Here is a 114,049-nt window from a genome sequence, read left to right as displayed (position 1 = left end):
TACCATCCTGTCCCTGAACGACGAAGAACAGGCCGCGATGGCCGCACATATCCAGGAACAGATTTGGCCGATGATGGCCCAGAACGTTGGCCAGGATGTGATCGACCGTTTGCTGGCCAGCAAAAACTGATAGTCAGCACAATCAATCGGGCCGGCAAAATTGCCGGCCCTTTCGCTATTTACTAACAAAAAAGAAAAAAGCGGGGGGACAGGCATGTCGATTGAGAAAGATGACATGACGACGTATGTCGGCGACGACGACGCAGAAAAACCGCAGAAAGTCACGGACGAACTTCCACCGATCATTGGGTACCCCATGAAATTGATCGCATTTGTTATGCGACAGATCGTGATGGCCAGTGGCTTCCTGATGGCCTTCACCTTTGGTGCTGTTGTTGTGATCAGATACGGTTTTGGCGGCGATCTTTTTGCTTACGAAGAATGGCTTTTGGCCTTCTCTATCGTGGGCTTTTTTGCCGGAGCGGTTCTGGCATCTGCACGCAACCTGCACATCAACGCCGACATCCTGGGCATCGTGATCCATAATCCTCGGATGATCTGGTGGCGCGGATTCGTAGTGCTGTTGGTCGAACTGCTAATAATCCTCTTTATGGTTTATGCCTGCTACGTGTCGCTGCTGGACGACTTCTCGTTCCCACGGTTGAGGTCGACGCCGGTGTTGCGCATTCCTTTTGTTACCTGGCGTATCGCGATCATGTGCGCATTTGGCTTCATGGCGATGTTCACAGCTGCGTATCTTTACGTGCATATCCGAAAGGGGCTCGGTCTTCCTTTGCGGTCCGAAACCCTTAAAGGAGCCGCGAAATGATTATCGGCGGAAGTCTTATTATTGTCTGTCTGATGCTCTTGCTGGGCGTCAGCGTCTATGTGGCGTTTGGAGCTGTTCTGATCTTCATTGCACTGGTTGGGGATCAGTCCATTACGGGCTACTTGCCGACCGGTGCAACCGGGATCCGCTCTCTGGTGCTGTTGGCAATTCCGCTCTTCATGATTGCCGGCGGCATCATGGAGAAAGGCCGGATTGCAGCCCCCCTGGTGGCGCTGGCCGAGATGTTCATCGGTCACATCAAAGGTGGTTTGAACGCGGCATCCGTGCTGGCCTGCGGTGTCTTCGGCTCGATCTCGGGCAGTGCCAATGCGACGCTAACCTGTATCGGTGGCATCATGATGCCGCACCTGAAAAAGGCGAACTATCCGAAAGGGCAATCCGCAGCACTGATCGTGTCGGCAAGCCCTTTAGGCCTTTTGATCCCGCCCAGCTCGTCGCACATCCTTTATGGCTGGGTGGCACAGCAACACGTGCTGAAGTGCTTCCTGTCTACGGTCATCCCCGCGATCATCCTGATCACGCTTCTGATCATTACCAACCAGTTCATGCTGCGGAAGTATGACGATATCCAACTGACGGATCGTCCTGATCCGTTCATGCCTGCTCTCTTGGGTCAAGGCCGCTTGGCCGGGCCTGCGCTGATGATGCCGATTATCATTCTGGGTGGTATTTATGGCGGCATCATGACCCCGACAGAGGCCGCAGGCATCGCGGTTTGCTATTCGATCCCGGTTGCGATCTACTTCTATCGTGGCCTGACTTGGAAAACCCTGGCGCAAACGATCCAGAACTCAGGCGTGACCATTGGTGTGGTCATGGTCATGATTTTCATGGTTCTGATCGTGTCGGACAACCTGATCTCGCAGGGCGCTCCGCAACTGGCCAAGGACATGGTTTATTCTGTTTCGGATAACCCGGTCATTATCCTCTTGATGATCAACGTGGTGATGATCCTGATCGGGATGCTGATGGACGACATCTCGGGCCTTTTGTTGGCAACTCCGATCCTGCTGCCGATCGCCCAAAGTGTCGGAGTTGATCCGATCCATTTTGCCGCGATCATCGGTGTCAATCTTGGGATGGCCAATATCACGCCGCCGACGGCTCCGTTGCTGTACCTTGGGGCTCAAATCTGCGATACGCCGGTCTCAAAGATGTTGTGGCCGACATTGGTTTTCATCGTGTTTGCCTGGCTGCCGACGCTGATGCTGACGACATTCATTCCTGAATTGGCCCTGTGGTTGCCGGACTTACTGCTAAGCCGCTAGGACTATCGAAAATGTACAAAGGCGCCCAGGTTCGGGCGCCTTTCTTTTTGTTCGGAGCATCAAAGCCCCTAGCTTTTCGCTCGCAGATGGCCTGTCCGGCGCAGAATCTGCAGCGATGAGTATTCAGAGGACGTACATCCAAGAATGCAGACCAACAAATATTCCGGTTGCTGCCACCAAAGCCGCGATACCCAGTGTGTCTTTTACAACGTTGTTCATTGTCTGATCCTCTACAGGAGCTGCCATAACGACGCATAGATAGGTGAAACTTTGAGACGAAAACACCATCTAAAAACACATATGCGCCTTGCAATCATTGCATGGCGGCGGGACTCTTCGAAAGCTGCAGTCAAGTGTCTTGGCCGTACCCTAACCAAACTGCATTTGTACGTTGAAGCGAGTGTCTTTTAGGAAGCCAAACCGGAAATCGCCTGAAGATCATGCGTCTCAATACAGGCAAGTTCATCCGCCGCTTTTTGATCCATGTCCTCCCCAATGGCTTCCATCGTATCCGCCACTACGGTTTGTTGGTCAGTTCTGGTTGCAAAGCAAATATCGCGAAGATCCGGGCTTTGCTCAGTGTGCAAGCTGCATTAAATGATGCCCCCCATTGAAACCGCCAATGCGGGCTCCACAATGGCTCCAAAGATCGATCATGGAAATACGCATTAAAGAAATCCGGCAAGCCAAAGGGCTTACTCAGGACGAACTTTCAGTGAAGGTTGATTTATCTCGATCTTATTTGGCGCAATTAGAAAAGGGGACACGTCAACTCACCACCAAGAAGCAGGCTATTATTGCCGCAGCCCTTGATGTGGAGCCAACTGAGCTTGTAGATTTCAGCGCACCCGACAAAGACGACGAAGCGCTTCTTCTCGAGGCGTTCCGTGCCCTTTCCCCCGAACAGCGAAAAGCTTGGCTCGAATGGGCGAATGTAGCTAAGGGGTCCGCCCTGGATAAAGAGTGAATGTTCTATACACCACGCCAATTGGATCAACCGATCTTGTGCACCGAGAAAAACGGCAAATCAAAGATTCACCGGGGCACGGACTGCAAGAAGGTGAAGGTCGAAGATCTGGAAAACCTGATCGAAGGGAAAGCGGCCTAATCGGCAGGTATGCTCTGGTAAGTGTGGGGCAGAATGTGGGGTAGCTTAGGTTGCCCCTTTTTTATTTGGTTATTTTACAGTCGGTTAGTGGATTTATTTGGAGCGGGTAGCGGGAATCGAACCCGCGCGTTCAGCTTGGGAAGCTGACAGGCTACCATTACATCATACCCGCCGCGCCATTTGGGATAGCATCAGAGATGACAGGCGTTCAAGCCGGATCGTCGCCAAACCGCACCGAATTTATCACTCGGTTCTCGCACGCAGGCTTTCGATCAGGGATTGATCGACATCCAGCGCCTCACCCGCAGCTTCCAACGTACGACGGTCCAGATGTTGCGGGTTCAGATCGACCCCATCAGAAAACGCGTCAACTATGGCCCTCATTGCTGATATCCGGGCAAATTTTTTGTTGTTGGACGGTATGACATGCCAGGGTGCCACTTCGGTGGACGTGCGCGCCAGCATTTCATCCACGGCCACTTCTGCGACATCCCATTTCTCGCGGTTTCTGAAGTCCTCATAGGTCAGTTTCCACCGTTTCATGGGGTTTGTCAGACGCTCGGTAAAGCGGTTCATCTGCTCGTCTTGCGAGATATGAAAGAACAGTTTGACGATCCGGGTGTCGTCATCGACCAGCATCCGCTCAAGGTCATTGATTTCCTGATACGCGGCCCGCCAGCGCGTTTCGGGGGTCAGTTTTTCAATCCGTTCCACTAAAACCCGGCCATACCAGCTGCGATCAAAGGCAGAAATCGCCCCTGACGGCGGCAAACGTTCCCAGAACCGCAACAGATAGTGCCGGTTGAGGTAGTAATTTCGGGGAGCGCCAATAGGCCAGACCTTAAAGCTGCGCGGATCCAAGGCCTGACTGATCCGGCGAATGGTCCCCCCTTTTCCGGCAGCGTCCCAGCCTTCGAAAACCAGCACGCCCTTGATCCCGTGAAACAGATAGGCCTGCTGAATATTTGCCAATCTGGTCTGAAGTTCGATCAGCTGGTCGAAATAGTCTTTTTTGTTCAGCTTTTTGGTCAGATCCGCATCTGAGAGTTTTGGAGGGTGATGTTTACTCATGCTGCTACCTGATCGTTGCATCCTGGATCAGGATATTCTGAGGCCTTCAGCAAAGTCGACAATGATCAAGGTCAAATGAAAAAGGCCGAGCACTGGGCCCGGCCTTTGCAATCTATGTCGTTCAGATCAAGCGCGGCGGCGACGGCCACCACCGCGACGACCACCTGCGGTGCCCGCCTCATCCGGTGCTTTGTTGAACCTGATCCACTCACCGCCATGCGGGTCATTGTTGGTCAGCAGGTTGGCGGCGCGGATGGCTTCCATTTCCTTACCGGCGCGCGGCTTGGTCGAACCCAGACCGAACAGCTGGCAGAAGGTTTCATCATCCATGTCCGCAGGCAGAATGACGCCCTTGGCTTCGATCTCGGCCTTCTTCTCGGCAATTTTCTTGGGCCCGGTTGGCAGCGCAACGGGGTTCATGATCGCCGAAGTCATCCCGGCACCCATCGCCATTGGAAGGAATGCGTTGTTGATGCCGTGACGGTTCGGCAGACCGAACGAGACGTTGGATGCGCCACAGGTGGTGTTTACGCCCAGCTCTTCGCGCAAGCGACGGACCAGAGCGAACACCTGCTGGCCCGCAGTTGCCATCGCACCGATCGGCATCACCAGTGGGTCGACAACGATGTCATGCGCGGGGATGCCAAAATCGGCGGCGCGTTCAACGATCTTTTTCGCCACTTCAAACCGCACATCGGGATCTTCGGAGATACCGGTGTCATCGTTCGAGATGGCCACAACAGGCACGTTGTATTTCTTGACCAGCGGCAGAACCAGCTCCAGACGCTCTTCTTCGCCGGTGACCGAGTTCAGCAGCGGACGACCTTCGGCTGCTTCCAGACCCGCTTCAAGCGCTCCGGGAACAGACGAGTCGATGCACAACGGCACTTCGACCAGACCCTGAACCAATTCGACGATCTTGCGCATCAGTGGCGGTTCGGTCTCGTTCGGGTTGGGGTTCGAGTTGTAGACAACGCCCGCGTTGATATCCAGAACAGTCGCGCCTGCAGCGACTTGCGCCAGCGCGTCTTTTTCAACGGTCGAGAAATCGCCCGCTTCCAGCTCGGCAGCCAGTTTCTTGCGGCCGGTCGGATTAATCCGCTCACCGATCACGCAGAATGGCTCGTCAAAGCCCAGGACGGCTGTTTTTGTTTTTGATTCTACGACTGTACGGGTCATGTCCGTTCCTTAGGAGTTTACGGGCTTTGCCGAAGCGCCACCGTTATTGATCGCCCAGTTGGCGTTGGTCTTGATTCCGCCCAGCGGGAAGAAGTGTACGTTGGTGATATTGAAATCCGGGTTGGCCGCTTTGTGATTGGCCAGTTCAGTAACAACATCGGTCGGCTCATAAGGCAACAGCAACTTGGAGACGTCCATGGCGCGTTTTTGCAGAACCTTCAAAGACGGGCCAACACCGCAGGCGATTGCGAACTTGATCAGGGTCTGCAGCTTGGCCGGTCCAGCGATGCCGATGTGGATCGGCAGGTTGATGCCCGCTTCCTTCAGGCTGTCGGCCCAAGCGATGATCGGCTTGGCGTCAAAGGCAAACTGGGTGGCCAGCGCCATTTCGGTGTCTGTGGTTTCGCTGAATTTCTGTTTCCAGCGCAGAGCGTCATCAACATTCCGGGTCGATCCGTCCGGATCGATATCTTTATTGCCTTCGGGGTGGCCTGCAACGTGCAAACGTTTGAAGCCTGCCTTGTCAAACAAACCAGTTTCCAGCAGTTGCATTGAGCTGTCGAAATCACCATGCGGGTTGGCAACACCTCCGGCCAGCAACAACGCCTGATCAACGCCAGCTTCGCCCTGGTACATGGAAATCCAGTTCTCCAGCGTCGCGGCATCCTTGATGATCCGCGCCGGGAAATGTGGCATTACCGGATAGCCTTCCGCCGCAATACGCTTGGCGGTCTGGACCATATCCTCGATGGGCGTACCTTCGATGTGGGCGATGTAAACGCGCGTGCCTTCCGGCAGCAGCGCACGGAAATCGTCAACCTTTTCGGCGGTGCGCGGCATCACCTCGATCGAATAGCCCTGCAAAAAGGCTTCGACGGTGGGGTTTACCGGGGCCTTTTCGACCGCATCACGTTTCTTGAAGTTCAGCAAAGCCATTTCGGCCTCCCATAAAGTCTGGGGCTCATGCCCAACCGTCATTGGCGATCAGCGCTTTGACGCGGTCCTGATCGTATTCCGTTTCCAGACGCACGGCCTCGGCTTCAGCAATCTCGGCAGGGTCGCCTTCAACTGCAAAAGGTGCGGCTTTGCGCCATTCGGCCAGATAGGCATCACTGTCCTTAGCGTTTACCTTCATGGCGGCACGGTCGATCGCTTGTTCGAACCGTTCTTCCAATTGCCGCTTGGAGCCACGACGGCCTTTGCCGACGATGACCTGAGCGGGAATGTCGCGCCAGTACACGATAGTGACGTCAGGCATTGTTGTGATTCCTCCTAACCCGATAGGGCTGGTTCTAAACTTCAATGTAGGCTTGGGTCGGTCGAATTTCGACACACGGCGCTTTTCCAGCGACGTTTTTGCCCACGGTGATGTACAGGGCTTGTAACCAGTTTCCCGGCAAACGCGCATATCATAATTCTCATCGTCTCTATGAGGGCGCTGCATAAAAACAAAACACCCCGGACGGAAACAGCCGTCCGGGGCAAGATTTTAGGTGTCAGTTCGCTTTAACCAACCAGACCGCCATCTTCGCGGGTAACGGCGATGATCGCCGAACGCGGAACCGATTCGCCACCCTCGGGCCAGTGGCTGTTGCCATCTTCGCCCGGATGCTGAATGCCGACAAACATTGTGCGACGGTCTGGAGACCAGCTGAGGCCGGTGACTTCGCATTCGTTCGGACCAACCAGGAAGCGGCGGATTTCACCGGTGACCGGATCGCCTGCCAGCATCTGGTTGTTGCCCTGACCAGCGAAGTCACCTTCGTTGCCATAGTTGCCATCGGTTTGAATCCAAAGCAGACCGTTGCTATCGAACTTCAACCCGTCGGGCGAGTTGAACATATTGTCAGCGTTCACGTTCTCGGACCCGGCATAAGCGTCCCCGTGCACGGTGGGATTGCCCGCCAGCACATAGAGATCCCAGCCGAAACCAGCAGCCGTATGGTCGCCGCCATTCGGACGCCACCGAACAATCTGACCGTAATTGTTCTTGTCCCTCGGGTTCGGACCATTGACCGAGGTGTCGTCGCCCCCGGCATTGGGCTTAACGCCACGGTTTTTGTTGTTGGTCAGGCAGCAATAAACCTCGGGCGCATTCGGATTTGACGCAACCCACTCCGGACGGTCCATGGTGGTACCGCCAACCGCCGATGCGCCTTGACGCGTGTGGATGCAAACCTCGGCCTGCGATGCAAGACCGGTGGTTTCGGGCGTCAGCGCCAGCCACTCACCAGTGCCGTCATCGTTGAACTTGGCTACCGAAAGCGTGCCACTTTCAAACAGCGCATTCGTGTCCACCCCGGCTGCGTAAACGCCATCGGACACGAAGCGGTACAGAAATTCACCCCGCTCGTCATCGCCCATGTACACCACAACGCGACCGTCGTTGTTGACCACAGTATCCGCGTTCTCGTGCTTGAAGCGACCCAGCGCGGTCAGCTTGCGCGGGGTCGAATTCGGATCGGTCGGATCAATCTCGACGACATAACCAGCGCGGTTTGGCTCGTTGGGGTCCTTGGCAACGTTGAAACGGTCGTCAATTTTGGCCCAGCCATAACCCCAATCGCTGGCTGAAACGCCATAACGTTTCAGTTCCGGGCTCACTTCGTGGTTTTCGTCCTCCGCCGAGAAGTAGCCGTTGAAATTCTCTTCACAGGCCAGATAGGTGCCCCACGGCGTCTTGCCGTTGCCGCAATTGTTCCAGGTCCCCTTGCAAGCTGTACCCGACGGATCGGCGGTTGTTTTCATAAGGTCGTGACCTGCTGCCGGGCCAGTGATCGTCATATCGGTCTGAGGTGTGACGCGGCGGTTATAAGGGCTGTCCTTCACGATGCCCCACCCGCCCTCAGAGTTGGCAATCTCAACAACCGTAACACCATGCGCCATCATGCCTTTGGCAACGTCGTCGTCAGATGCCGCCTTGGCATCGGGATTGTTGCCCCAAAGGATGTCGCGGTTGGTGTATTCATTGTTCACAACCAGCAGAACGTGACCGTCGTGGAAAAAAACGTCCTGACCATCAGTATTATCACCAAAGGCGCGTTCCTGGCTGGCCGCTGTGCCACGGGTGGCGTGATCAAATTCGGGCGCGTCTGACCACAGCGGGTCACCCCAACGCACCATGACTTCAGCCTTGTACCCTGCAGGCACAATCACATCGTCCGCCGTCGACACCGGAATCGCTTCGAACGAGAACCGGTTCGCTGCGGCACGGGCACCTGTTGGCAGAATCGAACCACCGACAGCGGCAAAACTGCCCATAGCCAGAACCCCTCCCATAAATCCACGGCGTGACAAGGCGCGTTCGACCACACGGTCAAAATCACATTCTTCGGGACGAGGGTTTACGATTTCGTCGTATTCATCAAAAGAAAGGGTGTGATCGTCTTTCATGATAATCTCCGTATCTGGCTGTAAGCTTTTAAAGAATCCTACTGAGGGTTCTGTGGACGCCCATCGCACCTCAGTATGAACGGCTTGTGACACTCGCATTAAATTCAATTTTGAAATCACTTGCGCGTCGGCAATCCCCCGCCTAGGGTCAAACTAACTCGAAAATCGGAGGGCGTGAAGATGGCGCCCAAGCGTCCCAAAGGTGCGGGCGCGTTCCCGAAAGCGGTCGAAAGCCCCGCGCCGGCAAGACCCGATCCAGATGCGTTATATGCGGCGCTGGATCTGGGGACAAATAGCTGCCGCATGTTGATAGCCCAGCCCAAGGGCAGCGGGTTCCATGTGGTGGACAGTTTTTCCAAATCCGTGCAGTTGGGCTCGGGGCTGGAACGTACCGGACGTCTGTCGCGGGCGTCTATGGCCCGTACCGTACAGGCATTGCGAATCTGTCAGCAAAAACTGAAACGCAACAGGGTCAGACGGATGCGTCTGATCGCGACCGAGGCGTGCCGTCGCGCCAAGAATTCGCGTGAATTCATTCGTCAGGTAAAACGGGAAACCGGTCTGACGCTTGATATCATTCAGCCCGAGGAAGAAGCGCGTCTGGCGGTCATTTCCTGTGCACCGCTTGTATCAACCAAGACCGAGCAATTGCTGGTTGTCGATATAGGTGGCGGCTCGACCGAATTGGTCTGGATCGATATCTCATCCGTTCCTCGCCGCGACCGTCCGGCCGCGATCATGCGATTACATAACGGGTTCCACACCGCCGACAGCCCCTTCCCCGCCGCTAAAGTCGTGGATTGGATCAGTGTGCCGCTGGGCGTGGCCACATTGCGGGATCAGTTCCACGATGTTGAAGACGATTCTGCGCGCTTTGCCCTGATGAGCTGGTTTTTCGAGGAAAACCTTGCCGATTTCGCGCCTTATAAAGACGTACAGGCGCGAGAGGGATTTCAGATCGTCGGCACAAGCGGCACGGTGACGACGGTTGCAGCGTCGCATCTGGGCCTCAAACGGTATGACCGGACCAAGGTGGACGGGCTGCGCATGACCAGCGATCAGATTGACAAAGTCATACGTGGGTATTTAGAACTCGGCCCTCACGGGCGCCGCCGGGACCCTCGAATTGGTGATGACCGGCAAGCCCTGATCATGTCCGGCTCGGCCATTTTGCAGGCTTTGTTACGTTGCTGGCCCACCGACCGCCTTTCCGTGGCGGACCGGGGGCTGCGTGAAGGCTTGCTTTATGCGCAGATGAGTGCGGACGGTGTATTGGAAGACGGACCGTTCTGATGGCGAAGACACCGACTGGAAAAAACAACTCGGGCCGCGGGCAGCGCGACCTGAAGGTGAAGGTTAAAACCGCACGTGGGCGAAAGCTCAGTTCGACCCGCTGGCTTGAGCGGCAGTTGAACGACCCATATGTCAAGCGCGCTCAGTCCGATGGCTATCGTGGGCGTGCGGCTTATAAAATATTGGAACTGGACGACAAATTCCGTTTTCTTGTACCTGGCGCGCGCGTCGTTGATCTGGGCTGTGCACCTGGCGGCTGGTGTCAGGTGGCCGCCAAACGCGTGAACGCGTTGGGTGAAAAGTCTGGCAAACGAGTCGGAACCGTGCTGGGCATTGACCTGCAAGAGATCGAACCCGTTGCCGGGGCTGATACCTATGTGCTGGACTTTTTGGAAGACGATGCCGATCAAAAGGTGAAAGACTGGCTTGGCGGCAAGGCAGATGTGGTGATGTCGGACATGGCCGCTTCATCTTCCGGGCACAAACAGACCGACCACCTGCGAATCATGGCACTGTGTGAAACCGCAGCCTATTTCGCATTTGATGTGCTGGAGGAGGGCGGCACCTTCGTGGCCAAGGTTCTGGCCGGGGGGGCTGAAGGCGATCTGCAAAAACTTCTGAAGCAGAAGTTTCTGAAAGTGGCCAACGTCAAACCACCCGCATCACGTTCGGACAGTTCGGAAAAATTCGTTGTGGCAACAGGGTTTCGCGGCGAATCTTAATCGTCCAACCTGATGAGGTTTCCGCTTAGACGTTGTTCGCGCAACGACGTGGCCGCCATGCCCTGCAACATCAGTGTATCTCCGTGCGTCACGTATACTGGTTCCCGGTTGCGCAGCTCTTCTATGCGTTGCGCCAAAGAAATCGGGGTAAGACTCGTTGTTCTCTGCCTTGTCGTTTCAATGGACATCGATCACCTCTAAACAGCACAGCTTAAGTGGTGTTAGTAGGAAATCTTGCCGCGAAGATGGAACAATTCGGGCAGCCGTATGCCGGATCAGGGACCGAGTTGTTGCAACAATTGATTCAAAGCCGGATCATCGGGCAACCTGTCCAGTGCCTCGCGCAGTGCGGCACGTGCATCTTCCGGACCACGATTGATCTGGACCAATTGCACCAGCATAGGCCACGCTTCGGCCCGCTGTGGGTCCAACGTCACAACCTCTCGGAAGGCCTGCTCTGCGGCCGGTGCATTGCGCAGCGTTAACGCCATTCCTCCCAGAACCAGATGAGTTTCCGGGGCATCTAGCCTATTCGATATCGCCTCTTGCCACTCGGACATGCCTGCCCCCGCCAATGTCCGCTGCTGAGGTGTCAGGGCTTGCGGTGGAACATTCAGGAATTCTTTGGCAGCAGCAATGCGCACGTTTCGCAGAGGGTCGGATAGTAAGGGCTCCAACCTTAGCACCTGATCCGCCGGGCTGGCCTGACGCTGCAGTGCTGCGGCATTCGCCCGTATCAGCGGATCATCGTCTTGCAAAAGGGGCGCAGTGATCGCGGCAACCTCTGGTGAGCCGAAAGGTTGCATCAGATAAGCGGCGGTCGCTCTCACGATGCCCGGTTGCGACGCATCCATTGCGACGGAGAGCAAACCCTCTGGTGTTTCGAGTTGCCCTTCGGCAGCGGCCTGGAAAACGGTCCCGTAATGCTCCCCGCGATTGGATGAGCCGGGGAACCAGCCGTCAATCTGGTTGGCAGCCCAAGCCTGATCTTCACCCTGATGACAGTCTGTGCAGGCGTCAACGCCCAGCCCCAGGTCCGGTCGTGGAATGCGGAAACTGTGATCGCGACGACTGTCAACACCCATATAGGTCCGCTCGATCATGTGGCAGCTTTTGCATTGGGCCCCTTCACTGTCTTCAGGGTGATGATGATGCTCGGGGGTGTCATAATCCTTTGATGCGAGGGTCGGGAATTCCGGGTTTCCTGCAGGGGAATGACACTGCGTGCAAACCGCGTTCCCTTCGGCTTTCAAATCCGCGCTATGCGGTTCATGACAATTCATGCAACCAACGCCCCGCGCATACATCTTGGACTGCAGGAACGAGCCGTAGACGTAAACCTCATCCAGTATCTGCCCGTCAGGATGATACGAACCAGGTCGCAACACGGCCAGATTATAGGCATCGTGATACGGGGTTCCCGGAACCGGATTTCCGTTACCATGCGCTTCACGGCGGGAATGGCATCCGGCGCATTGTTGTATCTCTGCCTCGGTCTGGCCCTTGCCCCAGCTCATCAGAAAACCCGTATCGCTGAGACCGTCTGCTATGCCCTGCCCTTCGATCCATTCGATATGTGCAGACCCCGGCCCGTGGCAGGCTTCGCACCCGACACCGATCTCAACCTGTTGCGAGCTGTAGGTTCTGGTTTGAGGGATGTAATTCTTCTCAAATCCCGTGGCATGACATTCGGCGCAACGCGCATTCCAGTTCTTGTACGGCCCCCACCAATGCAAACCGTCATCGGGTGGCAAGTCCTGTTCCGGATACAGGTGATACCACCGCTTCTGCTGCGTGTCCCAAACCACATCAAAGCTTTGCAAGCGACCCGGCTCAGTCTCAAAAAGGTATTGCTGCAAGGGTTCGATCCCAACGACGGAATGCACGTCATATTCCGTCGACAGCCCGTCTTTTTCTGTCACGCGAGCGGTGAACCTGTCTGCCTTTTCTCCAAACTCGACAGTCATCCCGTCATGATCGAACTGGGTTCCGCTAAAATCAGCGACAAGAGCGCCGTCACTGGGGCCTGTCCAAGCCAGCGCATGGTGTGACGAAGCCCAGGCATCGGCTTCCTGTTGATGGCATTCAGTACACCGATCTGAGCCGACATAGTCTGCCGCTTGCGCATGAACTTTACCAGCAATTGCAAGGCACGCCAGCATTATGACAACTCTCATGCGGTGTCTCCGTCAGCGGCGTTCTGCAGATCAATCAATGCACCATTGTATTCGGCCCCAAGGATCAGCATCGCGGAGCATAGGTACAAAAAAATCAGCGCAGCCATGGCTCCGGCCAAACCTGCATAAGTGGCGCTGTATGTGGCGAACTGGCTGATATAGACTGAAAAGGCCCACCCTCCGGCTGCCCACAAAACCAAAGTCAGCATGACGCCGGGTAGAATTTGCATCAGGCTGTGCCTGCGGGTTGGCAGAACAAGATGCGCCAGAAGGACGGTGCCTGCGGGAACCGCCACGGTAAACGTCCAGCGCAGGCGATCCACGGAAAACCAATTGGCAACAGCTACTTCAGTGTGCTCTGCCACCAGTCTCGTATAGACCGGCAAAACAACCTCGACCGCCGCGATTATCAGGATGGCCGAACCGCCCAGAATGACCAAGACTAGACATAGCAGCCGGGTTTTCCAGAAAGGCCAACTGTCCTGATCGTGATAAGCTTGATTCATGGCCGCACGCACCGCCGCCACGCCGTTTGAGGCAAAATAAATCGCTAGCAGGCCGCCCAACGTAATGACGCCCGAACCGGACCCAGCCAGAACAGCACGCAACTCGGCCACGATGGGATCCGCGACGTCCTTTGGCCACGCCCCGAAAATCAGGTCGATCAGCTCATCCGTGACATAGCCCTGTGACAGTGCCCCCGCCAATGCCACCGTGAACAGCACAAAGGGAAACAGCGCCATCATCAGCGACATGGCAACATGGCTGCTCATAACAAAACCATTCTTTCTGCCGAACCGGCGTATTGCCAGCCAGAGAGCCTGAACAGGTCGGCCAAACAGGGGATTCGCAGGAGAGGTCATCCTGCAAACCTAACCTGCCGAAAAAGAACACAAAACCCGTGATCGGTATCATTATGGAGAATGAAGGCCAACAAATGCCTGAACGCATTGCATAAACCGGGTCTCGCGTGCAGGATTGGGCCACACAGGGCGGGTTTTGGGCTCTGCTTTTGTCAGACACAGGATACTGAATGACCCCGGATCAGAAAGACATCACGGTTCGACCCAGGCTTCGACTGTCAGTTGTTCGGGACACATGTATCATCGCGACACTGATCGTGCTTGGTCTCTATGCCGGTGCGAACTTTCTGATCCCGCTTGCCATGGCGTTGTTGGTAAACGTTCTCATCATTGCGCTGAGCGATCGCGTCGTTGCGCTGACCCGGGCTCCGGTTTGGTTGGCCAATATTGCCGGCGTCACCGTCGTTTTGGCTGGTTTGTTCATGATCATGTATGTGCTGGGCAGCCAAGCGACGCAATTCGCACGATCCATCACTACCTATGAGAATCAGTTTGACGGCGCGGTTGAGCGTATTACGGGTCTCGTCGGCAACGATGTCACCACGTTCATTCGCGACAATCTGGTCAGTATCGACATGTCCTATGTCGCACGTTTGCTTCTGGGCAGCGCAACCTCGCTATTGAACCAGTTCTTTCTGATCAGCCTATATGTCGCCTTCCTGATGGCTGAACGACTGGCCTTTCGCAAAAAGATCCAGCTTGCCGCAGGAGATCCGAAAACCGGGGCCGAGTTTTCGACCATGCTGGATGCGATCTCGGTCAGCCTGCAGCGCTATGTCGGCGTCAAGACCCTGATAAGCCTGATTACGGCAAGTATCAGCTATTCGGTTTTCCGGGCGCTTGGACTGGAATACGCAGAAACATGGGCTGTTCTGACCTTTGCTCTGAACTTCATCCCCTCAATCGGTTCGATCATTGCCGTGTTCTTTCCGGCCATGATTGCGCTTGTTCAGTTTGAAACTATCGTTCCGTTTCTGGTTATCGTTCTGGGCTGCGGCACGATCCAGTTTCTGATCGGTAATTTTGTGGACCCTGCCATGCTCGGCCGGTCTCTGAACATGTCGACCTTCCTTGTTATTCTGGCCCTGACCTTTTGGACAACGGTCTGGGGTCTGATCGGCGCCTTTCTGAGCGTACCGCTGACCGTTTGCATCCTGATTGTGTTCAGCCACATCCCTGCGCTGCGCCCGGTTGCGATATTGATGTCCTTGGATGGCAGGTTGGGCGAGGATAACAGTCAGGCCACAGCAAGCTAGGTCATGACGCGTCCACTGTTCATCGGATCGGAAATCTATCGAAACTCGACCTACGGGTCGAAACACCCGCTGGCGATACCACGGGTTTCAACCGTCATCGATCTGTGCCGGGCAATGGGGTGGTTGACGTCAGAAAACTACCGGGTCAGCCCCTGCGCAAAACCCAGCGCCCTGAAGACGTTTCATACGCCAGATTACATCGCCGCCTTGCAACAGGCAGAGAGGGATCAGCACGTATCGGACGACACACGCGAACGTTATGGTCTCGGGACACTGTCGAACCCCGTGTTTGCCGAAATGTATCGACGGCCTGCTACTGCGGCTGGCGGCTCGATGCTGGCAGCGGAACTGATCCGCGACGGCGGGATTGTTTTCAACCCGGCAGGTGGTACGCATCACGGGCTGGCAGATCGGGCAAACGGGTTTTGTTATCTCAACGATCCTGTGTTGGCGATCCAAACCTTGTTGAACACCGGGCTGGACCGCATCGTTTATGTCGACATTGACGCCCATCACTGTGATGGCGTTGAAGCGGCCTTTCATGGATCCACGAAACTCCGCATGATTTCGGTGCACGAGGCACGTCGTTGGCCATTTACCGGTTCTCTGGAAGACGATGCAGGCGGCGCAGCCTTCAATTTGCCGGTGGCCCGGAACCTGAATGATGACGAGTTCGATCTGATACTTGACCAGTTGATCCTTCCTGCAACCGACGCCTTCAAACCGCAGGCCATCGTCCTGCAATGCGGCGCCGATGCCGTGGCCGAAGACCCTTTGTCCCGCCTGACCTTGTCGAACAATGCTCATTGGCGGGCTGTTGCCCGTCTCCAAACTCTGACACCCCGGTTTCTGGTTCTGGGCGGCGGCGGTTACAATCCGTGGTCCGTCGGTCGCCTTTGGAGCGGGGTCTGGGCCACCCTGAATGGATATGAAATTCCGCCCCACCTGAATGAGAACCAGCATAGTATCTTGAACAATCTGAGCTGGAACCGGAATGTTGGGTGTGACAGACCAAGGCACTGGTCGACAACCCTTCGCGATCCAGGCAATCCCGGCCCCATAAGCTCCGGGCTCAAATCAGACATTCAAAAACTCAAACCTCGGAATTCATAGTGGATTGAGTGCGAGTGTCCTGTTAACATTCTATCATTATTTGAAAATCCCGAAATTTGGCCTTTGCAAATGCCCCGCTGCAAGGCCAGCGTATCGGTCCATTACGGGATACATTAATGAGCGCACTCAACCAGATCATGGAACTTCGATCCCGTATGGGCCAATCCATCATCGGCCAGACAGAGGTAGTTGATCGCCTGCTGATCGGGCTTTTGGCAAACGGAAACCTCCTGATCGAAGGCCTGCCGGGTCTGGCAAAGACACGCGCGGTCAAGGCGATGGCAAAGAACATGGATGCAAGCTTTAGCCGCATTCAATTCACCCCGGATCTGTTGCCGTCGGATGTGACCGGAACCGAAATATTTCAGCAAACCGACACCGGGGGCGATTTCAAGTTCGAACCCGGACCAATCTTTGCCAACATCGTTCTTGCCGACGAAATCAACCGTGCTCCTGCCAAGGTACAGGCCGCTTTGCTTGAGGCGATGGAAGAACGGCAGGTGACCGTTTCTGGCACCACGCATAAGATGGATCCTCTGTTTATCGTGATGGCGACCCAAAACCCCATCGAACAAGAAGGCACCTATCCGCTGCCCGAGGCGCAGATGGACCGGTTTCTCATGCACGTACAAATCACATATCCCCCGGTCGAAGACGAGGTTGAGGTGATCCGTTTGGTCAGGGGCGAAGAAATCGCAGCTGGCAAGGGCACGTCGGGAAAAACTTTGGCAGCCATTCCTCAAGACGCGGTTTTTGAGGCCCGGTCCGAAATCGGGCAAATTCACGTCTCTGATGCGATGGACCGTTACATGGCCGACCTTGTACAGGCGACCCGTACGCCTGAAGCCCTGAGTCCTGAACTCGCAGGTTGGATTGAAATCGGTGCAAGCCCGCGCGCCTCATTGGCATTGGATAAATGCGGGCGAACCCATGCTTGGATGAATGAACGCGACTATGTCGATCCTGCCGACATACGTGCCATAGCCCATGAAGTGTTTCGCCATCGCGTAACGCTCAGTTTCGAAGCCCAGGGATTAGACAAATCTGCGGATGATGTGATCGCGGAACTCTTACGTCTGGTTGCATTCCCCTAGCCACCAAGGAAATCGGTCGCATGACCCAGACTGCGCCATATCCGAACGACCCGCGCATACATGTCGATGCGAACCATCTTTTGCGCTTGGGTGCCCGAGCCAGGGCGCTCAGCCTGTTGCCGCGCCAGCCCGCGCGCTCAATCCTCAATGGCCGTCATGCCTCGCGCTTGCGCGGACGCGGTCTGAATTTTGAAGAACTGCGCGATTATCTGCCGGGCGACGACATCCGAACCATCGACTGGAAGGTCACTGCGCGCACGGGAAAACCCCATGTCAGAGTATATACCGAAGAACGTGATCGCCCTGCTCTTCTGTTGGTCGATCAGCGTGTTTCGATGTTCTTTGGAACGGAAGTCTACATGAAGTCGGTCATCGCTGCCGAAGCCGCAGCAATCACCGCACATCGGATCCTTGGCCAGAGCGATCGTGTCGGTGGCCTCGTATTCAGCGACACAAACGTTGCGGAACATAGACCACAGCGCCGCGCGGCTGCCCTCACGCGGTTTCTGTCTTCTATCGGAGCGGCGAATTCAGCCTTACACGCAGCCTTGGCCCCACAGCCGACCCTGTCTCTGAACGACATGCTAACAGAAGCGGTGCATATCACCCAAACCAGCGGACTGATCTGCCTGTTTTCAGACTGCGACGGGCTTGACGCAAGATCGGAGTCCTTGCTGCGCCGCATGGCGCTCTCAAACGATCTGATCGTGTTCAATATTGCTGATCCCACCGCACGCATTCTGGCACCCGATCTGAAACTGACAGTCTCGGACGGAAACGCGCAGATAGAAATCGACAGTTCCGACCCTGAGTTGTCAGTGAAAATTCGCAAGTCCATGGAGGACAGGTTGGCGCAACTGCATACGTGGTCACGTCGATATGGATTTCCGGTCGTTCCTTTGACAACTTCGGAACCCGCTCTGGATCAGTTGTTGCGGCTGTTTGGCCATCGCAGGGGGCAGAAATGAGCGTCGACACCAGCGGGAAATCTCTGGTTGATCTGTTAGACATGCTCAAGCCGGCACCAGAGCCCGCGCCTGTATCGATGATACCGCAGACTTGGGGATGGATCGTGTTGGTTGCAATTCTGCTGGTCTTTGTTGTTTTCGCTGGAGTCATGATCGTCAGACGCAGACGAGCGAACGCATACAGACAATATGCGTTGGTAGAGCTTGCAACACCTGACATCCCTTCGGCAAAGGTTGCAGAAATCCTTCGCCGCACTGCACTGGCCGCGTATCCGCGCGACCAGGTCGCCGGAATGCATGGAGATGAGTGGCTGAACTTTCTCGCGCTAACCTCTAATAATATTGAATTTAAATCAAAAAGGGGTCAAACGCTGATTGAAGCGCCATACAAGGACCTTCCACCAAACCTCGCATTGATACAGCTTGCGCGGCATTGGATCAAATCCCACAAACCGTATCGGGGTACGTGATGATTTCATTTGCTGCTCCGTGGGTGTTTCTGTTGCTTCCACTGCCAGTGCTGGTTCATATGATTGCTCCACCCCAGCGCGAAAAAACCGCGTCCATTCGTATTCCGTTTTTTCGTCGCGTTGCGCGAGCCGCGGGCGTTGAGCCGAAGTCCGGATCAATGATCCGAAGCCGGGCCTGGCTTCAAACGGCAAGTGTCATCGTGGTCTGGCTGCTTTTGGTTCTGGCACTGGCCCGTCCGGAACATTTGGGCAATTCTTTCGTGGTGGAAAAGTCCGCCCGAGATGTCGTTCTGGCATTGGATATCTCGGGCTCGATGGATCAGCGCGACTTCCAAACCGGGTCCGGTGCTCCGATGCAAAGGCTGGAGGCCGTCAAGGATGTTCTGAAACAGTTCATTTCCGAGAGAGATGGTGACAGAATGGCCTTGATCATCTTTGGAACACGCGCGTTTATTCAAGCTCCGTTCACGGAAGATCTGAACAGTTTGAATGGGTTCCTGGATCAAACTCAAGTTGGCATGGCCGGTCCGAACACAGCCCTGGGCGATGCAATCGGGCTTGGAATTCGAACCTTTGAGTCCAGCGAGGTCGAGCAGCGCCTCATGATCGTCCTCAGTGACGGCGCCGATACCTCCAGCCGCATGACGCCTGTCAATGCGTCGGCAATCGCCGCTGAAAAGAATGTAGTCATCTACACGATTGGTGTTGGAGATCCGAATGCCTCGGGCGAAGACCGTGTGGATTTGCAGGCACTACAGGACATCGCCGATCGCACGGGCGGAGCGTACTTCTTTGCCGACGATACCGCTGCTCTGGAACAGACATACGAACGCATTGATAAACTGAACCCCAGAATCGTCGAAACACAAAGCTATCGCCCTACGCAAAGCCTTGCCCATGTTCCATTGGTGCTTGCGTTCATCGTCATTCTGATCAGCGTCGCCGGGTTCCATTTCTCCCAGCGGCGCAAAAGGGTCGTTTGACAATGGACCTGACAGATTTCCATTTTATCCGAGGCTACTACCTGCTGCTTCTCATCCCGATCATCGCGTTATGGTGGGTGATCAGACCCAACCATTCGGCTGAGGCCAAACCGCCTATGGGGATCGCCCCACACCTTGCGGCGGCCTTACAGTTGGGTCAGGATGAGACCCGGTACATTCACCCCATTGATGTTGCCATGATCATAGCAACACTTGTCACGCTCGCTGCCGCAGGTCCGACTTGGTCGCGTGCGCCCAACCCGTTGATTGCAGATACCGCGCCGTTGGTGATCGCTCTTAAGGTCACCGACAGCATGGAAAACACTGACCTTGCGCCCTCACGGCTGGACCGAGCACGGTTCAAGATCACTGACCTGATCAACGAACGCGCAGGCGCACGCACCGCCCTGATCGCCTATGCGGGCTCGTCGCACCGTGTCGCCCCCTTGACCGAAGACGCCAACATTCTTCGCCCTTTGCTTGAGGGTTTGACGCCGGCGGTAATGCCTGCTGCGGGGGACGCCGCTGCCGGCGCGTTTGTGTTGGCTCAGTCCATTCTTGGTGACAGCGATACCCCAGGGGCTGTGCTGTTCGTTCTGGATGACCTGGATCCATCTCAAGTAACGGGGTTAACCTCCTCAACTACTGACATTTTCATTCTCACCATGTTGCCTGATGGTGATCGCATCGCCCAGTTGGACAACGTCCGGGGCGCATCCATTGTTCCATTTTCAGACGATGACCGGGACATCATTCGACTGATGCGCCAGATTGAATCAGCCTATACAATGGCTCTGGATGACGATGAACGCCTGGATTGGCAGGACAATGGCTGGATCTTGGCCTGGCCTGCTGCTTTGTTGACCCTGCTATGGTTCCGCAAGGGATGGGTGATCCGTTGGGCAGTGCTGTCTATGTTCGTGCTGCCGCCATCCGGATCGAGCGCAGAGGGGTGGAGAGATTGGTTTTTAACCCCCGACCAGCAGGGTCAGAACGCAATGAACCAAAAGCGCTTCGGTGATGCAGCAGAGTTGTTTGAGGATCCATATTACAAGGGATATGCTTATCTCAGGGATGGTCAATATTCGGAAGCATCGTCCATTTTTTTCGCGCTGGATACCCCAGAGGCCGCGTTTGCCGAAGGGATGGCACGCATAAGAAACCGAGAATACCGTCCTGCCATATCTGCCTTCGAAGCAGCTCTGGAACGTCGTCCGGACTGGCCGGAAGCCCAGCACAATCTCGAAGTGTCCAAGGCCATCCTGGACTATGTTGAAACGACGCGCGAACAGTCTGATACAGGTGAAGAGGCTGGCATCGGAGCTGATGACACGGTGTTTGACAATGACGCGGCGCGCGGCAGCGAAACCACGGTTCAAACCACCAGGGACGGGCCGCAGACTTTGTCATCTGATCAGTGGATCAGTACGATTGACACCGATATGCAGGATTTCCTGAAGAACAGGTTCCTACTGGATAATCAGGTGCAAAGAGAATGAGATACCTTGTTTTCTTCATTCTCTTTCTACCGCTTCCAGTGCTCGCTCAGAGTAATCAGGCCAGCCAGCCGCAGGTTACCATTGACGTCCCGAACGAGGCCGTCATCGTAGGACAGCCAGCAATCGTTCGCATCAAGGTCTTGGTTCCAACGTTCATGCCGCAACCACCGGTATTTCCATCCCTGGAACACCAAAACCTACTGGTTCGTCTGCCAGAACGGGCCTCCGGACCGGTTAGCGAAACCGTGAACGGTCAGACATGGTCGGGTGTGCAGCGCAGCTATCGGGTGTATCCTTTGGCAGCAGGCCCGGTCGCGTTCGATGCGCAAGAGGTTGTCGTGACCTATGCCGATCCTCAGACCAACGACTCCATCCAGATCTCTCTGCCGCTTCCGCCCATACAGCTCAGCGCCGAGATCCCCGAAGGCGCCAGAGGACTTGATCCGTTGATTATCGCGACCGGTTTCTCTCTTAACCAGAAAACGGACGGCCCGACAGACATGCAGGCAGGCGATGCCATCACTCGCGAGTTAAGCGCGATAGTCACGGGCACCACGCCTTTGATGATCCCCCAGTTGTCGTCGCAAGTCCAAAGCCCTTTGCTGCGCGCCTATCCCAAAGAGCCCCGATTTTTAGAAACCGAAGATCGTGGCGTGCTGTCCGGACAACGCGTCGAAGAAACTGTGTACATCGCGCAGGAAGGCGGTAAAGCACAATTGCCAGCAGTTTCGATCGACTGGTTCAATCTGGACACCAATCTGGTCGAAACGGCCTCGGTTCCATCAATCGAACTTACCCTTACACCGCCCAAGCGGCAGCCGCCTGATATGGAAACCATCATCCAGGCGGTGCTTTGTCTTACAGTTCTTGCACTCGCGCTTTGGGCATTGGTGCGTTTTCTTCGCCCCCGCTATAAAGTTTGGAAGGCTGAGCGGCGGCGCTCATACTTCGCCTCTGAAAAATATGCTTTCGATTCCTTGAGAAACGCCCTGCAATCACAGGACTTGCCCGCTGCTTACGAGGCGTTAGAGCTTTGGAAATCGCGTAGCACTCAACCCGCGCGCTCTTCGGGTCTCGAGCGCAGTCTGACGCAGATCGGCGCGGCGCGGTATTCCAAGATACCTCAAAAGAGACCAGAGGATTGGGGGTCTGCATTACAGAGCCTAGGTGCGCTGAGGGGTTCGGCAACACGGCAGAGCAGATCCCTGCCCCCGCTCAATCCTTAGATTTCAACTTTGACAGCTTGCGATCAACTCGCGCCTATCGATCAACCTCAGCCTACCATAAGCTAACTCTACAAGACCTAAATCCGCCAGGCGGTGAAGATTTCGGTGCAAAGTCGGCTGAGATACCGCCACCAGTTCAGCAAGCTCTTCCTGAGACACAACGATCCAGCCATCCGATTTCGAAGCGCCTTCGTCCAGATGCAGCAACCGCAGCACCAGACGCTTTTCCGATCCAGTTACCGCCAAGTTCGCCATAATACGTAAAGCAGTCTTCATATTTTCACGAGTCAGCGCATAGAAATCACGAACGTATTCGGGGGTTTCCTGAACCATTCGTTCCACGCGGGAGTTGGGAAAGAACAATGTGCGTGTCTTTTGCGTGGCCACTACGCTGACCAGTCTCTGCGCTTCGGCAAAAAGTGCGAGATCCCCGATCCAGAAGCCTGTACCGTCCTGATGCAAGACAAGTTCCTGCCCGTCGTCGGCAGGCGCAGTGATCTGAACAGATCCATCAAGTACAGCGTAAATGCCATTTGCCTGGTCACCATAATGGTAAAGGGTTTCGCCAGGGTCAAAGGTTTTGGGAACCCCACAAGTCATAAGATTCTTCTGAAAACTTGAAGCGCGCGTGCCAAACCAGTCGGTTTGAGTCAGGATCCGCAGATCTCCATCAGTATCAAACATTTGTATCTTTCAAAATGATCATATGATAAGTTTTAGATACGTTTCATCGCTTAAGCTAGTTCCGTTCGATTCCCGGACAAACAGCTAATTTTTGTTCAGGCATTCAACAACTTGCCTGCGGCTTCGACCTTAAAGCTAGCCGCTTCTTCTAAATTTCAATTTTCCGGGTTGTTAAAGCTCGTTAAATCAGGAGCACTCAATGTCACCTCCACGAATGATTGCAAACAATTGGCGCAGCGCAATGCGCAGGTTCGCAGTGGCAACAGTTGCTGTTACCCTTGCCCTGCCAGCTTGGGCACAGGATCAAAAGCCCAATATTCTTGTGATATGGGGCGACGACATCGGTCAATCTAACATCTCGGCCTATACCATGGGCCTGATGGGATATCAGACACCCAATATCGACAGAGTCGCCAAGGAAGGCATGATCTTCACTGACTACTATGGCGAACAATCCTGCACGGCTGGCCGGTCCTCGTTTATCATGGGCCAGTCTGTGTTCCGCACCGGTCTGTCCAAAGTGGGCTTACCGGGTGCAAAAGAGGGCATGCAGGTTGAAGACCCTACAATTGCCGGCCTTCTAAAAGCTCAAGGCTATGCAACGGGTCAGTTTGGCAAGAACCATTTGGGCGATCGGGACGAGATGTTACCGACCAATCATGGGTTTGATGAATTTTTCGGAAATCTCTACCACCTGAACGCCGAAGAAGAGCCTGAGAACGAAGACTATCCCCAAAACCCCGAATTCCGCGAACGGTTCGGTCCGCGGGGGGTCATAAAATCCAAGGCTGACGGAACGATCGAAGACACCGGCCCGTTGACCAAAAAGCGTATGGAAACGGTGGATGACGAAACGGTTGCGGCCGCGCTCGACTTCATTACGCGCAAGACCGAAGAAGGTGTTCCGTGGTTTGTTTGGTGGTCTGGCACCAGAATGCACTTCCGTACTCATGTCAAAGACGAAATGCGCACAAAAGCCGACGAAATCGCCGGCAAGCACATGGATGAGTACCAAGCAGGGATGATCGAGCATGACATGCATATCGGCCAATTCCTTGCCCTGCTGGATGAACTGGGGATCGCGGACAACACGATCGTCCATTATTCCACCGACAACGGCCCGCACATGAACACCTGGCCGGATGCGGCGATGACGCCGTTCCGAGGTGAAAAGAACACCAACTACGAAGGTGGTTGGCGCGTACCGTCTATGGTTCGCTGGCCGGGTCAAATCGAGGCCGGTTCAATCAGCAATGAAATCATGCATCACATGGACTGGTTGCCGACATATCTGGCGGTTGCTGGAAATCCGGACATCAAGGAACAACTGCTTGAAGGGATTTCCGTGGCCGAAGTCGGCGGCGGGCGAGACTACAAAGTGCATCTGGATGGATACAACTTCCTGCCATACCTAACCGGTGAAGCAGATGAAGGCCCACGTCACGAGATTTTCTACTTCTCGGACGACGGTGATCTGACCGCACTGCGTTATGACGACTGGAAAGCAGTGTTTCTTGAGCACCGTTATCCGCAGACTTTGCGCGCCTGGGCCGAGCCTTGGACCGAACTGCGTATTCCGTTGCTCTTTAACCTGCGCCGCGATCCGTATGAGCGGTCCAATGTCACGTCCAACACCTATTGGGACTGGTATATAGACCGCGTTTATCTGCTGTTGCCTGCGGCAGAATATGTGGGCCAGTTCCTGGAAACCTTCGAAGAGTTCCCGCCGCGTCAGAAGCCGGGTAGCTTTACGATTGGCGACGCCAAGGACAAGATCTTCAGTCAGGTCGGCTCCAAGTAAATTCACGACACCTGAACCCGCAGCACCTGAACGGCGCTGCGGGTTTCTTGTTTTAACAACGGTATTTTTGCCAAAACATGCGTCGAAGGAAAAAGGCCATGACAAGAGCGCCCCTAGCCTTGGCTGTTGCAGTCGTACTGAATGGATTTGCAAGCGTCACGGCATCCGCAGATCCGCTGCCCTCATGGGCGGCCTCGGAAACGCGGGACCGTATCGTTGAATTTGTCGAGGCGGTGACGGATCCTGAAAACGCAAGCTACGTAACCCCAGCAGCCCGGATCGCAGTGTTTGACAATGACGGAACGCTTTGGGCCGAACAGCCGGTTTACTTCCAGTTTTTATTTGCCATGGACAGGCTCTCAGAACTGGCTGAACAGGATCCATCGATACTGTCCACACCTGCTTTGAAAGCTGCCTCCGAAGATGATCTTGCGACCGTTCTTCAAGGGGGCCACGATGCATTGATCGAAGTCGTGAACGCATCGCATTCCGGAACCAGCGTCGAGGAGTTTCAGACTGAAGTCGCCGAATGGCTGGCCTCGGCCCGGCACCCAGACACCGGTTTGCCCTATGACCAAATGACCTATCAGCCCATGGTCGAGCTATTGCGCTATCTGCGGGACGAAGGGTTCAAAACCTATATTGTCTCGGGCGGCGGTATTCACTTCATGCGGGTCTTCGCGGAACAGGCCTATGGCATCCCGCCTGAACAGATTTTGGGCACCTATGCTAATTCCACCTTCGAAGACATCGATGGAGTTCCCACAGTCATAAAGGCCCCCGGGATTGCCTTTGTCGATGACAAGGAAGGCAAACCCATCAACATCGAACGCACAATCGGCAAGCGCCCAATTCTGGCCGGGGGCAATTCGGACGGCGATTTCGCCATGCTGGACTGGACCACCTCGGGTGACGGGCCTCGTCTGGGGGTTCTGATCCATCATACGGATGCCGAGCGGGAATGGGCTTATGACCGCGAAAGCCCTGTTGGAGGGTTGGTTGATGGTCTGGATCAGGGACCGAACAAGGGCTGGATCATAGTCGATATGGCGAAAGATTGGTCACGGGTCTACACTGGAAGAAACTGAACGGCCCGAAAGACTTAAGACGCCATGTGGACAGTGCTTGTTTCCATCTTTGTTTTCACGTTGTACGCGACGGCCATCGTGTTTTCAGTCCGCGCCGCGCAAACTGCGCGGACGCCGCAAGGGGCCGTTGGCTGGGTGGTCTTTCTGGTGTCAGCCCCATTCTTTGCTGTGCCGTTATACCTGTTTCTGGGGCATCATCGGTTTCGCGGCTATCGTATTGCACGCCAGCAAAGTGAACGGGTCGTCGAGGGGATCAAGACCTTTGCTGATTATTCCAGACCTGACCCGTCCAAGATGTCGATCAATCCACGACCGTTTGAGTTTTTGGCCCATCTTCCGATTTCAAGTGGCAATGGCGCTCAGCTTCTGGTCGATGGTCAGGCGACATTCGATGCCATTTTTGAAGCCTTGGACAAGGCCAAGAACTATATCCTGATCCAGTTCTACATCATCAGAGACGATGCGTTGGGACGTAAGCTGCAAACCAAACTGATAGAGGCTGCGAAACGTGGTGTGCATGTCCGTTTCATGACCGATGCCGTCGGAAGCTATGGCTTGCCAAACACCTATCTCGACACAATGCGCGATGCTGGAATCGACGTGGCCGACCCGCGCCAGCAACGCGGCCCCAATTTCAGGTTTCAACTGAATTATCGGAACCACCGCAAGACCGTCATTATCGACGGCGAAACAGGCTTTATCGGTGGTCACAACGTAGGTGTTGAATATCTGGGCGAAGACCCGCATTTCGGCCATTGGCGAGACACGCATATCAGGATGACGGGTCATATCGTCAGGCAATTGCAACTCATCTTCACGGAAGACTGGCACTGGGCTCGTGACGAAGACCTGATTGATGATCTTGATTGGGCGGGCAGCGTATCCGAGCAGGACATGAATGCCCTATTGGTGGCAACAGGCCCCGGCGATGAAACGGAAACCGGTGCCATGATGTTCTTTTCGGCAATTGCCGAGGCGAAAGAGCGGTTGTGGATTGCATCGCCCTATTTTGTTCCCGACATCGATGTCATGACCGCACTGCAACACGCGGCGATGCGTGGCGTGGATGTGCGTATCCTCGTTCCGGACGTGATTGATCACCGCTTGCCGTGGCTGGCCGCTTTTGCCTATTTCGACGAGATCCGTGACTGCGGCGCGCGCGTGTTCCGTTATACGGACGGTTTCATGCATCAAAAAGTACTTGTGGTTGATGACACTCTGGCCGCCGTCGGCACGACCAATCTGGACAACCGATCCTTCCGGCTGAACTTTGAGGCGATGGCACTGTTTTTTGACTCTCGTGCTGCGCTGGCGGTAGATCAAATGCTGCGAACGGATTTCGAGGCGAGCTATGAGTTGACACGCACGTTATCTCAACAGCCTGCGCATATCCGATTTGGTGCGCCGTTGGCACGGCTGTTTGCCCCGATCCTCTAGGAAAAGAAATTTTCCTGAAAAACACGGGTCATCAGCGCCACCAGATAGGCCGTCGACAATCCAAATGCCAAGAGGCCCGTGACCGAGGCAAAAGATCCAAAAATGCGCAGCCCTTCGCCAAGAACAATGTCGCCGTAGCCGAGAGTCGTGAACGTCACCAGCGAAAAGTAGATGGCCGAGTTCCAGTCCGGCAGAACCTCAAGCAACACCCAGACAATGGCCCAGATCCAAACCTGAATGGTATGTATCGCGATGATGAACACCAATGCTATGGCGATCGGCCCGGCCGTTGCAACGAAAACCCCCTTTTGAGACCATTTTCCTTCCAGTTTGATGATGACCATCGTGCACCAGGTCAGAAAGAGGATCTCGATCACAAAGCAAAGACCTAAAAAGGTACTTCCCCAAATGATCTGATGCAGCAACGTCATGTTTTTCATCCTGAATTACAGCAAGGGATCTTCGGTGCAGAATGACCTTTCGGGATACAAGGCACAAGCCCGACACCACGGGTTCTTGCCTGCGGCGAATGGAACCGGATGCAGGTCTGCACTGGACAGTTTGGAAATCCATTGCACATCCTGATCTTAAAAAAGGGCAGATCATGCTGGTGACCATCGACCGTGTTCAGAAAACCTATCCCGGAGGGCGGCCCGTTCTGCGCGACGTGTCGCTGACCCTTGATCACGGGCAGACGCTGGCCCTGACCGGAGAAAGCGGCAGTGGCAAAAGTACGTTGCTGAACCTTGCCGCTGCATTGGACAGTTTCGACGGCGGCGAAATCACATTGAATGGCACACCGTTGTCACCTTTGGACGATGCTGGGCGCGCCAGTTTGCGGCGCAGGCAAGTCTCGCTCGTGTTTCAGCAATTCAACCTGATCCCATCACTGACCGTTGCACAAAACCTTTCTTTTCACGCCCGGCTTGCCGGTGCTGAGGATGCCCGGTGGAGCGCGCATCTGACGGAACGGTTGGGCCTTTCCGAATTGTTGGACCGCTATCCCGAAAGTCTGTCAGGCGGACAACAGCAGAGGGTCGCAATCGGCCGGGCCATGGCCGCGCGCCCGAAGCTGCTGCTGGCAGATGAACCCACGGGAAATCTGGACGAAACCGCCAGCGCCAATGTACTGGATCTGATGTTGTCGCTGGTCGCAGAAACCGGTGCTGCACTGCTTTTGGTTACACATTCACAACAGATCGCTGCGCGGCTTGACCGACAGGTGAAGCTGAGTGGCGGGCGTATTCAATGACGTTGGCTATCGTTCAGGCTCTGCTGTCGCATTGGCGCGCGCATTGGCTGCAACTTGCAACGCTGCTGATTGGCATCGCACTGGCCACCGGCCTCTGGTCCGCTGTTCAGGCCATCAACGCCGAAGCGCGTGCCAGCTACGCGCGCGCCAATGCTCAACTTGCGCTTGGTCAATTTGACGAACTGCGCGATCCCTCTGGCCCCATACCGCTTGGCCGTTATATCGAATTGCGCCGGGCAGGCTGGCAGGTTGCGGCGGTGCTGGAAGGCCCTTACCGGATTTCAGGTCGAACGCTGCGAGTTATGGGTGTCGATATGGTGGCCTACCCGACCCTGCCCGCCATGACCGAGACCGAGCAAAGTGCAACCCCTCCCGATCCTGCCGATGTGCTGACCGCACCGGGGCGTCTGCTGGCTTCCGCAGAGTTGGCGCCGCTGCTGCGCAATCAAGATAATCTGCCGCCTGTCCTGGTCACATCAGCTCTTCCACCCGATCTCATCCTGACGGATATCGGTGTTGCCGAAGACCTTCTGAACCAACAAGGTATGGTTTCCAGGCTTATTGTGCTGCCAAATCAACCGCGAAACCTACCGCCCCTGCCCCAAATCGCGCCCGAACTGGTACGCGTCAGCACGTCTTCACAGATCGATACGGCGCAACTCACTGACAGCTTCCATCTTAACCTGTCCGCCTTTGGGCTTCTGTCATTTGCCGTCGGCCTGTTCATCGTGAACGGCACGGTAGGGCTGGCATTTGCCCAACGCAGGGGCATGATCCGAACGTTGCGCGCGCTTGGCGTGCCCATGCAGCGACTTGTCTGGTTAATCCTGACTGAGTTGACCCTGCTGGCCCTGATCGGAGGTATCATGGGGCTCATTCTGGGTTTCTTCCTGGCTGGTGCCTTACTGCCCGACGTCGCTGCCACATTGCGTGGCTTATACGGTGCACCGGTGACCGGACAACTGACGTTACAGCTGCAGTGGATTCTGGCAGGTGTTGCCATGGCTGTTCTTGGTACTTTGGCCGCCAGTGGTCACGCGCTGTGGCGATTGGCACGTATGCCATTGTTGGCAGGTCCCGGTGTTCAGACATGGCAAGGCAACATCAAAGCCCGGGGGCTGGCGGCTGTTGTTGGGATAAGCATGATCCTTGGTGGTGCGCTGGCTTATCTCAGTGTCGGAGGCCTGATCGCCGGGTTCCTTCTGCTGGCAGGTTTGCTGACCGGAGCTGCGCTAGTGCTGCCAACACTTCTGTCTGGTGCGCTCACTGCCCTTTCCCGCACGGCGACTGGACCTGTTGCTCAATGGGTCTGGGCGGATATGCGGGCCCAGTTGCCCGGGCTGTCGCTTGCATTGATGGCACTGTTGCTGGCGCTGGCTGCCAATGTCGGCGTCAGCACGATGGTCTCCAGCTTTCGGCTGACCTTTGTTGGTTGGCTGGATCAGCGTCTGACCTCAGAGCTGTATCTGACTGCACAAGACGAAGACCAAGGGCGCGAGATCACCAACTGGCTGCACCCGCAGGTCGTCGCCATTCTGCCGATCCGCAACGTTGAATTGTCGCACAAGACGGGACCGTTGTTTCTGTACGGCGTCGTGGACGACCCGGTCTATCGGCAGCACTGGCCATTGATATCCTCGACTCCGAATGTCTGGGACAACGTCGTGGCCGGAGAAGCCGTCCTGATCAACGAACAACTGGCACGACGCGCAAACCTTTGGCCCGGTGACGACTTAACGCTGACCCCCGTCCACATTTTGCCCATCGCAGGGGTCTATTCCGACTATGGAAACCCAACCGGGCAGGCCATCGTGTCAATGGAGCAACTGGACCTCATCGCGCCGGGGACCGAGGCGCGGCGGTTTGGCATCCGTTTGGCCCCTGAGAACGCGTCCGGGATGGCACAGGCCTTACGGGATCGGTTTGACCTGCCGCCACGCGCAGTCGTGCAACAAGCAGCGATGAAAGCGCAATCTCTGGCGGTTTTCGAAAAGACTTTTGTTGTGACCTCCGCATTGAATGTCCTGACCTTGGGGGTCGCAGGTTTTGCCATTCTCACCAGCCTGCTGACCTTATGGACACAGCGTTTGCCGCAAATTGCCCCGGTCTGGGCACTGGGTTTGAACCGGGCGCAACTGGCGCGGCTTGAGCTGTTGCGCAGCGTTTTACTTGCCGTATTAACCGCCTGTCTGGCGCTGCCACTCGGGCTTGTTTTGGCCTGGGTACTGCTCGCAGTGATCAACGTGCAGGCCTTTGGTTGGCGGCTGCCGATGTTCCTGTTCCCATGGGACTGGCTTTGGCTGGCCCTGCTGACCCTTCTGGCCGCTCTGATCGCCGCCGCATTGCCCGCTTTGCGCATGCTTCGTCTTCCACCTGCCGACTTGTTGAGAGTGTTTGCCAATGAACGTTAGAACTTTGTTGGTATCGCTTTTGATGCTGTGCCCAATACAGGGATGGGCACAGGGATTCGCGGGTCTGGGTGGCTCGGCCGAAGGGTTCGACATTCCGCAGGCAGGGTATGCGTTCGACTTTCCAAAGGACCACGGGCCGCATCCCGGATTCCGGATTGAGTGGTGGTACCTCACAGCGAACCTCACAGATGATAAAGGGCGCGACTATGGCATTCAGTGGACGTTGTTCCGATCAGCGCTGAAACCGTTTGAAGCGGAAGGCTGGCAAAGTCCGCAAATCTGGATGGGTCACGCTGCTGCGACCACGCCGACAGGTCATTTCTTTGCAGAACGGTTATCGCGCGGAGGCATCGGACAGGCGGGTGTGACAGCCCAGCCCTTTGAGGCCTGGATTGACGAATGGCGTATGGCTGGGGCGGATATGGACACCCTGACCCTGACAGCGAATGGCAACGATTTCGGCTATGAGCTTTCACTGGCGGCGCAGGGGCCTTTGGTGTTTCACGGCGACGCTGGTTATTCTGTCAAATCTGCCGATGGGCAGGCCAGTTTCTATTACTCTCAGCCGTTTTATTCAGTCCAAGGCGTGTTGCAGCTGCGAGACGGCGATGTGCAAGTAACTGGCCAGGGTTGGCTGGACCGGGAATGGTCCTCGCAACCGCTTGCAGCAGACCAAAGTGGATGGGATTGGTTCTCGCTCAGCTTTGATGATGGTGACAAGCTGATGGCCTTCCGCTTGCGTGGGGGTCGTGGCGATTTCACGTCTGCCACCTGGATCAATTCAGACGGCAGCACTGAGGCCATCCCAAATGGCTCAATCAGGCTGACACCGCTCAGTAGTGATGAAGTAGCCGGGCGCGAAGTTCCGACGCAGTGGCGCGTCTTGCTTGCAGACCGAGACATAGATGTCGAAGTATCGGCCCAAACGCCCGATGCGTGGATGGGGACCCGTTTCGAATACTGGGAAGGCCCGGTCACAGTAACCGGCAGCCACGACGGAGTTGGTTATCTGGAAATGACAGGCTACTGACGCCCTTGTCGTCCAGTTTAAGTTGGTGCCCGGACTGCAACAGACCGCCAACCGGGCTCCAAGATTATTGCATGCGTGGGCTGCTTTTTTGGTCAGCGCACCACGTAAACCGAAACGTTGGAATGCCGCACCACGCGCGCGGCATTCGGGCCAAGCAGGTAATCCTTTAGGTCCGGCTTGTGGGCTCCGATCACAATCAGATCGCTACCGGCACCTTCCGCCGTTTTCAGTATCTCCTGATAGGCTGTTCCCGTCGCAACGACATGGCGGATGGTTTCATTTCGCTCAGCACCCAGGGCCGAGACGCACAGCGCCGTCAGCTTGGCCTGCGCTTCTTCCAACGCCTTTTCGTGGAAATCCGATTCAAAAAAGCCGGACACCCAGCTTTCCCCAAAATCGGGCAGCACAGTCACAACGTCAAATTGCGCGCCCTCCAAGTCCGCCAAAGCAGCGGCTTTTTGCAGGACTGGTACGTCAATCTCACCATTGCTGATATCAATGGCACACAGAACTGAACGTGTCATGCAGGCACCCCTTGTCTGGCGGCACGGCCGCGTTGCAGGAAGGCGATAAGACCAAGAAGGATCATCGCCGGGATATAAACCAACTGCTTGGGCGGCTGGCTGGACGGCAGGCTGACTGAGGTCAGGCGCACGGCCTCGTCCCCGTAATAGTCGAAGATGCCCAGATCGTCAGCCACAGGCGCGCCAAACAGCGGCTCTTCAAGCTTGATCAAACCGTCTTCGGGGATCAATAAAAGGCCCATCGCCTCGACCCGCGCGGCACCGCCGTCTTCCTCGCCCACGGTGACCACCACTGTGGTGTCTACCATCTCAAGCGTATCGAAATCGGGGCCGGCAACCACCAGTCGCACCTCTGTACCTGACGGGGTCTGACCTATCGTCTCTTCAAACGCGGCCGGATCGACTGTTTGGAATGGAGGCGAAATGCGGTCCATGAAAAAGTCCGGCCTGAACAACGCAAACGCAACGAATATCAGAGCAATGCTCTCATAGATGCGGCTGCGGGTCAGGAAATACCCCATGGTACCCGCCGTGAAGACAAGGATCGCTATCGTCGCGAAAATGGCGACTAAGATCCCCTCGACCCACGTCACATCGATCAGCAGAAGATCGGTGTTGAAAATGAACACGAAAGGCAGCGCCACGGTCCGCAGGCTGTAGAAAAATGCCGTAAACCCGGTTTTGATCGCATCCCCGCCAGAGACGGCTGCAGCGGCGAAACTGGCCAGGCCAACAGGCGGCGTCACATCCGCCATGATCCCGAAATAGAACACGAACAAGTGGACCGCGATCAGCGGAACGATCAGCCCGCTTTGCGCACCCAGTTCAACAACCACTCCGGCCATCAGCGAGCTGACAACGATATAGTTCGCCGTGGTTGGCAGGCCCATGCCTAGGATCAGGCTGAGAATCCCAACCATGACCAGCATCAGGATCAGATTACCGCCTGACAGAAACTCGACCAGATCGGCCATAACCTGCCCGACACCCGTCAAGGTCACCGTGCCCACAATCACGCCCGCCGTCGCCGTGGCAAGCGCGATACCGATCATGTTCCGAGCACCGTCAATCATGCCTTGCAACAAATCCGCGACGCCATCGATAAAGCTGTTGTAAAGGTTGCTCTGCCCCCGGAACATCGCCTTCAGAGGCTTCTGCGTCAGCAGGATCACAAACAGCAACGACGTGGCCCAAAAGGCCGACAGACCCGGAGATTTCTGCTCGATCATCAGGAAATAGACCAGAACGATGATCGGCAGCAGGTAATGCAGACCCGCTTTGTAGATATCCGCGATGACCGGCAGCGTGACTTCTTTTGCGTTGGGATCATCCGGTTCCAGATCAGGCACCTGAGCGGCCAGATACAGCAGTGCGACATAAACCGCGCAGATAATCAGGCTCAACACCAGACCCGCCGCAGACGGCACCAAGCTTGTCACCGCATCCACGGGGAATTGCGAGCCATAGCAAAGCCCTGCAAACACCAGGAAAAAGCCCAGCATACCCACAACAGTCCTGGCCAGATGCACATCGCGGTCGCCCAGCGTGGGCATATTCCGCTTCACCGCCTCAAGGTGCACAATATAGACCAGCGCGATGTAGGAAATCGCAGCAGGAAGGAAGGCGTGCGTAATCACCTCGACGTAAGAAATGCCCACGTATTCGACCATCAGGAACGCAGCAGCGCCCATAACGGGTGGCATGATCTGCCCGTTGACCGAAGAGGCCACTTCGACCGAACCCGCTTGTTCACTGCTGAAACCTACCCGTTTCATCAGCGGAATGGTGAATGTTCCGGTGGTGACAACGTTGGCGATCGACGAACCCGAGATCAGGCCAGTTGCAGCAGAACCCACAACGGCCGCCTTGGCCGGACCACCGCGCAGGTGACCCAGAGCGCCAAAAGCCATCTTGATAAAGTAGTTCCCGGCCCCGGCCTTATCCAGCAACGCGCCAAAAAGCACGAACAGGAACACGAATTTCGTGGAAACACCCAACGCGATACCGAACACGCCCTCAGATGTGATCCACATGTGGCTCATGGCTTTTTTCAGGCTTGCGCCTTTCCAGCGGATGACCTCAGGCACCCATTCAGAGGACCCAAAGAAGACATAAACCAGAAAGATTGTTGCGATGATCGCCATGGCCGGGCCAAGCGCACGACGCGCGGCTTCGAACAACAGCAGCAAACCGAGCAACGCGACCCACTTGTCCGTATCATCCGCCAAACCGCCCGCGTTGACGATCTTTTCATAGAAAAAATAACCATAAAGCGCGACGAACGCACCGACTAAGCCCATGATCCAATCTTGCACCGGGATATAATCACGCGGGCTGGATTTCAGGGCCGGATAGGCCGCAAAGGCCAGAAACAGAGCAAAGGCCAGATGAAATTGGCGCGCGTTGTTCACTACACTGCCCGGCAGCACGTAATTTGCCAGCGGTGATGCCAGAACAACCTGAAAAATCGACCATATCGCTGCGACGATCGCCAGGAAAACGCCTACGTTCCCGACCGGGTTGCGCCCTCCTGCGTCGGAAGATGCGACCAGATCCTGAAGTTCTTCTTCGGATAGCGGACGATTGGATTGAGTGTCGGAATTCATCAAATGTCTCCCCGTCGCGGCCGTTTTCGGCCTTCTAATTCACCTGCTTGGTACAGGCGTTGTGCAGGGCGCCCAAGGGCACCCTGCGTCAGGTCTGGCTTACTGAATCCAGCCTTTTTCTTTATAGTACTTCTCGGCACCTGGATGCAGCGGAGCCGACAGGCCATCCGCAATCATCTCTTCGGGCTTGAGGTTGGCAAATGCCGGGTGCAGCTTTTTGAAGTCATCGAAATTTTCAAAGACCGAGCTGACAACGGCATAAACCGCGTCATCCGACACATCGGCGGATGTCACGAAAGTCGCGCCTACACCAAAGGTCGAGGTGTCGCCGTCCGAACCGCGATACATACCACCGGGGATGGTCGCAGTACGGTAGAACGAGTTGTCGTCAACCAGCTTGCTGACTGCATCGCCGCTGACATTCACCAGAACCGAATCACACGCTGTGGTGGCTTCCTGGATCGAACCCGACGGGTGACCAACAGTATAAACCATTGCGTCGATCTGATTGTCACACAGAGCGGCGGACTGTTCGGCCGCTTTCAGCTCGGTCGCCAGTTCGAAATCGTCAGTAGTCCAGCCCATTTCGCCCAGCAGGACTTCCATTGTACCGCGCTGACCAGAACCGGGGTTGCCGATATTGACTCGCTTGCCCTTCAGGTCTTCGAAGTTGGTGATGCCGGAATCGGCACGCGCAACAACTGTGAAGGGTTCCGGGTGTACCGAGAACACCGCGCGCAAGCTCTCGAAAGGTCCGGTCTCTTCGAATTTCGAGGTGCCGTTATAGGCGTGGTACTGCCAGTCGGACTGCGCCACGCCAAACTCCAGCTCGCCTTCGCGGATGGTGTTGATGTTGTAGACCGAACCACCGGTCGATTCGACCGAGCAACGCACGCCATGCTCTTTGCGGCCTTTGTTCACCAGACGGCAGATCGCACCACCTGTCGGATAATAAACGCCGGTTACACCGCCAGTACCGATTGTGATGAACTCTTCGGCATATGCCGCCGGAGCCATAAGGGCTGCCGTGACAAACGCACCGACGCTCAATTTGCTGCTGTTTTTCATTTGTTAACTCCCACTTTTTTGTATGGCAGTTGGAAATCAGATTGATTGCCCTGCTCAGGGAAGCGTGCCGAGATTACACATCGGCCCGCATCGCAACGGCTACAGATCTTTGATTTTTCCAATTTCTCCCAACCTTTGTGAGGTTTCATTCAGATACCCTCAATGTCAAGGCCAGCGCCGGTCTGACTTGCGTCAATTCGCATATATGAGCGTAAATTCCATACTTTCCCCGTCAGTTCGCCGGGAACCGCCTGGATTTCGATCTGCCATTCCAAGTGCAAAACTTGGCCTCAATCCCGGGGCAATGCACTGGCAGGTGTCATCGTGGGTCAGTGGATACTGCGGCCCAGATCCATCATCCTGATGGATTGTCTTCACGACCTCCGAAACACAAACTTTGGACTACAGCATTATCAAGAAACAAATCTCCTCCCTTGCTCTTTATTCGGCTATGGCCCTACCCACTTTCGCGCAGACTGCGCTGGAACTGGACGAGTTTTTTGTAAACTGCGTTTCGGATGTGGTCGGAGGACATGTCACGCTTGTGCGCTCGGGAGGCCCTGACAAAGGATACATCATGACAAGTTCGGTCGAAGGTGAAGCCACGATCCATCCTGCCGGGGAATCGATGACCTTTCTGTTGATGCAGGACCAGAACGTCGTGACGTTTGTGGTGAAATATGAAAGCCTGAAATACGACATGATAGTCAAGGGCACGGGGCAGCACTTTGATCGCGGTACATGCGCGGCATCCTGATAGGCGCGCATAAGCTGCAACAGAGTTTGTCGGAATGTGGTGCCCAAGGAGAGACTCGAACTCTCACGCCCGTGAAGGCGGGGGATTTTGAATCCCCTGCGTCTACCATTCCGCCACTTGGGCCACGAACATCGAATTAGCGTTCATCCGCGCGAAGGTCCAGAGGCAAAAAGCATCCGATATTCCATTTGTTTCCACCTCGGCGGTTGACGGTTCGTCAGGTGCATGGTTTGGCTTGGCTCCAGACCGAGAACGGGATTTGAGTGCTTTATGTTACGATCACTTTATGACTGGACCATTCGTCTGGCGGAACATCCTCATGCGCTGTGGGCGCTGGCCGTTGTGGCCTTTGTCGAAAGCTCGTTTTTCCCGATACCCCCGGATGTGCTGATGATCCCGATGATTCTGGCCCGCCCGTCGCGCGCCTGGTTGATCGCTACCGTTGCGCTGGTGGCTTCGGTTCTGGGCGGCATGCTAGGCTATGCGATTGGCGCCTTTTTCTATGAAAGCATCGGCCAGCCTATTCTGGAATCCATGGGCAAGGCCCATGCGATGGAAGAGTTTAACACCCGTTTCAACGATTTCGGGTTCTGGGCCGTACTGGCCGCCGGTGTGACGCCCTTCCCTTACAAGGTCATCACCATCATGTCCGGCTGGACCGGCATGCCAATTGGCACCTTTATCGCAACTTCGATTCTGGCGCGTGCATTGCGGTTCTTCCTTGTGGCAAGCCTGCTCTGGGGTTTTGGCGAACCGATCCGTGACTTTATTGAAAAACGCCTGGGCCTGATGTTCACACTGTTCATCATCCTTCTGTTCGGCGGATTTCTGGTGGTGAAATACTTATGACGAGACGTTCGCACCTTATCATTCTGGCGAGTATCGGTTCCCTTGCTTTGCTGTTGGGCGCATTTGGGTTTCAACATCTGGGCGGGCTCGCACCGTGTAAGATGTGCATCTGGCAGCGCTATCCGCATGCGGTGGCCATCGCGATTGGTGCCTTGGCGCTGTCATTGCCCAGACTAAGCTTCCTGCCGTTGCTGGGCGCGTTGGCCGCTGCAGCAACTTCGGTTATCGGTGCTTTTCACGCCGGTGTTGAACAAGGTTGGTGGGAAGGTCCCAGCAGCTGCACATCGGGCAGCATCAGCGGGTTGTCCAGTGACGATTTATTCGAACAGATCATGTCCGCGCCCTTGGTGCGATGCGATGATATCCCATGGGAGCTGTTTGGCATCTCGATGGCCGGATGGAACGCGATCGCCTCGGCGATCCTGGTACTGATCTGGCTGGCTGCGTGGAGAACCCGCGCGGCTTAAAGCTCGTCCAGTTCCGCATCCCAATACAGGAAGTCGATCCAGCTTTCGTGCAAGTGGTTCGGCGGGAACTTACGACCGACATTTCTCAATGCCTCGGCGTCGGGCTGACGCGGAGGTTTACGCAAGGACATGCCCGCCTGACGCAGCGATTTGGATCCTTTGCGCAGGTTACAGGGACTGCACGCCGCCACGACATTCTGCCAGCTTGTGACCCCGCCTGCCGCACGTGGAACCACGTGGTCAAAGGTCAGATCCCCGCGGCCTCCGCAGTACTGGCAGCGAAATTCATCCCTCAGAAATAAATTAAAGCGCGTGAAGGCCACGCGCTTTCTGGGTTTTACATAGTCTTTCAGGACAACGACCGAGGGTATTCGGATCTCGGTACTCGGGCTTCTGACAACTTCGTCATATTCAGCCACGATATCGACCCTGTCCAACCAGGCGGCCTTGATCGCCTCTTGCCAGGGCCACAGGGACAAAGGGTAATAGGACAAGGGGCGATAATCGGCATTCAAAACCAACGCCGGGTGATGCTTGAGCGCACCAGGCTCCCTGACAAATTCGGTTCTGAAGTCTCCATCCATCACAGAATCGCTCCTCGCTCTCAGCTGCCCGTTTGTGACACCAGAGCGGGGAGCACCCGCCCCAGTCTTTTGATAACTATATATCGTGTTAAAACTCTGACAAGCCCTGAGTTTCCACAATATGTCGAAGATTGGGTAAAGCGAATCCGTAACAGGCACATGACAGTTATCCACAGCTTGCACAGGGGGTGTTCTTCGGGCTATGCGCGGGTCATGACCTGGTTCATTCGCTTCAACAAACCTTATGATGTACTGCCGCAGTTCACGGACCGCGCCAATGCGGATACCCCGCGCAGTACACTGTCTGATTTTATTGATTTGCCCGGCGTCTATCCCGCTGGTCGGCTGGACCGCGACAGTGAAGGCCTGATGCTATTGACCGACAACGGCCAACTGCAGGCCCAGATTTCCGACCCAAAGCACAAGACGGCCAAAACCTATTGGGTTCAGGTCGAAGGTATTCCGGATGACGCAGCCCTCAAGGCGTTGCGAAACGGGGTCGAAATGAAAGACGGGCTGACCCGGCCTGCAAAGGCGCGCCTGATCGAAGAACCGCAGGGGCTTTGGCCCCGCACACCGCCGATACGCGAACGCCAGACCGTCCCGGACAGCTGGATTGAACTGACAATACGGGAAGGCAAGAATCGACAGGTGCGCCGGATGACGGCAGCCGTCGGACTGCCGACACTACGTCTTATCAGGTACAAGATCGGCGATTGGACATTGGATGACCTGGAACCGGGTCAGTGGGGCAGCCTGCCGATGCCTGCCGTAAACGCCGCGCCACTGCGCAAACGCGATCGGCGCCCGCGACGGTGACACACCCTGCCCTGATCTGCTAAACTGGGCTCATGAAGATAACGCCTGACATTCCGGCCCCCTCGGCCATTCTGGAAGCAGCGCTTTATTCAGATGATCTGGACGCGGCGGAACAGTTTTATGGTGAGGTTCTTGGACTTGAGCGCATTCAGCGTGTCGCTGACCGCCATGTGTTCTATCGTATTGGCGGATCAGTTCTGCTGATCTTCAATCCTGAACAGACCGAACACCCCCCCACCAACCCCGATCTGCCGGTCCCGCCCCATGGCACGCGTGGCGCCGGACATGTGTGTCTTGTTCTGACCCGGGATGAAATTGCGGTGATGCGCAAACACCTGTTGGACTGGAACATACCGGTAGATGCCGAATTCGACTGGCCCGGCGGCGCGCGGTCCCTGTATATTCGCGATCCGGCCGGAAACTCTGTAGAGTTCGCCGAAGGTCACTTGTGGGACTGACTTAATTCAAACCGTTTCGTGATCCTGTTCACTGGCGTACCATCGTGCAACGGCTCTCCGTACGAGACGGAATAGTCCCAAAATCCCATCTTGTCGTAATAGCTCAGCCCAAGGGCGTTATCCGCCCGGATCGTTGCATTGATTGTTCGAAACCTCATAGCGCTCGCGACTTTGGTGGTCTCTTGGAACAAGGCGCGCCCTGCCCCGCGCAGTGTGGGGTTGCGTTGTGTAAACGTCGCAATGTCTGCGCAGTCTTCCGGCAACGCATCATACGTACCCAACCACTGGAAGCCAGCCACTTCGCCCTGATTATCCAAAGCGACGTGGCAGCAAATCTTGTCCGCGCCATCCAGATAACTTTGCGCGAACAAAGGCTCCGAGAAGGGAACCTCGAACGCGGTTGTGCCTCCGTTCTCAATGATCTGGTTCAGGAGGCGGCACGCATCGGCCACATCCTCTTGCATCATTGGTCGGATTGCGATCATGTCTACAGGCTCAGCTTGTCGCGCATGAAGGCCAGCGCAACGCTCAGCCCATCCGGGGCGATACCATGGCCGGTACCCTTCATGATATGGGCATAGACCTCTTTGAATTCAGCGGCTTGCAAGGCTTCGGCAGCTTCGGGCAAAGACTGCGGCGGAACAACGTCATCGGCGTCGCCATGGACCAGAAGAACAGGCATTCGACTGACCGTTTCATCCGCCAGCAGATCAGGTTCCAGCAAACGCCCCGAAAAGGCGACAATCCCGGCCACAGGGTCTTCCCGACGGGGCGCGACGTGCAGGCTCATCATCGTGCCCTGGCTGAACCCAAACAGTACAACCTGTTCAGGCAACACGTCTTCATCCACCATGAGGGCGTCAAGAAAAGCGTTGAAATCGTCGACCGCCATTTCCATGCCCCGGCGGGCCTCTTCTTCGGAAGACCCATCGATCCACGGGATCGGGAACCATTGAAACCCATTGGGCATTCCGGCTATCTGCTCGGGCGCGTCCGGGGCCACGAACAACGTGTCGGGCAGATGCTCGCCCAAGGGATCCGCCAACCCCAGCAAATCAGCACCATTTGCGCCATAGCCATGAACGAACACCACAACCGAGCGCGTGTCGCCCGAAAAAGGCTCTTTCCGGAGCGCATTCAAAACCCGTGTCATCTGATCCCTTCTCTTTTCTTTGCAACCCGGTAATAGGCCCACAGAACCCGCGCCGCAACCGAGCGCCAGGGCGACCAGGCCTCGGCCAATTTGCGCAGTTCTTTGTCTGTTGGGCGATCAGGCAGATCGTAAAGGACGCGCGCTGCTTCCTGCAGGGCCAGATCACCGGGAGCGATCACGTCCGCACGACCCAGCGAGAACATGGCATAGATTTCTGCCGTCCAGACACCGATGCCAGAAACCTGCGTCAGTATATCAACAACATCTGCATCAGGTACATCGCGCAAGGCTTTGTAATCAATTCGAGCTTCGGCCAGAGCCCGTGCGTATCGGATCTTCTGTCGGCTCAACCCGACCGTCCGCAAATCATCATCCGTGGCCCACATGATTTTGCGCGGACCCGTCAGCTTAGCATCCTGAAGCCGTTTCCAGATCGCATTGGCCGAGGCCACGCTGACCTGCTGACTGACAATAGCGCTCAGCAATTGCGCAAATCCGTCCGGACGACGGCGCAGCGGCAAGGGGCCAGTCTGCTCCATTGCATACGCCATGCGTGGACAGGCACGGGCCAGCCACTCGGCCCCTTCCGCCACACAATCCGGCGTTTCGATGATGCGGCCTACGGACATGCAGACTCCCTGCTCGATAACATCCGGCACGTTAGGCGCATGTGACGCAGATGCAAGCCGCTTGTGCCGCAAAGGCTTAGCCGATAACCATTCGCTCATGACCATGAGCTCAACCCTTCCCGATGACCGTCAGGCCAAACGCAACGTCGCTGTCCTGGTGGCGGCACAGGCTATTCTGGGCGCCCAGATGCCCATGATGTTCATCGTCGGTGGGCTTGCGGGTCAGTCTTTGGCCTCAAATCCCTGTCTGGCAACGCTGCCCATTTCCCTGATTGTTCTGGGATCGATGCTGGCGGCCACGCCAATCTCAGCCATCATGCAGAAATGGGGACGTCGCGTTGGATTCCTGGTAGGGGCAACGGCCGGCGCATTGGGGGGGCTGATCGGTGCGTATGGCCTTTTCCTGGGCTCTTTCCCGATCTTCCTTGTCGGAAGCCTGCTGACCGGCATCTATATGAGCGCACATGGGTTCTACCGATTTGCAGCAGCAGATACGGCATCAGACAATTTCCGCCCCAAGGCGATTTCCTACGTTATGGCTGGCGGGTTGGCAGCCGCCATCATCGGTCCTCAGATCGTTAAGCTAACCTCCGAAGCTTATGTCATTCCATTTCTGGGAACTTATCTGGCCGTAATCGGCATCAACGTTCTGGGTTCGGCCCTGTTCTTCTTTCTCGACATTCCGACGCCTGCAAAACCCACAGCAGATGAACCCAAAGGGCGGTCGCGGCTGGAGTTGCTGAAAACACCGCGTATCGCCGTAGCGATCATTTGCGCCATGGTATCGTACGCGCTCATGAACCTTGTGATGACATCGACACCGTTGGCCGTTGTCGGATGTGGGTTCTCTGCCAACGATGCGGCCGACATTGTCACCAGCCACGTTCTGGCAATGTATGTCCCCAGCTTTTTCACAGGTCACCTGATCGCTCGGTTCGGAGTTGAAAAGATCGTGGCGTTGGGTCTGGCTATCCTTGCCACAGCGGGTCTGGTCGCCTTGCAAGGTGTCGAGCTCGGGAATTTTTTCCTCGCTCTCGTTCTTCTGGGCGTGGGTTGGAACTTTGGCTTCATCGGCGCAACAACCATGCTTGCCGCCTCGCATGAACCGCAGGAACGTGGCCGGATGCAGGGGCTGAACGACCTGCTTGTGTTTGGCGGCGTGACCTTGGCTTCGTTGGCTTCCGGAGGATTGATGAACTGCTCGGGCGGCTCCGCAATCGAAGGATGGACTGCCGTTAACCTTGCGATGATCCCCTTGCTGACACTGGCAGGTGGCGCCTTGCTGTGGCTGGTGTTGCGGCCTGCGGATCCGGCACGGGTCTGATCACCAGCGCCTGCTGGCAACAGTCCACATCAGCGACAAACGCTGCCGCATTTCACCCGGTTCAAGCGCACCCGCGGCGACCCGCTCGGGTTGGGAAATTGCCTGTTTCAAAACCCGCTCCGTCTGCCATCCTGCGTAAAGCGCCGGACGCGCCTCAGATGATACGTCTACCCGGTTCAGTCTGGCGTGATACAGCCGGTCCAGTGCAGATTGCGCCAAACGGCGCACCCCGTCCGGAGTCCCGTCCAACAGCGGTATACGCCCCCGTTTTTCCAGCTCTGGAATGGCGCGGAGCCAATTCGCAACCCCTGCAGCATACCCGAAATCACGCAACACATCCTCGTCCGCTGCTCCCAACGCCTGAGCTGATGCAACGAACAGTGACCCGGCGCTGTGGTTGATATACGCATCGAAATGCGCCTGATCTTCAAACGGATCCCGATAAATATCCCAACGCCTTACAGCGACATATTCGTCTAAAATACCAGCCAAGTGCGACGACAGAACTCTTGAAAGAGGCGTCACCACTTCATGCCTGCGGACGTTCGTCCCGTCGGCAATCTCCTGCAACGCATCGCGCCACCATTGCAGCCGCATCTCGGCAATCATGGTCTCCTGAGTCACCCACGGTGCGCGCGCAACTTCAACATTCAGCGCGTAGATCGGGAACAAGGCAGCGCGGGCCGCAACTGGTGCAGCCATCACAGCGCGGAATCGGTCGGGATCAGCCCTCTGCACCAGTGCGGCACAGGCTTTGACGTCATCGTCAAAGACCACACTCACTCGGCTGCTGCCTGTTGCGGATCGCAATCACGGACCAGTTTCCACTGGATCGCATCCAACAGCGCCTCAAAGGATGCATCAACTATGTTCGCGCTTACGCCTACGGTCGACCAGCGTCGCCCCTGACCGTCTTCGCTGTCGATGATCACGCGTGTCACCGCTTCGGTCCCGCCCTGTGTGATACGCACCTTGAAATCGACAAGGCGCATATCCGACAATATCTGCGAGTATTGCCCCAAGTCCTTGGCCAACGCCTTGGCCAGCGCGTTCACAGGCCCCCTGTCGCTGCCGGACTCGTCCATGGATTCACTGACGGACAGCTTCTTCTCGCCATCCACTTTCACAACAACGACAGCCTCGGACAGGCTGACCATCTTGTTGTATTTGTTCTTCCGCCGCTCAACGGTGACTTTATACCGCTTGACCTCGAAAAACTCGGGTAATTGCCCCAGTTCGTCCCGCGCCAGAAGTTCGAAACTGGCCTGCGCGGTGTCATAGGAATATCCATCCGCTTCGCGGGCCTTGATCCGTTCAAGGATTCGGCCCAACGCAGGATCACCGGCTTCGACGCTCAACCCGGCTTCGGTCAGGCGTTTGCGCAGGTTCGACTGACCAGCCTGGTTCGACATCGGAATGATACGTTCATTGCCGATATTTGCAGGGTCCACATGCTCATAAGTCGACGGGTCCTTGAGGATCGCGCTGGCGTGCAACCCCGCTTTATGCGCAAAGGCCGAGGCCCCAACATAAGCCGCCTGTTTGCTGGGAACACGGTTCAGGACGTCATCCAGCATCCGGCTGATGCGGGTCAATCCGGCCAACGCATCGAGGCTGACACCGGTTTCAAACTGCGACGCATAAGGTTCTTTCAGCAGCAGTGTCGGGATCAGGGCCGTCAGGTTCGCATTGCCACAACGCTCGCCCAATCCATTCAGCGTTCCCTGAATTTGCCGCGCACCAGATTCAACCGCCGCCAGCGAACACGCGACCGCATTCTCGGTATCGTTGTGAGTGTGAATGCCCAACCGATCGCCGGGCAGGCCTGCCGCGATCACCTCGGACACAATCCGGCCAACCTCGGACGGCAACGCACCGCCATTGGTATCGCACAGCACAACCCAACGCGCGCCCGCGTCAAGCGCGGCCCGGCAAACTTCTGTCGCGTATTCCGGGTTGTCCTTGTATCCGTCAAAGAAGTGTTCCGCATCAAACAGGGCTTCACGCCCCTGCGCCACGATATGCGCCACCGAGGCGCGGACGTTTTCGGTGTTCTCTTCAAGCGAGATACCCAGCGCATGGGTGACGTGATAATCATGCGACTTGCCAACCAGACATACGGCTTGCGTACCTGCATTCATCACGGCCGCAAGCACATCGTCATTCTCAGCCGAACGCCCTGCCCGTTTGGTCATTCCAAAGGCCGTCAGGCGGGCCGAGGTCTTTGGGGCCGCCTCAAAAAACGCGCTGTCGGTGGGGTTGGCACCGGGCCAACCGCCTTCGATATAGTCCACCCCCAATGCGTCCAGCGCCTGTGCGATCTGCACCTTCTCAGCGGTTGAAAATTGCACACCCTGCGTCTGCTGCCCATCACGCAGCGTTGTGTCGTAAAGATAGAGGCGTTCTCTGGTCATCAGACCTCCTCCAGCTTGGCCGCATCAAAGCCCGCGCCCGGCACCAGTTCAACACCTTCCTTGCTCATTCGAACCTCAAGCCCTGCCGCAAGATACGCCGCCTTCAGGCGATCGACCTCCGAGAAATCCTTGTTTTGCATTGCAGATGCGCGCGCCTTCGCCAAACGGTCCGCATGGGCGCTCAGGTCTATGGACGCCGTGTCCGCCCAACCTCCCATCTGAGGCAGCAGCAGGCCCAGCAATTGTGCGCTTGCCAGCAATCCCGCGGCGTCACCATCTGACGCCAGACGGTAAAGCTCGGCCATGGCACCTGCTGTGTTCAGATCGTCACTCAGCGCTGCGATCACTTCAGGTGCCGCGCTGGCAGCGGGTTCGATGCCCGATGTCAGCGCCCGCCACTTGCGCAGCGTCGCCTCTGCCTCACGGGCCTTCTTCTCGGTCCAGTCCATCGGCTTGCGATAATGCGTCTGCAGGAAAACGAACCGGATAACTTCGCCCGGAACGCCCTGCTCCAACAGATCATGCACGGTAAAGAAATTGCCCAAGGATTTGGACATCTTCTTGCCTTCGACCTGCAACATCTCATTGTGCAGCCAGACCCGCGCGAATTCACCATGCGGGTGCGCGCACTTGCTCTGCGCGATCTCGTTCTCGTGGTGCGGGAACATCAGGTCGTTGCCACCACCATGAATATCAAAGCTCTCGCCCAACAACTCATAGCTCATGGCCGAGCATTCGATGTGCCACCCCGGACGCCCCCGACCCCACGGGCTGTCCCAGCCCGGCAGTTCGTCGGTCGAAGGTTTCCACAGAACGAAATCCATCGGGTTCTTCTTGTAGGGTGCCACCTCGACCCGAGCACCGGCGATCATGTCATCGACCGAGCGGCCCGACAGCTTGCCATAGCTGTTCTTCCAACTGTCCACCGCAAACAATACGTGGCCCTCGGCGGCATAGGCATGGCCCTTGGCAATCAGGTCTTCGATCATTGCGATCATCTGGTCTATGTACTGTGTCGCGCGCGGCATCTCGTTGGGCTCTAACGTGCCCAACGCGCCCATGTCGTGCAGATACCAGCCGATGGTCTCATCGGACCGTTCCTGAACCAGTTGCTCCAGCGTGCCCTCTGCCCCAGCCTTTTTGCGCGCCAGCGCCGTGGCGTTGATCTTGTCGTCCACATCGGTGAAGTTGCGCACATAGGTCACGTGCTCTGCGCCATAGACATGGCGCAACAGACGATACAGCACGTCAAAAACAACCACCGGACGGGCGTTGCCCAGATGCGCGCGGTCATAGACTGTCGGGCCACAGACATACATCCGCACGTTATCAGGGTCGATCGGTAGGAAGTCTTCCTTCGTCCGCGTCCGCGTGTTGTGCAGCTTGATCGTCGTCATCGGTCGGGCTCCTCAGAAACAGCAAAGGCTTGCGCGTTGGCGCGGGCTTAGCAACTTGTCTCGGGGATGAAAACGAAAGAAACCGGCCCGCTTGATATATCAGCAGGTAATGCAGCAGATAATGATGCAGGTCACCGGGTTCATGACCCATCGGTTAGCATGGGTACCGCATTATGCCAAGCATTGAGTTTGCTCGAACGTTTCGGCACAGTGCCGGTCATGGACCGAGATTACATCAATTCAATCTGCAAGGAATTCCCCGGCGCCGAGTGTTCAGACCCCTGGGGTGGTGGGCATGACGCCTGGAAAATCGGTGGTAAGATGTTCGCCTGTATCGGTACAACAAATGATGGCGTCTCCGTCAAAACGCCCGACGTGGAAACGGCGCAGATGGTGATTGACGCTGGTGTTGGTGTGAACGCCCCTTATTTCCACCGCAGTTGGGTCCGCCTTCCGTTTGACGCGGAAACAGACGAAATGCGACATCGTTTGACAGTTTCTTATGACCTCGTCCGTGCATCATTGACAAAAAAGGTTCAGGCGACATTGCCACCGCGAAGCTGATTGACAAACGGCCAACGCTCTGCCCCATTCAGCGCAAAGCAATCCAGGGGCGATGTTATGAAATTGTCTGAACGCATCACGCAAATCACGGGCGGTGGCAGCGACGGTTGGGACGTGTTTTACCGGGCACGCCGGATGCTGAGCGAAGGACATGCCGTAACCGAACTGACAATTGGTGAGCATGACATCCGGACCGATCCTTCGATTCTACAGGCGATGGACCTTTCAGCCCGTAGCGGTCACACCGGTTATGCGATGGTGCCCGGCACGGATTTGTTGCGTGATACGGTCGCCGCGCGGGTTCAGACACGCACCGGCGTTCCGACCACGCGCAACAATGTCCTCATCACGCCGGGCGGACAGGCAGCCCTGTTCGCGGCACATATGGCCGTGTGCGACCCCGGTGATATTGGTCTGTTCCTTGACCCCTTTTACGCCACCTACCCCGGTACGATTCGAGGTGTTGGTGCCATTGCCCGCGCGGTTCAGACCACCGCCGAGGACGCCTTTCAGCCCAAGGCCGAGTGGATCGATGCGGTTGCAGATGGCGCGGTTTCGTTATTGATCAATACACCGAACAATCCGACCGGAGTGGTCTATTCCCATCACTCTCTAGAGGCAGTCGCCAAGGTTTGTCGACGCCATGACCTGTGGCTGATCTCGGATGAGGTCTATGACACGCAGGTCTGGGAGGGCGAACACCTGTCTCCACGTGCACTGCCAAACATGGCAGAACGGACGTTGGTGGTTGGCTCAATGTCCAAATCCCACGCCATGACGGGCTCACGATGTGGATGGATTGTCGGACCGGAAGAGGTCATCAGCCACCTGATCAATCTGGCCACGCACACCACCTACGGCGTACCTGGGTTTGTTCAGGATGCTTCCAGTTTCGCTCTGACCGCAGGGGCTGAACTGGAAGAGAAGATTGCCGCCCCATTCCGCCGACGCCGTGCCTTGGCAATGGATATACTGGCGGCACAAAACACCGTGGGATTGGTCCCCGCCCAAGGTGCCATGTATCTGATGCTGGATATCCGCGCGACCGGGCTGTCAGGTGAAGGCTTTGCCAACGCCCTGCTCGACACGCACGCGATTGCCGTTATGCCAGGTGAAAGTTTTGGTATGGCCACCGCCGGACACATTCGGGTCGCCATGACTGTGGATGATGAAAGATTCTCCAGCGCATTGAAAACATTGTGTGATTTCGCGACTCAACGTGCAAGACAACACGCGGCTGAGTAGATTTTCTTAAAAGCGGAACGTTGTGCGCAGATTAAAGACGTTCGAATCCAAACCGCCGGTGGATCGGGTGACATCGTCGAAGTCTTGCCGCAGAGCCTCGCCGCTAATGACAAAGTTCTCTCCAATCGGATAGGCGACGCCGATTCCGTAAACGGCAGCCGTATCGCTATCAACAGATGTTTCGGCCCGTGCTGCTCCGATGACGACATACCCCAGTGCGCTGCCAAAATCATACCCACCGCGCAGCTTCAATCGGGTCATGCTATCAAGACTGCCCTGAGATTGGCCGAGGTTCAGGGACAGGCGATTGTATTCGAGTTCACCGCCCAGAACGAAATTCCCGAAATCCTGATCATAGCCGAGATGCGCCCCAATAGCGGTGTCATCGCCGCTTGATCCGCCTGGCCCATCTGCATCTGCATAGCCAAAGCTGAACCCCGCGTAACCGCCTGTCCAATCCTCTGCCAAAGCCGGGTTAGCGCTTGCGATCAGGGCCGCAGCAATCAGAACGGAAAGAGGTTTCACAGTCGGGTTCAATGCATGCTCGCTCGGGCTTCAGATCAAGAGTCTGGACAGTACTTTATCTGGGATCGGCTTAGCCAGAATTCAATTCCAAGGTTGTAGAGCTCAAAAGTAAGTGAATGCAGTATAACAGATTTCTGCTAATGCGGGAGAAAAACTCGCCCAACTTTCCACCCGAGGCGTATTGGGCAAATATTCGCGGAAGTAATATCCACAGAGGTCGCAAACAGAACAGATTGCGTCGTTGCGTTTTGGAATTCTGGCTGAAGACGTTGAGAGGCAGAATGACAGACCACGATTGGAAAATCAGCCTGATCAGTCGCACCATTGGTGCGGACCGTGGGCGTGCCGCACGAGGGCGGCCTCATGGGTGCACGTTCTGACACCCTAAGACATCTCTCAACGACCGGATTATCAAAATGAACGACCAAACCCGCAGCACTACGCGCAGTGGTGGACGCGCCGCGCGTCGCGCCGCCCGCGCATCCGCACTGCCAGAACATCTGCGCCCCGTCCGCCCTGGAATGGAAGGCGGCGTTCTGAACGTTCTGACCCAGACACAGATCGAACGCATCCACCACGCGGCACTGACCGCACTTGAGACCATTGGTCTTGCCGACGCCCCGCAAAGCGGAATTGATTACCTGATCAATGCGGGCTGCACCTTGGGTGACGACGGCCGTATCCGTTTTCCACGCGCCCTTGTTGAAGATACGATTGCAAAAGCGAACCGGTCGGTCACTTTGTACAGCCGCGACGGTAAAAACGACCTGGAACTGGCGGGTACCAAAGTACATTACGGCACGGCTGGCGCTGCCGTTTCCATGGTCGACGTTCATGGACGCGAATATCGAGACTCAACCGTGCAAGACCTGCACGATGCCGCGCGCATCTGCCAACAGCTTGATAATATTCACTTTGTTCAACGCCCAATGGTGTGTCGCGATATCGCGGACAACCTAGAAATGGACCTGAACACGATTTACGCTGGCTGTTCCGGTACGTTCAAACATCTCGGCACGTCCTTTACCGAACCCAGCCACGTCGCCCCCTCGATGGAGATGATCTACATGATCGCAGGCGGCGAAGACAAATATCGCGCGCGCCCTTTTGTGTCGAACTCGAATTGCTTCGTCGTTCCACCGATGAAATTCGCGACCGAAAGCTGCGAAGTGATGGAGGAGTGCATAAAGGCCGGGATGCCGGTGCTGCTGCTGTCAGCGGGGATGGCCGGGGCCACCGCGCCATCGACCATTGCCGGAGCAATCGCCCAAGCCACCGCAGAATGCCTTGCGGGTTTGGTTTATGTAAATGCTGTAAGCCCCGGGGCTCCTGCAGTTTTTGGCACCTGGCCTTTTGGTCTGGATCTGCGAACAGGCGCAATGTCCATCGGTTCAGGCGAACAAGCCTTGCTGACGGCTGGTTGCGCACAGATGCACCGATTCTATGATTTGCCGGGAGGCGCAGCAGCCGGTGCGTCAGATTCGAAGCTGCCCGACATGCAGGCCGGATGGGAGCAGATGTGTTCGAACGTGATGGCGGGCCTGTCTGGGCTGAACATGGTTTACGAGGCTGCTGGCATGCACGCATCCCTGCTGGGTTTCTGCTTTGAAAGCCTCATCCTGAGTGACGATTTGATCGGACAGGCGCAGCGTTGCGTTCGCGGGATCGAGGTCACCGATGAAACCTTGGCGCTGGATCAGATTGCTTCGGTATGCATGGGTGGCCCCGGCCATTATCTGGGAACAGATGCGACGCTGAGCCGAATGCAGGCGGATTACGTCTACCCGACATTTGGCGACCGATCTTCGCCCAAGGAATGGGTTGAGCTTGGCAAACCAGATCTGGTGGAGAAGGCAACAGCACGCAAGGAAGAAATCCTGTCCGCGCCTTCTGTTGCAAAGTTCGACCCGCTTCTGGATGCGAAACTTCGCGAAAGGTTCAACATTCACTTGCCCGCGTAAAGTAATGAAAGGGCGGCCCGAAATACATCGGGCCGCCCGTTTTCTAAGCGCTACCCATTGCTGGGTGGCAGCAATCCCGCTTCCTGCGCGATCGCAATTTCATCCGCGTCCAACGCGCCGTCGCCGTTGGCATCCATGACCGAAAATGTATCGGCGTCGACCTCTGGCACGACGGACTGAACTTCCTCGATTGTCAAAACGCCATCACCGTTGGCGTCGGCGGCGGATTGGGCCAGAACCACGCCCGGCACGGCCAAAGCTGCGATGGATAGCCCTATCAAATAGTGCGGTTTCATTTCGATGCCTCCTGAACAAGTTGATTATGTTTGCGTCTAGACAGGACCCAGAAACACCAAGGCAGGTATAAACGTCACCCGCATTACGCGATTTTTGAAAATTCACGCCAATCTTTGCGTGTTTGGCCGAGTCGGGTTTGCGATAGACCGCCGGAAAAAACGGGTACGCCGAGTGTCGGCGGGTCTCGCCCGACGAAACATCTCCGATCCGGCAGAGTGGCGCTTATTTTGGGCGACTCGGAAACGCAAAAAAGAAAGGGGGCCGAAGCCCCCTGTCAGTTTCGCCTTCCAGGCTCATTTCGTTGACCGCCCGGTATTTTTTTGCCTGCGGCCTGGACTGCGCATGGGGCGAGCGCACCCGCCCCGTGAAAGAGTGGGAAAGAGCAAATATTCCGCCCCACCCTGTTCCCGGCCAACACGGGCATGTCGGCCGAGTGGAGAAAGGTCATTTGGTAAGTCTCAAACCTTTACTCCGTATTCGTCGGGGTCGGTAACCAAGGGCAGCGTCCGACCCCTACGCCCCGGGGTGCCGGGGCGTTATTCTTTAACTACACCCGCTTGTCGCGCCGCAGGTGTTGCACTTCATGCAAGTGCCGTTGCGCACCAGCGTGTAGTTGCCGCATTCGCCGCAAGGGTCACCTTCGTAGCCCTGCATCTTGGCTTTGGTACGGGCGTCCATTCCTGTAGACACTTCCCCCACAACGGTCATCTCAGTCTTGGCCTCAAACTGAGGCGCGGCCTCAGCCAAGCCGTTCAGTTCAGCTTGCCCTGCGTTGAACACGGCCAGGTCTTGCGGCAGGCGCTTGCGCAGATAGCCGGTTGAGCTGATTTGTTTCAGCACTTCCAAGGACTTGGACGCCGCAGTTTCACTGATCTCCGAGACGTTCGAGACACCTTCTTCCTCGCCACGACCCAAATCATCAAAGCTTGCGCCTTCGGGTTTCACATGGGCCAGATCGGTGCGGTCCAGATAAGACACGGCCAGTTCGCGGAAGATATAATCAAGGATCGACGTCGCGTTCTTGATCGAGTCGTTGCCCTGCACCATCCCTGCCGGTTCGAACTTGGTGAAGGTGAAGGCGTCGACAAACTCTTCCAACGGCACACCGTATTGCAGGCCGACCGAGACCGCGATGGCAAAGTTATTCATCATTGCCCGGAAGCCTGCGCCTTCCTTGTGCATGTCAATGAAAATCTCGCCCAGTTGACCGTCTTCGAATTCACCGGTCCGCAGGTATACTTTGTGGCCACCAACGATTGCCTTCTGGGTATAGCCCTTGCGACGATGCGGCAGTTTCTCACGATGGCTGCGAATGATCTCTTTGACCACAACCTTTTCGATCACCTTCTCGGCTAGAACGACGGCTTTTTCCTGAGACGAACCGCTTTCCAGAATTTCCGCCGCTTCGTCATCATCCTCGACCAGCGCTGCCGCCAGTGGTTGCGACAGTTTCGAGCCGTCACGATAGAGCGCGTTAGCTTTCACACCCAGCGACCAGCTGAGCTCATAGGCCTTCTGGCAATCCTCGATGGTCGCGTCATTCGGCATGTTGATCGTTTTACTGATCGCACCCGAGATGAAGCTTTGCGCCGCTGCCATCATGGTGATGTGGCTATCAACCCCAAGGAAACGCTTACCTTTCTTGCCGCACGGGTTGGCGCAGTCGAAGATCGAATAATGCTCTTCCTTCAGGTGCGGCGCCCCTTCCAGCGTCATGGTTCCGCAAACGTGGTCGTTGGCTGCGTCGATATCCGCTTTGGTGAACCCCAGATGGCGCAGCAGATCGAAAGTTGGATCGTTCAGCTTGGTGGCCGGGATGCCCAATACCCCGGTGCAGAAGTCCTCGCCCAGGGTCCATTGGTTGAAGACGAAGCGGATGTCGAATGCGCTTTCCAGCGCGGCGTCCACTTTGGCCAACTCATTCGGACCAAAACCATGACCGGTCAGTGAGGTGTGGTTGATCCCCGGCGCGTTGCCGATGGTGCCGTGGCCGACCGCGTAGCCCACGATCTCTTCGATCTGCGCCGAGGAATATCCCAGCTTTTCCAGCGCCGAAGGCACCGAGCGGTTTATGATCTTGAAGTAGCCGCCACCGGCCAGCTTCTTGAATTTGACCAGCGCAAAGTCCGGTTCGATTCCAGTGGTGTCGCAATCCATCACCAGACCGATGGTGCCTGTTGGGGCGATCACGGTGGCCTGCGCGTTGCGATAACCGTTCTTCTCACCAAGGCTCAGCGCTTCATCCCAGGCCGACATGGCCAGATCAACCAGACGTTTATCCGGGCAGTTGCCGTGGTCCAAAGGCACCGGCTTCACCGCCAGCTTCTCATAACCCTCGGTCACACCTTGCGACGCACGGCGATGGTTACGGATGACACGCAGCATGTGGTCGGCGTTGCGCTCATAACCTTTGAACGGGCCAAGCTCACCGGCGATCTCGGCCGAGGTTGCATAAGCCACACCGGTCATGATCGCGGTCAGTGCACCACAGATCGCCCGGCCCTCATCCGAGTCATAGCTGTAGCTCATATTCATCAGCAGGCCGCCGATATTGGCATATCCCAGACCCAGCGTGCGGAAGTCGTAAGACAGCTGCGCGATTTCCTTCGACGGGAACTGCGCCATGGTCACCGAGATTTCCAGCGTCAGGGTCCATAGACGCGAGGCGTGCATGTAATCGGCCGCCTGGAACTCACCGTCCTTGAGGAAGGTCAGCAGATTCATTGACGCCAGGTTACAGGCCGTGTCGTCCAGGAACATATATTCCGAGCACGGGTTCGAGCCGCGAATCTCACCGTCTTTGGGGCATGTGTGCCACTCGTTGACGGTGTCGTGGAACTGAATACCCGGATCGGCACAGGCCCAGGCCGCGTGGCCGACCTTCTCCCACAGATCGCGCGCTTTGACGGTGCGGGCGACCTTGCCATCGGTGCGGTTGATCAACTCCCAGTCGGCGTCTTTCTCGACAGCGTTCAGGAACGCATTGGTCACGCGGATCGAGTTGTTCGAGTTCTGACCCGAGACCGAGCTGTAGGCTTCCGAATCCCAGTCCGTGTCATAGGTCGGGAATTCGATACTGTCGTGACCCTGCTTGGCGTAATCCAGAACACGCTTGATGTAAGTCTCAGGGATCGCGACCTTTTTGGCCTCACGAACCGCCTTCTTCAGCGCGTCGTTTGCGTTGGGATCATAAGCGTCATCAGCAGAACCGTCCCATGTGCGAATGGCCTCGAAAATGCCGTTCAGCATCTTCTCGTGCATCTTCGAACCGGCAACGATCGAGGCCACTTTCTGCTCTTCAATCACCTTCCATTCGATGAATCTTTCGATGTCTGGGTGATCTGCATCGACGATTACCATCTTTGCTGCCCGACGGGTCGTTCCGCCTGATTTGATCGCGCCAGCGGCGCGGTCGCCGATCTTGAGAAAGCCCATCAGGCCCGAGGACTTGCCGCCACCCGACAGCGCCTCGCCTTCTGCACGCAGATGGCTGAAGTTGGTCCCGGTACCCGAGCCGTATTTGAACAGGCGCGCCTCGCGCACCCACAAATCCATGATGCCGCCTTCGTTCACCAGATCGTCATCAACGGACTGAATGAAACACGCGTGCGGCTGCGGATGTTCGTAAGCGGATTTCGATTTTGTCAGCTTGCCGGTCTTGTAGTCGACGTAATGGTGCCCCTGTGCAGGACCGTCGATCCCGTAAGCCCAGTGCAGGCCGGTGTTGAACCACTGCGGGCTGTTCGGCGCGGCGCGCTGCGTCGCCAACATATAGCGCATCTCGTCAAAGTAAGCGCGCGCGTCATCCTCGGTCGAGAAATAGCCACCCTTCCAGCCCCAATACGCCCACGCACCCGCCAGACGGTCGAAAACTTGCTTCGAGGATGTCTCCCCATCGAACTCAGCACCTTCTGCCGGGACCGAGCGCCACAGGAATTCGGGAACGTCTTTCTCTTTGACTTTTTTCAGCTTGGAAGGAACGCCAGCCTTGCGGAAGTATTTCTGCGCGATCACGTCGCTGGCCACCTGAGACCAGCTTGAGGGCACTTCGATATTGTCGAGACGAAAAACAATTGTACCATCCGGATTTCGAATCTCAGACGTTGCGGACACAAAATCCAGTTCTGCGTAAGCATCCTGATCTGGTTTGGTAAAATTTCTCTCAATCTTCATGTCCGCAGCCCTGACTAAAACAGCTCAATTTTCGATTCCCGACACCAAATCTTGTGTTGCAGGGTGTCGCCCGCAACGCCCAGAGAAGAGCTCGCAAAGGTATTGGTCACTGTCTGAGACAGTTTAAAAACCGCTATTGCGGTTGCACGTTAATCTTCTGTGCTTATCCGACCCTCGCCCGCTGCCTGTTCCGGTTTAGACACCAGATATTGTGGCATTCTCGTTGGCTCATACAATTTGGCGTATGTTACCATAGAAGGTCAACGCCCTTTTTAAGCCATTTTTGAAATCTTTTTTGTTGACCGGAGTGCAGCGGAAGCCTGCCCATCTGCAGGTCCCGATTCCTCCACAGCTTCGTCCACGGCAAATTTCCGCCGACATCTCGAAGTCTCAAAACGAATTCCCGTTTTTACCAGCATAGTTATCTGCATTTGATCAACCAACGCCATGCTGATTAAGGTGAAAAAGAATCATCTTCACTTGGTCTAGCTGACCCGCGATTTGCGCCGGATGGTTCACTCTGGTGTCAGAAGGTTCAAACGAATGAAGTTGTTCCACTTTTTCCCGGCTATCGCCTTCATCGTGGCTTGCACACCACAAGATGTGCCCATCGCGTCACGCAGCGCACAGTTCGAAACCTACCCTCAGCGGTTGTTCGATACGTTTGAAATCAATTGTTCCGGCCCCGGTGAATCTTTTGAGAAAACCGGGAATCGAACTTTTGAATGCAGCGAGTTCTTGCCCCCCAATGCGGCAGCCTACCTGATTCTGAATTATGATGGCCATCCTCAGGACCTCCCTCAAAGTGTCATACGTCTTACATCGACGAAGACAAACGTCGGATATCGCGTGGACGCACAGGTCTTCTTCAATGTGCCGCAAAAAACCGGCACTGCGGTCGAAGTTCCGGTTGAAAGTAAGGTCTTGGACCAAGCCATCAGCGAGCTCTACCAAACAATGGGAGGCTCGCTGAATTAGCTTGATGGAAGTGGTCGGGGCGGCAGGATTCGAACCTACGACCCCCTGTACCCAAAACAGGTGCGCTACCAGACTGCGCCACGCCCCGGACCGTGCGCCTTCCTAACGATGCCAATCTGATTTGAAAAGCCCTAACAGGGCCAAATTGCAGGACCCTGCGAAAAAATTTCGTGCTGCATCTGAGTGCCAGGCATAATTGAGTAACGAGCAGACAGCCCGGCATTGATTTCCAGCACTGCAAAAACGGAATCACCGCCTTCAATCGGCGTAAGATTCCCGGGAATCGCGCCTTCGTGCACACGCGTCACTTTGCCTGTGCGATCCAGAAAAATCATATCGAGCGGAATCAGCGTGTTCTTCATCCAGAACGCAACAGGCTGCGGCGGATCAAATACGAACAACATACCGGATCGATTCGGCAACGACTCGCGAAACATCAACCCACGGGAGCGTTCCTGTGGTGTGATCGCGACTTCGACGTCAAAGCGCACTGTCGCACTGTCGTTTCTAAGAGTGACTCGGTCTGTCGTGCACGCAGCGAATGCCACTTCTGTCCATAGCGCAAAAACAAAAGTCGAAAGTAGCAGAAGCCGTTTCATACGTATTTAGCCGTCCAGTGCAGCTTCCCAGGCCAGAACCTGTGCAGCCATTCGGCCTCGTTTTCCGTCGATTACCCGCATTGCCAGCGCTTCGCCGGGCTGAAGGTCGGCAAGCCCCGATCGGCGCAACACCTCGATGTGAAGGAAAACATCTTCGTTACGCCCAAAGACGTTTGCGAATCCAAAGCCCTTACCTTTGTCGAACCATTTCACCCGTGCAGCTTCCAATGGCGCTTCTGCGATAACCACCGGATCCAGCTCGGCGAAATCGGCGAGCATCATCGAGTCGGTCCGCGCCGGTGGATCAATGGCGACCACCTCAACCGCCTGAACACCGCGGTCCGTGCGATGAGTCATGATTTCGATACCGGCGCCATCCGCAACCGAGCTTTGGCCGAAATTGCGCAGAACATTCACGTGCAACAGAATATCCGGGCCACCATCGTCAGACACGACAAAGCCATAACCCTTGGCAGGGTCGAACCATTTTACGTGTCCGCGGACGCGATACATATTGTTCAGGTCTTCTGGCACGGTTTTCCCATCGCGAAATTTTGCAGTTCGTTAAGGGTTTGTTGTTTATGGGAATGGCAGGCAAATTCAAGCTGAAAAAACTGTTTGATTTCTGCTTGTTGCATTTCACGACACGTGAACGTCATGGATTCAACCTCTCAACATGCCATGCCGATCCCGGCTCAATTCGTTGCCATCTGAACCGGTCATGCAGGCGAAACGCCCCATCGGCCCAGAATTCAATTTCTGTCGGCGTCAATCTGTACCCGCCCCAGAATGAAGGACGTGGCGGATTCGGTCCCAGTTTCGCCGTCACCTTCGCGACCTCTGCCATCAGAGCGGCGCGACTGGAAAGCGGTTGCGACTGTTTCGACGCCCAGGCCCCCAGACGGCTTTTTAGTGACCTCGACGCATAATATTCATCGGCCTGGGGCCCGTTTTCGCGGGATATTGTACCACGAACACGAAGCTGACGCCGCAAAGATTTCCAATGCATGACAAATGCAGCTTTTCCTGCTGAATCCAGCTCGTTCGCCTTGGCGCTTTCATAGTTTGTATAAAACACGAACGAATCCGCTTCGATATCCTTCAGCAGCACCATACGGGCATTTGGCAATCCATCTGGATCAACGGTTGCCAGCGCAATCGCATTCGGATCGTTCAATTCTTTGTCTTCCGCCTCAGCAAGCCACCGAGCCGCTATTTCAAACGGATCGGAGCCAGCAAAGATGCCATCACGCTCGGTCATTTCCATCCCCTGGAAAGTATTAACACCGAACCTAAGGCGAGAACCCGCTGCGGGCAAGAGCGCACGGCCTTGAAGCAACGCTACCAATGGCATAAACCAACTCAACATAACGCGAAGACAGGCGGAGAACCAAACATGTCAAATCAGTTGATGGCCGGCAAACGCGGCCTCATCATGGGACTGGCCAATGACAAATCAATCGCATGGGGAATCGCCCGCGCCTTGTCGAATGCCGGGGCCGAGCTGGCCTTTTCCTATCAGGGCGATGCATTGAAAAAGCGTGTCGACCCGCTGGCGGCGCAATTGGGCAGCGAAGTTGTTTTGCCCTGTGATGTCAGTGACGAAGCATCAATTGATGCGCTTTTCACAGCACTGGAGGAGAAATGGGGCAAACTGGACTTCGTCGTTCACGCCATTGGCTTCTCTGACAAGAACGAGCTTCGCGGACGTTACGTCGATACCAGCCGGGCAAATTTCAAGCTGACGATGGATGTGTCGGTTTATTCCTTCACAGCCGTGATGCAGCGTGCTGAAAAGATGATGGCGGATGGCGGCAGCGCTGTGACACTTACCTATTATGGCGCCGAGCAGGTCATGCCACATTATAACGTGATGGGCGTTGCCAAGGCCGCGTTGGAGGCATCTGTCAAATATCTGGCTGAAGATCTGGGTAAAGACGGTATCCGTGTGAACTCGATTTCAGCGGGTCCGATCAAAACACTGGCCGCCAGCGGCATCGGTGATTTCCGCTATATCATGAAGTGGAACGAATATAACTCACCCCTGCGCCGCAACGTGACAATCGACGATGTTGGCAACTCGGCGCTGTATCTGTTGTCAGATCTGTCCAGCGGTGTAACGGGTGAAAACCTGCATGTGGATTCGGGTTATCACATCGTCGGCATGAAGGCCGTTGACGCCCCCGACGTGGAAAAAGGGTAAGAATATGAGCGCCAAGGACCGCCTGCCCCACGAAAAAGGCTTTCACATCAGCTGGGACCAGATCCATCGCGACTCGCGTGCACTGGCCTGGCGCCTGGACGGGCAAGGCCCCGATGAAGGCAACTGGCGCGCCGTTGTGGCGATCACCCGCGGGGGAATGGCCCCTGCAATGATTGTCAGCCGCGAGTTGGATATTCGTACCGTCGATACGATCAGCGTGCGATCCTACCATCACCAGGAACAAGGCGAAGCCGAAGTACTCAAGGCCCCTGACGCCGATCTGATGGGGGACGGAACCGGTATTCTTGTTGTTGATGATCTGGTGGACAGCGGTAAAACGCTGGAGCTGGTTCGGGACATGTATCCGAACGCACATTTCGCGACGGTCTACGCAAAACCCAAGGGACGTCCGATGGTGAACACGTTCATCACCGAAGTCAGTCAGGACACATGGATCTTCTTCCCGTGGGATATGGCTCTTCAGTATGTCGAGCCCTATCGCGGCACCGATTGATTCCGGAATAGTAGACAGCACATGACGCTCAGCCGTACCGCCGCAACATTCGCTCCTCCGGTGATGGAGGCGCGCCGATGGGTCGAGGGCGTGACATTCCCACCAGAACGTCCGTTGATCAACGTGAGCCAGGCGGCCCCGGTTGATCCCCCACCGCTGGCCTTGCGAGAGGCTATGGCCGAGTTTGCCGTGCGCGAAGACAGTGCACACCTTTATGGCCCCGTGTTGGGGAATGACTATCTACGCGCCGAATTGGCAGCGCAGATCAACACGCACTACGCCGCACAGGTTGAAGCACCTCAGATCGCCATAACCTCGGGCTGCAATCAGGCATTTTCGGCTGTGATATCGGCGATCACCGGCGAAGCAGATGAGGTCATCCTGCCAACCCCCTGGTATTTCAACCACAAAATGTGGTTGGATATGGCGGGTGTAGACGCTGTGGACCTGCCGACAGGAGACGACCTGCTGCCCGATCCGGAGCGTGCACGTGGTTTGATAACAGACAAGACGCGTGCCATTGCTCTGGTCACACCCAATAATCCGGGCGGTGTCGAGTACCCTGCTGAACTTGTCCGTGCTTTCTATGACTTGGCACGTGAAACCGGGATTCGCCTGATCGTCGATGAAACATACCGCGATTTCGACAGTCGCAGTGGCCCCCCGCATGATCTGTTTCAGCAACCGCAGTGGGACGAAACACTTGTCCACCTTTACTCCTTTTCCAAGGCGTATCGTCTGACGGGTCACAGGGTTGGCGCCATGGCAACAAGCCAGACACTGTTGGCCGAGGTGGAAAAATTCCTCGACACGGTCGCCATTTGCCCGGGCCAGATCGGCCAGTTCGCAGCATTGTGGGGTATGCAGAACCTGTCGCAATGGCTGGCCGGTGAGCGCGACGAGATTCTGGACCGCCGCGCTGCCATTGCAGATGGAATGCCTTTGCTTGAAGCCAAAGGATGGCGTCTATTGGGGCTTGGGGCGTATTTTGCCTATCTCGAACATCCATTTGACATGCCCTCGGATGAGCTTGCCCGTCTTCTGGTAAGCGAAGCTGGTGTTTTGCTGTTACCCGGCACCATGTTCATGCCCGATCATGATCCGGCTGGAAAACGCCAGGTGCGCGTTGCTTTTGCCAATCTTGACCGGGCCGGGTTGGGCCAATTGTTCGACCGGTTGCGGGGCCTATCCTTCTAAGCTTGCCCCCCGGCGGTGTGCGTCGTATTCAGGGCCGCAACCGACAGGGCAGAACGCTGCCGTAAAAACAAGAGGGCACCATGGCCGCAGGCGCTAAAAGTCTTTCGAAAACCTTTGTCTGGATTCTGATGGGCCTGCTGATGCTGGGTCTTGCGGGCTTCGGCGCGGTCAACCTTAGCGGGACAATCCGCACGGTTGCGCAAGTGGGAAATGAAAGCATCTCGGTCGAAGATTACGTACGCGAATTGCAGCGTGAGATCCGCGCGGTTGAGGCACAATCCGGTCAAACGCTGCAAATTTCGCAAGCGCGAGATCTGGGCCTGGACCGAAACGCGCTTGCCCGTCTGACGGCTATGGCAGCTCTGGACAATGAGGTCGGTCAACTCGGGATTTCCATCGGCGACGAGAATCTTCAGCAGGAAATTATCGCAATACCTGCCTTTCAGGGTGTTAACGGCAGCTTTGATCGCGAATCCTATCGCTTTCAGCTGGAACAGGTCGGCATGACGGATTCCGAGTTCGAATCGGACCTGCGCAAGGAATCCGCACGCACGATCGTACAAGGTGCAATCATGGGCGGCGTAGAAATGCCCGCAACTATGATAGATACAATGATCGACTATATCGGTGCGCGACGCAGCTTTACGGTCGCGACCGTTGGAACTGATGCGCTGGAAATGCCGGTCGCCGAACCGACAGACGCGCAGATCCAGACCTACTATGATGAAAACGGCGATCAGTTCACCCTGCCCCGCACCAAACAACTGACTTATGTGATTCTGTCGCCCTCGATGTTGGTCGACACCGTCGAAATCGACGAAGACGCCCTGCGTCGCCTATATGAAGAACGGTCTGCTGAATACAATCAGCCCGAACGCCGTTTGGTGGAACGACTGAACTTTCCAGACGAGCAGGCCGCCAATGACGCATTGGCGCAGCTTGAAGTCGGCGGCACAACGTTTGAACAGCTGGTTCGTGATCGCGATCTGGAACTCAATGACATTGATCTGGGCGACGTAACACGTGAGGATCTGGGCGAAGCGGCTGACGCTGTATTCGCAGCGGAGCTCGATGCCGTTGTAGGCCCCTTGCCGTCCGTGTTTGGTCCGGCACTGTTCCGCGTCAACGGATCGCTGGCCGCAAACAACGTTCCCTTTGAAGATGCCGAACCTGCGCTACGGGAAGAATTGGCAACAGAACGCGCCCGCCGCCTGATCGAAGCGCAATCCGAAGATTTCAACGATATGCTGGCCGGTGGTGCTACGTTGGAAGAGCTGGCGAACGAAACCGAAATGGAACTGGGCCAGATCGACTGGACCCGTGACAGCGCCGAAAGCGTCGCAGCATATGATGGATTCCGCGTGACCGCCGAAGCCGTGCAGGACGGAGATTTCCCGGAAATCGCATTCCTCGAGGACGGGTCCATCTTTGCTCTGCGCCTCAACGAGGTTCTGCCGCGCCGCCCGGAGCCTTTGGAAAGTGCGCGCGACCGGGTCGCCGCAGCCTGGCAACAAACCGAGACCAACAAGGCCCTGCAAGATCAGGCGAATACCGCACTGAGCCAACTGGCCACGGACGGCGATTTTGCCGCGACCGAATTGCCCTTCCGCGTTGAAAACGCCCTGACACGTACGGCGTTTCTGGATGACGTTCCTACCAATTTCATGAACGAAGTGTTCGAGATGGAACCCGGCGAGTTGCGCGTCATTGGCGGCAATGGAGCGGCTCAGATTGTACGTCTGGACGAAATCCTGCCGCCTGCAGACACGGATGAGCTGCGCCAGTTGCGCGATGCCTTGGGCACGCAGATGGATCAGGCTCTGGCACAGAACATTTTCGACGCTTATGTGCGTGACGCTCAGACCCGAGCTCGCCCTGTGGTGGATCAGCAGGCGCTGAATGCCGTACAGGCGAGCTATTAAACGAGACCGATATGGCCCTGACACCCGAATTCGATTGTTTCGCGCGCGCCTATGAAGCGGGTGAAAATCAAGTGGTTTACACACGTCTGGCCGCCGATCTGGACACGCCTGTTTCACTGATGCTCAAGCTGACGGGCGCACAGAAAGACGCGTTCATGCTGGAATCCGTGACCGGCGGAGAGGTGCGCGGTCGCTATTCGATCATCGGCATGAAACCTGATCTGGTCTGGCGATGCCGCGGAGAAACATCCGAGTTGAACCGCTCGGCCCGTTTCGACGCCGAGGCGTTCTCGCCACAAGACGGCAATCCGATGGACAACCTGCGCGCCCTTCTTGCCGAAAGCCGTATCGAACTGCCTGATGACCTGCCGCAGGCCGCAGCCGGGCTGTTTGGGTATCTGGGCTATGACATGGTCCGGCTGGTAGAGTATTTGCCGGATGTAAACCCCGATCCTTTGGGCCTGCCTGACGCAATCATGTTGCGCCCCTCGGTCATCGCGGTTCTGGACGGTGTCAAAGGCGAAGTGACCGTGGTTTCACCTGCCTGGGCCAGCGACGGTCAATCGGCCAAGGCTGCTTATGCACAGGCGGCCGAGCGTGTGATGGATGCAGTCCGTGATCTGGAACGTGCCATGCCCGCCGAAACACGCGATCTGGGCGATGCGCGCGAGGTTGCGCCACCGATGTCGAATTTCACCAAATCCGGCTATATGGAAGCGGTTGAAAAGGCCAAGGAATACATCCGCGCGGGTGACATATTTCAGGTCGTGCCAGCGCAGCGCTGGACGCAGGACTTTCCGCTGCCGCCCTTCGCACTCTATCGTTCGCTGCGACGCACCAACCCATCGCCGTTCATGTTCTATTTCAATTTCGGCGGCTTTCAGGTTGTGGGCGCAAGCCCGGAAATTCTTGTGCGTGTGTTTGGCAGTGAAGTCACCATTCGCCCCATCGCCGGCACCCGTCCACGAGGCGCGACGCCCGAAGAAGACAAGGCGAATGAACTTGATCTGCTGGCCGACAAGAAAGAGCTGGCCGAACATCTGATGTTGTTGGATCTGGGTCGCAACGATACCGGACGCGTCGCGAAGATCGGCACTGTGCGTCCGACCGAAGAGTTCATCATCGAACGCTACAGCCACGTTATGCATATCGTGTCGAACGTGGTCGGCGAACTGGCCGAAGACAAAGACGCGCTGGATGCTTTCTTTGCCGGAATGCCTGCAGGCACTGTCTCGGGCGCACCCAAAGTGCGCGCGATGGAGATCATCGACGAGTTGGAGCCAGAAAAGCGCGGCGTTTACGGCGGCGGCGTGGGCTATTTCAGCGCCGGTGGCGACATGGACATGTGCATTGCGCTGCGTACAGCTATCGTAAAGGACCAGAAGCTTTATATCCAAGCCGGTGGTGGCGTCGTGTACGACAGCAATCCCGAGGCCGAGTTCATGGAGACGGTCCACAAATCCAACGCCATAAGACGCGCAGCGGCGGATGCCGCGCGGTTCACCGGAAACGGAAACGGGTAATGACAAGGGCGGCCGATCAAATGATCGCCGCCCTTTTTTATTGCCTATCAGCGCAAGTCACCGCACCTGCTTCATCATGACTGCTGAAATCGGAGCCATCGCCACGCGGTTGCCTCGATCTTCGAGCCCCCACAGCAACAGGGCTGAAATCGTCTCGGGACGTACGCGCCCCAGCATAACCACAGTTCCTTCCTGACCCGCACGAAACGCCGCCTGATCCAGGAACCGACGCATGATTTTCGGGTCCTGCCGTGCGCCGTCAATATCACGGAAAACGACACTGGACGGAATACCGTTGCGAGCCGCCAGTTTCTGGACCGTGTTCAGCCCATTGTCTTGCGTGATCAGCCCCCGACCTGTTCCCGCAGCAATCGCAGCGACCTGATCAGCCAGTCTACGGTTGCCCTGAATTCCACTGTTTACACCTTCCAGAATACCCACCGTCTCGGGCAGGGTATCCAGCCATACCGACAGCGAAACTTCGGCATCCTGTGCGCTTGCGGCTTCGGGCAGATCCGCCAGGGCCAGAACCTCAAAACCTGCCTCGCGATGCCGGGCCATCTTTTCCGCCGCGTCAGGATCAGACGGGTTCACGGCAAAGCTGATCGGATACGGAAAGTCCTGCAGCGCCTCGGACCCGAATGCGCCCTCGTCATCGATCAGAATGATCGACATCAAAGGCTTGGCCTCGGGGTTGTCAAACTTGGCTGCAAAACGCTCGATCGGATTACCCGACTTCGGCTGTTCTGTGGACGCTTGTTCCACGACGGGCTCTTCGTCACGTTCCGTCAGTGGCACGACCCGTTTTCCGATAACCGAGCTGCCACCTGCTTTCTGCTCGCCTCCGATCTGGGGCAGTGCAGCGATGCGCGGCAGTTCGCGTGGCAGGGTGTCTTCATCCCCTTCGACCGCAATCGGGCTGTTTTCAAAGGGGTTCTCTTCTTCGGAACCTGCCGTCTGCGGAACCTGTTCAGGCTCGGCCTGTGGCAAAGGCTCCGGATCAGGCAGGAGGATGGCGACCTCTGTGTTCTCAGGCTCTGCTGGTGGAGCCGGAGTTTCGTCATTTACAGCCGGCAGCACGTCATCATGCTGAACCGCTGGCGCCTGGCTCGGTTCTGGCGGGGCAGCCGGTGCTTCGGTCACAACGGACACTTCATTTGCGACCGCTGACGCAGGCTGGTCCAAAGCTTCAGACGCCTCGCCGACAACAGGCTGAGAATCGGACGACGATTCGAGCCCCGACAGATCGGCCAGATTCTCGCTGGCGTCATCGGCGGCTTCCGGCGCACGCGGGGCCAATTCCACCAGATCAGCATCAGAACCGGCCTCGGCCACCTCAACCGGAGCCTCTGGCGTTTCAGAAATCGACGGTGCCGGTGCTTCGGTTGAGACAACTGGTGTATTGACCATCGGCGTCTTGAGCGACACGACCGTGCCCAAGATCAAAACAACGATCGCCCCAGCGACCATTCCCCCGAAAAATCCGCCCATATTTCCTGCCTTTCGCCACTTTTCTCTGCCTCGTCCAGCTCTGCGCCATCTGATGTGACGCTCGGCCAATTGGACGCGTCAGAAACGGTATGTCCTCTTGACGCTGCCGCTCAAGCCTGAGCATGTATGTGCGGACATTATACCGTGGCCCGGGGCTGCATCGCCAGCCTGAAATGCCCAAGCGAAGATAAGTGCCCATATGCTGCTGCTGATCGACAACTACGACTCGTTTACCTACAATTTGGTACATTATTTAGGCGAACTTGGTGCCGAAATGGTCATTCGCCGAAATGATGCACTGGATGTACAAGAAGCGATGGCCATGAACCCCGCCGGCATCCTGCTAAGCCCTGGCCCCTGCGACCCGGATCAGGCAGGGATTTGCCTTGCGCTGACCGAAGCTGCCGCTGAAACCAAAACACCGCTTTTGGGGGTTTGCCTTGGTCACCAGACCATTGGGCAGGTCTTTGGCGGAAAAGTGGTGCGCTGCCATGAGATTGTGCACGGTAAGATGAGCACCATGAACCACACCGGCAAGGGCCTGTTTGCAGGGCTGCCCTCGCCGTTTGAGGCAACACGGTACCATTCGCTGATCGTGGATCGTGAAACCCTGCCCGACTGCCTCGAGATCACGGCCGAGTTGGAAGACGGCACTATCATGGGCCTGCAACACAAGGAACTGCCCATCCATGGCGTGCAGTTCCACCCTGAGTCCATCGCATCCGAGCATGGTCACGCCTTGCTCAAGAACTTCCTGCAAGAACTGAAAGTCCCCGCATGAGCGACGCGCTTAAACCGCTGATCGGAGCCGCTGCCGATCGCCCATTGACTCGTGATGAAGCCGAACGGGCATTTGGAATCCTGTTCGACGGCGAAGCGACGCCCAGCCAGATCGGCGGATTGCTCATGGCCATGCGGACCCGTGGCGAGACGGTCGATGAATTCGCCGCAGCAGCGGCTGTGATGCGCTCGAAATGCAACGCCGTAAACGCACCTGAAGGCGCGATGGATATTGTGGGCACGGGCGGAGATGGCAAAGGTACCTTGAATATCTCGACCGCGACTGCCTTTGTCGTGGCTGGTGCCGGCGTGACGGTTGCCAAACACGGCAATCGCAACCTGAGTTCCAAATCCGGCGCCGCAGATGCTTTGGGGCAGATGGGCATCAACGTCATGGTTGGTCCACAAGTTGTTGAAAATGCTTTGAAAGACGTCGGTATTGGCTTCATGATGGCCCCGATGCATCACCCCGCCATCGCGCATGTGATGCCGTCGCGACAGGAGCTGGGCACGCGCACGATCTTCAACATTCTTGGCCCTTTGACCAACCCCGCTGGAGTCAAACGGCAATTGACCGGCGCCTTCAGTCGCGACCTGATCCGCCCGATGGCCGAAACGCTTGGTCTGCTGGGCTCAGACCGCGCCTGGCTGGTGCACGGCTCGGACGGGACGGATGAACTGACGATCACAGGCATAAGTTGGGTCGCCGCCCTGGAAGACGACTTGGTGAAAGAGGTCGAGCTGCACCCGGAAGACGCAGGTCTGCCCGTGCATCCGTTCGAGGACATCATCGGTGGTACGCCAGAAGAAAACGCCATTGCGTTTCGTGCTTTACTGGATGGTGCCCCATCAGCCTATCGCGATGCCGTGATGTTGAATTCGGCTGCCGCACTGGTCGTTGCCGAAGCCGCAAGCAATCTGCGCGAAGGTGCAGCCATGGCTGCTGAGAGCATCGACAGCGGCAGTGCCAAAAACAAAATCACGGCCTTGGCCGCCAAGACACAGGAAGCCGCATGACCGAAACCGTTCTGGACAAAATCAAATCCTATAAACTGGAAGAGGTCGCGGCAGACAAGGCGCAGAAATCCCTGGCCACACTGGAAAGCGAAGCCCGGTCTGCAACGGAAACACGCGGCTTTGCGGACGCGCTTCAACACACCTCGCGGCAAGGGTATGGCCTGATCGCCGAGGTCAAAAAAGCTAGCCCGTCCAAGGGGCTGATCCGGCCAGACTTCGATCCGCCTGTACTTGCCAAAGCTTATGAGGACGGAGGCGCAGCGTGTTTGTCCGTGTTGACCGACACCCCCAGCTTTCAGGGCGCGAAAGAATATCTGACACAGGCGCGCGACGCGACATCCCTGCCCGCTTTGCGCAAGGATTTCATGTATGACCCCTATCAGGTGATTGAGGCACGCGCCTTGGGTGCGGACTGCATTCTGATCATCATGGCATCAGTAAGCGACGATCAGGCTGCCGAACTGGAACAAACCGCTTTCGAATGGGACATGGATGTTCTGATCGAAGTTCATGACGAAGCGGAGCTTGAGCGCGCAGCGCAATTGAAAAGCCCGTTGATCGGTATCAACAACCGCAATCTCAAGACATTCGAGACCACGCTCGACACGACGCGCCGCCTGTCCAAATTGGTGCCTGCAGACCGCACCATCGTGTGCGAAAGCGGGCTGAGCACGCCTGACGATCTAAGGGACATTGCGCGCTATGGGGCTCGTTGCTTTTTGATCGGTGAAAGCCTGATGTGTCAGGACGATGTCGAAGCGGCCACGCGTCACATCCTGTCCAACCCGCTGATCCCCGGAGTAATGTGATGCCGCTGACCCATTTCGATGCTCAGGGACAGGCGCATATGGTCGATGTCTCGGACAAGGACGTGACCGACCGCGTCGCCGTTGCCGCTGGACACATCAGGATGGCCACGGAAACCTTTGAAATCATTTCAGAAGGTCGCGCCAAAAAGGGTGATGTTCTGGGTATTGCCCGTTTGGCAGGCATCATGGGGGCAAAAAAAACGCCAGACCTCATCCCGCTGTGTCACCCTTTGCCGGTCACAAAGGTTGCCGTCGAACTGACGCTTGACCCGCTTCTGCCGGGTGTTCAGATCGAAGCCACGGTCAAGACATCAGGCCAAACCGGGGTCGAGATGGAGGCCCTGACCGCAGTCTCAACCGCTGCCTTGACCGTTTACGACATGACCAAGGCTGTCGATAAGGCGATGGAGATTGGCGGCATTCGCGTTCTTCTCAAAGACGGCGGAAAATCAGGGCGTTACGAGGCGACATGATTACTGTCGAAGAGGCGCGAGCCCTGCTGTTCAATCTTGTTGGGCCCTTACCTACGGAAGAGGTTCCTCTGGCTCAGTCCGCAGGACGTGTTCTGTCGCAGGATGTCGCTGCAACGCGGGACCAGCCTCCCTTTGCAGCGTCTTCGATGGATGGATATGCTGTTAATTCCGACGAAGTCGAACTGCATGCCATGTTCAAAGTGGTGGGCGAATCTGCCGCTGGACGTCGTTATGAAGGCACGGCAGGACCCGGTCAGGCCGTTCGTATCTTTACCGGAGCGCCCGTGCCAGAGGGCGCAGATTTCGTTGTAATCCAAGAAGATACAACCCGTCGTGGTGATCTTCTGACAATCACGGACACGCCCGGTTCCAAAAACAACATCCGCCCGGCAGGCGTTGATTTCACAGCTGGGACGTCCATAGCGTCTCCGCGATTGATCCGCGCCGAGGATATTGCCCTGATGGCCGCGATGAATATTCCTCGTGTCCCGGTTTCACGCAAACCGGTGATCGCACTGATCTCGACCGGCGATGAACTCGTCATGCCCGGAGAACAGCCGGGCCAGGATCAGATCATTGCTTCAAACACATTCGGCTTGCAGGCATTACTGGAAGGACTTGGAGCTTCGGTTCGCATGCTTCCGATCGCACGAGACACTGTTTCGTCGCTCGAAACCGCCTTTGGTTTGGCGCAGGGTGTCGATCTTGTTGTGACAATCGGCGGCGCGTCTGTTGGGGATTACGACCTCGTATCGGATGTTTCGCAGGGTCTGGGAATGGAGCGGTCTTTCTACAAGATCCGAATGCGCCCCGGAAAACCGCTGATGGCCGGGCGTATAGGCGACACGGCAATGGTGGGCCTTCCGGGCAACCCTGTCAGCGCAATGGTTTGCGGCTATCTGTTTTTGGCTCCGATGGTGCGCCGGATGCTTGGGCTGGATCACGTGCTGCCGCCCTTCCGAACTACGCGACTGTGCGCTCCGTTGCCAAAAAACGGTCCACGCGAGCATTACATGCGCGCGGTTTTGACTGATGCCGGTATCGAGGCCTGCTCAGATCAGGACAGCTCGCTCCTTAGCGTTCTGGCGCAGGCCAACGCGCTCTTGGTCCGTGCACCAAATGATCCCGCGCGTGAAATTGGGGAAACGGTTCAGTACCTGCCCATTTGAGATGTTCTCAAATTCATTGACACAAAACGTGAACATGCGTAGAACAAAAGAAAACGCATGAGCGACGAGGTGTGAGCGATGCTGACCAAGAAGCAATTGGATTTGCTGGAATTCATCCACAAACGCGTGCAGGCGGACGGTGTTCCGCCCAGTTTCGACGAAATGAAGGCCGCTTTGGATCTTCGATCCAAGTCTGGCATCCATAGGTTGATCACGGCACTGGAAGAACGCGGCTTTATCCGCCGCCTTGCGCATCGCGCTCGCGCCATCGAGATTGTGAAACTGCCCGAAAGTCTTGGCGGTGAACCAACGGCTGGTTTCACGCCCCGCGTGATCGAAGGCGACAAGCCGGAAGGCCGCCGCCCGGCGAATCTGGAGCCTGTATCGGTGGATGCGCTTGAACTTCCGGTCATGGGACGGATCGCAGCCGGTGTTCCGATTGAGGCGATCAGCCACGTTTCGCATCACGTTGCCGTCCCCGGACCCATGGTTTCGGGACAGGGGCAACACTATGCCTTGGAAGTACGCGGTGACTCGATGATCGACGCCGGTATCAATGACGGTGATGTAGTCGTCATCCGTGAAACCTCGACTGCAGATAGCGGTGATATCGTTGTTGCGTTGGTCGAGGATCAGGAAGCCACGTTGAAACGATATTTCCGTCGCGGCAATGCAATTGCGCTGGAAGCCGCGAACCCGGCCTATGAAACTCGCGTCCTGCCCGAGGAAAAAGTCAAGGTTCAGGGCCGCCTTGTCGGATTGATCCGGACTTATTGATTCTGCGATGAACGGCGGTCCCCGGCAGGTTTCGGGGACCAAAGCCGATGACCTGCCAGGTCCGCGCTAGACGTCAGTTTTCCATCCAAAACTGATAGGCTTCCGGTTTCGTAAAGCCGATCCGGGTCAAATACCCCGCACGAACCTTTCAGGGTCAGCGCAACAGCCGAGATAATGATCTGGTTGTCCCGACATTCATCAAATGCACGCGCAGCTTTCTTTCCAGTAATATGGATGATCTCATTGTCCTTCAGAAGATAGCGCTGAACGATGTCGCTGTCCGGCCACCTGAGTGCGGCCTCGATCTGGTCGACACCGTCCCCGTCATTCTCCAGCCAGACACCGGCGACAAACCCGCTGCCCTTGCTTTTGCTGAGGGCCCGCCCCTGTTCGGTCATCACGCCCACCAGGCCGCCACTCTCAGCGATCAAGACATCCGGCCTATACCCAGAGTTCCACAGCAGAAACGCCAGAATAACGGGTCCAGCGCCGATCCAGCGCCTGCGCCCTTGCCACAAGGCCATCCACAAGCCACCAAATGCGACAAAGGGCAAGACGTACCAAGGCGGGCTGACCACAAAACTCTGTGCACCGTCCAGATGTGACACCCAATTGGAAACCGTCAGGATCCAGTTCAACGCCCACCCCATTACAGTCAATGGAATTGTTTCTAACCCGAATGGGGCCAATAGCGCCGCAATCACGGCTGATGGCACAACGAAAAGCCCCATGACGGGCACGGATAACAGGTTTGCCAACAGCCCGTAGTGAGACATCGTGTTAAAATGTGCAGCGCCTATCGGTGCAGTTGCAAGACCGGCAATCGCCGATGACATCACCACGCCAACGACTGGTTTAGTCCATTTCGGGCCAGGCAATGGACCCAGCTCTCGCAACGTGCCAAAGACTGCGACCAACGCAGTGGTTGCAGCGAATGACATTTGAAATCCGGGACTCAAAAGCGACTCTGGACGAAGAACCAACACGATCAACGCGGCAACAGCAACTGCGCGCAACGAAATAGCCCTGCGGTCGATTAACACAGCACCCAGCATGACACTGACCATGACAAAGGCGCGTTCAGTCGCGACATTGCCCCCGGAGAGCATCAAGTAGATGGTTGCTGCACATAGGGCGAACACAGCGGCCACTTTTCGAACAGGAAGCCGAAGCGCCACAGGAGGGCACAATGTCAGTCCCATGCGGCAAGCTACGAACACGAAACCAGTCAGAAGCCCCATATGAAGACCGGAAATTGCCAACAGATGCGCCAGATTTGAGGCCCGCAGAGATGACAGCGTGTCCTGCCCCATACCACTGCGATCTCCGGTGGTGACAGCTGCCGCAAATCCACCGATTTCGCCGGGTAACAGCTCTTTCACGCGCCGCGAAATGGCCATGCGGATTGTTGTCATCCGAACGCCTTCGGCGCCCTCTGACGCTGGCGCAATGGTCATGACTGGAACGCGGGTATATCCCACTGCGCCCAGTCTTTGAAACCAGGCATGACGGCGAAAGTCGAAGCCTCCGGGTTCTACCGGACCTTGCGGTGGTGAAAGGTGTCCGGTGGTCATGATACGTTGCCCCGGAGCGATAAACCCCGATTGAACATGAATGGAAAGACGGATGCGTCGCGGCCTGCGCTCCTGAGGTACGTCCCCTATGCGCACCCGATCAAGCGTTAACCGCAACGCATCCGAGGCAGACCGATCAATGGCGACGACCCTCCCCTCGATAGGGCCATAGTATCGCCACGACAGAACCGGCTCTGCCACCATGTGGGCGCGAACGCCTGCCAGAATGAAGCCCGCAGCGATCAGCGCCCCCCCGATGGCTAACGTTCCCGCTCCCGCTGGCAGCCAGCGGCGCAAGGCGATCAGGGTCAAACACAGGCAAATCAAGCCTGCGTAGACCGACCGATCGGGTTCAACCCTGACACCAAAATAAAGTCCAATTCCCGTCGCCACCATGACTGGCGTCCACGGAAACAGGTACCCTGTCTGGTGCAGCAGCGCGGCCTCGACCCGTGCAAGAACACGCATGGTTGCCCCCGTCCTTCGGGCTCGTTAGACAGGCGTCAAACTAAGCCAGATACGGTTACCAAAAGGTTAATCCCCACCATGTCCGACCAGGTCGTCACTCGTTTTGCCCCTTCACCCACCGGATTTCTACACATTGGTGGCGCGCGCACCGCGTTGTTCAATTGGCTTTACGCGCGCGGACGTGGCGGTAAATTCCTGCTGCGTATCGAAGACACAGACCGAGAACGTTCAACCCCAGAGGCAACTGCCACAATCCTTCAGGGCATGGACTGGCTGGGGCTGGACCACGATGGCGAGGTGATCAGCCAGTTTGAAGGGGCCGCCCGCCACGCCGAGGTCGCGCATCGATTGCTGGCCGAGGGAAAGGCATACAAGTGCTTCTCGACTCAGGATGAAATTGCCGCTTTCCGTGAACAAGCCCGGGCCGAAGGGAAATCAACCCTGTTCCGCAGCCCCTGGCGTGACGCCGATCCATCTACGCATCCGGACGCGCCGTATGCTATTCGCATAAAAGCACCTCAGGACGGAGCGACAGTTATCCGCGATCAGGTTCAGGGCGATGTGTCCATTCGCAACGATCAACTGGACGACATGATCCTGCTGCGCTCGGACGGGACGCCCGTCTACATGTTGGCAGTGGTTGTTGATGATCACGATATGGGCGTTACCCATGTCATCCGCGGCGACGATCACCTCAACAACGCCGCCCGTCAGATGATGATCTATGAAGCAATGGGCTGGGACGTTCCGGTCTGGGCCCATATCCCACTGATTCATGGGCCAGATGGCAAGAAACTGTCTAAACGCCACGGCGCGCTTGGCGCGCAGGAATATCAGGCTATGGGCTATCCCGCCGCCGGGATGCGCAATTACCTTGCCCGTCTGGGTTGGAGCCATGGAGACGACGAATTCTTCACAGACACTCAGGCAAAAGAGTGGTTCGATCTTGATGGCATTGGCAAAAGCCCCGCGCGGTTCGATCTCAAAAAGCTTGAGAACCTGTGTGGGCAGCACATTGCCGTCTCAGATGATGCTGCATTGCGGCACGAAATCGGAGCATATCTGACTGCTGCTGATCTTTCGCCCCTGACGAAAACACAATCCGGTGATTTGGAACGTGCGATGTATTGCCTCAAGGATCGGGCCCGAACTTTCCCAGAACTACTTGAAAAAGCTCACTTTGCCCTGGCAACCCGTCCGATTGATCCCGACGAAAAGGCATCCAAGGCGCTGTCGTCTGTATCCGATGGTATACTGACGGAATTGACGCCGCAGTTGCAAAATGCTAGCTGGACCCGGAACGAACTGGAGGAGACCCTGAATTCCTTTGCCGAGTCAAAGGAACTCAAGTTCGGCAAGCTGGCTGGCCCGCTTCGGGCCGCCTTGGCGGGCCGGGCAGTCACACCTTCGGTATTTGACATGATGCTTGTGCTGGGGCGGGATGAAACCCTGGCGAGGCTTTCTGAAGCAGCGAAATAACCCAAGCTTCATAAACGGGTAACGCTGCTCCGCTAACACCCGAACTGCGCGTTGTCGCGCAGTCGTTGCCCGTATCGCCCGAGGTTTCTCTGGCGTGCGCATGAATGAAGAAGGGACAACCATGACTGAAAGCAACAAAACAGCCACTCTAACCGTTCACGGCAAAGAGTTCGAGTTGCCTGTTCATTCCCCGACCGCTGGTCCGGACGTCATCGATATTCGCAAGCTCTACGGCCAGGCCGGGGTATTCACATACGACCCCGGTTTCACGTCGACCGCAAGCTGTGACAGCACCATCACCTATATCGACGGCGAAAAAGGCGAGCTGCTGCATCGCGGCTATCCGATCGACCAATTAGCCGAGAAGTCGCATTTCCTCGAAGTCTGCTATCTGCTGCTGTACGGAGAGTTGCCGGCGGCAAAGGATCTGGAGAAGTTTGAAACCACGATCACCCGTCACACCATGCTGCACGAGCAGATGCAGTATTTCTATCGCGGCTTCCGCCGTGACGCGCATCCCATGGCCATCATGGTCGGTGTTGTCGGTGCAATGTCGGCCTTCTATCACGATTCGACCGATATCGCGGACCCGCAGCAGCGTGAAATCGCGTCGCACCGCCTGATCGCCAAGATGCCGACCATCGCGGCTTGGGCCTACAAGTACCACACGGGTCAGCCTTTCGTGTATCCGCGCAACGATCTGGACTATGCGTCGAACTTCCTGCGCATGTGTTTCAGCGTTCCTGCCGAAGAATATGAGGTCAACCCGATCCTCAGCCGTGCGATGGACCGGATTTTGACCTTGCACGCCGATCACGAACAGAACGCTTCGACCTCGACCGTACGTCTGGCCTCATCTTCAGGTGCGAACCCGTTTGCCTGTATCGCCGCAGGTGTTGCTTGTCTCTGGGGCCCTGCCCACGGTGGAGCAAACCAAGCCTGCCTGGAAATGCTGGAAGAGATCGGCACTGTTGATCGCATTCCCGAATATATCGCACGGGCCAAGGACAAAGATGATCCGTTCCGCCTGATGGGCTTTGGTCACCGCGTCTACAAGAATTTCGACCCGCGCGCCAAGGTCATGAAGCAGTCGGCGGACGAGGTTCTGGATCTGCTGGGCATTGAGAACAACCCGAAACTGCAGGTCGCCAAAGAGCTTGAGAAAGAGGCACTGGAAGATCCCTATTTCGCCGAGAAGAAACTGTTCCCGAATGTCGATTTCTATTCGGGCATCATTCTCGAAGCGATGGGCTTCCCAACCTCAATGTTCACGCCGATCTTTGCCCTGTCACGCACCGTTGGCTGGGTCAGCCAGTGGAAAGAGATGATCGCCGATCCGCAGAACAAGATTGGCCGCCCGCGTCAGCTTTATCTGGGCGAGACGCTGCGTGATTACGTGGATATCGAAAACCGCTGATCCTTGCGGATAAGCAATCCGTTCAGAAGGCTCCGGTTCAACCGGGGCCTTTTTCTTGTCGGGCGCTGATCTGGTGATCTCCAAAGAACCAGTATTTTCATGGGCCAGGCAGCAAATGACAGGTCAGGTTATCTGTCTTTAAAACAAGCTCATCTGATCCCCCGGTTGCGGCGGAACTGCAAACAGATCGCAGCGCAACGGGTCGGATCTGGCCGGCAGCTCCAGACGCTTGCAGGCTTTCGAAAACCTTTGAGCGATGATCCCGGCATACTCGCCCTCGCCTCGCATTCTATGCCCCCAACGCGGATCGTAATCCCGTCCTCCGTGCATTTCCCGCAGTTTGGACATGACTTTCTCAATCCTTGCAGGTTCATGCTGTGCCAACCAGCCTTGCCAAAGCTGCGAAACCTCACGCGGCAAGCGCAACATGATCCATCTCGCGGCGTCGGCACCGGCCTCCTTCCCGGCTTCCAGCAGGCTTTCCATTTCATGATCTGTCAGCCCCGGCACGATAGGAGATGTCATCACACGCACCGGAACACCGGCCTCGGTCAGCGTCCGGATAATGTGCAATCGACGAAGCGGAGACGGCGCCCGTGGCTCCATCCGGCGGGACAGGCCCGCATCCAGAGTAGTCAGCGAAATGCCGACCCGCACCAGCCCCCGACTGGCCATGTCTGTCAGAATGTCCAGATCCCGCTCGATCATAGTGCCCTTGGTAACAATGGCGACCGGGTGGTTGAACTCTTGCAAAACCTCCAGGCACGACCTTGTAATCATGCGGTTTTTCTCAATGGGTTGATAAGGATCTGTATTTGTCCCGAGAGCAAGCGGTGCCACTTTGTAGGACTTGGAGGACAACTCCTTGCGCAATACACTGCTCATGTTAGGCCGTGCGACCAATCGAGTCTCGAAATCAAGCCCTGCGGACAACCCCAGATAAACGTGGCTGGGCCGCGCAAAACAATAGACGCAGCCATGCTCACACCCTCGGTAAGGGTTGATTGAACGATCGAAGGGCAAATCAGGTGATCGGTTATAGGTAATGGCGCTGCGCGCAACCTCTTCCCGAGTCTCGGTGCGCAGGGGCGGCAGATCTTCCCCAGTTTCCCATCCGTCGTCGTCGGCGACTGTAACAAAACGTTCGAACCGCCCGGCTTCGTTGGTCGCCGCACCTCTTGCTTTTATGGTTTGCACCAGGTTCATCCCACTCACATGTTCTTCTTTTGTTCTTATTGGCACCATAAACCTACCGTTGGGTTGGCGCAAGGCATCCCGAAACAACACAGGATTTGGACGACTTGAAGAGATTGCAGGATAATCTTGCAGACTTTTCTATCGAGCCACGCCATTTTTTGTCATATAGGTCGGTCCCGAAACGACCGACGTCGCAATCGTCACAGTCATGTTGCGACGTTTTGGCCAAAACGGAAAAAATGCCACCACGGGCCGTTGGCCCGCCCAGCACAGGGAATACTCCATGTCCGACGAAGAAGACATCGTCCTGTCCGAACTGAACGACGACGAACTGGTCGAGCAGATGTTCGACGATCTTTATGACGGCCTGAAGGAAGAGATCGAAGAAAGCACCAATATCCTGCTGGAACGCGGATGGACGCCTTATGACATCCTGACCAAAGCTCTGGTTGGTGGCATGACGATCGTGGGCCATGATTTCCGCGACGGCATCCTGTTCGTGCCCGAGGTTCTGCTGGCGGCAAACGCAATGAAGGGCGGCATGTTCATCCTTAAGCCGTTGCTGGCAGAAACAGGCGCACCGCGCGTCGGCAAGATGGTGATCGGCACCGTCAAAGGCGACATCCACGACATCGGCAAGAACCTTGTTTCGATGATGATGGAAGGCGCCGGTTTCGAAGTTGTTGATCTGGGTATCAACAACCCGGTCGAGAACTACCTGGAAGCGCTTGAAACCGAGGAACCCGACATCCTGGGTATGTCCGCCCTGCTGACAACCACGATGCCTTACATGAAAGTGGTCATCGACACGTTGGTTGAACAAGGCGTGCGCGACGACTACATCGTACTGGTTGGTGGTGCTCCGCTGAACGAAGAATTCGGCAAGGCCATCGGCGCAGATGCATATTGCCGCGATGCTGCTGTTGCAGTGGAAACCGCCAAGGATTTTGTGAGCCGTAAGCACAACCAACTGGCTAGTTAAGCTCCTCGCAACTTTTTGAAAGGCCGTCCGATCTTGGGCGGTCTTTTTCGTTTTGTTGGAGTTAAGTCATCAAACGACCCGGATTATCCATTTCTAAAGAAAGGCACGGTTAAAAGAACGAGGCATCCAACGCCCGGGGGTTTCGTGCCACAATCGTTTACAGTCATTTCGCTTGGCAATCTCGCCGATATCGACCGCGCTGAGGGCAATACCACAGCCGAAAACGCCTCGGCGCTTGTGGGGCAGACCTTTGGTGGATCCGACTATCCTCTGGCCCACGACAGCGCCACATGGAGCGCGGTCGGCAATCCGGGTTCGGTTTATGACATGAACAACATGTCTGCCAATGATCGGTTTTCGATCGACGATGGGCCGGCGCAGACATTTGATGGCACCTCGATTTACAATGCCACCGTCACCTATTTCGATGGATCAACGGCCAACATCACGGCAGTAGTGGCACAGGATGTGAACGGCAACACGTACCTGATGCCCGAGTTCTCGGACAATTCAGACCAGTCAGCGCTGGAAGCAGGCGCCATCCGCTCAGTCACGTTCAAAAGTCTTGCCGGAAACAGATATTCCGGCCTGACAGCCCGTCGCGAGGATTGGGATCTGGTCCCCTGCTTTACGTCCGGTACATTGATCCGGACCGAGCAGGGCGATCGGCCGATTGATACCTTGGTCACCGGCGACAGAATCGAAACCCTTGACCATGGCCTGCAAACCCTGCGTTGGATCGGGCGACGGCGAGTCACTGCAACGGGTCTGCATGCACCGGTCTTTTTCAAAGCTGGCGCTGTGGGAAACACACGCAATCTTCTGGTGTCCCAACAGCATAGAATGCTAATTCGCGATTGGCGACTTGAACTCCACACCAGCCACGCCGAGGCGCTGGCCCCTGCCAAGCATCTGGTGCATTGGCGCGATATCGTTCTGCAGCCCGGAGGGTTGGTAACCTATATTCATTTGCTGTTCGACCAGCATGAGTTGCTCTGGGCCGAAGGTTGTCTGAGCGAGAGCTTTCACCCAGGTGCCCAAATCTGGAACAGCCTGGATAATGCCGCTCGGCAAGAGATCCTGTTGTTGTTTCCAGAACTGTCGCAAAATAGCACTTCCGCTTACGGACCGCTTGCCCGGCCCTTGTTGTCAGCATTCGAAACATATGCGTCGGCGGCCTGACATGAGATGTCGGAACAAGGCTTGCTCAATGGTTGCATTCATCCTCCTATGTAAACAGCCCCGGAGGATGCCGAACCATGTCAGACGAAACCCTGCCAGACGATGTAAGCCTGACGACTAAAGGCTACAGCGGTGTGGATAATGGCAGCATCCTGCTGATCGCTTGTGGAGCGTTGGCGCGGGAAATTCTGGACCTTAAAACGCGCAATGGCTGGGATCACATGGCGCTCACCTGCTTGCCCGCGATCCTGCATGTCCACCCGGAACGGATCACTCAGGCCGTGGAAGACGCTGTAGCCAAGCACCAGAGCAAGTTCGACAAGATCTACGTTGTTTACGCCGATTGCGGGACCGGAGGTCTGCTGCAGGCCGCCTGCGAGAAGCTTGGGGTCGAGATGGTGAAAGGCCCCCACTGTTATTCATTCTTCGAAGGAAACCAGGCCTTTCAGGACCGTGGAGAAGACGAAACAACTGCCTTCTATCTGACCGATTTTCTGGCCCGGCAATTCGACGCTTTCGTCTGGAAGCCACTCGGATTGGACCGCCACCCAGAACTTCGCGACATGTATTTCGGAAACTACACCAAGCTGATCTATCAGGCTCAGATCGACAGCCCGGAACTGACCGAACGCGCGCGCGCGTGTGCAGACCGTATGGGATTGGAATTCGAACGTCGGTTCACCGGATATGGTGATCTGGAGACCACTATGTCAGACTGGGCAAGCCGCCCAACCTGAGGTCAGGCGTTTTCCTGTGCAACAAGTCGGATACGTTCAATCATGGACCTCAAACCGTTTGAACGCTGTGCAGACAGGTGATCGTTCAGACCAAGGCGGGCCAGTTCAGCCCCGGCATCGACTTTGGGAACTTCGCTCACCGGCAACCCGTTATACAAAGACCGAAGAACTGCGATCAGTCCGCGCACGATCAGAGCATCGCTGTCACCGTCAAATTTGAAGGCGCCTGCTTCAATCATCGGATGCAACCACACCTGGCTGGCGCAGCCATGCACCTTGGTCGCCGGAACCTTAAACGCATCGTCCAGAGGCTCCATCGCCTTGCCCTGCTCGATAACATGACGATACCGGTCTTCCCAATCCTCGAGAAACTCGAAGTCCTCGACAATATCTTCAAAGGCAGGCGTGGCCATGATGCGGTGATCCTTCCGTTGCAATCACAATTGTGACCTAAGCCGACGACCACCCACTGTCCAGCCCCCGCTGTGGCTTTTCAACGCGAGGAAATTACGCTAACCCATTGCCTGAACTCGTGTGAAAGTCTGTGGGCCTATGCAAAAATCCTTGTCCGTTCTTATCATCGCCACGCTGACCCTGACTGCCTGCAGCAGCTGGCGTGACTCTCGGGTGAATCCGTCAAACTGGTTCGGCTCCAGCAGATCTGTCTCAGCCGAGACAACGTCCGATCCAAATGCCGCAGACGCACTGGTTCCCAAGCAAGGCGACGGCCGGGGCCTGTTTTCCCGTCGGGATGTCGAAGACACCAGCATTCCAATTGGTCAGATTGACGAATTGCGTATCGACTCCACACCAACTGGCGCGATCATTTATGCGGCTGGCACAGCTGTCCGTCAGGGGGCTTATAACGCGCGTCTGGTTTCGGTTGAATCAGATGAAAACCAGAAAAACGGAATTTTGGAATTTGTATTCCGCGTTACCTACCCCAGTTCTGAAACACCGCAAGGGTCGGAACGCACACGGATGGTATCGGACGCTGTCAATATATCGTCTCAGGAACTGGAAGGTATTCGCCTAGTCCGTGTGGTCGGACAGCAGAATGCACTGGAATCGCGGCGCCGGTAAGCGCCGCTACAGTGCGACGACCTTGACCGCCTGCCCTTTAGCCGCCAAGGCGATCTTACCTTCGCACAGCTTCAGCGCGTCTTCGCCAAAGACTTCAAACCGCCACCCGGACATAGCGGGCAGTTCTCTCTCACCGGCTGCAATCTGATCCAGTTCCGAGCTTGTGGCGATCAATTTCGCCGCCACGCCCGAACTTTCGGTCTTGGACTTAAGCAAAACCCGCAGCAAATCTGCCAGGGCCGGATTGACCTTAAGCTTGTCCCGCGAATTATCGACATCCGGCAATTTGTCCGCCGGGCAACTCACGCCACGTTTGACTGCCGCCAGAATACCCTCGGCAATCGCCCCTTTACGTGCTTCGCGCAGCAGCAGACGCGACCCACCCAGATCAGAAGGTGTTTTGGGTTTGGTAGACGCCAGTTCGATCAACGCATCATCCTTGAACACGCGGTTCCGGGGCACGTTGTTTCCTTGTGCGTAGGTTTCACGGAACTGCGCCAACTCGCGCACAACAGCCAGGAACTTAGCCGAGTTCGTGCGTGTCTTGACACGTTTCCAAGCCTCTTCAGGACGGACGTCATATGTGGCGGGCAGCGTCAGCGTTCGAAGTTCTTCGGCGACCCAATGGCTGCGCATGGTCTTTTCAAGCTCTGCTGCCAGATATTCATAAATCCTGCGCAGATGCGTCACATCCGCCAGCGCATAATTTTTTTGCGCATCGGTTAGCGGTCGTCGAGACCAATCGGTAAACCGAGAGGTCTTATCAACGCCCTGTTTGCAGATTTTCCGAACCAGAGTTTCGTAGCCCACCTGTTCTCCAAACCCACAGACCATCGCTGCGACCTGCGTGTCGAACAAAGGGTTGGGAAATACACCAGCCTCAACCCAGAAGATCTCAAGGTCCTGACGAGCGGCGTGGAACACCTTGACTACGTCTTCGTTCCGGAACAGATCGTAAAGCGGTTCAAGCGACAGTTCCTCAGCCAACGGATCAACCAGAACCGCGCTGTCTTCATCCTCAGACGGGATTGCTAGTTGAATAAGGCACAGCTTCGAATAATACGTCCGCTCGCGCAGGAATTCGGTGTCGACTGTGATGTAGGGATAGCCTGCAGCGGCCTTGCAGTATTCGGCCAGCTCTTGCGTCGTCGTCAGGGTTTTCATGCGCCGTACTAGTATCGCTCTTGTTTTTGTGACTGCCCGTTTTTTCCTCGTCCCGAGCGTTATCGACGACCATAGGCCGATTATCGTGCGAGTGTAAATCACCCAGAGCGGGTTCAGGGCAACAAGACGGGCGACCTGTCACCTTCTGCGAAGCGCCGCAGCACTTCGGGGTAAAGTTTATGCTCCCACACCAGCACCCGCGCAGCCAGCGTTTCAGCGGTATCTCCCGCCTCTATGGGCACACCCGCCTGCCCCAGAATCGGCCCATCATCCAGCGCTGCTGTCACTTCGTGGACCGAGCAACCATGTTCGGCATCCCCGGCCTCAATAGCCCGAGAATGGGTGTTTAACCCTTTGTATTTAGGCAGTAATGAGGGGTGAATGTTTAGCATCCTGCCCTGAAATCGCGACACGAAATCCCCCGTCAAAACCCGCATAAAGCCGGCCAGACAGACAATGTCCGGTCGCGTGTCCTCCAACGGCTTCAGCAACTCTGCCTCGAACGCGGCGCGGTCGCCTTTGAAAGGTCGGTGATCGACAACTGCGGTCGGAATGCCACGGTCCGCAGCTTTTTTCAGCCCAACCGCCTGCGCGTCGTTGGAGAGTACCAAACAAGGCCGCGCCGGATGATCACCGGTCATGCTGTCGACCAGAGACACCATGTTCGACCCGCCCCCGGAAATCAGGATCGCGACGCGCTTGTGGCTCACAGCAGTTTGCCCGAATAGGCAACGCCGGTTGCCTCGGTCACGGTACCAATCCGCGCAACGGTTTCACCGGCGTCAGCCAACAGTGTCGACAGCTCATCTGCCTTGTCTGCGGCGCACACAACGATCAGCCCGACGCCGCAATTGAAGGTTTTGAGCATCTCCGCCTCCACGACGCCGCCGGTTTGCGCCATCCAGCTAAAGACAGGCGACACTTGCCAACTGTCCAGATAAATCTCGGCCCCCAGCCCTTCAGGCAGCACGCGCGGCAGGTTTTCGGTCAGACCACCACCCGTGATATGGGCCAGCGCGTGAACACCGCCGGCGCGGATCGCGGCCAGTGCCGGTTTGACGTAGAGGCGCGTGGGGGTCAGCAGTGCCTCGCCCAGAGTGCCTTCACCAAAGGGCGATGGCGCATCCCAACCCAATCCGGACAATTCGACCAGCTTACGCACCAGCGAATATCCGTTGGAATGCACCCCGTTCGAGGCCAGACCCAACAGCACGTCACCAGATCCAACGCCTGCAGGCAGATCCGCACCGCGTTCCATTGCGCCAACTGAGAACCCGGCCAGATCAAAATCGCCATCGGGATACATGCCCGGCATCTCTGCGGTTTCACCACCGATCAAAGCGCAGCCGGATTGCACGCAACCTTCTGCAATTCCTTCGATGATCCGTGCTGCCGTATCGGTATCCAGCTTGCCAGTCGCGAAATAGTCGAGGAAGAACAGCGGCTCGGCCCCCTGGCAGACCAGGTCATTGACGCACATGGCCACCAGATCGATGCCAACCCCGTCCACGACACCAGTATCGATCGCGATCCGCAGCTTGGTGCCCACACCATCAGTTGCACCCACCAGGATCGGGTCCTGATACCCGGCGGCCTTCAGATCGAACAGAGCGCCGAACCCACCCAGACCACTCATCACGCCAGAGCGGTTCGTCCGCTTGGCGGCGGGTTTAATCCGATCCACCAGAGCATTACCTGCGTCAATATCCACGCCTGCATCGGCATAGGTTATTCCGTTCTTACCCGCTGTCATGGTCGGTCCCTCAAGAAAGCTTTGCGGGCGGGTTAGTCGATTGTGGCGTTTGTTGCAACGGTCAGGCTTGACGCGGCTGTTCACCGTGATACGCAAGCGCCAAGGCGGGCCTGTAGCTCAATTGGTTAGAGCAGAGCGCTCATAACGCTTTGGTTGGGGGTTCGAGTCCCTCCGGGCCTACCATTTCGCCGAAACACTTTGTCAGTTTATTTCCTATTTGCATGAACATGCAGATTCATTCGCTCGAATCTCCCTCTCCAAAATACTCATCGAGATCCTCCTGAGTGACTTGCCATTCATAGTAATACCCGTCGCGCCCGCCAAAGCTGTAATTCTCATGACTGCCTGAAAGTGCTGGAGTTCGATGCACCGTCTGCAAATACGTTTCGAAATCCGCAGGATCGGTCCAGTATGCAGCGTCCATGATCATCATGTAATAATCATAGGCATAAGGTTCGTCGAACCTGCCAAAATCATTCTGCAAATAATCCAACATTTCCGCGCAAAAAATAGCCATATTGGCACGCACCTGAACTGGCAAAGGTGCCAGATCTTCGTCGCCGTCAACCACTTCACGCATCGAAGCGAACCACAGCTCGGACGCCAGCGATTCGACCAGATCAGACCGCAACCACTTTAGACATGTATCGCCTGCACCGATGAATCCGGTAAGGCGTTCAACCCGTCTTTCGTCAGTTTCGTCATACCACTGCCAAAGCGGCAGCAAAGCCGCCAGAGTCGCACAGCCAACGAACCCTTTTTCAGCTAATTTCACAAATCCTGCGACAACCATCTCTTAGCCCCCCAAAAGCAAAAAAATATGGGGACAGGATGCCATGGCTAAACAAATTAACAAAATTGCATTCAAGAAACAGGCATATCAGGCATCTATCGCCCGATGATAATATCGGCGCACAGCCCGCCCAAACGCTCGCTTTTCGCCAAACGCAAAGTACCGCCATGCGCGCGCGCAATATCCGCCACAATCGCAAGACCCAAGCCCACGCCGCTGCCCAGATTCTGATTGCGTGCCGGGTCAAGACGCGTGAAAGGCTTGACCGCTTCCGTTCGCTGGTCTGCCGGAATGCCGGGGCCATCATCTTCGACGCGGATGCGCATTGATTTCGCGTTCAGGAACAGGCTGAGCTCGGCGCGGCTGCCATAACGCACGGCATTCCCTATCAGGTTTTCGACCGCCCGACGTACGGCCATGGGGCGCAGCATCGCCGTCCCTTGCCCTTCGACCTCAATCAGTTCTGCCTGATGACCGGCCCGTTTTGCGTCATCCACGATCTGGCGGAGAAATTTATCCGGCCGGACCTCTTCCGCAGGTCCCTCGGCAGCCCCACGGGTAAAATCCAGAAACGCATCCAACAGGGACTGCATTTCAGTCACATCCTGCTGCAGCGGTGCGGCCTCGTCTTCTGGCAGCATCGAAAGACCAAGCTTCAGTCGCGTCAATGGGGTACGCAGATCATGGCTGACGCCGGACAGCATCAATGTCCGTTGTTCCATCTGACGTTCGATACGGGATCGCATATCCAGAAACGCGTTACCCGCTGCGCGCACTTCGATGGCACCACTTGGTGAATACGGTTCGATTCGACCCCGCCCGAAAGCCTGCGCCGCATCGGCAAGCCGTGTAATCGGTCGTAATTGATTGCGCATGTACAGGAAGGAGATCGTTGTCATGATGATCGCAAAGAACAACATCGTCACAATCAACTGGTGCGGCGCGACCGGGGACAATCTGCGCCGGTCAAACGTCAGTTCCAACACGCCCAGATGTGTATTCAAGTAAAGCCTCGCCTCGTGGCTGCTGGGTAACGCCACCGCCGCCAGATCGGGAAATCGTGAGCGAAGCTCGGATTCGACCTGTGGTGCGATGAAATCATACCACCGTAACCGGCCAATCGTTGGATCCTCGGTCGGGTCCAGAAACCTGGCCTTCATCTCAAGCGCCAGCAAATCGGGGCGAACCATCGCCAACGCCTGTTGTTGTGTTTTGGCCCCTTCCATTATCGTAGTGATCAAAGTCACTTCCCGCGAAGCTGCCCGGGTCATCTGGTCGGTGACATCCTCCAAGTGCTTTTGAAGGAAAGCGATTCCCACGACCAACAGCAGCACGACCACAGGCAGAACCAGGATCAGGGCCGCCCGGGCGTAAAGACTGCGAGGCATATAGGGTTTGAGCCAATGTGAAGACATGCGCTAAACCTAGCGGGCCGCCCCGACAAGAGGAAGAGCACAGAATGCAGGCACCAGACGATTTCAATCCGCTCGCTGGTATAGCGGAGTTTTTGCAACCGGGTTTGCGGCGTGTTCTGGCCCCCAACCCGTCCGCCATGACCTATCGCGGCACCAACACCTATCTGCTGGGTGATCGCGATATTGCGGTTATTGACCCCGGCCCCGCAAGCGAGGCGCATCTGAACGCAATCCTGGAATCGCTGGAACCCGGTCAACGGATCAGCCATATCATCGTCACACATACTCACCTGGATCACTCGCCTTTGGCGGCACCATTGGCGGCCCGCACTGGGGCCAAAATTTTTGCGTATGGCGGACCCAAGGCCGGGCGCAGCTTCGTCATGTCCGAGCTGGCATCACAAGGATTGGCGGGGGGTGGCGAAGGAATCGACACCGCGTTTCGCCCCGATGTCGAAGTGGCGGACGGTGAGTTCATTTCTGGCGATGGATGGCAACTTGAGGTCATTCACACCCCGGGTCATCTTGGCAACCACATCGCTCTGGCGTGGCAGGATACCTGTTTCACGGCAGACCATGTCATGGGATGGGCCAGTTCGCTTGTTTCACCCCCCGATGGGGACCTGACCGACTTCATGGCGGCCTGTCACCGTCTGCGTTCACGTGAATGGTCTGTTTTCCACGCAGGCCATGGTGCGCCGATCACGACCCCTGCCAAGCGACTGGACTGGTTGATCCAACACCGGCAAAGCCGCGAAAATCAGATTCTGACTGCCCTGAAAGATACAGATTGGACGGCGCGACAACTGGCCGAGCGCATCTATACCGAAACACCGGCTGCTTTGCTGCCAGCGGCCGAACGAAACGTTTTTGCCCACCTCGTTGATCTAACCGGAAAAAAACAGGTGACACCTATCGGAGGATTATCAGCGTCATCTGTATTTCGCAGGCTTCAGTAGATTGCCAAAAAAAATTTCACAGTTGGCGCGCTTACCCTCTGGACGCCGGGAAACCCGATTGCTATACGGCGCGAACCGTTCCGGCGTAGCTCAGCGGTAGAGCAGTTGACTGTTAATCAATTGGTCGTAGGTTCGATCCCTACCGCCGGAGCCAATTCCCCCAATCCAAGCGTTCTTTTTGGCAGTCAGGGATTCTTTCGAAAACTGACGAAATTTTTCGCCTAAAAAACACGTGCACCCTCTGGACGCCGGGAAACCCGATTGCTATACGGCGCGAACCGTTCCGGCGTAGCTCAGCGGTAGAGCAGTTGACTGTTAATCAATTGGTCGTAGGTTCGATCCCTACCGCCGGAGCCATTTTCCTTAAGACTGCAACGTTAGCCCGTCAGAGCATCCTTGAAGTCCGCGCGCAGATTGCGTTTCAACACCTTCCCTGTAGCATTCAGTGGCAGTGCATCGACAAAGACCACTTTGTCCGGAATCTGCCATCTGGCGATTTTGCCATCAAAGAACGCCAGCAAATCCTGCTCGCTTGGGTCTTCACCGTCAGCTTTTACGGCAATCAGCAAAGGCCGTTCGTCCCATTTTGGATGCGGCACGCCAACCACGGCGGCTGTTGCCAGCTTTGGGTGCGCCACGGCGATATTCTCTAGCTCAACCGAACTGATCCATTCCCCACCGGACTTGATGATGTCTTTGGACCTGTCGCGAATGGTCATGTAACCGTCCGGGTCCAAAGTTGCGACATCCCCCGTCGCGAACCAGCCGTTCCGTAGCAGGTCTTGATCCTGCAATAAAAAATAGCTGTCCAGAACCCAGTGCCCCCGTACCATCAGGTCGCCCTGCGTTTCGCCGTCATGAGGCAGATCGTTGCCATCGTCATCGACGATTTTCAGTTCGACACCAAACGGCGGTCTCCCTTGGCTCAGGCGGATCATGTGTTGGTCTGCAATCGGCAATTCCTGATGTTTGGCCAATGGGTAATTTGCCGTGCCCAGCGGGCTCATCTCGCTCATGCCCCACGCGTGAACAGTGTCAACGCCGTAGGTTTCACGGAAAGTTTCGATCATCGAAGGGGGACAGGCAGCACCGCCAATCACTGTCCGGTCGAGGCTTTTCAGTTCCGTCCCGCAGTTGGCCGCATGGGCCAGCAATCCCTGCCAGATGGTCGGCACGCCCATAGCCAGAGTTATGCCGTAGGTGTCGATCAGATTAACAAGTGCCTCACCATGCAAATCTGGCCCGGGCAATACAAGCCGCGATCCGGACATGGCACAGGCATAGGGTGAGCCCCAAGCGTTGACGTGGAACATCGGCACAACAGGCATCACAACATCCATGGCCGAATACCCGATCACGTCCCGCGTATTCGACGCAAAGCTGTGCAACAAGGTCGATCTGTGAGAATACAGCACGCCTTTGGGATTGCCGGTCGTCCCCGAGGTATAGCACAGGCCGCAGGCGGTGTTTTCATCCAGATCGGGCCACTTGAAATCTGCTTCGCCGGTCTCGATCAGTTCGTCATAGAATTTAAGGTCGGGAATCTGGGCCGCGACCTCTTCATTTCGAGGGCCCATTAGGACAAAATGCCGAACCTCGGTCAGAGCGCCATGCAGGGCGGCAACCAGTGGAACGAATGTCGCGTCAAAGAACAGCACCCGGTCCTGAGCGTGGTTGATGATATAGGTTAACTGCTCAGGAAACAGGCGGGGATTGACCGTGTGGCAGACATAGCCTGCGCCAGAAGTAGCATAATAGATCTCAAGATGTCGCCGGTTGTTCCAAGCCAGCGTCCCGACCCTGTCCTGCGGCTCCAGACCCAGAGTCGTCAGAGCCGATGCCAATCGTCGCGCATTCACAGCGATCTCGGACCAATTGGTTTTGGTAACCGTTCCATCTGTTTCCACCGAGATTATCTCGGTCTGACCATGGTAGCGTTCTGCATGATCGATCAGTGACGAAATCAGCAGGGGCTGCGTCATCATCTGTCCCAGCATGGACATCCTCCCGTCAATGGCGGGGCCTTAGCTAACCCCTGCCTTTTCCACCTGACATTCACAGCTAGGGGCGCACCCCATCGCGTCAATCCAGTCGTTTCCTAAAAAGGAACCCTGCCAATCATTTAATTGTCTGACAATAAAAGAATGCAGCCCACCATGGTTGCAGGCTGCATTTCCGATCGTTAATCCCGGTGTTTCAACGCGTAGGCGACCAATGCGGCGGTCGATCCATCCTTGCCTTCTGCGCTTTCGCCACCATCAACGATAGGTCCAAGCGAGCTGGCCAGTTCTTTGCCCAATTCCACGCCCCATTGGTCGAAGGAATTGATGTCCAGCAGAACACCTTCGACAAACACGCGATGCTCATAGAGCGCGATAATCTGCCCCAGAACGAACGGAGTGAGTTTCGGATAAATAAGCGTTGTCGAAGGGCGGTTGCCTGAAAACACCCGGTGTCGGGCCTGTCGATCCAATTCTCCGCCTTGCAACCCCTTATCCGCCATGCGCTCACAGGCTTCATCGAGAGAGCGACCGCGCATCAAAGCTTCGGACTGCGCCAGACAGTTGGCCAAAAGCAGGCGGTGGTGATGGGTCAGCTCGGGTTCGTGCCCCTCGGCGGCGACCATGAACTCGCAGGGAATGACATCCGTACCCTGATGGATCAGCTGATAAAAAGCGTGTTGGCCATTGGTGCCGGGCTCGCCCCAAACGACGGGCCCTGAAGGAATGGTCAGGGATGATCCGTCCATCGCCACGGATTTGCCGTTGGATTCCATTTCTAGTTGCTGGAAATACGCGGGCAGACGCAGCAGACGCTGATCATAGGGCAAAACCGCGCGGCTGGTATGGCCCAGAATCTGACGATGCCAGATGCCGACCAGCGCCAGCATCACCGGCATGTTTTCAATCCAGTCTGCCGAGCGAAAGTGCAGATCCATCGCCTGCCCACCGCGCAGAAACGCATCAAATGCGTTTGAACCGACTGCAATCATGACCGGTAAGCCGACCGGCCCCCAGATTGAATAACGCCCGCCAACCCAATCGGCGAAACCAAACACATGCGCCTCGGGAATCCCAAAGGCCTGCGTCTTGTCCAACGCGCTGGATACGGCGGCAAACTGCCGGGATGGATCCCCCCCGCCTTCGGACATCCAGGCGCGGGCTGTCCGCGCATTGGTCATCGTTTCGATTGTGGTGAAGGTCTTTGAGGCGACAATCACCAGTGTCCGCGTCGGGTCCAACTGGCGCAATTTGTCTGCGATATGGGCCCCATCCACGTTCGAGACATAATGTACGCGCGGCCCATCATGATAAGGCGCCAGTGCCTGCGTGGCCATGACCGGCCCAAGATCCGATCCACCGATGCCGATATTCACCACATCGGTAAAGCTGCCCCCTGCCCCTGCGATGGCGCCACCGCGTATTTCTTCGGCAAACACGCGCATCCGTTGCAGCGTGTCCAGAACGTCGGGCATGACGTCCTGACCGTCTACTTCGACCGGTCCGCCATCAAGGTTGCGCAAGGCGGTGTGTAGCACTGCGCGCCCTTCGGTTTCGTTGATCTTTTTCCCGGCAAACATCGCATCGCGCCGCGCTGCCAAACCGGCGTCTTCGCACAATTGTATGAGTGCAGCGCGCACGTCTTCATCGATTTGCGTTTTTGAATAATCGAACAGCATATCCCCTGTTGAGGCTGAAAACACCCCGGCCCGGGCTGCATCCTCTGCAAACAGATCAAAGATTCGACGGTCAGCGGCCGCCAGCGTTTTCAGAGCGTCCAGTTGCATTGCCTCACTCCGCCCAATGGACCGTCATGCCACTGACAACAGCGGCGATCGGTGCCTCTTCTGGAAGTATGGACATGGCCTTTTCCAAAACGTTGCGTTTCGCTTGCCCGTAGATGATCAGATGTTTCGACAAGGCCCCGTCCAGCACTGGGGCGGTCATGGAAATACGAGCCTCTGGTTGCACATCGGTTCGGGCAACGGTCAAGATAGGCGCGTGGCTGTCCAGGGCCTCGGCCAGCCCGTCCATTCCGGGGAACAACGAGGCCGTATGCATATCCTCCCCCATCCCAAGGACAAGAACGGACAATGGCAGCACTGGCGCAATCAGAGATTCAATTTCTGGCAATGCCGCTTCAGGCTCTGCGCCCGGGACAAAAAGCGGAATATACTGCGCCACGGATGCCCGGCTGGTCAGCAGTCTCTCGCGGATCAGACGCTCGTTCGAGCGCTCGTGGTCCGCCGGCACACAGCGCTCATCGGTTGGCAATACACGCACGCGATCCCACTCGAGATCAGCCGCGCACAGGCTGTCAAACACCGGCCCCGGTGTTGTCCCGCCGGGAACCGCCAGCGCCACCGTGTCGTGATGCAACAATGCGGCCTCAAGCTCACCTGCCAACACATTTGCCACGTCAATGGCAAGCATTTCCCGGTCGGCATATTCCTGAATTTTCATGGCTTAATTCCTTGCCAGTGGCGACCGTCCCGTTTCATCAGCAGCTCGGCGTCGCCCGGCCCTGTGCTGCCGCTGTCATAAGGTTTCGGCACGTCTCCACGCGCCAGCCATCCCGCGATGATCGGATCGGTCCAGGCCCAGGCGGCCTCGACCTCGTCGCCACGCATGAACAGCGTTTGGTTGCCTCGGATCACATCCATAACAAGGCGTTCGTAAGCATCTGGCGGGTCCTGATTTTCCGGCCCCAGTGCTTCGGCAAAACTCATATCCAAAGGCACGTCGATCAGGCGCATCCCACCCTGACCCGGTTCTTTGATCGTTACCTTCAAAGTGATCCCTTCATTGGGCTGCAACCGGATCGAAAGTGCATTGGCGTGACGCCCGGCTTCTTCCCCGAAGATCGAATGCGGAGCGTCCTTGAACATCACATTGATCACCGAAGAGCGCGCCACCAGCCGCTTGCCCGTGCGCAGGTAAAACGGCGTCCCCGCCCATCGCCAATTGCTGATATGGGCCTTCAGCGCCACATAGCTTTCGGTGGTCGAACGCGGATTGCCAACACATTCGCGGTAACCTGGCCCATCCGGCCCCGCCGCAAACTGGCCCCGCACGATGTGATGTGGTTCAACCGGATCAAGCGCCCGGATCACCTTGAGTTTTTCATCTCTTACCGCGTCAGGATCGAACTTTGCAGGAGGTTCCATTGCAATCAGGCAGAGCAACTGCATCAGGTGATTCTGCATCATGTCGCGCATTGCGCCCGCACGTTCATAGTATTCCTCGCGCCCGGCAATTCCGACGGTTTCCGCGACCGTAATCTGGATATGATCAACATACTGGCTGTTCCAGAGCGGTTCGAACAGCATATTGCCAAACCGCACGGCCATCAGGTTCTGAACGGTTTCCTTGCCCAGATAATGGTCGATCCGGTAAATCTGATTTTCATCAAAATGCGCAGCCAGTGTGGCGTTTAGTTCCCGCGCACTGTCCAGATCATGCCCGAACGGCTTTTCCACCACAATGCGCGTGTCTTCCGTCGCCAGATTATAGGCCCGGACCCGCTTGGCCAGAGATCCGAATAAACTGGGACCAACTGAGAAATAAAATGCGCGAACGCGATTGGGTGAAAGTTTTTCGCCCAGCAATTCCCAGCCTGCCGTCGACATTGCATCCAGCGGAACATAGTCGACCCGCTGCAAGAACCGGATCAAGGCCTGGGAATCCCGGGCCGAGGCGTGCCGGTGAAGCGATTCTGCGACCATCCGGCGAAAATCCTCTGCGGAATGACCAGAACGCGCCGCCGCGATAATCTTCGCATCCTCATGCCATTGTCCGGCGCAAAAGCGACGGTAGAGCGCAGGCAGGATCTTGCGCTGTGCCAGATCACCGGTGCCGCCGAAAATGATCAGATCAAAGGGATCAACAGGTATGACGCGTGAAACCATAAATTGTCCTTACCCCGCCCCTATTGGCATGTCCAATGTTAGCGCAACCATACAGCAATAAACCGCGCTGATCAAAACTCTGTCAGAACCGCTGCGTCACCCTTACCAAATCCGCAACAAAGGGCTAGATCAGATCGACGATTTCAAAGAACCGGATGCGGGAATGAAAGACAACGCCCCTCAGCTTGCCAATATCGGCAAGTTTAAAAACAAATCGGTGACAGCTGACGGCCAGACCCGCGCAACGGTTTCCCTGACAAAGCCCGAAACCCTTTGGTTCAATACCGGTACGCTGTGCAACATTGAATGTGTGAACTGTTATATTGCCAGCAGCCCGACCAACGATGCCTTGGTTTACATTACAGGCGACGAGGTTCGTGACTACTTAGATCAGATCGAAGCTCGCAACTGGCCCGTGCGTGAGATCGGGTTTACCGGTGGCGAGCCCTTTATGAACCCCGACATGATCGACATGACTCGCGCCGCGCTGGAGCGTGGATATGAAGTCCTGATCCTGACCAATGCAATGGCACCCATGATGCGCCCCAAAATGCGCGACGGGTTGCTGGCGTTGCAGAAGGATTACAACGACAAGCTGACTCTGCGCATTTCCGTCGATCACTTCCTCCCTGCTCTGCATGACGAAGAACGCGGCAAAGGTAGCTTTGACAAAACCGTCACCGGGATGGAATGGTTGCGCGACCACGGTTTCAACATGGCCATCGCTGGACGTTCTGTGTGGAGTGATTCAGATGCGGAAAGCCGTGCGGGCTATGCCAAGTTCTTTACAAAGCACAGCTTTGACATTGACCCGCAAGATCCGGCTCAGACCGTTCTGTTCCCAGAAATGGACGATACTGTCGAGGTCCCCGAAATCACCACGGCCTGCTGGGGAATTCTGGATAAATCGCCCGACGCCGTCATGTGTGCCAGCGCCCGAATGGTGGTCAAGCGTAAGGGGGCCGAAAAACCTGCCGTGCTGGCATGTACCCTTCTGCCCTACGAGCCGGAGTTTGAAATGGGCCAAACCCTGGCCGAGGCCGAGGCCGACGTGCATTTGAACCACCCTCATTGCGCCAAATTCTGTGTCTTGGGCGGGGCTAGTTGTTCTGGCTGATCAATTCAGTTCGGGCGATTTCCAGAATTTCGAGCCGGACGCGCCGGCCGATACCCGCCATCCCTTCTTATTGAGCACGAAAAAAGAACGCCCGTCGGTAAAACGCACAGTTTCACCCGTTTTATCTTCACCATACATAGCACCGGTTTCCGCTGTTGCGTCATAGCCATGGGCGATAAAATTCTCCAAGTCAGCCGGGGTTTCGAACAGGATCACGAATTTGGTCTCGAAGCCACCTATGCCGATGGCGCCGCCAACCCCACCCGTCCCCATGTTCATATACGTGTGCTGCCCGGTGTCTTTCGACACGGCCACACCGCGCCCATAGCCTGCCGATACCGGAAAAACAGAAATCTTGCGCGAGTCGAACGCCGCATAGCCAGCACTGACCTCATAGAGTGATTGCGCTTCGGGGTTTTTAGCCAGCAGCAGATCCAGAATGTCGCCCGCCATCACGTCAAGCTTGGCGCGCGTTTCTTCCGGCGTAGCCTCGTTTGCAAGCAACTCCGAGGTGGAATCGATGGTCTCATCGACTGCTGCGGCACCTTTGTCGATTGTATTCCCTACGCTTTCCGCCCCGTGACCGATCGCGTCTGCGGTATTCTTGGCGCCCTTCTTGATCTTGTCCAGAACACCTTCGGCAATCGCAGGGCCACACAGGCAAAACGCAACAGCAAGGAAAATGGCTCTGGGCATGGTGAGTTTCCGTGTAAGACCAACTGATTGGCCGCCACCTTACTTCACTTGCCTCAAATGAGAACTGATATTTCGATGCTCAGGCAGGCATTGATGGTCGTTCAATTCACGCGAAACTCACCGACCATGTTGCGCCACTCGCCCGGGGCAATCATCTTCCGGTGAGTGAATTTGACGGAATGCAGCGGACCTTCAATTTCGCGCTGCCAGAAATCAATGAACTCGAACAGCTTGGGATGATCCGGCGCCAGGTCGTAATCCTGCCAGATGAACGTGTTCAACACGTGGATATAGTCGGGCATATGATAGAAGAATTCCGCCGTTGTCAGACCGTAGCCTTTTAGCATCAATTCGGTTTCACTTGGCTTCATACGGACCTCCGGTTTGTTGCAAGGTCTCTTCAAGGTAACATGCAAACACCCTAATCCTTAGTTAACAATATGTTACTCAGATGTTACGGGTATTTTTTCACGCGAATTCGCTGCTTGCTTGCACCTTATGTGCCAGGTCTGATAAGGTGTATCCACAAGATATAGACCCAGCACAAAATACGGGCAGTTTACGTGAGCGATACGCCAGAAATTCCTGAAAACATGGATGAAACCCCGCCCGAGCGCCCTGTCTATGACGGCCCGACGGTCTCCATCGAATCCGAGATGCGCACGTCCTACCTGGATTATGCCATGTCGGTCATCGTCAGCCGCGCGATCCCCGATCTGCGTGATGGGCTGAAACCGGTGCACCGCCGGATCCTGTATGCGATGCACGAAACCGGAAATACCCACGACAAATCTTACCGCAAATCGGCCCGTCCGGTTGGCGATGTGATGGGTAAATACCACCCCCATGGCGACAGTGCGATCTATGACGCTTTGGTGCGAATGGCGCAAGATTTCTCGATGTCTTTGCCTTTGCTGGACGGACAAGGCAATTTTGGCTCGATGGACGGCGATAACCCGGCCGCCATGCGATACACCGAAGTGCGGATGGACAAGCCCGCAAGCGCCCTGCTGGCTGACATCGAAAAAGAAACAGTCGATTTTCAGGACAACTACGACGGCAAGGACAGAGAGCCGACCGTCCTGCCCGCCCGGTTCCCGAACATGCTCGTCAACGGTGCCGGTGGTATCGCCGTGGGTATGGCGACTAACATCCCGCCGCATAACCTTGGTGAAGTTGTCGATGCCACACTGGCGTTGATCGACGACCCGGACCTGACTTCAGAACAACTGATCGAATATGTCCCCGGTCCTGATTTCCCGACCGGTGCCGTTATGCTAGGTCGATCAGGCGCGCGCAAAGCCTATCTTGAGGGGCGCGGCAGCGTCATCATCCGCTCCAAGACCCGCGTCGAAGAGATCCGTAAAGACCGTTACGCCATTGTGGTCGATGAGATTCCCTATCAGGTGAACAAGGCCGCGATGATCGAAAAGATCGCCGAAGCCGTTCGCGAGAAACGCATCGAAGGCGTCAGCCACGTGCAGGACGAATCCGACCGTAACGGCGTGCGTGTTGTGGTGGAACTGAAACGAGATGCAACGCCTGAGGTGGTTCTGAACCAACTGTTCCGCTTTTCACCGATGCAGACGTCTTTCGGCTGCAACATGCTGGCCCTAAATGGCGGACGGCCTGAGCAGTTGACTCTGCGCCGGTTCCTGACCTCGTTCATTGACTTCCGCGAGGATGTTGTCGCGCGACGTACCGCATACGACCTGCGCAAGGCCCGCGAACGCAGCCATATCCTGTGTGGTCTGGCCGTGGCAGTATCCAACGTCGATGAAGTGGTCGCGACGATCCGTTCGTCGGCAGATGCGGCTGAAGCGCGCGAAAAGCTGATGACCCGCCGCTGGCCCGCATCCGAGATCGAAAGCTATCTGCGCCTGATCGACGATCCTCTGTCCAAGATGAACGACGACGGCACCTATAACCTGACCGAGGTTCAGGCCCGCGCGATCCTTGATCTTCGACTGCAACGTCTGACCCAAATTGGCGTCAAGGAAGTCACCGACGAGCTGGAAGAACTGGCTGGTAAGATCAAGGAATACCTTGATATTCTGTCCTCGCGAGAACGCATAATGAGCATCATTGCTGATGAGCTGCGCAGCGTTCACGAGCAATTCGCTGTTCCGCGTCGCACCGAAATCGTCGACTGGTCCGGCGACATGGAAGACGAGGACCTGATCGAACGTGAAGACATGGTCGTGACCGTCACCTCAGGCGGTTACATCAAGCGGACCCCGCTGGCCGACTTCCGCGCGCAAAAGCGCGGTGGCAAAGGTCTTTCGGGGATGCAGACCAAGGAAGAGGATGTTGTCACCAACCTCTTCGTGGCGAACACGCATACCCAATTGCTGTTCTTCACCACCGAAGGCATGGTCTACAAGCTCAAGACCTGGCGCTTGCCGCAGTCCAGCCGCACCGGCAAGGGCAAGGCGATCGTCAACATCCTGCCGATCCCAACCGGAGTTTCCATTGCCGCGATCATGCCCGTGGATGTACCGGATGAAGAATGGGAGAACCTGCAGATCGTCTTCGCCACCAGCGCAGGCGATGTGCGGCGCAACCGCCTGTCGGATTTTACCAATGTCCGCCGCAACGGCAAAATCGCCATGAAACTGCCCGAAGGTGTGGAACTGGTAAACGCCCGCATCTGTTCGGAAGATGAGGATGTGATGCTGGTCACCAATGCGGGCCGCGCAATTCGCTTCCGCACCACCGACGTGCGCGTCTTCAACTCACGCGAATCCACTGGTGTGCGTGGCATCAGGCTGACCAATGGCGACCGTGTCGTATCGATGTCCGTTATCCGCCACTTCGAGGCGGATTCGGACGAACGTGCCGCCTATCTCAAGATGCGCCGTGCTGTGGCCGGTGTTATCGACGATGCCGAGACCGAAGATGAGGAAGGCAACGCCGACAGCCTGCTGCCGCAGGAACGTTATGCCGAAATGTCAGCGGCGGAAAACCTGATCCTGACCATCACTAAAGGTGGCGCGGGCAAGCTGAGCTCCAGCCACGATTACCCGGTTCGCGGACGCGGCGGCATGGGCGTTGCCGCAATGGACAAGGCGATGCGCGGCGGAGAACTGGTTGCCTCTTTCCCGGTTGAACTCGACGACCAGATCATGCTGGCCACATCCAAAGGTCAGTCGATCCGGGTTCCGGTGGAAGGTATTTCCTTCCGCTCCCGCTCGGCAGGTGGTGTGAAGGTTTTCAACACCGGCAAGGGCGAAGTGGTCGTCAGCGTCGCGTGGATCGCCGATCAGGGTGATGAGGAAACCGGAGAATAGCCCTCACGCTCAATTACGGATCTGAAACAAAACGCTCGCTCTGCGGGCGTTTTGTCATTCTGGATCACGTTATCGACAGCTCTCGGAATGAACCGCTTGCCCGAAGCCATTCTGCCGCCTAGCTTTTTCATATGTGGTCTTTTGCGCATATCCGACCAGCTTACAGTCGCACAGAACGTATCAGCGACGGGGTGGTTCATGTGCTCGGTGTCTCAAGCGCGTTGATTGCCGTGCCGATGCTGATCACAATGACTATCTACTATAGGTACGATCAAGCCGCAGTACTGGGTGCCTCGATTTACGGGGTGACGCTGATACTCATGCTCACGCTTTCCGCGTTATACAACATGATCGAAAGCGAGGAATGGCGTGGGTTTCTACAGCGCCTCGATCACTCTGGGATCTACGTCAAGATTGCAGGGACTTATACTCCGTTTCTGCTGTTGTCAGGGACCCAGCCTCCGGGCCTGTTACTCGGATTGTGGTCTTCAGCAACGCTTGGGTCGCTCCTCAAGATGTTGGACCCAAACCGGTTTCGATGGTTCGGGCTTGCGCTTTATCTGTTGATGGGTTGGGCGGCAGTCTGGGCCGGGCAATCCATGTTGGCAGACTTGTCCCCCACAATCGTCACACTGATGATCGCCGGAGGCCTCGTGTACACCGCCGGGGTCGTCTTCTACCTGCTGGACTGGCTGCCGTTCCATAACACGATCTGGCACGTGTTTGTTCTGATCGGCAGCGTTTTGTTCTTTGCAGCTGTTGCGACCCGGATTGAGCTTGTTCAGGTCGTTTAGACGTAGGGTTCTTCCGACCCTTACATCCTGAGTGCCGCTTCGACAGCCCATAGTCGGTCCTGTCCCCAAATGCTGTGACCATTGACATAAAAGCTGGGAACGCCCCACAGGCCGATCTCTTGCAGCCGGGTTTGGTTCACTTCCACGCGTTTGCGCCATGAATTCTTGTCCAATAGCGGACGCGCGACATCCCAATTTAGGCCAGCATCGTTTACGATCTGCTGCATGCCTTTGTCGGTCGCTGCATCCACCCCCTCAGACCAGACCGAGCGCAGGAATATCGAGCAATACTTGGCAAGACACTCCTGATCATCGGCATAATCAAACAACGCATAACCGCGCTCGACACCGGCGCCTAAAGGATCACAAATCCAACCGAACGGAATTCCCAACTGCCTCGCCTCTCGCGCGCAATCGTGGAGGATGTAACGAGATTTGGCCTTGGGAACGGGCATTCCTCGCATGAGCATCGGCAGTACCGGCCGAAGGATGAGGTTCGCGTCCTGGTACTTTGCAAGGTCAAGAGCTCGATCAAAAACCAGATAGGAATATGGGCTTCGGAAGGAGAAAAAGAACTCCACCTCTTGTTTTGGAACAGTTTTTGTCCGCTGTTCCAGCATGTTCATCGGTACAAGCGGCGTTTGTCCCTGTCTCAATCCCAACTTTTGCAGACGGTCCTCCAAATAGTGCAGCCGGTCGATCCCCCAATACCATTCCCCTCCATAGAAGAACGTTCCGCCAAGATAGTGCCCCATCTCGGACAGCCTTCGATCCCCTGCCTCCATCATTGGCTCTGGGTCTATTCCACCCCCATCCGGCAAATCGTCCCCTGTCCACAATGCCCTTGTGATATCGCGCAGACATTCAGAGTTTTCTGGCGTTTCGAGTGTTTCTGCCAGCAAGCGCTTCGCCTTTGTCACAACAGCGGTCGTTGGAACTCGCGGTGGCTCCACTCCAAACTTGCGGGCAAGTCGGGTTACATCTGTTTGAGCATTCAACCGATGCGCATCGGGTTCGGGGATTGCATCAGAAGGTGAGCCCGAGATCAGGTGAGGACACAGGGTTATCTGGTATCGTGATTGAAGTTCCGGCAGATTCTGCGCCGTCAGATAACAGTATGGGTCGGCTACATCATGGAAGTAATGCACCTCGTGGTCTTCAGAACACAGCCTCCGGCGCAGTTCAGCCGCGCTTCTTCGGACCGATTGCAAACTGCGGCTCGTTAAAGCCGCAGCAAGGTAGGATTTGAGCTGTGTTTTCGTAGGCAAAGGCGCTCTCCGAGTGGCTCAGATGCCCCTACTCTACGCACCACCGTGCCAAACGCCACGCAATCACACAACAACGTGACGGCACTTTCTTACAACCCGTAGAGCGCCCCGAACTTCTGTTCCAGATAATCCAACAGAGGCTCTGGCCCGGGCTCTACCCCGCTTGCGCGTTGGATAATTTCGCGTGGCGCATAAAGCCCGCCGTGTTGCTGGACCTGTTCGCGCAGCCAGCCAGTTGCGCCGGACGTGTCGCCTTTTGCCAGTTGAATGTCCAACTCAGGAACTGCGCCGCGCAGGGCCTGATCGAGGCATCCAGCGTAAACATTGCCCAACGAATAGGTCGGGAAGTACCCAAACAGCCCAACAGACCAATGAACATCTTGCAAACAGCCGTTTGACGGTTTGTCGACCGCATAGCCGAAATCAGCTTTGAACCGGTCGTTCCACGCGGTTTCAAGATCGGCAACCTGCAGGTCTCCGGCCATCAGAGCGCGCTCAAGATCGAACCGCAGCATGATGTGCAGGTTGTATTGCACCTCATCCGCTTCGGTTCGGATATAGCCGTTATGAACCCGGTTAACGGTGGCATAGAATGCGTTTGCATCGGCAATTCCGAAATCGCAGAATGCTTCCTTCATCTGATCGAACAACCATCCGGTAAAGGCCCGCGAGCGACCCAACTGGTTTTCATAGATCCGGCTTTGGCTTTCATGAACGCCCATGGACACGCCGCGCCCCAATGGCGTCAGCAGATAGTCGCGGTTGATTCCCTGTTCGTAAGCGGCGTGACCGACCTCATGAATAGTGGAATAAAAGCAGTTGAACGGGTCCGTTTCGCTGGTCCGCGTGGTGATGCGCACATCCAGACCACTGCCCGAGCTGAACGGGTGAACGGCCTTATCCACACGGCCGTTGTTGAGGTCGTAGCCAAAGGTCGTTGCCAACTTTTGCGTCAGCTGCATCTGGGTCAATTCGTCAAAGCAGCCGGTCAACGCAGCAGGTTCCGGGCGATCCAGAACCGCGGCGCGCAAGGCCACCAGCCGCGGGCGCATCTCATCAAAAATAGCCCCTATCTGAGCGCCGGTCGTATAGGGTTCGTAATCCTCGACCATGGCGTCATAGACATCTCCGCCCTGCGCCAGCGCGTCACCTTCCTGACGCTTGAGCGACACGACCTCTTCCAGCACCGGAAGAAACGCCGAGACGTCTTCGTCCGCCCGCGCCTGCGCCCAAGTCCCCTGCGCGGTTGAGGTCACGCGGGCAATCTGGGTTGCCAGATCTGCAGGCACCTTGACGGCCCGGTCATAGGCGCGCCGGATTTCACGCAGTTGCGCTTTGCCGACCTCGTCCTGAGGCGCGGCCTGTTCCAGCCACTCGGCAACACGCGGATCAGCACGACGCGCGTGAAGGACGGCCTCGATGGCCGCCATCTCTTCAGCACGCTGGGGTGCTGCTCCGCGCGGCATGACGGTTTCCTGGTCCCAACCAAGCCGACCGGCGATTTGGCCCAAAGCCGAGGTTTCACGCTGAAAGGCCATCAGTTCTTTAAAGGCGGTCATGATATTAAACTCCGCGCACAGATGTTGCGATTGGATAAGCCGTCAGGAACCGCGCGCGCAGGATCAGGGTCCAACAGACAACGGCCATAAACTGGTGGAAGATGGCGATCTGCCACGGTGCACTGTAGACTACGGTCACGATGCCGACGACGACCTGTAGCGACAGCGCCGCGAAAGCCGCATTGAAGGCAAAGCGCGTCTGAGGATGCGCGCTGGCACTGCCACGGCGCCAGACAACAATGGCAAAGATGAACAACAGGTAACCTGCGCAGCGGTGAATGAACTGCACCAGCCCGGGGCTTTCGAAGAAGTTGCGCCATATCGGCTCTAACGCAGTGGCATCAGGCGGCAACAGCTGCCCGCCAATCAACGGCCAATCAGTGTAAGAACGCCCGGCGTCTATCCCCGCGACCAGCGCGCCAATCAAAATCTGCAGGAACGCGAAGTGCATCAAGCCGGTCGAAAGCGAAAACAGCTTGGCCTCTTTGGCCCGACGCGCCTGCATCAGGTCACGTTCTTCGCGGCCAAGCTCAAAGATATTCCACGCCAGAAAGCCCAGGATTACGAAAGCAAGCCCCAGATGAGTGGCCAGGCGATAGCTGGCGACGGCCGTCATGCCCTCGCCTTGCGTCACGCCTGAGGCGACCATCCACCAACCGACCGCACCTTGGACGCCACCCAGAAGTCCCGGGATCAACAGCTTGCCGGTCCAACCCGTGGGTATCTTGCTCGCAACAAGGAAGCCAAAGAACCCGATGGCCCAGATCAGTCCGATCACGCGGCCCAGCTGACGATGACCCCATTCCCACCAGTAGATGGTCTTAAAGTCACTCAGCTCCATCCACTGGTTCTGGATGCGCCACTGGTCAATCTGCTTGTACTTGTCGAATTCAGCCTGCCAATCCGCCTCAGTCATCGGTGGAATAGCTCCGGTTATCGGGCGCCATTCAGTAATCGAGAGGCCGCTGTCCGTCAGGCGCGTCAGACCGCCGACTGCGATCATCACAACGACCAAAGCAAACAGGATCATTAGCCATACGCGAATTGCACCGCGCGCACCACCACGCCCCCGGTCGATCATACCAGTTTGAACCGCCTGTTGTTTTTCGGTGTCCGAGACCTCTTCGAAGATGCTGCGCTTACCGCTCATGCTGTCCTCATGTCCTGATTTCGTCGCAAGCTAGGGCTTGGTGGAAGATAGGTCCAGCCTTAGCTCTTATCCTTCCAGCGGACCATCTGCCGCATGATCCCGTGCAGCATCTGTACATCGGCCCGCGTCATCCGCATCCGCGACCACAGGTTGCGCAGGTTCACCTTCATTCCTTCCGCCTTTTCGGGGGGATAGAAGAACCCGGCCTCTTCTAGACGGTCCTCGTAATGCTCAACCAGCTTTTCCACTTCGATCCCCGTGGCCCAGTCGCCCTTGCCCAGATCGGTGGTCTCATGCACCACATCCCCGGTCTGGCGCATCCACTCATATGCGGTCAGCAACACGCATTGACCGAGGTTTAGCGACGCGTATTCCGGGTTTACTGGCACTGAGATGATCGCGTTCGCCTTAGCGATATCTTCATTCTCAAGACCCGCACGTTCCGGGCCGAACAGAACGGCGACCTTTTCACCAGCGGCGATCTTTTCAGCGGCGATTTTCATTGCGTGCTCAGGGCTGTAGACCGGTTTGGTCAGGCCCCGCTGGCGGGCTGTCGTGGCAAAAACAAACGTGCTGTCAGCCAGTGATCCCGCCAGATCGTCAAACAACTGCGCCTCATCCAGCAACCGCCCTGCACCACTGGACATCGCAACGGCCTTAGGGTTCGGCCAGCCGTCGCGGGGTGCCACGATCCGCATCCGATCCAGTCCGAAATTCCACATCGCCCGTGCGGCAGCACCGATGTTTTCGCCCATCTGTGGACGAACGAGCACGAAGGAAGGCAGGGATCTGTCGCTGGGCATGGCTCACCTTAAGAAAACTTGGCTTGCTGTAATCGGCAGGAACTTGCAGGGCAAGGCGCTGGGGTTGTTATTTGCTTGGTCTCAGCCATAAAAGTTTGCTTCCCCGCCGCAATCCGCTAAACCGCGCCAAAGACTGAAAGCCGAAGGACGCGACCATGGATACCCCCGAGCAGCCGCAGATTTACCTGATCACGCCCCCGACCATCGAACTTAGCACGTTCGCGAACAAGCTGGCGAGTGTGCTTGACGGGGCCGAGGTTGCCTGCATCCGCCTGGCGCTGGCTGGCAGCGACGAAGACACTCTTGCCCGCGCTGCAGACGCGTGCCGCGAAGTGGCCCATGCACGCGACGTGGCCATCGTGATTTCAAATCATGTGCTGCTGGCACAACGTTTGGGTCTGGACGGAGTGCATCTGGACGACGGTTCACGCTCGGTTCGCTTCGCACGCAAGGAATTGGGCGCGGATGCGATCGTCGGCAGTTTCTGTGACGCATCCATCCATGACGGAATGACTGCGGGAGAAGGCGGCGCGGACTACGTAGCTTTCGGCCCGGTAGGTACTGCTACGCTGGGGGACGGAACCCGCGCTGAAAAGGATCTGTTCCAGTGGTGGTCAGAGGTGATCGAGGTTCCTGTCGTGGCCGAAGGAAGTTTGACACCCGAGTTGGTCCGCGATCTGGCCCCCTGCACTGATTTCTTCGGCATTGGCGACGAAATCTGGGGCAGCGACGATCCGCTGAGCACGTTGAACACGCTGCTGGCGGCGATGCCTTAACCCAGCAACCAGGGTTCACCAATCCAATAAACACCGATCCCCGCGATCAGCATCGAGACCAGAACCGAAATCCGGCCTCGTGTTCTATGTGACCCGCCGGAAAGAAGAAGCGCCAAAGCAAGGGCTGTAATGGACACAAGAATAAGCGGCAGAAGGTTTCCGCCCCCAAAACCCAGAATAGCCGGAGGCAGATGGTCAGGCGGAACCCCAATCCCCATCAAGACCGAAGCCAATGCCAGCCCCTGAAGGCAGCCAACGGCAAGCACCGCCAACAAACGCCAGACCTGCAATCGCCGGGCGACCAGATTCCACAGCGCCAGAACGATGATACAGGCGATCAGCGCTGGGGCCTCGATGGCCTTGGGCACTGCCATCACTTCGTACATCCCCGCCCCAAGCCCGACCAAAACGCCCGTCGACAGGAATGCCAGTTGGGATACCACAGGGCGCAAGTTCAACGACAGGACTACAAGGACCAGTGCAATCAAGCATAGCTTGAATGGGCTTTGTAAAAACTGATCGATTCCCTTGGCGAAATACGTCTGCAATGTTTGCTGCGTTGTCAGAGAAGCTCCGCCCTGCAACGGGATCAGTGGGCTGGCCTCGCCAGAAGCTAAATACCCAGTATATGGGGCCACAACCTTTTGTTGGCGAAGCACGACCGATCCACTCTGCAACGGCCAGGTCAGACGCAGATTCGAGGCCTGATCCGGCAAAGGTGCGGTCAACAAAAGCTTGGAAACGCGCACCTTGTCCGTATCCCCCACGACTGGAATACGTACACCTTCATAAGACAGACTCAACCGGTCAGGAGCCTCAACCACAAGGTTTTGCTTCCAGACCTGAACAAATTCCCGGATCTGCGGCTCCAATTCGGACGACACCATCCGCCGCAGAGATTTGTACTGCGGATCGTCAGAATATGCGTCCTGCTGTAGCGGGTCGATCCCAGCCAGCATGGCTTCGGCATTCAACTTAACCTCAAGAAACAGCGTGTCAGCCTTGACCCAATAATCAATAACTGTCGGCAGGGCCGTTTGCGCTCTGACGGATCCCGGATGAACGGCCAGAAGAACAAAAATACTCAGGGCGCAGGTTTCGAGGGCTCGAAGGATGGCGCGGAAAACATGGCCATTCATACGAAACGCTCCGGCAGAAAAATCAATTCACCAATCATTGCAATTATTTTCCCCGCGAAGCACACGGATCGCAAGACAAAAGGACGTGGTGGCTGAGCTCTACCGGAATCTCTGATTGCGTTAACGTTCTGACTTGCACGAGCATCACCGCTGCGGCATGACATCCCACATGACTCAGAACAATACTATCCTGTGTATCGGCTCGGTCCTGTGGGACGTGATCGGCCGATCGGCCAGCGCAATGCGGCAAGGTTCGGACGTGCCGGGCCGGATCACCCGCTTGCCCGGTGGCGTTGCGATGAACATTGCCATGACGCTGGTGCGCTTTGGCATGACCCCGACCTTACTGACCGCCATTGGCCGCGACCCCGAAGGCGACGAACTGGTCCATGCATGCTCACGCCTCGGCATGGTTACAGACCACATCTATCGCTCGCAGGATTTGCCGACGGACCGCTATATGGCCGTCGAAGGCGCGAACGGGTTGATCGCAGCAATTGCCGACGCGCATTCGCTGGAGGCCGCAGGTGCGAAGATCTTGCGTCCTTTGATGCATGGGCCTTTGGGCTATGAGAACACACCGTTTGAAGGCCCTGTCGCGCTTGATGGCAACCTGACATTGGATCTGCTCGAAGAGGTCGCCCAAAGCCCCGCCTTTGCGCGGGCCGATCTGCGTGTAGCCCCGGCTTCGCCCGGTAAGGCAGAGCGTCTCTTACCCTTCCTGAAACACGCACGGGCCACGCTCTATGTGAATCTCGAAGAGGCCGGCATCCTGTGTCAGCGCGAGTTCACCGACTCCGAATCGGCCGCCAAAGGCCTGCTGGATCGCGGCGCGCTGCGCGTTCTGGTCACCGATGGCGGCAACTCGGCCACCATCGGAAGTTCCGATCAAATCCTGACCCAAACACCCCCGTCCGTTCTGGTCACCCGAGTGACCGGCGCGGGGGACACCTTCATGGCGGCCCATATCGCCTCAGAATCCGGCGGCACATCCAGTGACGAGGCCCTGACCCGCGCTCTGCACGCCGCTGCAACCTACGTTTCCGGAGAAACCCCACTGTGATCGACATCCATTACTCAGCCGAGGTCCGCGCCGCCAAAGACGCAGGCCAGCCCATCGTTGCGCTGGAAAGCACCATCATCACCCATGGGATGCCCTACCCGCAGAACATCGAAGTCGCGGCACAGGTCGAACAGGACATCCGCGATGCGGGCGCAGTTCCCGCAACCATGGCCGTGATCGAAGGCAAGCTGCATGTGGGGCTGGAGCCGGAACAGCTGCAATGGCTGGGTCAAGCTCAGGGCGTCGCCAAAATCTCACGTGCGGATATGGCGGCCTGCATGTCGACCGGCGGTACCGGGGCCACCACAGTTGCGGCAACGATGATCGCCGCTCATTACGCCGGGATCGAGGTTTTTGCCACCGGCGGCATCGGCGGCGTGCATCAGGGTGCCGAGACCACGTTCGATATTTCCGCCGACCTGCACGAGCTTGGGCATACTCCGGTGACTGTCGTAGCCGCCGGGGCCAAAGCCATCCTTGATCTTGCCAAGACGCTTGAGGTTCTGGAAACGCTGGGCGTGCCTGTGATCGCTCATGGTCAGGACGAGTTTCCCGCTTTTTGGTCGGTAAAGTCACCCTTTGCCGCGCCCCTGCGCATGGACAGTGCCGACGCCATCGCCAAAGCTCACGCCACGCGCCGCGCGCTGGGTTTGCCCGGTGGACAGTTGGTCGCAAACCCAATCCCGGCCGCCGATCAAATCCCGGCCGAGGAACTGGCCCCCATCATCGCCCAAGCTCAGTCAGATGCAGATGCCCATCGTATCACCGGCAAAGCCGTAACCCCCTATCTGCTGCAGCGGATCTTTGAAAAGACCAATGGGCGTTCACTGATTGCCAATATCGCCCTTGTTCGCAACAATGCGCGTCTGGCAGCAAGAATTGCGCGCGCCCTGGTGCAACAGGGCTGACGCAAAGCTATTGTACCAGAGCCATGGATTGACTACCTAAATCCCGGAAACCACTCGGAACCGCAATGAACACACCGTTCGACGAAGAACCCCATCGCCGCCCCGGCCTGCTTTCGCGGCTGCGCGCGTCCTTTCTGACGGGCGTCGTTGTCATTGCGCCTGTCTGGTTGACCGTCTGGCTGATCTGGTCGGTTGTCGGCTGGATCGATAGCGCGGTCCTGCCCTTGGTGCCACAGCAGTTCCAGCCGCAACAATATGTTGGCATTAACCTGCGCGGCGTTGGGGTGGTGATCTTCCTGATCTTCACCATTCTCGTCGGCTGGATCGCCAAGGGTATTCTGGGTCGCTCTCTGATCCATTTCGCCGAAGGCCTTGTTGGTCGGATGCCGGTCGTGCGCTCGGTCTATTCCGGGATCAAGCAGATCTCAGAAACGGTGTTTGCCCAGACAGAACGCTCGTTTGAGAAAGCTTGCCTGATCCAGTACCCGCGCCGGGGCATCTGGGCGATCGGCTTCGTATCGACCACAGCCAGGGGCGAGGTAAGCGAACGCGCCGAAACGGGTGGTGAACTGCTCAGCATATTCGTACCCACAACACCAAACCCGACCTCGGGGTTTCTGCTGTTCTTCCCCGCCGAAGACGTAATCCTGCTAGATATGAGCATCGAAGACGCCGCCAAGTTGGTGATTTCAGCAGGGCTTGTTTATCCCAATGACAAAGATCCGACGCAGCCGCCCGAATGATCAGCTGAACATCGCAGGCAGATCAATTGTGCTGTTCTGACCCAGGTCGTCTTTGTGTTTCGCAAGAAAACCACCCGCCGCGTCGCGCCCAGCCTTTTTCAGCTTATGTAGAATAACCGGATTGGGCACTGTTTTGGTGGCTACTGACAAACTGTTCATCAGTTCGTTGTCAGCGATCATATGCACCAGAACACGGCTCATCTCTCCGGCTTTCAGCTTACCCTCTTTCAGCAACCGCTGAACAAAGCTGATCGCCCGCAACTCGCGAAACAGGGATGAGTTGAAGCTGATCTCGTTTACCCGGTTCTGGATTTGCTGCGGTGTCATCGGAATCTCGTCGCGTTCCAGCGGGTTGATATTCACAATCACCACGTCATCCGGCAAATCGTCGTTGAACAGCGGATAAAGCGCTGGATTGCCGGTATAGCCGCCATCCCAGTAGGCTTCGGTTCGATTTGTTTTCGGATCAAATATCTCAACCGCCTTGAACAGGGTTGGCAGACAGGCCGAGGCCAGAATGGCATCGGTCGAAATCTCGTCTCCGGTAAAGATACGGATCTTACCGCTGCGCACACAGGTGGCACACACGTAAAGGCGCGGGCCTTCATCCGCGCAAATCTCGGCAAAATTGAACCGATCAACCACCGGCTCAAGCGGGTTGGTGTAGAATGGACCATAGGCGTAAGGCGACACCATCCGCGACCAGGCATCGCCGATGGAGAACGGTACCGAATATTCCATTGCCTGCGCGATGGCCGCCGGCTCCAGCCCCCGAAACCAGTTTGCCATGCGCATGTCACCGATTGCGCCCATACGCTGCCACAACCCGTCCAGGCGCGCCCGTGCACCCTTACGCCCGGAATGCACCATCCCGGACTTGTACGCCGCCCCGTTCAGCGCACCTGCCGAGGTTCCCGTGATGGCCGCGACCTCGATATCCTCTTCATCCAGCAGACGGTCGAGCACACCCCAGGTGAACGCCCCGTGCGCCCCACCACCCTGCAAAGCCAGATTGATCCGTTTCATGTCCCCGCCCCTTCATCTTTTCAATAATGCGCCGGTCAATAATGCGCCGGGGGTATGGGGGCAGCGCCCCCATTAAACCTCAAAGCGCAGTCCAGCCACCATCGACGGAAATTGTAGTTCCCGTGATCTGCGCCGCCGCGTCCGAGCACAGGAAGATAGCCGTACCACCCAGTTGCTCGACTGTGGCGAACTCCTTGGACGGCTGCCGCTCCAGGAGAACATTCTTCACCACATCCTCGCGGCTCATGTTATATTCCTTCATCGTGTCAGGGATCTGCGTCTCGACCAAAGGCGTCAGAACATAGCCCGGGCAGATGGCATTGCAGGTAATCGGTTCCTGCGCGGTTTCCAGCGCCACTGTTTTGGTCATCCCCACCACACCGTGCTTGGCCGCAACATAGGCAGCCTTGAAAGGTGATGCCGTCAGACCATGAGCCGAGGCAATATTCACCACCCGTCCCCAACCTGCCTTCCGCATCATCGGCAGCGCAGCGGCAGTTGTATGAAAGACCGAGTTCATGTTGATCGCGATGATCGCATCCCATTTATCAACCGGGAACTGATCAATCGGAGAGACATGCTGGATGCCTGCATTATTCACGAGGATGTCACAAGCCCCGGCCTGCTCAATCAGCGACCGGCACTCGTCACCTTCCGACATGTCGGCTTTGATGTAGCGTGCATTGGTCCCGGTCTCTTTCGAAATCTCTGCGGCAAGTGCGTGGTCTTCATCGCGATCCGTAAAGGAGTTCAAAACCACATCGGCGCCGGCCTTGGCCAGTTCCCGTGCGACCCCCAGACCGATGCCCGAATTTGATCCAGTGATGATTGCTGTTTTGCCGGACAGGCTCATGTCCATTCTCCCTCAAGCGTTAATCTGGCGCACCATGCCATGCTGCACCTGCAAAGAAAACGGGGAAACATTTCGGATTGGAATCCCGGCCTGAGACTTATCGGGCGCACAAAAAAAACGCCCGCACGAAGCGGGCGTTAAGTTATTGAGGCAGGTTTCATACAGGCAAGAAACCTATCGAGCAGTGGAACCTTTATAAGCAATTCTGCGCCTTCGTCCAAGCTAAAAGTTTGATAATAAGAAAAATCATCACTACGGTGATCTCCAACAAAATAAGGCCAGAGCAGGATTGTTTCCAAAATGAGCTCGGATTTTCTCCGTCCGTTTCGACCACTTGCGGCGGGAATCGCCAGCATTTTCGTAATGTCAATCGCCCATGCAGAATCGTCTCATGGCATAGCTATGTATGGGGACCCGGCCCTACCACCGGATTTTGTGTCTCTCCCTTATGCAAACCCGGATGCGCCCAAGGGTGGCAAAGCCGTGTTCGGAAATACCGGCGGCTATAACAGCCTGAACCCGTTTCTGCAAAAAGGCACCTCGCCATGGCAATTGCCGTTCTGGACTCATGAAAGCCTGATGGGGCGATCCTGGGACGAACCTTTCACACTTTACGGGCTGTTAGCCGAATCAGTTGAGACTGCTCTGGACCGATCATGGGTCGAATTCACCTTGCGGGAAGAGGCGCGTTTCTCCGACGGCAGCCCGGTTACGGTCGACGATGTGATCTGGTCTTTTGAGACTCTCGGCACTCGGGGGCATCTGCGCTATCGTGGTCTGTGGGGCAAGATCGACAGTATTGAACAGACCAGCCCGCGTTCAGTGCGGATCACATTCAATGAACCAGACCGGGAACTGGCTCTGCTGGCCGGGATGCGCCCAATTCTGCAAAAAGCACAGTGGGAGGGGAAAGACTTTGCTGATGCCAAGTTACAAGATATTCCAATCGGTACCGGCCCTTATGTGATCGACAGCTATGAAGCGGGGCGCTACGTGAACCTGCGTCGCAACCCGGACTATTGGGGTCAGGATATTCCGTTCCGTCGCGGAACCATGAATCTGGACGAAATGCGGATCGAATTCTATGGGGATGGCAGCGTCCTGTTCGAAGCCTTCAAGGCCGGAGAACTGTCGGCCGTCCGTGAATTCAACGGCGACAAATGGGACACGCAATACAACTTCCCCGCCGTTCAACGCGGCGACGTCATCAAGACCGAAATCCCGCATGGCAAACCGTCAGGCATGACCGGGTTCGTGATGAACACCCGAAAGACCCCATTCGACGACTGGCGCGTACGCGACGCGCTGACGCTGGCTTTCAACTTCGAATTCATCAACGACACGATTACCGGCAGCGCACAACCTCGGATCACGTCTTATTTCTCGGGCTCGGACCTCGCCAAGCAACCCGGCCCTGCACAGGGGCAGGTCAAAGACTTGCTGGAACCGTTCGCTGCCGAATTGATACCAGGCACGCTAGAGGGTTACGAGTTGCCGCAAGGCGACGGGTCAGCTCGCAACCGGGCAAATATTCGCAAAGCCGTCAAGCTTCTGACCGATGCAGGATGGACCGTTCAGGATGGCGTATTGCGCAATGCAAATGGCGAAGCTTTCCAGATGACGTTCTTGCTGCAACAGGGCGACAGCGATATGGCGACGGTTATCGAGATCTATTCCCGTGCTCTGGAACGTCTTGGCATTCAGGTCATGACGGAACAGGTCGACAATGCGCAATATGTTGGGCGTACCTCTGAACTGGACTTTGATGTAACACCTTTTCGGCGCGCGCTCTCGCTGTCTCCCGGCAACGAACAGCGGTTGTACTGGGGCAGTGAAAATGCCGACACGCCCGGAACGCGCAACCTGATGGGCGTCGCCTCGCATGCCGTCGATGCGATGATCGATGCCATGCTGGCCTCGGAATCGCGAGAGGATTTCGTGGCCGCAACACGGGCACTGGACCGGGTTCTGACGGCGGGCCGTTATGTCATCCCGATCTGGAGTTTCGACGTCGGACGTATTGCTCATACCAGCGAACTCAAATTCCCCGACACTTTGCCCATCTATGGTGATGGTCCGCAATACATGCCTGAAGTGTGGTGGTACGAAACCCGATAAAGGCATGATCCAAAGACTGGCCGGGGCAAGAATAGCCCCGGCGGGTCATCCCAAATCGGCTTCTCCAAAGGCTCGAGAAATCAAGCGCTGGCTATTCGTTTACGTCTGCTGTCAGGAAGCCTGCACCGGTCGGCGAAATTCAGCACATCGCATCCCATACAAGATATCGATTGGGCAGAAACAAATCACGGCAATGATCAGAAAGCCCCTTCAACACTTGGTGAACCGGCGACAAATGCTCTCTAAAGGCTTTAATCGGTCGGAAAAAATTATATATAAATGTTATATTTAGGCTCAATCAAAAGCTGGAAATTGCCTCTGATTTCTTGCCGCCGCAGTCGCTCGACACTGCGGATGAAAGAACAATCGGGCCCGCCACCACTCACACCAAATGTTGGCCCGTAGGCCCGTTGCGGAAACTTCGCAGCGGGCGCAATCCCACAAAAGAAGCGTAACAACACGATGCGACATTTTGTCATGTCTTACGCTGCGGCACCCTCTCCGTAGTCTAATATGAGGGAGAGCAGTCCTAATAGCTACAAAAGGAAAGCTCATAGATGATGAACTGGACCGATCTTACAAGAGACTGGAGCGTAGCCTACGAACGCGCGAAGCGGCGCTTTCCGAACTTGCGTGATCAGGACATGATGCGCGTCTTAAAAGATCGAAAAAGGTTCGAAGCCTATCTGGCAGAGCGTCACCAGCTAACGATAAATGAGGCGCATGAAGAGGTCGAAGACTTCCTGTACACCGAAGGACTGAATCGGGAATTCAGCAGCGCTGCTTTAAGCAAGTGATGTGACCCATAGGATTGTCGCATCTTCGTCACTGACGGAAATCACGTTGTGGCCCATGCTGCCATCGTAATAAGCGCTGTCGCCTCTGCGCATCTCAACCGGCTCATAAAACTCGGTGTAAAGCTTGATGACTCCGGTCAGTACATACATGAACTCTTCGCCGTCATGGCGGACCCAGCCGTCAAATTCATCCATTGATCTTGCGCGGACCCGCGCGCGATAGGGCAGCATTTGTTTCTTGGTCAGGGTTTCAGCCAGCAACTCATGTTCATAGGTGGTTGTGGCATGCGCCGCGCCGTCGCCCAGACGGGTGATTGCCATACGACCGATCACCTG

The 114,049-nt window shown here is 56.5% G+C and carries 106 protein-coding genes, 6 tRNA genes and 1 pseudogene (2 of these 113 cut by a window edge); 62 read left to right on the top strand and 51 right to left on the bottom strand.

Annotated elements, in window-relative coordinates; all coding sequences use genetic code 11:
• From dctP to Q0816_RS04645, 6 genes and pseudogenes are all read left to right on the top strand, one after another.
• Positions 1-130: the final stretch of a TRAP transporter substrate-binding protein DctP gene (gene dctP, locus Q0816_RS04670; RefSeq protein ID WP_298848118.1), read on the top strand. 875 nt of this gene lie to the left of the window's left edge; only the last 130 of its 1,005 coding nucleotides appear in the window; the start codon falls outside the window, past its left edge; its stop codon occupies positions 128-130.
• Positions 131-214: 84 nt separating this feature from the next.
• Positions 215-829, top strand: coding sequence for a TRAP transporter small permease (locus Q0816_RS04665; protein WP_083445288.1), 615 nt, complete (start codon positions 215-217; stop codon positions 827-829).
• A complete protein-coding gene (locus Q0816_RS04660) occupies positions 826-2,118 on the top strand; it encodes a TRAP transporter large permease (protein WP_298848109.1) in 1,293 nt (430 codons plus the stop codon). The genes Q0816_RS04665 and Q0816_RS04660 overlap by 4 nt, the downstream gene beginning before the upstream one ends.
• 431 nt (positions 2,119-2,549) lie before the next feature.
• Positions 2,550-2,699: pseudogene (locus Q0816_RS04655) on the top strand (transposase); the annotation flags it as partial.
• A 74-nt stretch (positions 2,700-2,773) separates the two neighbouring features.
• Complete coding sequence (locus Q0816_RS04650; protein ID WP_298848107.1) at positions 2,774-3,085, top strand: helix-turn-helix transcriptional regulator; 312 nt, start codon at positions 2,774-2,776, stop codon at positions 3,083-3,085.
• Positions 3,086-3,226 carry a hypothetical protein gene (locus Q0816_RS04645; RefSeq protein WP_298848106.1) on the top strand — a complete coding sequence of 47 codons (141 nt, stop codon included), beginning with the start codon at positions 3,086-3,088 and terminating at the stop codon, positions 3,224-3,226.
• A gap of 98 nt (positions 3,227-3,324) precedes the next feature.
• Here Q0816_RS04645 and Q0816_RS04640 read toward each other — a convergent pair.
• From Q0816_RS04640 to Q0816_RS04615, 6 genes are all read right to left on the bottom strand, one after another.
• A tRNA-Gly gene (locus Q0816_RS04640) sits at positions 3,325-3,398 on the bottom strand.
• A gap of 71 nt (positions 3,399-3,469) precedes the next feature.
• Positions 3,470-4,297, bottom strand: coding sequence for a hypothetical protein (locus tag Q0816_RS04635; protein WP_298848104.1), 828 nt, complete (start codon positions 4,295-4,297; stop codon positions 3,470-3,472).
• A gap of 126 nt (positions 4,298-4,423) precedes the next feature.
• Entirely contained in the window at positions 4,424-5,476 is a 1,053-nt protein-coding gene (locus Q0816_RS04630) for a methyltetrahydrofolate cobalamin methyltransferase (protein WP_298848103.1), read from the bottom strand.
• 9 nt (positions 5,477-5,485) lie between these two features.
• On the bottom strand, positions 5,486-6,412 hold the full coding sequence (locus tag Q0816_RS04625; RefSeq protein WP_298848101.1) for a methylenetetrahydrofolate reductase: 927 nt from the start codon (positions 6,410-6,412) through the stop codon (positions 5,486-5,488).
• A 25-nt stretch (positions 6,413-6,437) separates the two neighbouring features.
• A complete protein-coding gene (locus tag Q0816_RS04620) occupies positions 6,438-6,734 on the bottom strand; it encodes a virulence factor (protein ID WP_298848099.1) in 297 nt (98 codons plus the stop codon).
• A 248-nt stretch (positions 6,735-6,982) separates the two neighbouring features.
• Entirely contained in the window at positions 6,983-8,869 is a 1,887-nt protein-coding gene (locus Q0816_RS04615) for a PhoX family phosphatase (RefSeq protein WP_298848097.1), read from the bottom strand.
• A gap of 180 nt (positions 8,870-9,049) precedes the next feature.
• Between Q0816_RS04615 and Q0816_RS04610 the strand changes: the two genes are divergently transcribed.
• Together Q0816_RS04610 and Q0816_RS04605 are read left to right on the top strand one after the other, a co-directional pair.
• The gene (locus tag Q0816_RS04610) at positions 9,050-10,162 is read left to right on the top strand and encodes a Ppx/GppA phosphatase family protein (protein ID WP_298848095.1); all 1,113 of its coding nucleotides are present in this window, start codon (positions 9,050-9,052) and stop codon (positions 10,160-10,162) included.
• Positions 10,162-10,884: an RlmE family RNA methyltransferase gene (locus Q0816_RS04605; RefSeq protein WP_298848093.1), complete on the top strand. Its 723-nt coding sequence runs from the start codon at positions 10,162-10,164 to the stop codon at positions 10,882-10,884. The genes Q0816_RS04610 and Q0816_RS04605 overlap by 1 nt, the downstream gene beginning before the upstream one ends.
• 275 nt (positions 10,885-11,159) lie before the next feature.
• Here the strand turns inward: Q0816_RS04605 and Q0816_RS04600 are convergent, their stop codons facing one another.
• Both Q0816_RS04600 and Q0816_RS04595 read right to left on the bottom strand, forming a co-directional pair.
• A complete protein-coding gene (locus Q0816_RS04600; protein WP_298848091.1) occupies positions 11,160-13,061 on the bottom strand; it encodes a multiheme c-type cytochrome in 1,902 nt (633 codons plus the stop codon).
• Positions 13,058-13,924 carry a YihY/virulence factor BrkB family protein gene (locus Q0816_RS04595; protein WP_298848089.1) on the bottom strand — a complete coding sequence of 289 codons (867 nt, stop codon included), beginning with the start codon at positions 13,922-13,924 and terminating at the stop codon, positions 13,058-13,060. Before Q0816_RS04595 ends, Q0816_RS04600 begins: the two co-directional genes overlap by 4 nt.
• A gap of 170 nt (positions 13,925-14,094) precedes the next feature.
• Here Q0816_RS04595 and Q0816_RS04590 point away from each other — a divergent pair, with 170 nt between their 5' ends.
• From Q0816_RS04590 to Q0816_RS04555, 8 genes are all read left to right on the top strand, one after another.
• Entirely contained in the window at positions 14,095-15,180 is a 1,086-nt protein-coding gene (locus Q0816_RS04590; RefSeq protein WP_298848087.1) for an AI-2E family transporter, read from the top strand.
• Between the two features lie 3 nt (positions 15,181-15,183).
• Positions 15,184-16,293: an acetoin utilization protein AcuC gene (locus Q0816_RS04585; protein WP_298848086.1), complete on the top strand. Its 1,110-nt coding sequence runs from the start codon at positions 15,184-15,186 to the stop codon at positions 16,291-16,293.
• Positions 16,294-16,409: 116 nt separating this feature from the next.
• Complete coding sequence (locus Q0816_RS04580) at positions 16,410-17,387, top strand: MoxR family ATPase (RefSeq protein ID WP_298848084.1); 978 nt, start codon at positions 16,410-16,412, stop codon at positions 17,385-17,387.
• 20 nt (positions 17,388-17,407) lie between these two features.
• A complete protein-coding gene (locus tag Q0816_RS04575) occupies positions 17,408-18,355 on the top strand; it encodes a DUF58 domain-containing protein (RefSeq protein ID WP_298848082.1) in 948 nt (315 codons plus the stop codon).
• Positions 18,352-18,825 (top strand): DUF4381 domain-containing protein, encoded by a 474-nt coding sequence (locus tag Q0816_RS04570; protein WP_298848080.1) that lies wholly within the window; start codon positions 18,352-18,354, stop codon positions 18,823-18,825. The genes Q0816_RS04575 and Q0816_RS04570 overlap by 4 nt, the downstream gene beginning before the upstream one ends.
• Entirely contained in the window at positions 18,825-19,808 is a 984-nt protein-coding gene (locus Q0816_RS04565; RefSeq protein WP_298848079.1) for a VWA domain-containing protein, read from the top strand. The genes Q0816_RS04570 and Q0816_RS04565 overlap by 1 nt, the downstream gene beginning before the upstream one ends.
• A 2-nt stretch (positions 19,809-19,810) precedes the next feature.
• A complete protein-coding gene (locus Q0816_RS04560) occupies positions 19,811-21,307 on the top strand; it encodes a VWA domain-containing protein (RefSeq protein ID WP_298848077.1) in 1,497 nt (498 codons plus the stop codon).
• Positions 21,304-22,533, top strand: a complete 1,230-nt coding sequence (locus tag Q0816_RS04555; protein ID WP_298848076.1) for a hypothetical protein — start codon at positions 21,304-21,306, stop codon at positions 22,531-22,533. The genes Q0816_RS04560 and Q0816_RS04555 overlap by 4 nt, the downstream gene beginning before the upstream one ends.
• Before the next feature lie 3 nt (positions 22,534-22,536).
• Here Q0816_RS04555 and Q0816_RS04550 read toward each other — a convergent pair whose 3' ends face one another.
• Positions 22,537-23,133: a Crp/Fnr family transcriptional regulator gene (locus Q0816_RS04550; RefSeq protein ID WP_298848074.1), complete on the bottom strand. Its 597-nt coding sequence runs from the start codon at positions 23,131-23,133 to the stop codon at positions 22,537-22,539.
• Positions 23,134-23,458: 325 nt separating this feature from the next.
• Between Q0816_RS04550 and Q0816_RS04545 the strand changes: the two genes are divergently transcribed.
• From Q0816_RS04545 to cls, 3 genes are all read left to right on the top strand, one after another.
• Positions 23,459-25,018 carry an arylsulfatase gene (locus Q0816_RS04545; RefSeq protein WP_298848171.1) on the top strand — a complete coding sequence of 520 codons (1,560 nt, stop codon included), beginning with the start codon at positions 23,459-23,461 and terminating at the stop codon, positions 25,016-25,018.
• A 98-nt stretch (positions 25,019-25,116) separates the two neighbouring features.
• Positions 25,117-26,106, top strand: coding sequence for an HAD family hydrolase (locus Q0816_RS04540; RefSeq protein ID WP_298848072.1), 990 nt, complete (start codon positions 25,117-25,119; stop codon positions 26,104-26,106).
• Between the two features lie 24 nt (positions 26,107-26,130).
• Positions 26,131-27,543 (top strand): cardiolipin synthase, encoded by a 1,413-nt coding sequence (gene cls, locus Q0816_RS04535; protein WP_298848071.1) that lies wholly within the window; start codon positions 26,131-26,133, stop codon positions 27,541-27,543.
• Here cls and Q0816_RS04530 read toward each other — a convergent pair.
• Complete coding sequence (locus Q0816_RS04530; protein WP_298848070.1) at positions 27,540-27,974, bottom strand: ion channel; 435 nt, start codon at positions 27,972-27,974, stop codon at positions 27,540-27,542. The genes cls and Q0816_RS04530 overlap by 4 nt on opposite strands.
• A 173-nt stretch (positions 27,975-28,147) precedes the next feature.
• Between Q0816_RS04530 and Q0816_RS04525 the strand changes: the two genes are divergently transcribed.
• The 3 genes from Q0816_RS04525 to Q0816_RS04515 are packed head-to-tail and all read left to right on the top strand — an operon-like array spanning position 28,148 to position 32,236.
• On the top strand, positions 28,148-28,795 hold the full coding sequence (locus Q0816_RS04525; RefSeq protein ID WP_298848169.1) for an ABC transporter ATP-binding protein: 648 nt from the start codon (positions 28,148-28,150) through the stop codon (positions 28,793-28,795).
• Positions 28,792-31,206: an ABC transporter permease gene (locus tag Q0816_RS04520; protein WP_298848068.1), complete on the top strand. Its 2,415-nt coding sequence runs from the start codon at positions 28,792-28,794 to the stop codon at positions 31,204-31,206. The genes Q0816_RS04525 and Q0816_RS04520 overlap by 4 nt, the downstream gene beginning before the upstream one ends.
• Positions 31,196-32,236: a lipocalin-like domain-containing protein gene (locus tag Q0816_RS04515; RefSeq protein WP_298848067.1), complete on the top strand. Its 1,041-nt coding sequence runs from the start codon at positions 31,196-31,198 to the stop codon at positions 32,234-32,236. The genes Q0816_RS04520 and Q0816_RS04515 overlap by 11 nt, the downstream gene beginning before the upstream one ends.
• A gap of 92 nt (positions 32,237-32,328) precedes the next feature.
• Here Q0816_RS04515 and Q0816_RS04510 read toward each other — a convergent pair whose 3' ends face one another.
• The 3 genes from Q0816_RS04510 to Q0816_RS04500 form a co-directional block, all read right to left on the bottom strand.
• Positions 32,329-32,760, bottom strand: coding sequence for a universal stress protein (locus tag Q0816_RS04510; RefSeq protein WP_298848065.1), 432 nt, complete (start codon positions 32,758-32,760; stop codon positions 32,329-32,331).
• Complete coding sequence (locus Q0816_RS04505; protein WP_298848063.1) at positions 32,757-35,366, bottom strand: TRAP transporter permease; 2,610 nt, start codon at positions 35,364-35,366, stop codon at positions 32,757-32,759. The genes Q0816_RS04510 and Q0816_RS04505 overlap by 4 nt, the downstream gene beginning before the upstream one ends.
• A 99-nt stretch (positions 35,367-35,465) precedes the next feature.
• Entirely contained in the window at positions 35,466-36,434 is a 969-nt protein-coding gene (locus Q0816_RS04500) for a TAXI family TRAP transporter solute-binding subunit (protein ID WP_298848061.1), read from the bottom strand.
• Positions 36,435-36,831: 397 nt separating this feature from the next.
• Between Q0816_RS04500 and Q0816_RS04495 the strand changes: the two genes are divergently transcribed.
• Positions 36,832-37,191: a hypothetical protein gene (locus tag Q0816_RS04495; RefSeq protein WP_298848060.1), complete on the top strand. Its 360-nt coding sequence runs from the start codon at positions 36,832-36,834 to the stop codon at positions 37,189-37,191.
• Positions 37,192-37,228: 37 nt separating this feature from the next.
• Here the strand turns inward: Q0816_RS04495 and Q0816_RS04490 are convergent.
• A tRNA-Leu gene (locus Q0816_RS04490) sits at positions 37,229-37,314 on the bottom strand.
• Positions 37,315-37,461: 147 nt separating this feature from the next.
• Here Q0816_RS04490 and Q0816_RS04485 point away from each other — a divergent pair.
• Together Q0816_RS04485 and Q0816_RS04480 are read left to right on the top strand one after the other, a co-directional pair.
• On the top strand, positions 37,462-38,040 hold the full coding sequence (locus Q0816_RS04485; RefSeq protein ID WP_298848058.1) for a YqaA family protein: 579 nt from the start codon (positions 37,462-37,464) through the stop codon (positions 38,038-38,040).
• Positions 38,037-38,507, top strand: coding sequence for a disulfide bond formation protein B (locus Q0816_RS04480; RefSeq protein WP_298848057.1), 471 nt, complete (start codon positions 38,037-38,039; stop codon positions 38,505-38,507). Before Q0816_RS04485 ends, Q0816_RS04480 begins: the two co-directional genes overlap by 4 nt.
• On the opposite strand, the gene Q0816_RS04475 is transcribed toward Q0816_RS04480, so the two are convergent.
• A complete protein-coding gene (locus tag Q0816_RS04475; RefSeq protein WP_298848055.1) occupies positions 38,504-39,091 on the bottom strand; it encodes an HNH endonuclease in 588 nt (195 codons plus the stop codon). The genes Q0816_RS04480 and Q0816_RS04475 overlap by 4 nt on opposite strands.
• A gap of 213 nt (positions 39,092-39,304) precedes the next feature.
• On the opposite strand from Q0816_RS04475, the gene Q0816_RS04470 reads away from it, so the two are divergent.
• Positions 39,305-39,910 (top strand): rRNA large subunit pseudouridine synthase E, encoded by a 606-nt coding sequence (locus tag Q0816_RS04470; RefSeq protein WP_298848052.1) that lies wholly within the window; start codon positions 39,305-39,307, stop codon positions 39,908-39,910.
• A gap of 32 nt (positions 39,911-39,942) precedes the next feature.
• On the top strand, positions 39,943-40,368 hold the full coding sequence (locus Q0816_RS04465) for a VOC family protein (RefSeq protein WP_298848050.1): 426 nt from the start codon (positions 39,943-39,945) through the stop codon (positions 40,366-40,368).
• Here Q0816_RS04465 and Q0816_RS04460 read toward each other — a convergent pair.
• Genes Q0816_RS04460 through Q0816_RS04450 form a run of 3 tightly spaced genes read right to left on the bottom strand, consistent with a single transcriptional unit; the run spans position 40,353 to position 42,150 of the window.
• Complete coding sequence (locus Q0816_RS04460) at positions 40,353-40,853, bottom strand: GNAT family N-acetyltransferase (RefSeq protein ID WP_298848048.1); 501 nt, start codon at positions 40,851-40,853, stop codon at positions 40,353-40,355. The two genes, Q0816_RS04465 and Q0816_RS04460, sit on opposite strands and share 16 nt — an antisense overlap.
• A 2-nt stretch (positions 40,854-40,855) precedes the next feature.
• A complete protein-coding gene (locus Q0816_RS04455) occupies positions 40,856-41,521 on the bottom strand; it encodes an alpha/beta fold hydrolase (protein WP_298848046.1) in 666 nt (221 codons plus the stop codon).
• Positions 41,518-42,150 carry a DNA-3-methyladenine glycosylase 2 family protein gene (locus tag Q0816_RS04450; protein ID WP_298848167.1) on the bottom strand — a complete coding sequence of 211 codons (633 nt, stop codon included), beginning with the start codon at positions 42,148-42,150 and terminating at the stop codon, positions 41,518-41,520. The genes Q0816_RS04455 and Q0816_RS04450 overlap by 4 nt, the downstream gene beginning before the upstream one ends.
• Before the next feature lie 97 nt (positions 42,151-42,247).
• Here Q0816_RS04450 and Q0816_RS04445 point away from each other — a divergent pair, with 97 nt between their 5' ends.
• On the top strand, positions 42,248-43,474 hold the full coding sequence (locus Q0816_RS04445; RefSeq protein WP_298848045.1) for an MFS transporter: 1,227 nt from the start codon (positions 42,248-42,250) through the stop codon (positions 43,472-43,474).
• Here Q0816_RS04445 and Q0816_RS04440 read toward each other — a convergent pair whose 3' ends face one another.
• The 3 genes from Q0816_RS04440 to cysS are packed head-to-tail and all read right to left on the bottom strand — an operon-like array spanning position 43,475 to position 47,285.
• Positions 43,475-44,251: a squalene/phytoene synthase family protein gene (locus Q0816_RS04440; protein ID WP_298848166.1), complete on the bottom strand. Its 777-nt coding sequence runs from the start codon at positions 44,249-44,251 to the stop codon at positions 43,475-43,477.
• Positions 44,252-44,253: 2 nt separating this feature from the next.
• Positions 44,254-45,888: a citramalate synthase gene (cimA, locus tag Q0816_RS04435; RefSeq protein ID WP_298848043.1), complete on the bottom strand. Its 1,635-nt coding sequence runs from the start codon at positions 45,886-45,888 to the stop codon at positions 44,254-44,256.
• Positions 45,888-47,285: a cysteine--tRNA ligase gene (gene cysS / locus Q0816_RS04430; protein ID WP_298848041.1), complete on the bottom strand. Its 1,398-nt coding sequence runs from the start codon at positions 47,283-47,285 to the stop codon at positions 45,888-45,890. Before cysS ends, cimA begins: the two co-directional genes overlap by 1 nt.
• A gap of 219 nt (positions 47,286-47,504) precedes the next feature.
• Between cysS and Q0816_RS04425 the strand changes: the two genes are divergently transcribed.
• A complete protein-coding gene (locus tag Q0816_RS04425; protein ID WP_298848039.1) occupies positions 47,505-47,849 on the top strand; it encodes an MmcQ/YjbR family DNA-binding protein in 345 nt (114 codons plus the stop codon).
• Positions 47,850-47,906: 57 nt separating this feature from the next.
• Entirely contained in the window at positions 47,907-49,094 is a 1,188-nt protein-coding gene (locus Q0816_RS04420) for a pyridoxal phosphate-dependent aminotransferase (protein WP_298848038.1), read from the top strand.
• A gap of 6 nt (positions 49,095-49,100) precedes the next feature.
• Here Q0816_RS04420 and Q0816_RS04415 read toward each other — a convergent pair whose 3' ends face one another.
• Positions 49,101-49,619 (bottom strand): outer membrane beta-barrel protein, encoded by a 519-nt coding sequence (locus tag Q0816_RS04415; protein WP_298848036.1) that lies wholly within the window; start codon positions 49,617-49,619, stop codon positions 49,101-49,103.
• A gap of 416 nt (positions 49,620-50,035) precedes the next feature.
• Between Q0816_RS04415 and Q0816_RS04410 the strand changes: the two genes are divergently transcribed.
• Positions 50,036-51,580 (top strand): trimethylamine methyltransferase family protein, encoded by a 1,545-nt coding sequence (locus Q0816_RS04410; protein WP_298848035.1) that lies wholly within the window; start codon positions 50,036-50,038, stop codon positions 51,578-51,580.
• 50 nt (positions 51,581-51,630) lie between these two features.
• On the opposite strand, the gene Q0816_RS04405 is transcribed toward Q0816_RS04410, so the two are convergent.
• Positions 51,631-51,876 (bottom strand): hypothetical protein, encoded by a 246-nt coding sequence (locus Q0816_RS04405; protein WP_298848033.1) that lies wholly within the window; start codon positions 51,874-51,876, stop codon positions 51,631-51,633.
• 544 nt (positions 51,877-52,420) lie between these two features.
• A complete protein-coding gene (locus Q0816_RS04400; RefSeq protein WP_298848031.1) occupies positions 52,421-56,050 on the bottom strand; it encodes a vitamin B12-dependent ribonucleotide reductase in 3,630 nt (1,209 codons plus the stop codon).
• A 543-nt stretch (positions 56,051-56,593) separates the two neighbouring features.
• Here Q0816_RS04400 and Q0816_RS04395 point away from each other — a divergent pair.
• A complete protein-coding gene (locus Q0816_RS04395) occupies positions 56,594-57,028 on the top strand; it encodes a hypothetical protein (protein ID WP_298848029.1) in 435 nt (144 codons plus the stop codon).
• Between the two features lie 11 nt (positions 57,029-57,039).
• Here the strand turns inward: Q0816_RS04395 and Q0816_RS04390 are convergent.
• The 4 genes from Q0816_RS04390 to pdxH form a co-directional block, all read right to left on the bottom strand.
• A tRNA-Pro gene (locus Q0816_RS04390) sits at positions 57,040-57,116 on the bottom strand.
• A gap of 43 nt (positions 57,117-57,159) precedes the next feature.
• Complete coding sequence (locus Q0816_RS04385; RefSeq protein ID WP_298848028.1) at positions 57,160-57,627, bottom strand: DUF192 domain-containing protein; 468 nt, start codon at positions 57,625-57,627, stop codon at positions 57,160-57,162.
• Between the two features lie 6 nt (positions 57,628-57,633).
• Positions 57,634-58,161 carry a cold-shock protein gene (locus Q0816_RS04380; protein ID WP_298848026.1) on the bottom strand — a complete coding sequence of 176 codons (528 nt, stop codon included), beginning with the start codon at positions 58,159-58,161 and terminating at the stop codon, positions 57,634-57,636.
• A gap of 121 nt (positions 58,162-58,282) precedes the next feature.
• Positions 58,283-58,888 carry a pyridoxamine 5'-phosphate oxidase gene (gene pdxH, locus Q0816_RS04375; protein WP_298848025.1) on the bottom strand — a complete coding sequence of 202 codons (606 nt, stop codon included), beginning with the start codon at positions 58,886-58,888 and terminating at the stop codon, positions 58,283-58,285.
• A 135-nt stretch (positions 58,889-59,023) separates the two neighbouring features.
• On the opposite strand from pdxH, the gene fabI reads away from it, so the two are divergent.
• The 5 genes from fabI to trpE all read left to right on the top strand — a co-directional run bounded on the left by fabI (position 59,024) and on the right by trpE (position 64,986).
• Positions 59,024-59,830, top strand: coding sequence for an enoyl-ACP reductase FabI (fabI, locus tag Q0816_RS04370; protein ID WP_298848023.1), 807 nt, complete (start codon positions 59,024-59,026; stop codon positions 59,828-59,830).
• A 4-nt stretch (positions 59,831-59,834) separates the two neighbouring features.
• A complete protein-coding gene (gene gpt, locus Q0816_RS04365) occupies positions 59,835-60,344 on the top strand; it encodes a xanthine phosphoribosyltransferase (RefSeq protein ID WP_298848022.1) in 510 nt (169 codons plus the stop codon).
• A 21-nt stretch (positions 60,345-60,365) separates the two neighbouring features.
• Positions 60,366-61,541 carry an aminotransferase gene (locus Q0816_RS04360; RefSeq protein WP_298848021.1) on the top strand — a complete coding sequence of 392 codons (1,176 nt, stop codon included), beginning with the start codon at positions 60,366-60,368 and terminating at the stop codon, positions 61,539-61,541.
• 80 nt (positions 61,542-61,621) lie between these two features.
• On the top strand, positions 61,622-63,463 hold the full coding sequence (locus Q0816_RS04355; protein ID WP_298848020.1) for a peptidyl-prolyl cis-trans isomerase: 1,842 nt from the start codon (positions 61,622-61,624) through the stop codon (positions 63,461-63,463).
• An 11-nt stretch (positions 63,464-63,474) separates the two neighbouring features.
• Positions 63,475-64,986, top strand: a complete 1,512-nt coding sequence (gene trpE / locus Q0816_RS04350; RefSeq protein WP_298848019.1) for an anthranilate synthase component I — start codon at positions 63,475-63,477, stop codon at positions 64,984-64,986.
• Between the two features lie 57 nt (positions 64,987-65,043).
• On the opposite strand, the gene Q0816_RS04345 is transcribed toward trpE, so the two are convergent.
• Positions 65,044-66,477 (bottom strand): polysaccharide deacteylase family 2 protein, encoded by a 1,434-nt coding sequence (locus Q0816_RS04345; RefSeq protein ID WP_298848018.1) that lies wholly within the window; start codon positions 66,475-66,477, stop codon positions 65,044-65,046.
• A 199-nt stretch (positions 66,478-66,676) separates the two neighbouring features.
• Here Q0816_RS04345 and Q0816_RS04340 point away from each other — a divergent pair, with 199 nt between their 5' ends.
• The 6 genes from Q0816_RS04340 (at position 66,677) to lexA (ending at position 71,502) form a co-directional block, all read left to right on the top strand.
• On the top strand, positions 66,677-67,258 hold the full coding sequence (locus Q0816_RS04340) for an aminodeoxychorismate/anthranilate synthase component II (RefSeq protein WP_298848017.1): 582 nt from the start codon (positions 66,677-66,679) through the stop codon (positions 67,256-67,258).
• A complete protein-coding gene (trpD, locus tag Q0816_RS04335) occupies positions 67,255-68,274 on the top strand; it encodes an anthranilate phosphoribosyltransferase (RefSeq protein WP_298848015.1) in 1,020 nt (339 codons plus the stop codon). The genes Q0816_RS04340 and trpD overlap by 4 nt, the downstream gene beginning before the upstream one ends.
• Complete coding sequence (gene trpC, locus Q0816_RS04330; protein WP_298848013.1) at positions 68,271-69,083, top strand: indole-3-glycerol phosphate synthase TrpC; 813 nt, start codon at positions 68,271-68,273, stop codon at positions 69,081-69,083. The genes trpD and trpC overlap by 4 nt, the downstream gene beginning before the upstream one ends.
• Positions 69,083-69,556 (top strand): cyclic pyranopterin monophosphate synthase MoaC, encoded by a 474-nt coding sequence (gene moaC / locus Q0816_RS04325; protein ID WP_298848011.1) that lies wholly within the window; start codon positions 69,083-69,085, stop codon positions 69,554-69,556. The genes trpC and moaC overlap by 1 nt, the downstream gene beginning before the upstream one ends.
• Positions 69,553-70,725 carry a gephyrin-like molybdotransferase Glp gene (gene glp / locus Q0816_RS04320; protein WP_298848009.1) on the top strand — a complete coding sequence of 391 codons (1,173 nt, stop codon included), beginning with the start codon at positions 69,553-69,555 and terminating at the stop codon, positions 70,723-70,725. Before moaC ends, glp begins: the two co-directional genes overlap by 4 nt.
• 78 nt (positions 70,726-70,803) lie before the next feature.
• Positions 70,804-71,502, top strand: a complete 699-nt coding sequence (lexA, locus tag Q0816_RS04315; RefSeq protein ID WP_298848007.1) for a transcriptional repressor LexA — start codon at positions 70,804-70,806, stop codon at positions 71,500-71,502.
• On the opposite strand, the gene Q0816_RS04310 is transcribed toward lexA, so the two are convergent.
• On the bottom strand, positions 71,496-73,544 hold the full coding sequence (locus tag Q0816_RS04310) for a ComEC/Rec2 family competence protein (RefSeq protein ID WP_298848005.1): 2,049 nt from the start codon (positions 73,542-73,544) through the stop codon (positions 71,496-71,498). The genes lexA and Q0816_RS04310 overlap by 7 nt on opposite strands.
• Before the next feature lie 78 nt (positions 73,545-73,622).
• Between Q0816_RS04310 and gltX the strand changes: the two genes are divergently transcribed.
• Both gltX and gltA read left to right on the top strand, forming a co-directional pair.
• Positions 73,623-75,023 (top strand): glutamate--tRNA ligase, encoded by a 1,401-nt coding sequence (gene gltX, locus Q0816_RS04305; protein WP_298848003.1) that lies wholly within the window; start codon positions 73,623-73,625, stop codon positions 75,021-75,023.
• Between the two features lie 121 nt (positions 75,024-75,144).
• On the top strand, positions 75,145-76,440 hold the full coding sequence (gene gltA / locus Q0816_RS04300) for a citrate synthase (RefSeq protein WP_298848001.1): 1,296 nt from the start codon (positions 75,145-75,147) through the stop codon (positions 76,438-76,440).
• A 138-nt stretch (positions 76,441-76,578) separates the two neighbouring features.
• Here the strand turns inward: gltA and Q0816_RS04295 are convergent, their stop codons facing one another.
• Entirely contained in the window at positions 76,579-77,646 is a 1,068-nt protein-coding gene (locus tag Q0816_RS04295) for a PA0069 family radical SAM protein (protein WP_298848165.1), read from the bottom strand.
• A gap of 274 nt (positions 77,647-77,920) precedes the next feature.
• On the opposite strand from Q0816_RS04295, the gene Q0816_RS04290 reads away from it, so the two are divergent.
• From Q0816_RS04290 to Q0816_RS04280, 3 genes are all read left to right on the top strand, one after another.
• Positions 77,921-78,619: a B12-binding domain-containing protein gene (locus Q0816_RS04290; protein ID WP_298847999.1), complete on the top strand. Its 699-nt coding sequence runs from the start codon at positions 77,921-77,923 to the stop codon at positions 78,617-78,619.
• A gap of 144 nt (positions 78,620-78,763) precedes the next feature.
• Entirely contained in the window at positions 78,764-79,801 is a 1,038-nt protein-coding gene (locus tag Q0816_RS04285; RefSeq protein WP_298847998.1) for a Hint domain-containing protein, read from the top strand.
• Between the two features lie 77 nt (positions 79,802-79,878).
• Positions 79,879-80,538, top strand: coding sequence for a DUF1638 domain-containing protein (locus Q0816_RS04280; RefSeq protein WP_298847996.1), 660 nt, complete (start codon positions 79,879-79,881; stop codon positions 80,536-80,538).
• 2 nt (positions 80,539-80,540) lie between these two features.
• Here the strand turns inward: Q0816_RS04280 and Q0816_RS04275 are convergent, their stop codons facing one another.
• Positions 80,541-80,951 carry a SufE family protein gene (locus tag Q0816_RS04275; RefSeq protein ID WP_298847994.1) on the bottom strand — a complete coding sequence of 137 codons (411 nt, stop codon included), beginning with the start codon at positions 80,949-80,951 and terminating at the stop codon, positions 80,541-80,543.
• 151 nt (positions 80,952-81,102) lie between these two features.
• Here Q0816_RS04275 and Q0816_RS04270 point away from each other — a divergent pair, with 151 nt between their 5' ends.
• Positions 81,103-81,621, top strand: a complete 519-nt coding sequence (locus Q0816_RS04270; RefSeq protein WP_298847992.1) for a hypothetical protein — start codon at positions 81,103-81,105, stop codon at positions 81,619-81,621.
• 6 nt (positions 81,622-81,627) lie between these two features.
• On the opposite strand, the gene rnd is transcribed toward Q0816_RS04270, so the two are convergent.
• From rnd to purM, 3 genes are all read right to left on the bottom strand, one after another.
• Positions 81,628-82,785, bottom strand: coding sequence for a ribonuclease D (gene rnd, locus Q0816_RS04265; protein ID WP_298847991.1), 1,158 nt, complete (start codon positions 82,783-82,785; stop codon positions 81,628-81,630).
• A gap of 113 nt (positions 82,786-82,898) precedes the next feature.
• A complete protein-coding gene (purN, locus tag Q0816_RS04260) occupies positions 82,899-83,495 on the bottom strand; it encodes a phosphoribosylglycinamide formyltransferase (protein WP_298847989.1) in 597 nt (198 codons plus the stop codon).
• Complete coding sequence (purM, locus tag Q0816_RS04255) at positions 83,492-84,538, bottom strand: phosphoribosylformylglycinamidine cyclo-ligase (protein WP_298847987.1); 1,047 nt, start codon at positions 84,536-84,538, stop codon at positions 83,492-83,494. The genes purN and purM overlap by 4 nt, the downstream gene beginning before the upstream one ends.
• 106 nt (positions 84,539-84,644) lie before the next feature.
• On the opposite strand from purM, the gene Q0816_RS04250 reads away from it, so the two are divergent.
• Positions 84,645-84,721, top strand: a tRNA-Ile gene (locus Q0816_RS04250).
• 52 nt (positions 84,722-84,773) lie between these two features.
• On the opposite strand, the gene Q0816_RS04245 is transcribed toward Q0816_RS04250, so the two are convergent.
• Both Q0816_RS04245 and Q0816_RS04240 read right to left on the bottom strand, forming a co-directional pair.
• The gene (locus Q0816_RS04245; RefSeq protein ID WP_298847985.1) at positions 84,774-85,331 is read right to left on the bottom strand and encodes a hypothetical protein; all 558 of its coding nucleotides are present in this window, start codon (positions 85,329-85,331) and stop codon (positions 84,774-84,776) included.
• Positions 85,332-85,426: 95 nt separating this feature from the next.
• Complete coding sequence (locus Q0816_RS04240) at positions 85,427-86,746, bottom strand: ATP-binding protein (RefSeq protein WP_298847982.1); 1,320 nt, start codon at positions 86,744-86,746, stop codon at positions 85,427-85,429.
• Between the two features lie 44 nt (positions 86,747-86,790).
• On the opposite strand from Q0816_RS04240, the gene Q0816_RS04235 reads away from it, so the two are divergent.
• The 3 genes from Q0816_RS04235 (at position 86,791) to Q0816_RS04225 (ending at position 88,062) form a co-directional block, all read left to right on the top strand.
• Positions 86,791-87,705: an MBL fold metallo-hydrolase gene (locus Q0816_RS04235; protein ID WP_298847981.1), complete on the top strand. Its 915-nt coding sequence runs from the start codon at positions 86,791-86,793 to the stop codon at positions 87,703-87,705.
• A gap of 79 nt (positions 87,706-87,784) precedes the next feature.
• Positions 87,785-87,859: transfer RNA gene (locus Q0816_RS04230), tRNA-Asn, on the top strand.
• A gap of 128 nt (positions 87,860-87,987) precedes the next feature.
• Positions 87,988-88,062: transfer RNA gene (locus tag Q0816_RS04225), tRNA-Asn, on the top strand.
• 20 nt (positions 88,063-88,082) lie between these two features.
• Here Q0816_RS04225 and Q0816_RS04220 read toward each other — a convergent pair.
• From Q0816_RS04220 to zwf, 4 genes are all read right to left on the bottom strand, one after another.
• On the bottom strand, positions 88,083-89,702 hold the full coding sequence (locus tag Q0816_RS04220) for a long-chain-fatty-acid--CoA ligase (RefSeq protein WP_298847980.1): 1,620 nt from the start codon (positions 89,700-89,702) through the stop codon (positions 88,083-88,085).
• Between the two features lie 185 nt (positions 89,703-89,887).
• Positions 89,888-91,492 (bottom strand): glucose-6-phosphate isomerase, encoded by a 1,605-nt coding sequence (gene pgi / locus Q0816_RS04215; RefSeq protein WP_298847979.1) that lies wholly within the window; start codon positions 91,490-91,492, stop codon positions 89,888-89,890.
• Positions 91,493-91,496: 4 nt separating this feature from the next.
• Positions 91,497-92,168 carry a 6-phosphogluconolactonase gene (pgl, locus tag Q0816_RS04210; RefSeq protein WP_298847977.1) on the bottom strand — a complete coding sequence of 224 codons (672 nt, stop codon included), beginning with the start codon at positions 92,166-92,168 and terminating at the stop codon, positions 91,497-91,499.
• Positions 92,165-93,613, bottom strand: coding sequence for a glucose-6-phosphate dehydrogenase (gene zwf / locus Q0816_RS04205; protein ID WP_298847975.1), 1,449 nt, complete (start codon positions 93,611-93,613; stop codon positions 92,165-92,167). The genes pgl and zwf overlap by 4 nt, the downstream gene beginning before the upstream one ends.
• A gap of 163 nt (positions 93,614-93,776) precedes the next feature.
• Between zwf and Q0816_RS04200 the strand changes: the two genes are divergently transcribed.
• Positions 93,777-94,730 (top strand): radical SAM protein, encoded by a 954-nt coding sequence (locus tag Q0816_RS04200; protein ID WP_298847974.1) that lies wholly within the window; start codon positions 93,777-93,779, stop codon positions 94,728-94,730.
• Here Q0816_RS04200 and Q0816_RS04195 read toward each other — a convergent pair whose 3' ends face one another.
• Together Q0816_RS04195 and Q0816_RS04190 are read right to left on the bottom strand one after the other, a co-directional pair.
• Positions 94,731-95,426 (bottom strand): hypothetical protein, encoded by a 696-nt coding sequence (locus tag Q0816_RS04195; protein WP_298847972.1) that lies wholly within the window; start codon positions 95,424-95,426, stop codon positions 94,731-94,733.
• Positions 95,427-95,527: 101 nt separating this feature from the next.
• Complete coding sequence (locus Q0816_RS04190; protein ID WP_171648414.1) at positions 95,528-95,797, bottom strand: usg protein; 270 nt, start codon at positions 95,795-95,797, stop codon at positions 95,528-95,530.
• Between the two features lie 192 nt (positions 95,798-95,989).
• On the opposite strand from Q0816_RS04190, the gene gyrA reads away from it, so the two are divergent.
• Together gyrA and Q0816_RS04180 are read left to right on the top strand one after the other, a co-directional pair.
• On the top strand, positions 95,990-98,716 hold the full coding sequence (gene gyrA, locus Q0816_RS04185; RefSeq protein ID WP_298847966.1) for a DNA gyrase subunit A: 2,727 nt from the start codon (positions 95,990-95,992) through the stop codon (positions 98,714-98,716).
• Positions 98,717-98,847: 131 nt separating this feature from the next.
• The gene (locus Q0816_RS04180) at positions 98,848-99,510 is read left to right on the top strand and encodes a hemolysin III family protein (protein WP_298847964.1); all 663 of its coding nucleotides are present in this window, start codon (positions 98,848-98,850) and stop codon (positions 99,508-99,510) included.
• Between the two features lie 20 nt (positions 99,511-99,530).
• On the opposite strand, the gene Q0816_RS04175 is transcribed toward Q0816_RS04180, so the two are convergent.
• The 4 genes from Q0816_RS04175 to Q0816_RS04160 form a co-directional block, all read right to left on the bottom strand.
• On the bottom strand, positions 99,531-100,778 hold the full coding sequence (locus Q0816_RS04175) for a DsbA family protein (RefSeq protein ID WP_298847962.1): 1,248 nt from the start codon (positions 100,776-100,778) through the stop codon (positions 99,531-99,533).
• A gap of 89 nt (positions 100,779-100,867) precedes the next feature.
• The gene (locus Q0816_RS04170; RefSeq protein ID WP_298847960.1) at positions 100,868-102,337 is read right to left on the bottom strand and encodes a carboxypeptidase M32; all 1,470 of its coding nucleotides are present in this window, start codon (positions 102,335-102,337) and stop codon (positions 100,868-100,870) included.
• Between the two features lie 4 nt (positions 102,338-102,341).
• Positions 102,342-103,487: a heme A synthase gene (ctaA, locus tag Q0816_RS04165; RefSeq protein ID WP_298847958.1), complete on the bottom strand. Its 1,146-nt coding sequence runs from the start codon at positions 103,485-103,487 to the stop codon at positions 102,342-102,344.
• A gap of 59 nt (positions 103,488-103,546) precedes the next feature.
• Positions 103,547-104,290 carry an RNA methyltransferase gene (locus Q0816_RS04160; RefSeq protein WP_298847956.1) on the bottom strand — a complete coding sequence of 248 codons (744 nt, stop codon included), beginning with the start codon at positions 104,288-104,290 and terminating at the stop codon, positions 103,547-103,549.
• A gap of 155 nt (positions 104,291-104,445) precedes the next feature.
• On the opposite strand from Q0816_RS04160, the gene Q0816_RS04155 reads away from it, so the two are divergent.
• A complete protein-coding gene (locus tag Q0816_RS04155; RefSeq protein WP_298847954.1) occupies positions 104,446-105,066 on the top strand; it encodes a thiamine phosphate synthase in 621 nt (206 codons plus the stop codon).
• Here Q0816_RS04155 and Q0816_RS04150 read toward each other — a convergent pair.
• Entirely contained in the window at positions 105,063-106,205 is a 1,143-nt protein-coding gene (locus Q0816_RS04150; protein WP_298847953.1) for a HupE/UreJ family protein, read from the bottom strand. The genes Q0816_RS04155 and Q0816_RS04150 overlap by 4 nt on opposite strands.
• 169 nt (positions 106,206-106,374) lie before the next feature.
• Between Q0816_RS04150 and Q0816_RS04145 the strand changes: the two genes are divergently transcribed.
• From Q0816_RS04145 to Q0816_RS04135, 3 genes are all read left to right on the top strand, one after another.
• On the top strand, positions 106,375-107,268 hold the full coding sequence (locus Q0816_RS04145) for a PfkB family carbohydrate kinase (protein ID WP_298847952.1): 894 nt from the start codon (positions 106,375-106,377) through the stop codon (positions 107,266-107,268).
• Positions 107,265-108,176: a pseudouridine-5'-phosphate glycosidase gene (locus Q0816_RS04140; RefSeq protein WP_298847951.1), complete on the top strand. Its 912-nt coding sequence runs from the start codon at positions 107,265-107,267 to the stop codon at positions 108,174-108,176. Before Q0816_RS04145 ends, Q0816_RS04140 begins: the two co-directional genes overlap by 4 nt.
• A gap of 65 nt (positions 108,177-108,241) precedes the next feature.
• Positions 108,242-108,919, top strand: coding sequence for a DUF502 domain-containing protein (locus Q0816_RS04135; protein WP_298847949.1), 678 nt, complete (start codon positions 108,242-108,244; stop codon positions 108,917-108,919).
• On the opposite strand, the gene Q0816_RS04130 is transcribed toward Q0816_RS04135, so the two are convergent.
• Positions 108,920-109,945 (bottom strand): patatin-like phospholipase family protein, encoded by a 1,026-nt coding sequence (locus Q0816_RS04130; RefSeq protein WP_298847947.1) that lies wholly within the window; start codon positions 109,943-109,945, stop codon positions 108,920-108,922. It lies immediately after the preceding gene.
• A gap of 79 nt (positions 109,946-110,024) precedes the next feature.
• Positions 110,025-110,798: a 3-hydroxybutyrate dehydrogenase gene (locus tag Q0816_RS04125; RefSeq protein WP_298847945.1), complete on the bottom strand. Its 774-nt coding sequence runs from the start codon at positions 110,796-110,798 to the stop codon at positions 110,025-110,027.
• 300 nt (positions 110,799-111,098) lie between these two features.
• Here Q0816_RS04125 and Q0816_RS04120 point away from each other — a divergent pair, with 300 nt between their 5' ends.
• Both Q0816_RS04120 and Q0816_RS04115 read left to right on the top strand, forming a co-directional pair.
• A complete protein-coding gene (locus tag Q0816_RS04120) occupies positions 111,099-112,916 on the top strand; it encodes an extracellular solute-binding protein (RefSeq protein ID WP_298847943.1) in 1,818 nt (605 codons plus the stop codon).
• 557 nt (positions 112,917-113,473) lie between these two features.
• Positions 113,474-113,713 carry a hypothetical protein gene (locus tag Q0816_RS04115; protein WP_298847942.1) on the top strand — a complete coding sequence of 80 codons (240 nt, stop codon included), beginning with the start codon at positions 113,474-113,476 and terminating at the stop codon, positions 113,711-113,713.
• On the opposite strand, the gene Q0816_RS04110 is transcribed toward Q0816_RS04115, so the two are convergent.
• Positions 113,702-114,049, bottom strand: the 3' portion of a protein-coding gene (locus Q0816_RS04110) for an XRE family transcriptional regulator (protein WP_298847941.1). It continues 276 nt past the right edge of the window; only the last 348 of its 624 coding nucleotides appear in the window; the start codon falls outside the window, past its right edge; the stop codon is at positions 113,702-113,704. The genes Q0816_RS04115 and Q0816_RS04110 overlap by 12 nt on opposite strands.

The organism is uncultured Ruegeria sp., from assembly GCF_947497005.1.
Taxonomy (GTDB): domain Bacteria; phylum Pseudomonadota; class Alphaproteobacteria; order Rhodobacterales; family Rhodobacteraceae; genus Ruegeria.
Note: the sequence above shows the minus strand (reverse complement) of the source record. Positions and strands in the feature narration are given on the sequence as shown.

What these genes read in the sequence shown, in the direction of transcription:
- Q0816_RS04170 (WP_298847960.1), bottom strand. Translation starts at nt 102,337, where the DNA reads ATGACCGCCTTTAAAGAACTGATGGCCTTTCAGCGTGAAACCTCGGCT.
- Q0816_RS04410 (WP_298848035.1), top strand. Translation starts at nt 50,036, where the DNA reads ATGAACGACCAAACCCGCAGCACTACGCGCAGTGGTGGACGCGCCGCG.
- Q0816_RS04120 (WP_298847943.1), top strand. Translation starts at nt 111,099, where the DNA reads ATGAGCTCGGATTTTCTCCGTCCGTTTCGACCACTTGCGGCGGGAATC.
- Q0816_RS04385 (WP_298848028.1), bottom strand. Translation starts at nt 57,627, where the DNA reads ATGAAACGGCTTCTGCTACTTTCGACTTTTGTTTTTGCGCTATGGACA.
- Q0816_RS04510 (WP_298848065.1), bottom strand. Translation starts at nt 32,760, where the DNA reads ATGACACGTTCAGTTCTGTGTGCCATTGATATCAGCAATGGTGAGATT.
- Q0816_RS04145 (WP_298847952.1), top strand. Translation starts at nt 106,375, where the DNA reads ATGACTCAGAACAATACTATCCTGTGTATCGGCTCGGTCCTGTGGGAC.
- Q0816_RS04650 (WP_298848107.1), top strand. Translation starts at nt 2,774, where the DNA reads ATGGAAATACGCATTAAAGAAATCCGGCAAGCCAAAGGGCTTACTCAG.
- glp (WP_298848009.1), top strand. Translation starts at nt 69,553, where the DNA reads ATGATTACTGTCGAAGAGGCGCGAGCCCTGCTGTTCAATCTTGTTGGG.
- Q0816_RS04360 (WP_298848021.1), top strand. Translation starts at nt 60,366, where the DNA reads ATGACGCTCAGCCGTACCGCCGCAACATTCGCTCCTCCGGTGATGGAG.
- pgi (WP_298847979.1), bottom strand. Translation starts at nt 91,492, where the DNA reads ATGCAACTGGACGCTCTGAAAACGCTGGCGGCCGCTGACCGTCGAATC.
- Q0816_RS04560 (WP_298848077.1), top strand. Translation starts at nt 19,811, where the DNA reads ATGGACCTGACAGATTTCCATTTTATCCGAGGCTACTACCTGCTGCTT.
- Q0816_RS04465 (WP_298848050.1), top strand. Translation starts at nt 39,943, where the DNA reads ATGAAGATAACGCCTGACATTCCGGCCCCCTCGGCCATTCTGGAAGCA.
- ctaA (WP_298847958.1), bottom strand. Translation starts at nt 103,487, where the DNA reads ATGAGCGGTAAGCGCAGCATCTTCGAAGAGGTCTCGGACACCGAAAAA.
- Q0816_RS04550 (WP_298848074.1), bottom strand. Translation starts at nt 23,133, where the DNA reads ATGACTTGTGGGGTTCCCAAAACCTTTGACCCTGGCGAAACCCTTTAC.
- Q0816_RS04310 (WP_298848005.1), bottom strand. Translation starts at nt 73,544, where the DNA reads ATGCGTGTTCTTGCACGGGTCGAGGCCGCGCTGCTGCACCAGACAGGG.
- Q0816_RS04420 (WP_298848038.1), top strand. Translation starts at nt 47,907, where the DNA reads ATGAAATTGTCTGAACGCATCACGCAAATCACGGGCGGTGGCAGCGAC.
- Q0816_RS04500 (WP_298848061.1), bottom strand. Translation starts at nt 36,434, where the DNA reads ATGAAAAACAGCAGCAAATTGAGCGTCGGTGCGTTTGTCACGGCAGCC.
- Q0816_RS04135 (WP_298847949.1), top strand. Translation starts at nt 108,242, where the DNA reads ATGAACACACCGTTCGACGAAGAACCCCATCGCCGCCCCGGCCTGCTT.
- Q0816_RS04220 (WP_298847980.1), bottom strand. Translation starts at nt 89,702, where the DNA reads ATGCTGGGACAGATGATGACGCAGCCCCTGCTGATTTCGTCACTGATC.
- Q0816_RS04460 (WP_298848048.1), bottom strand. Translation starts at nt 40,853, where the DNA reads ATGATCGCAATCCGACCAATGATGCAAGAGGATGTGGCCGATGCGTGC.
- Q0816_RS04600 (WP_298848091.1), bottom strand. Translation starts at nt 13,061, where the DNA reads ATGAGAGTTGTCATAATGCTGGCGTGCCTTGCAATTGCTGGTAAAGTT.
- Q0816_RS04480 (WP_298848057.1), top strand. Translation starts at nt 38,037, where the DNA reads ATGACGAGACGTTCGCACCTTATCATTCTGGCGAGTATCGGTTCCCTT.
- Q0816_RS04115 (WP_298847942.1), top strand. Translation starts at nt 113,474, where the DNA reads ATGATGAACTGGACCGATCTTACAAGAGACTGGAGCGTAGCCTACGAA.
- Q0816_RS04635 (WP_298848104.1), bottom strand. Translation starts at nt 4,297, where the DNA reads ATGAGTAAACATCACCCTCCAAAACTCTCAGATGCGGATCTGACCAAA.
- Q0816_RS04505 (WP_298848063.1), bottom strand. Translation starts at nt 35,366, where the DNA reads ATGAATTCCGACACTCAATCCAATCGTCCGCTATCCGAAGAAGAACTT.
- Q0816_RS04450 (WP_298848167.1), bottom strand. Translation starts at nt 42,150, where the DNA reads ATGTCCGTAGGCCGCATCATCGAAACGCCGGATTGTGTGGCGGAAGGG.
- Q0816_RS04575 (WP_298848082.1), top strand. Translation starts at nt 17,408, where the DNA reads ATGACCCAGACTGCGCCATATCCGAACGACCCGCGCATACATGTCGAT.
- Q0816_RS04125 (WP_298847945.1), bottom strand. Translation starts at nt 110,798, where the DNA reads ATGAGCCTGTCCGGCAAAACAGCAATCATCACTGGATCAAATTCGGGC.
- Q0816_RS04630 (WP_298848103.1), bottom strand. Translation starts at nt 5,476, where the DNA reads ATGACCCGTACAGTCGTAGAATCAAAAACAAAAACAGCCGTCCTGGGC.
- Q0816_RS04290 (WP_298847999.1), top strand. Translation starts at nt 77,921, where the DNA reads ATGTCCGACGAAGAAGACATCGTCCTGTCCGAACTGAACGACGACGAA.
- Q0816_RS04400 (WP_298848031.1), bottom strand. Translation starts at nt 56,050, where the DNA reads ATGAAGATTGAGAGAAATTTTACCAAACCAGATCAGGATGCTTACGCA.
- Q0816_RS04525 (WP_298848169.1), top strand. Translation starts at nt 28,148, where the DNA reads ATGCTGGTGACCATCGACCGTGTTCAGAAAACCTATCCCGGAGGGCGG.
- Q0816_RS04345 (WP_298848018.1), bottom strand. Translation starts at nt 66,477, where the DNA reads ATGGGCGGATTTTTCGGGGGAATGGTCGCTGGGGCGATCGTTGTTTTG.
- Q0816_RS04605 (WP_298848093.1), top strand. Translation starts at nt 10,162, where the DNA reads ATGGCGAAGACACCGACTGGAAAAAACAACTCGGGCCGCGGGCAGCGC.
- Q0816_RS04395 (WP_298848029.1), top strand. Translation starts at nt 56,594, where the DNA reads ATGAAGTTGTTCCACTTTTTCCCGGCTATCGCCTTCATCGTGGCTTGC.
- Q0816_RS04280 (WP_298847996.1), top strand. Translation starts at nt 79,879, where the DNA reads ATGTCAGACGAAACCCTGCCAGACGATGTAAGCCTGACGACTAAAGGC.
- Q0816_RS04570 (WP_298848080.1), top strand. Translation starts at nt 18,352, where the DNA reads ATGAGCGTCGACACCAGCGGGAAATCTCTGGTTGATCTGTTAGACATG.
- Q0816_RS04155 (WP_298847954.1), top strand. Translation starts at nt 104,446, where the DNA reads ATGGATACCCCCGAGCAGCCGCAGATTTACCTGATCACGCCCCCGACC.
- trpD (WP_298848015.1), top strand. Translation starts at nt 67,255, where the DNA reads ATGAGCGACGCGCTTAAACCGCTGATCGGAGCCGCTGCCGATCGCCCA.
- Q0816_RS04555 (WP_298848076.1), top strand. Translation starts at nt 21,304, where the DNA reads ATGAGATACCTTGTTTTCTTCATTCTCTTTCTACCGCTTCCAGTGCTC.
- Q0816_RS04275 (WP_298847994.1), bottom strand. Translation starts at nt 80,951, where the DNA reads ATGGCCACGCCTGCCTTTGAAGATATTGTCGAGGACTTCGAGTTTCTC.
- cimA (WP_298848043.1), bottom strand. Translation starts at nt 45,888, where the DNA reads ATGACCAGAGAACGCCTCTATCTTTACGACACAACGCTGCGTGATGGG.
- Q0816_RS04475 (WP_298848055.1), bottom strand. Translation starts at nt 39,091, where the DNA reads ATGGATGGAGACTTCAGAACCGAATTTGTCAGGGAGCCTGGTGCGCTC.
- Q0816_RS04585 (WP_298848086.1), top strand. Translation starts at nt 15,184, where the DNA reads ATGACGCGTCCACTGTTCATCGGATCGGAAATCTATCGAAACTCGACC.
- lexA (WP_298848007.1), top strand. Translation starts at nt 70,804, where the DNA reads ATGCTGACCAAGAAGCAATTGGATTTGCTGGAATTCATCCACAAACGC.
- pgl (WP_298847977.1), bottom strand. Translation starts at nt 92,168, where the DNA reads ATGAAAATTCAGGAATATGCCGACCGGGAAATGCTTGCCATTGACGTG.
- cysS (WP_298848041.1), bottom strand. Translation starts at nt 47,285, where the DNA reads ATGACGACGATCAAGCTGCACAACACGCGGACGCGGACGAAGGAAGAC.
- cls (WP_298848071.1), top strand. Translation starts at nt 26,131, where the DNA reads ATGTGGACAGTGCTTGTTTCCATCTTTGTTTTCACGTTGTACGCGACG.
- Q0816_RS04240 (WP_298847982.1), bottom strand. Translation starts at nt 86,746, where the DNA reads ATGTCTTCACATTGGCTCAAACCCTATATGCCTCGCAGTCTTTACGCC.
- Q0816_RS04540 (WP_298848072.1), top strand. Translation starts at nt 25,117, where the DNA reads ATGACAAGAGCGCCCCTAGCCTTGGCTGTTGCAGTCGTACTGAATGGA.
- Q0816_RS04545 (WP_298848171.1), top strand. Translation starts at nt 23,459, where the DNA reads ATGCGCAGGTTCGCAGTGGCAACAGTTGCTGTTACCCTTGCCCTGCCA.
- Q0816_RS04150 (WP_298847953.1), bottom strand. Translation starts at nt 106,205, where the DNA reads ATGAATGGCCATGTTTTCCGCGCCATCCTTCGAGCCCTCGAAACCTGC.
- Q0816_RS04295 (WP_298848165.1), bottom strand. Translation starts at nt 77,646, where the DNA reads ATGAACCTGGTGCAAACCATAAAAGCAAGAGGTGCGGCGACCAACGAA.
- Q0816_RS04520 (WP_298848068.1), top strand. Translation starts at nt 28,792, where the DNA reads ATGACGTTGGCTATCGTTCAGGCTCTGCTGTCGCATTGGCGCGCGCAT.
- Q0816_RS04595 (WP_298848089.1), bottom strand. Translation starts at nt 13,924, where the DNA reads ATGACCTCTCCTGCGAATCCCCTGTTTGGCCGACCTGTTCAGGCTCTC.
- trpC (WP_298848013.1), top strand. Translation starts at nt 68,271, where the DNA reads ATGACCGAAACCGTTCTGGACAAAATCAAATCCTATAAACTGGAAGAG.
- trpE (WP_298848019.1), top strand. Translation starts at nt 63,475, where the DNA reads ATGGCCCTGACACCCGAATTCGATTGTTTCGCGCGCGCCTATGAAGCG.
- Q0816_RS04190 (WP_171648414.1), bottom strand. Translation starts at nt 95,797, where the DNA reads ATGAAGCCAAGTGAAACCGAATTGATGCTAAAAGGCTACGGTCTGACA.
- Q0816_RS04580 (WP_298848084.1), top strand. Translation starts at nt 16,410, where the DNA reads ATGAGCGCACTCAACCAGATCATGGAACTTCGATCCCGTATGGGCCAA.
- Q0816_RS04195 (WP_298847972.1), bottom strand. Translation starts at nt 95,426, where the DNA reads ATGCCCAGAGCCATTTTCCTTGCTGTTGCGTTTTGCCTGTGTGGCCCT.
- Q0816_RS04665 (WP_083445288.1), top strand. Translation starts at nt 215, where the DNA reads ATGTCGATTGAGAAAGATGACATGACGACGTATGTCGGCGACGACGAC.
- Q0816_RS04160 (WP_298847956.1), bottom strand. Translation starts at nt 104,290, where the DNA reads ATGCCCAGCGACAGATCCCTGCCTTCCTTCGTGCTCGTTCGTCCACAG.
- Q0816_RS04200 (WP_298847974.1), top strand. Translation starts at nt 93,777, where the DNA reads ATGAAAGACAACGCCCCTCAGCTTGCCAATATCGGCAAGTTTAAAAAC.
- rnd (WP_298847991.1), bottom strand. Translation starts at nt 82,785, where the DNA reads ATGAAAACCCTGACGACGACGCAAGAGCTGGCCGAATACTGCAAGGCC.
- fabI (WP_298848023.1), top strand. Translation starts at nt 59,024, where the DNA reads ATGTCAAATCAGTTGATGGCCGGCAAACGCGGCCTCATCATGGGACTG.
- Q0816_RS04470 (WP_298848052.1), top strand. Translation starts at nt 39,305, where the DNA reads ATGACCTGGTTCATTCGCTTCAACAAACCTTATGATGTACTGCCGCAG.
- moaC (WP_298848011.1), top strand. Translation starts at nt 69,083, where the DNA reads ATGCCGCTGACCCATTTCGATGCTCAGGGACAGGCGCATATGGTCGAT.
- Q0816_RS04620 (WP_298848099.1), bottom strand. Translation starts at nt 6,734, where the DNA reads ATGCCTGACGTCACTATCGTGTACTGGCGCGACATTCCCGCTCAGGTC.
- Q0816_RS04445 (WP_298848045.1), top strand. Translation starts at nt 42,248, where the DNA reads ATGACCATGAGCTCAACCCTTCCCGATGACCGTCAGGCCAAACGCAAC.
- purM (WP_298847987.1), bottom strand. Translation starts at nt 84,538, where the DNA reads ATGACAGCGGGTAAGAACGGAATAACCTATGCCGATGCAGGCGTGGAT.
- Q0816_RS04405 (WP_298848033.1), bottom strand. Translation starts at nt 51,876, where the DNA reads ATGAAACCGCACTATTTGATAGGGCTATCCATCGCAGCTTTGGCCGTG.
- Q0816_RS04565 (WP_298848079.1), top strand. Translation starts at nt 18,825, where the DNA reads ATGATTTCATTTGCTGCTCCGTGGGTGTTTCTGTTGCTTCCACTGCCA.
- Q0816_RS04610 (WP_298848095.1), top strand. Translation starts at nt 9,050, where the DNA reads ATGGCGCCCAAGCGTCCCAAAGGTGCGGGCGCGTTCCCGAAAGCGGTC.
- Q0816_RS04130 (WP_298847947.1), bottom strand. Translation starts at nt 109,945, where the DNA reads ATGAAACGGATCAATCTGGCTTTGCAGGGTGGTGGGGCGCACGGGGCG.
- Q0816_RS04425 (WP_298848039.1), top strand. Translation starts at nt 47,505, where the DNA reads ATGGACCGAGATTACATCAATTCAATCTGCAAGGAATTCCCCGGCGCC.
- Q0816_RS04530 (WP_298848070.1), bottom strand. Translation starts at nt 27,974, where the DNA reads ATGACGTTGCTGCATCAGATCATTTGGGGAAGTACCTTTTTAGGTCTT.
- gltA (WP_298848001.1), top strand. Translation starts at nt 75,145, where the DNA reads ATGACTGAAAGCAACAAAACAGCCACTCTAACCGTTCACGGCAAAGAG.
- Q0816_RS04180 (WP_298847964.1), top strand. Translation starts at nt 98,848, where the DNA reads ATGTGGTCTTTTGCGCATATCCGACCAGCTTACAGTCGCACAGAACGT.
- Q0816_RS04590 (WP_298848087.1), top strand. Translation starts at nt 14,095, where the DNA reads ATGACCCCGGATCAGAAAGACATCACGGTTCGACCCAGGCTTCGACTG.
- Q0816_RS04235 (WP_298847981.1), top strand. Translation starts at nt 86,791, where the DNA reads ATGCAGGCACCAGACGATTTCAATCCGCTCGCTGGTATAGCGGAGTTT.
- Q0816_RS04515 (WP_298848067.1), top strand. Translation starts at nt 31,196, where the DNA reads ATGAACGTTAGAACTTTGTTGGTATCGCTTTTGATGCTGTGCCCAATA.
- Q0816_RS04660 (WP_298848109.1), top strand. Translation starts at nt 826, where the DNA reads ATGATTATCGGCGGAAGTCTTATTATTGTCTGTCTGATGCTCTTGCTG.
- Q0816_RS04245 (WP_298847985.1), bottom strand. Translation starts at nt 85,331, where the DNA reads ATGGTTGTCGCAGGATTTGTGAAATTAGCTGAAAAAGGGTTCGTTGGC.
- Q0816_RS04355 (WP_298848020.1), top strand. Translation starts at nt 61,622, where the DNA reads ATGGCCGCAGGCGCTAAAAGTCTTTCGAAAACCTTTGTCTGGATTCTG.
- Q0816_RS04645 (WP_298848106.1), top strand. Translation starts at nt 3,086, where the DNA reads ATGTTCTATACACCACGCCAATTGGATCAACCGATCTTGTGCACCGAG.
- Q0816_RS04340 (WP_298848017.1), top strand. Translation starts at nt 66,677, where the DNA reads ATGCTGCTGCTGATCGACAACTACGACTCGTTTACCTACAATTTGGTA.
- zwf (WP_298847975.1), bottom strand. Translation starts at nt 93,613, where the DNA reads ATGGTTTCACGCGTCATACCTGTTGATCCCTTTGATCTGATCATTTTC.
- Q0816_RS04455 (WP_298848046.1), bottom strand. Translation starts at nt 41,521, where the DNA reads ATGACACGGGTTTTGAATGCGCTCCGGAAAGAGCCTTTTTCGGGCGAC.
- Q0816_RS04485 (WP_298848058.1), top strand. Translation starts at nt 37,462, where the DNA reads ATGTTACGATCACTTTATGACTGGACCATTCGTCTGGCGGAACATCCT.
- Q0816_RS04625 (WP_298848101.1), bottom strand. Translation starts at nt 6,412, where the DNA reads ATGGCTTTGCTGAACTTCAAGAAACGTGATGCGGTCGAAAAGGCCCCG.
- pdxH (WP_298848025.1), bottom strand. Translation starts at nt 58,888, where the DNA reads ATGACCGAGCGTGATGGCATCTTTGCTGGCTCCGATCCGTTTGAAATA.
- gpt (WP_298848022.1), top strand. Translation starts at nt 59,835, where the DNA reads ATGAGCGCCAAGGACCGCCTGCCCCACGAAAAAGGCTTTCACATCAGC.
- Q0816_RS04615 (WP_298848097.1), bottom strand. Translation starts at nt 8,869, where the DNA reads ATGAAAGACGATCACACCCTTTCTTTTGATGAATACGACGAAATCGTA.
- gltX (WP_298848003.1), top strand. Translation starts at nt 73,623, where the DNA reads ATGTCCGACCAGGTCGTCACTCGTTTTGCCCCTTCACCCACCGGATTT.